Origin of the sequence: Bradyrhizobium sp. CCGUVB23 (assembly GCF_024199885.1) — a bacterium.
In the GTDB taxonomy this organism is placed as follows: domain Bacteria; phylum Pseudomonadota; class Alphaproteobacteria; order Rhizobiales; family Xanthobacteraceae; genus Bradyrhizobium.
On sequence record NZ_JANADQ010000001.1, the window covers coordinates 6252248 to 6360717 of the forward strand.

117 protein-coding genes, 1 pseudogene and 1 riboswitch (2 of these 119 running past the window's edge) are annotated in these 108470 nt (G+C 63.8%); of the genes and pseudogenes, 53 read left to right on the forward strand and 65 right to left on the reverse strand.

Annotated elements, in window-relative coordinates; translation table 11 throughout:
- Positions 1–479: the 5' portion of a hypothetical protein gene (locus tag NLN62_RS28825; protein ID WP_254111129.1), read on the reverse strand. Its footprint begins 124 nt before the window's first position; the window shows 479 of its 603 coding nt (coding positions 1–479); it begins with the start codon at positions 477–479; the stop codon falls past the left edge of the window.
- Between the two features lie 153 nt (positions 480–632).
- Between NLN62_RS28825 and NLN62_RS28830 the strand changes: the two genes are divergently transcribed.
- The gene (locus NLN62_RS28830) at positions 633–1667 is read left to right on the forward strand and encodes an ABC transporter substrate-binding protein (RefSeq protein ID WP_027522479.1); all 1035 of its coding nucleotides are present in this window, start codon (positions 633–635) and stop codon (positions 1665–1667) included.
- A gap of 93 nt (positions 1668–1760) precedes the next feature.
- On the opposite strand, the gene NLN62_RS28835 is transcribed toward NLN62_RS28830, so the two are convergent.
- The 10 genes from NLN62_RS28835 to pqqA form a co-directional block, all read right to left on the reverse strand.
- Positions 1761–2816 (reverse strand): 2-oxoacid:ferredoxin oxidoreductase subunit beta, encoded by a 1056-nt coding sequence (locus NLN62_RS28835; RefSeq protein ID WP_027522478.1) that lies wholly within the window; start codon positions 2814–2816, stop codon positions 1761–1763.
- A complete protein-coding gene (locus NLN62_RS28840) occupies positions 2813–4660 on the reverse strand; it encodes a 2-oxoacid:acceptor oxidoreductase subunit alpha (RefSeq protein ID WP_254111130.1) in 1848 nt (615 codons plus the stop codon). Before NLN62_RS28840 ends, NLN62_RS28835 begins: the two co-directional genes overlap by 4 nt.
- A complete protein-coding gene (locus tag NLN62_RS28845) occupies positions 4630–6429 on the reverse strand; it encodes an FAD-dependent oxidoreductase (protein WP_027522476.1) in 1800 nt (599 codons plus the stop codon). The genes NLN62_RS28840 and NLN62_RS28845 overlap by 31 nt, the downstream gene beginning before the upstream one ends.
- Positions 6430–6667: 238 nt before the next feature.
- Entirely contained in the window at positions 6668–7369 is a 702-nt protein-coding gene (locus tag NLN62_RS28850) for a DUF4286 family protein (protein WP_027522475.1), read from the reverse strand.
- Between the two features lie 139 nt (positions 7370–7508).
- On the reverse strand, positions 7509–8495 hold the full coding sequence (pip, locus tag NLN62_RS28855) for a prolyl aminopeptidase (protein ID WP_254111131.1): 987 nt from the start codon (positions 8493–8495) through the stop codon (positions 7509–7511).
- Positions 8485–9687 (reverse strand): pyrroloquinoline quinone biosynthesis protein PqqE, encoded by a 1203-nt coding sequence (gene pqqE, locus NLN62_RS28860; RefSeq protein WP_254111132.1) that lies wholly within the window; start codon positions 9685–9687, stop codon positions 8485–8487. The genes pip and pqqE overlap by 11 nt, the downstream gene beginning before the upstream one ends.
- Positions 9684–9995, reverse strand: a complete 312-nt coding sequence (gene pqqD, locus NLN62_RS28865) for a pyrroloquinoline quinone biosynthesis peptide chaperone PqqD (protein WP_027522472.1) — start codon at positions 9993–9995, stop codon at positions 9684–9686. Before pqqD ends, pqqE begins: the two co-directional genes overlap by 4 nt.
- 12 nt (positions 9996–10007) lie before the next feature.
- Positions 10008–10763, reverse strand: a complete 756-nt coding sequence (gene pqqC, locus NLN62_RS28870) for a pyrroloquinoline-quinone synthase PqqC (RefSeq protein WP_371260481.1) — start codon at positions 10761–10763, stop codon at positions 10008–10010.
- A gap of 20 nt (positions 10764–10783) precedes the next feature.
- On the reverse strand, positions 10784–11713 hold the full coding sequence (gene pqqB, locus NLN62_RS28875) for a pyrroloquinoline quinone biosynthesis protein PqqB (RefSeq protein ID WP_254111133.1): 930 nt from the start codon (positions 11711–11713) through the stop codon (positions 10784–10786).
- A 116-nt stretch (positions 11714–11829) separates the two neighbouring features.
- Positions 11830–11910 (reverse strand): pyrroloquinoline quinone precursor peptide PqqA, encoded by an 81-nt coding sequence (gene pqqA, locus NLN62_RS28880; RefSeq protein ID WP_007595659.1) that lies wholly within the window; start codon positions 11908–11910, stop codon positions 11830–11832.
- A 299-nt stretch (positions 11911–12209) separates the two neighbouring features.
- Here pqqA and NLN62_RS28885 point away from each other — a divergent pair, with 299 nt between their 5' ends.
- The 5 genes from NLN62_RS28885 to tarD all read left to right on the forward strand — a co-directional run bounded on the left by NLN62_RS28885 (position 12210) and on the right by tarD (position 15996).
- Entirely contained in the window at positions 12210–12467 is a 258-nt protein-coding gene (locus NLN62_RS28885) for a hypothetical protein (protein WP_027522469.1), read from the forward strand.
- An 82-nt stretch (positions 12468–12549) separates the two neighbouring features.
- Positions 12550–13950 carry an amidase family protein gene (locus NLN62_RS28890; protein ID WP_027522468.1) on the forward strand — a complete coding sequence of 467 codons (1401 nt, stop codon included), beginning with the start codon at positions 12550–12552 and terminating at the stop codon, positions 13948–13950.
- Positions 13951–13959: 9 nt separating this feature from the next.
- A complete protein-coding gene (locus NLN62_RS28895; protein WP_027522467.1) occupies positions 13960–14436 on the forward strand; it encodes a glutathione peroxidase in 477 nt (158 codons plus the stop codon).
- Positions 14437–14447: 11 nt separating this feature from the next.
- Complete coding sequence (locus tag NLN62_RS28900) at positions 14448–14690, forward strand: DUF3297 family protein (RefSeq protein WP_029674077.1); 243 nt, start codon at positions 14448–14450, stop codon at positions 14688–14690.
- Between the two features lie 139 nt (positions 14691–14829).
- The gene (gene tarD, locus NLN62_RS28905; protein ID WP_035661998.1) at positions 14830–15996 is read left to right on the forward strand and encodes a D(-)-tartrate dehydratase; all 1167 of its coding nucleotides are present in this window, start codon (positions 14830–14832) and stop codon (positions 15994–15996) included.
- Positions 15997–16124: 128 nt separating this feature from the next.
- On the opposite strand, the gene NLN62_RS28910 is transcribed toward tarD, so the two are convergent.
- Positions 16125–17474 carry a malonyl-CoA decarboxylase gene (locus NLN62_RS28910; RefSeq protein ID WP_027522465.1) on the reverse strand — a complete coding sequence of 450 codons (1350 nt, stop codon included), beginning with the start codon at positions 17472–17474 and terminating at the stop codon, positions 16125–16127.
- 237 nt (positions 17475–17711) lie between these two features.
- Positions 17712–18509 carry a helix-turn-helix transcriptional regulator gene (locus tag NLN62_RS28915; protein WP_035661996.1) on the reverse strand — a complete coding sequence of 266 codons (798 nt, stop codon included), beginning with the start codon at positions 18507–18509 and terminating at the stop codon, positions 17712–17714.
- 64 nt (positions 18510–18573) lie between these two features.
- Here NLN62_RS28915 and NLN62_RS28920 point away from each other — a divergent pair, with 64 nt between their 5' ends.
- Positions 18574–19752: an MFS transporter gene (locus tag NLN62_RS28920; RefSeq protein ID WP_027522463.1), complete on the forward strand. Its 1179-nt coding sequence runs from the start codon at positions 18574–18576 to the stop codon at positions 19750–19752.
- A gap of 142 nt (positions 19753–19894) precedes the next feature.
- Here NLN62_RS28920 and NLN62_RS28925 read toward each other — a convergent pair whose 3' ends face one another.
- Positions 19895–21670 (reverse strand): adenylate/guanylate cyclase domain-containing protein, encoded by a 1776-nt coding sequence (locus tag NLN62_RS28925; protein ID WP_245287994.1) that lies wholly within the window; start codon positions 21668–21670, stop codon positions 19895–19897.
- A gap of 238 nt (positions 21671–21908) precedes the next feature.
- Complete coding sequence (locus tag NLN62_RS28930; protein WP_051389692.1) at positions 21909–22388, reverse strand: GNAT family N-acetyltransferase; 480 nt, start codon at positions 22386–22388, stop codon at positions 21909–21911.
- 280 nt (positions 22389–22668) lie between these two features.
- Here NLN62_RS28930 and NLN62_RS28935 point away from each other — a divergent pair, with 280 nt between their 5' ends.
- From NLN62_RS28935 to NLN62_RS28945, 3 genes are all read left to right on the forward strand, one after another.
- A complete protein-coding gene (locus NLN62_RS28935) occupies positions 22669–23520 on the forward strand; it encodes a lipopolysaccharide assembly protein LapB (protein ID WP_254111134.1) in 852 nt (283 codons plus the stop codon).
- 618 nt (positions 23521–24138) lie between these two features.
- Complete coding sequence (locus tag NLN62_RS28940) at positions 24139–24396, forward strand: ABC transporter substrate binding protein (protein ID WP_254111135.1); 258 nt, start codon at positions 24139–24141, stop codon at positions 24394–24396.
- 648 nt (positions 24397–25044) lie between these two features.
- Positions 25045–26001 (forward strand): c-type cytochrome, encoded by a 957-nt coding sequence (locus tag NLN62_RS28945; RefSeq protein ID WP_254111136.1) that lies wholly within the window; start codon positions 25045–25047, stop codon positions 25999–26001.
- 337 nt (positions 26002–26338) lie between these two features.
- Here the strand turns inward: NLN62_RS28945 and NLN62_RS28950 are convergent, their stop codons facing one another.
- Positions 26339–29500, reverse strand: coding sequence for an efflux RND transporter permease subunit (locus NLN62_RS28950; protein WP_254111137.1), 3162 nt, complete (start codon positions 29498–29500; stop codon positions 26339–26341).
- Between the two features lie 12 nt (positions 29501–29512).
- Positions 29513–30706: an efflux RND transporter periplasmic adaptor subunit gene (locus NLN62_RS28955; protein ID WP_254111138.1), complete on the reverse strand. Its 1194-nt coding sequence runs from the start codon at positions 30704–30706 to the stop codon at positions 29513–29515.
- 238 nt (positions 30707–30944) lie between these two features.
- On the opposite strand from NLN62_RS28955, the gene NLN62_RS28960 reads away from it, so the two are divergent.
- The gene (locus NLN62_RS28960; protein ID WP_254111139.1) at positions 30945–31736 is read left to right on the forward strand and encodes a transporter substrate-binding domain-containing protein; all 792 of its coding nucleotides are present in this window, start codon (positions 30945–30947) and stop codon (positions 31734–31736) included.
- Here the strand turns inward: NLN62_RS28960 and NLN62_RS28965 are convergent.
- The 5 genes from NLN62_RS28965 to NLN62_RS28985 form a co-directional block, all read right to left on the reverse strand.
- Complete coding sequence (locus NLN62_RS28965; protein WP_254111140.1) at positions 31691–32011, reverse strand: hypothetical protein; 321 nt, start codon at positions 32009–32011, stop codon at positions 31691–31693. The two genes, NLN62_RS28960 and NLN62_RS28965, sit on opposite strands and share 46 nt — an antisense overlap.
- Before the next feature lie 124 nt (positions 32012–32135).
- Positions 32136–33461: an MFS transporter gene (locus NLN62_RS28970; protein WP_254111141.1), complete on the reverse strand. Its 1326-nt coding sequence runs from the start codon at positions 33459–33461 to the stop codon at positions 32136–32138.
- Positions 33462–33576: 115 nt separating this feature from the next.
- Positions 33577–34425 (reverse strand): fumarylacetoacetate hydrolase family protein, encoded by an 849-nt coding sequence (locus tag NLN62_RS28975; protein ID WP_027522453.1) that lies wholly within the window; start codon positions 34423–34425, stop codon positions 33577–33579.
- Entirely contained in the window at positions 34422–36026 is a 1605-nt protein-coding gene (locus tag NLN62_RS28980; protein WP_027522452.1) for a bifunctional 3-(3-hydroxy-phenyl)propionate/3-hydroxycinnamic acid hydroxylase, read from the reverse strand. Before NLN62_RS28980 ends, NLN62_RS28975 begins: the two co-directional genes overlap by 4 nt.
- Positions 36023–36925, reverse strand: a complete 903-nt coding sequence (locus tag NLN62_RS28985) for a VOC family protein (RefSeq protein WP_254111142.1) — start codon at positions 36923–36925, stop codon at positions 36023–36025. Before NLN62_RS28985 ends, NLN62_RS28980 begins: the two co-directional genes overlap by 4 nt.
- A 174-nt stretch (positions 36926–37099) precedes the next feature.
- On the opposite strand from NLN62_RS28985, the gene NLN62_RS28990 reads away from it, so the two are divergent.
- Positions 37100–37798 carry a GntR family transcriptional regulator gene (locus NLN62_RS28990; protein WP_027522450.1) on the forward strand — a complete coding sequence of 233 codons (699 nt, stop codon included), beginning with the start codon at positions 37100–37102 and terminating at the stop codon, positions 37796–37798.
- A 20-nt stretch (positions 37799–37818) separates the two neighbouring features.
- Positions 37819–38325, forward strand: a complete 507-nt coding sequence (locus tag NLN62_RS28995) for a GNAT family N-acetyltransferase (protein WP_254111143.1) — start codon at positions 37819–37821, stop codon at positions 38323–38325.
- Positions 38326–38350: 25 nt separating this feature from the next.
- On the opposite strand, the gene NLN62_RS29000 is transcribed toward NLN62_RS28995, so the two are convergent.
- Positions 38351–39847, reverse strand: a complete 1497-nt coding sequence (locus tag NLN62_RS29000) for an NAD(P)/FAD-dependent oxidoreductase (RefSeq protein WP_254111144.1) — start codon at positions 39845–39847, stop codon at positions 38351–38353.
- 108 nt (positions 39848–39955) lie between these two features.
- Entirely contained in the window at positions 39956–40405 is a 450-nt protein-coding gene (locus tag NLN62_RS29005) for a cupin domain-containing protein (protein WP_027522447.1), read from the reverse strand.
- A gap of 174 nt (positions 40406–40579) precedes the next feature.
- Between NLN62_RS29005 and NLN62_RS29010 the strand changes: the two genes are divergently transcribed.
- Positions 40580–41605: an AraC family transcriptional regulator gene (locus NLN62_RS29010; RefSeq protein ID WP_027522446.1), complete on the forward strand. Its 1026-nt coding sequence runs from the start codon at positions 40580–40582 to the stop codon at positions 41603–41605.
- Positions 41606–41622: 17 nt separating this feature from the next.
- Here the strand turns inward: NLN62_RS29010 and NLN62_RS29015 are convergent, their stop codons facing one another.
- Positions 41623–42003: a tautomerase family protein gene (locus NLN62_RS29015; RefSeq protein ID WP_027522445.1), complete on the reverse strand. Its 381-nt coding sequence runs from the start codon at positions 42001–42003 to the stop codon at positions 41623–41625.
- A gap of 124 nt (positions 42004–42127) precedes the next feature.
- On the opposite strand from NLN62_RS29015, the gene NLN62_RS29020 reads away from it, so the two are divergent.
- Complete coding sequence (locus NLN62_RS29020; RefSeq protein ID WP_254111145.1) at positions 42128–42727, forward strand: TetR/AcrR family transcriptional regulator; 600 nt, start codon at positions 42128–42130, stop codon at positions 42725–42727.
- Positions 42728–42744: 17 nt separating this feature from the next.
- Here NLN62_RS29020 and NLN62_RS29025 read toward each other — a convergent pair whose 3' ends face one another.
- A complete protein-coding gene (locus NLN62_RS29025) occupies positions 42745–43422 on the reverse strand; it encodes a GNAT family N-acetyltransferase (RefSeq protein WP_035661985.1) in 678 nt (225 codons plus the stop codon).
- Positions 43423–43668: 246 nt separating this feature from the next.
- On the opposite strand from NLN62_RS29025, the gene NLN62_RS29030 reads away from it, so the two are divergent.
- Positions 43669–45180: an ATP-binding protein gene (locus tag NLN62_RS29030; protein ID WP_027522442.1), complete on the forward strand. Its 1512-nt coding sequence runs from the start codon at positions 43669–43671 to the stop codon at positions 45178–45180.
- Positions 45181–45204: 24 nt separating this feature from the next.
- Here NLN62_RS29030 and NLN62_RS29035 read toward each other — a convergent pair whose 3' ends face one another.
- The 3 genes from NLN62_RS29035 to NLN62_RS29045 all read right to left on the reverse strand — a co-directional run bounded on the left by NLN62_RS29035 (position 45205) and on the right by NLN62_RS29045 (position 48736).
- Positions 45205–45366 (reverse strand): hypothetical protein, encoded by a 162-nt coding sequence (locus NLN62_RS29035; RefSeq protein ID WP_156944226.1) that lies wholly within the window; start codon positions 45364–45366, stop codon positions 45205–45207.
- Between the two features lie 2 nt (positions 45367–45368).
- Positions 45369–47243, reverse strand: a complete 1875-nt coding sequence (locus NLN62_RS29040; protein ID WP_254111146.1) for a PAS domain-containing sensor histidine kinase — start codon at positions 47241–47243, stop codon at positions 45369–45371.
- 269 nt (positions 47244–47512) lie between these two features.
- Positions 47513–48736, reverse strand: a complete 1224-nt coding sequence (locus tag NLN62_RS29045) for a polyhydroxyalkanoate depolymerase (protein ID WP_027522440.1) — start codon at positions 48734–48736, stop codon at positions 47513–47515.
- A 182-nt stretch (positions 48737–48918) separates the two neighbouring features.
- Here NLN62_RS29045 and NLN62_RS29050 point away from each other — a divergent pair, with 182 nt between their 5' ends.
- Complete coding sequence (locus tag NLN62_RS29050; RefSeq protein WP_254111147.1) at positions 48919–49575, forward strand: glutathione S-transferase family protein; 657 nt, start codon at positions 48919–48921, stop codon at positions 49573–49575.
- A 245-nt stretch (positions 49576–49820) separates the two neighbouring features.
- On the opposite strand, the gene NLN62_RS29055 is transcribed toward NLN62_RS29050, so the two are convergent.
- A complete protein-coding gene (locus tag NLN62_RS29055; RefSeq protein WP_027522438.1) occupies positions 49821–50045 on the reverse strand; it encodes a hypothetical protein in 225 nt (74 codons plus the stop codon).
- A 185-nt stretch (positions 50046–50230) separates the two neighbouring features.
- Between NLN62_RS29055 and NLN62_RS29060 the strand changes: the two genes are divergently transcribed.
- From NLN62_RS29060 to NLN62_RS29090, 7 genes are all read left to right on the forward strand, one after another.
- Entirely contained in the window at positions 50231–50608 is a 378-nt protein-coding gene (locus NLN62_RS29060; RefSeq protein ID WP_254111148.1) for a hypothetical protein, read from the forward strand.
- A 214-nt stretch (positions 50609–50822) separates the two neighbouring features.
- The gene (locus tag NLN62_RS29065; protein ID WP_027522436.1) at positions 50823–51656 is read left to right on the forward strand and encodes an AraC family transcriptional regulator; all 834 of its coding nucleotides are present in this window, start codon (positions 50823–50825) and stop codon (positions 51654–51656) included.
- A 217-nt stretch (positions 51657–51873) separates the two neighbouring features.
- The gene (locus tag NLN62_RS29070) at positions 51874–52800 is read left to right on the forward strand and encodes an SMP-30/gluconolactonase/LRE family protein (protein WP_254111149.1); all 927 of its coding nucleotides are present in this window, start codon (positions 51874–51876) and stop codon (positions 52798–52800) included.
- A 109-nt stretch (positions 52801–52909) separates the two neighbouring features.
- Positions 52910–53503 carry a GNAT family N-acetyltransferase gene (locus NLN62_RS29075; RefSeq protein ID WP_027522434.1) on the forward strand — a complete coding sequence of 198 codons (594 nt, stop codon included), beginning with the start codon at positions 52910–52912 and terminating at the stop codon, positions 53501–53503.
- A gap of 16 nt (positions 53504–53519) precedes the next feature.
- Complete coding sequence (locus tag NLN62_RS29080) at positions 53520–55166, forward strand: GMC family oxidoreductase (protein WP_254111150.1); 1647 nt, start codon at positions 53520–53522, stop codon at positions 55164–55166.
- Between the two features lie 276 nt (positions 55167–55442).
- Positions 55443–56216, forward strand: coding sequence for an outer membrane protein (locus tag NLN62_RS29085; RefSeq protein ID WP_027522432.1), 774 nt, complete (start codon positions 55443–55445; stop codon positions 56214–56216).
- 230 nt (positions 56217–56446) lie between these two features.
- Positions 56447–56836, forward strand: a complete 390-nt coding sequence (locus tag NLN62_RS29090) for a hypothetical protein (protein ID WP_156944225.1) — start codon at positions 56447–56449, stop codon at positions 56834–56836.
- Between the two features lie 275 nt (positions 56837–57111).
- Here the strand turns inward: NLN62_RS29090 and NLN62_RS29095 are convergent, their stop codons facing one another.
- Positions 57112–57954, reverse strand: a complete 843-nt coding sequence (locus NLN62_RS29095) for a MoxR family ATPase (protein WP_027522430.1) — start codon at positions 57952–57954, stop codon at positions 57112–57114.
- Between the two features lie 93 nt (positions 57955–58047).
- A complete protein-coding gene (locus tag NLN62_RS29100; RefSeq protein WP_027522429.1) occupies positions 58048–58293 on the reverse strand; it encodes a GlsB/YeaQ/YmgE family stress response membrane protein in 246 nt (81 codons plus the stop codon).
- A gap of 123 nt (positions 58294–58416) precedes the next feature.
- Here NLN62_RS29100 and NLN62_RS29105 point away from each other — a divergent pair, with 123 nt between their 5' ends.
- From NLN62_RS29105 to sseA, 3 genes are all read left to right on the forward strand, one after another.
- Positions 58417–59592 (forward strand): VWA domain-containing protein, encoded by a 1176-nt coding sequence (locus NLN62_RS29105; RefSeq protein ID WP_254111151.1) that lies wholly within the window; start codon positions 58417–58419, stop codon positions 59590–59592.
- Positions 59593–59731: 139 nt separating this feature from the next.
- Complete coding sequence (locus NLN62_RS29110) at positions 59732–60142, forward strand: rhodanese-like domain-containing protein (RefSeq protein WP_254111152.1); 411 nt, start codon at positions 59732–59734, stop codon at positions 60140–60142.
- Between the two features lie 206 nt (positions 60143–60348).
- Complete coding sequence (sseA, locus tag NLN62_RS29115) at positions 60349–61203, forward strand: 3-mercaptopyruvate sulfurtransferase (RefSeq protein WP_027522426.1); 855 nt, start codon at positions 60349–60351, stop codon at positions 61201–61203.
- A 7-nt stretch (positions 61204–61210) separates the two neighbouring features.
- Here the strand turns inward: sseA and NLN62_RS29120 are convergent, their stop codons facing one another.
- Entirely contained in the window at positions 61211–61978 is a 768-nt protein-coding gene (locus tag NLN62_RS29120) for a hypothetical protein (RefSeq protein WP_254111153.1), read from the reverse strand.
- A 362-nt stretch (positions 61979–62340) separates the two neighbouring features.
- On the opposite strand from NLN62_RS29120, the gene NLN62_RS29125 reads away from it, so the two are divergent.
- The 3 genes from NLN62_RS29125 (at position 62341) to NLN62_RS29135 (ending at position 64445) form a co-directional block, all read left to right on the forward strand.
- Positions 62341–63567, forward strand: coding sequence for a L,D-transpeptidase (locus NLN62_RS29125; protein ID WP_027522425.1), 1227 nt, complete (start codon positions 62341–62343; stop codon positions 63565–63567).
- A 163-nt stretch (positions 63568–63730) separates the two neighbouring features.
- Positions 63731–64072 carry a hypothetical protein gene (locus NLN62_RS29130; protein ID WP_035661978.1) on the forward strand — a complete coding sequence of 114 codons (342 nt, stop codon included), beginning with the start codon at positions 63731–63733 and terminating at the stop codon, positions 64070–64072.
- Between the two features lie 43 nt (positions 64073–64115).
- Complete coding sequence (locus NLN62_RS29135) at positions 64116–64445, forward strand: hypothetical protein (protein WP_156944223.1); 330 nt, start codon at positions 64116–64118, stop codon at positions 64443–64445.
- 93 nt (positions 64446–64538) lie between these two features.
- On the opposite strand, the gene NLN62_RS29140 is transcribed toward NLN62_RS29135, so the two are convergent.
- Together NLN62_RS29140 and NLN62_RS29145 are read right to left on the reverse strand one after the other, a co-directional pair.
- Positions 64539–65501 carry a D-2-hydroxyacid dehydrogenase family protein gene (locus tag NLN62_RS29140; RefSeq protein WP_027522423.1) on the reverse strand — a complete coding sequence of 321 codons (963 nt, stop codon included), beginning with the start codon at positions 65499–65501 and terminating at the stop codon, positions 64539–64541.
- A 138-nt stretch (positions 65502–65639) separates the two neighbouring features.
- Positions 65640–65852 carry a hypothetical protein gene (locus tag NLN62_RS29145; protein WP_027522422.1) on the reverse strand — a complete coding sequence of 71 codons (213 nt, stop codon included), beginning with the start codon at positions 65850–65852 and terminating at the stop codon, positions 65640–65642.
- Positions 65853–66089: 237 nt separating this feature from the next.
- Here NLN62_RS29145 and ettA point away from each other — a divergent pair, with 237 nt between their 5' ends.
- Both ettA and NLN62_RS29155 read left to right on the forward strand, forming a co-directional pair.
- Positions 66090–67739, forward strand: coding sequence for an energy-dependent translational throttle protein EttA (gene ettA / locus NLN62_RS29150; protein WP_027522421.1), 1650 nt, complete (start codon positions 66090–66092; stop codon positions 67737–67739).
- Between the two features lie 7 nt (positions 67740–67746).
- The gene (locus NLN62_RS29155; RefSeq protein WP_254111154.1) at positions 67747–68973 is read left to right on the forward strand and encodes a lytic murein transglycosylase; all 1227 of its coding nucleotides are present in this window, start codon (positions 67747–67749) and stop codon (positions 68971–68973) included.
- Between the two features lie 78 nt (positions 68974–69051).
- Here NLN62_RS29155 and NLN62_RS29160 read toward each other — a convergent pair whose 3' ends face one another.
- Positions 69052–69333, reverse strand: a complete 282-nt coding sequence (locus NLN62_RS29160; RefSeq protein ID WP_027522419.1) for a hypothetical protein — start codon at positions 69331–69333, stop codon at positions 69052–69054.
- A gap of 211 nt (positions 69334–69544) precedes the next feature.
- Positions 69545–69877 (reverse strand): hypothetical protein, encoded by a 333-nt coding sequence (locus NLN62_RS29165; protein WP_027522418.1) that lies wholly within the window; start codon positions 69875–69877, stop codon positions 69545–69547.
- Positions 69878–70027: 150 nt separating this feature from the next.
- On the opposite strand from NLN62_RS29165, the gene NLN62_RS29170 reads away from it, so the two are divergent.
- The 3 genes from NLN62_RS29170 to bfr all read left to right on the forward strand — a co-directional run bounded on the left by NLN62_RS29170 (position 70028) and on the right by bfr (position 71422).
- Entirely contained in the window at positions 70028–70357 is a 330-nt protein-coding gene (locus NLN62_RS29170) for a hypothetical protein (RefSeq protein WP_035661974.1), read from the forward strand.
- Positions 70358–70527: 170 nt separating this feature from the next.
- Positions 70528–70800 (forward strand): bacterioferritin-associated ferredoxin, encoded by a 273-nt coding sequence (locus NLN62_RS29175; protein ID WP_027522417.1) that lies wholly within the window; start codon positions 70528–70530, stop codon positions 70798–70800.
- 133 nt (positions 70801–70933) lie between these two features.
- Positions 70934–71422 (forward strand): bacterioferritin, encoded by a 489-nt coding sequence (gene bfr, locus NLN62_RS29180; RefSeq protein WP_027522416.1) that lies wholly within the window; start codon positions 70934–70936, stop codon positions 71420–71422.
- Positions 71423–71662: 240 nt separating this feature from the next.
- Here the strand turns inward: bfr and NLN62_RS29185 are convergent, their stop codons facing one another.
- From NLN62_RS29185 to NLN62_RS29195, 3 genes are all read right to left on the reverse strand, one after another.
- Complete coding sequence (locus tag NLN62_RS29185) at positions 71663–72268, reverse strand: pyridoxamine 5'-phosphate oxidase family protein (RefSeq protein ID WP_254111155.1); 606 nt, start codon at positions 72266–72268, stop codon at positions 71663–71665.
- A 236-nt stretch (positions 72269–72504) separates the two neighbouring features.
- Entirely contained in the window at positions 72505–73566 is a 1062-nt protein-coding gene (locus NLN62_RS29190) for an alpha/beta fold hydrolase (RefSeq protein WP_254111156.1), read from the reverse strand.
- Positions 73567–73738: 172 nt separating this feature from the next.
- Entirely contained in the window at positions 73739–74146 is a 408-nt protein-coding gene (locus tag NLN62_RS29195) for a nuclear transport factor 2 family protein (RefSeq protein WP_254111157.1), read from the reverse strand.
- Positions 74147–74289: 143 nt separating this feature from the next.
- Between NLN62_RS29195 and NLN62_RS29200 the strand changes: the two genes are divergently transcribed.
- From NLN62_RS29200 to NLN62_RS29215, 4 genes are all read left to right on the forward strand, one after another.
- Entirely contained in the window at positions 74290–74793 is a 504-nt protein-coding gene (locus NLN62_RS29200; RefSeq protein ID WP_254111158.1) for a helix-turn-helix transcriptional regulator, read from the forward strand.
- A 7-nt stretch (positions 74794–74800) separates the two neighbouring features.
- A complete protein-coding gene (locus NLN62_RS29205) occupies positions 74801–74983 on the forward strand; it encodes a hypothetical protein (protein WP_254111159.1) in 183 nt (60 codons plus the stop codon).
- A gap of 94 nt (positions 74984–75077) precedes the next feature.
- Positions 75078–75344 (forward strand): DUF2277 domain-containing protein, encoded by a 267-nt coding sequence (locus NLN62_RS29210; RefSeq protein ID WP_027522412.1) that lies wholly within the window; start codon positions 75078–75080, stop codon positions 75342–75344.
- 75 nt (positions 75345–75419) lie between these two features.
- Positions 75420–75650: a hypothetical protein gene (locus NLN62_RS29215; protein ID WP_245287991.1), complete on the forward strand. Its 231-nt coding sequence runs from the start codon at positions 75420–75422 to the stop codon at positions 75648–75650.
- A gap of 13 nt (positions 75651–75663) precedes the next feature.
- Here the strand turns inward: NLN62_RS29215 and NLN62_RS29220 are convergent, their stop codons facing one another.
- The 3 genes from NLN62_RS29220 to NLN62_RS29230 form a co-directional block, all read right to left on the reverse strand.
- Positions 75664–76188, reverse strand: a complete 525-nt coding sequence (locus NLN62_RS29220; protein WP_254111160.1) for a collagen-like protein — start codon at positions 76186–76188, stop codon at positions 75664–75666.
- A gap of 121 nt (positions 76189–76309) precedes the next feature.
- Positions 76310–76558, reverse strand: coding sequence for a helix-turn-helix domain-containing protein (locus NLN62_RS29225; protein ID WP_027522409.1), 249 nt, complete (start codon positions 76556–76558; stop codon positions 76310–76312).
- 183 nt (positions 76559–76741) lie between these two features.
- The gene (locus NLN62_RS29230; protein WP_254111161.1) at positions 76742–77509 is read right to left on the reverse strand and encodes an SDR family NAD(P)-dependent oxidoreductase; all 768 of its coding nucleotides are present in this window, start codon (positions 77507–77509) and stop codon (positions 76742–76744) included.
- On the opposite strand from NLN62_RS29230, the gene NLN62_RS29235 reads away from it, so the two are divergent.
- A complete protein-coding gene (locus tag NLN62_RS29235) occupies positions 77508–77672 on the forward strand; it encodes a hypothetical protein (protein ID WP_254111162.1) in 165 nt (54 codons plus the stop codon). The genes NLN62_RS29230 and NLN62_RS29235 overlap by 2 nt on opposite strands.
- A 134-nt stretch (positions 77673–77806) precedes the next feature.
- A complete protein-coding gene (locus NLN62_RS29240) occupies positions 77807–78295 on the forward strand; it encodes a J domain-containing protein (protein ID WP_027522407.1) in 489 nt (162 codons plus the stop codon).
- Positions 78296–78299: 4 nt separating this feature from the next.
- On the opposite strand, the gene NLN62_RS29245 is transcribed toward NLN62_RS29240, so the two are convergent.
- The 4 genes from NLN62_RS29245 to NLN62_RS29260 all read right to left on the reverse strand — a co-directional run bounded on the left by NLN62_RS29245 (position 78300) and on the right by NLN62_RS29260 (position 80470).
- Positions 78300–78941 carry a hypothetical protein gene (locus NLN62_RS29245; protein WP_027522406.1) on the reverse strand — a complete coding sequence of 214 codons (642 nt, stop codon included), beginning with the start codon at positions 78939–78941 and terminating at the stop codon, positions 78300–78302.
- A gap of 91 nt (positions 78942–79032) precedes the next feature.
- A complete protein-coding gene (locus NLN62_RS29250) occupies positions 79033–79287 on the reverse strand; it encodes a hypothetical protein (protein ID WP_027522405.1) in 255 nt (84 codons plus the stop codon).
- Between the two features lie 249 nt (positions 79288–79536).
- The gene (locus NLN62_RS29255) at positions 79537–79794 is read right to left on the reverse strand and encodes a hypothetical protein (RefSeq protein ID WP_254111163.1); all 258 of its coding nucleotides are present in this window, start codon (positions 79792–79794) and stop codon (positions 79537–79539) included.
- A 292-nt stretch (positions 79795–80086) separates the two neighbouring features.
- Entirely contained in the window at positions 80087–80470 is a 384-nt protein-coding gene (locus tag NLN62_RS29260; RefSeq protein WP_027522403.1) for a RidA family protein, read from the reverse strand.
- Between the two features lie 389 nt (positions 80471–80859).
- Here NLN62_RS29260 and NLN62_RS29265 point away from each other — a divergent pair, with 389 nt between their 5' ends.
- Positions 80860–81294: a hypothetical protein gene (locus tag NLN62_RS29265; protein ID WP_027522402.1), complete on the forward strand. Its 435-nt coding sequence runs from the start codon at positions 80860–80862 to the stop codon at positions 81292–81294.
- 141 nt (positions 81295–81435) lie between these two features.
- Here NLN62_RS29265 and NLN62_RS29270 read toward each other — a convergent pair whose 3' ends face one another.
- Positions 81436–82128: a glutathione S-transferase family protein gene (locus NLN62_RS29270; RefSeq protein ID WP_254111164.1), complete on the reverse strand. Its 693-nt coding sequence runs from the start codon at positions 82126–82128 to the stop codon at positions 81436–81438.
- 151 nt (positions 82129–82279) lie between these two features.
- Between NLN62_RS29270 and NLN62_RS29275 the strand changes: the two are divergent.
- Positions 82280–82691 (forward strand): annotated as a pseudogene (locus NLN62_RS29275) (VOC family protein).
- Between the two features lie 167 nt (positions 82692–82858).
- On the opposite strand, the gene NLN62_RS29280 reads toward NLN62_RS29275, so the two are convergent.
- On the reverse strand, positions 82859–83401 hold the full coding sequence (locus tag NLN62_RS29280; protein WP_254111165.1) for a mismatch-specific DNA-glycosylase: 543 nt from the start codon (positions 83399–83401) through the stop codon (positions 82859–82861).
- Positions 83402–83500: 99 nt separating this feature from the next.
- Between NLN62_RS29280 and NLN62_RS29285 the strand changes: the two genes are divergently transcribed.
- Positions 83501–84046 (forward strand): phosphohydrolase, encoded by a 546-nt coding sequence (locus NLN62_RS29285; protein WP_254113745.1) that lies wholly within the window; start codon positions 83501–83503, stop codon positions 84044–84046.
- A 236-nt stretch (positions 84047–84282) separates the two neighbouring features.
- Here the strand turns inward: NLN62_RS29285 and thiC are convergent, their stop codons facing one another.
- The 6 genes from thiC to NLN62_RS29315 form a co-directional block, all read right to left on the reverse strand.
- Entirely contained in the window at positions 84283–86181 is a 1899-nt protein-coding gene (gene thiC / locus NLN62_RS29290) for a phosphomethylpyrimidine synthase ThiC (RefSeq protein WP_254111166.1), read from the reverse strand.
- Between the two features lie 134 nt (positions 86182–86315).
- Positions 86316–86927: a thiamine phosphate synthase gene (locus NLN62_RS29295; RefSeq protein WP_027522397.1), complete on the reverse strand. Its 612-nt coding sequence runs from the start codon at positions 86925–86927 to the stop codon at positions 86316–86318.
- Positions 86914–87696 carry a thiazole synthase gene (locus NLN62_RS29300; protein WP_254111167.1) on the reverse strand — a complete coding sequence of 261 codons (783 nt, stop codon included), beginning with the start codon at positions 87694–87696 and terminating at the stop codon, positions 86914–86916. The genes NLN62_RS29295 and NLN62_RS29300 overlap by 14 nt, the downstream gene beginning before the upstream one ends.
- A 141-nt stretch (positions 87697–87837) precedes the next feature.
- Positions 87838–88035, reverse strand: coding sequence for a sulfur carrier protein ThiS (thiS, locus tag NLN62_RS29305; protein WP_027522395.1), 198 nt, complete (start codon positions 88033–88035; stop codon positions 87838–87840).
- A complete protein-coding gene (locus NLN62_RS29310; RefSeq protein WP_254111168.1) occupies positions 88026–89036 on the reverse strand; it encodes an FAD-dependent oxidoreductase in 1011 nt (336 codons plus the stop codon). The genes thiS and NLN62_RS29310 overlap by 10 nt, the downstream gene beginning before the upstream one ends.
- A riboswitch (TPP riboswitch) is annotated at positions 89024–89152 on the reverse strand. It overlaps the preceding gene by 13 nt.
- 134 nt (positions 89153–89286) lie before the next feature.
- Positions 89287–89817, reverse strand: a complete 531-nt coding sequence (locus tag NLN62_RS29315) for a transglycosylase SLT domain-containing protein (protein ID WP_027522393.1) — start codon at positions 89815–89817, stop codon at positions 89287–89289.
- A 240-nt stretch (positions 89818–90057) separates the two neighbouring features.
- Between NLN62_RS29315 and NLN62_RS29320 the strand changes: the two genes are divergently transcribed.
- Positions 90058–90276, forward strand: a complete 219-nt coding sequence (locus NLN62_RS29320; protein WP_156944220.1) for a hypothetical protein — start codon at positions 90058–90060, stop codon at positions 90274–90276.
- A 55-nt stretch (positions 90277–90331) separates the two neighbouring features.
- Here the strand turns inward: NLN62_RS29320 and NLN62_RS29325 are convergent, their stop codons facing one another.
- Positions 90332–91660 carry an ATP-binding protein gene (locus tag NLN62_RS29325; RefSeq protein WP_027522391.1) on the reverse strand — a complete coding sequence of 443 codons (1329 nt, stop codon included), beginning with the start codon at positions 91658–91660 and terminating at the stop codon, positions 90332–90334.
- 16 nt (positions 91661–91676) lie between these two features.
- Positions 91677–92417 (reverse strand): response regulator, encoded by a 741-nt coding sequence (locus NLN62_RS29330; RefSeq protein ID WP_027522390.1) that lies wholly within the window; start codon positions 92415–92417, stop codon positions 91677–91679.
- Positions 92418–92598: 181 nt separating this feature from the next.
- Here NLN62_RS29330 and NLN62_RS29335 point away from each other — a divergent pair, with 181 nt between their 5' ends.
- Both NLN62_RS29335 and NLN62_RS29340 read left to right on the forward strand, forming a co-directional pair.
- Positions 92599–93192: a hypothetical protein gene (locus NLN62_RS29335; protein ID WP_027522389.1), complete on the forward strand. Its 594-nt coding sequence runs from the start codon at positions 92599–92601 to the stop codon at positions 93190–93192.
- Between the two features lie 234 nt (positions 93193–93426).
- Positions 93427–93969 carry a PRC-barrel domain-containing protein gene (locus NLN62_RS29340; RefSeq protein ID WP_027522388.1) on the forward strand — a complete coding sequence of 181 codons (543 nt, stop codon included), beginning with the start codon at positions 93427–93429 and terminating at the stop codon, positions 93967–93969.
- 221 nt (positions 93970–94190) lie between these two features.
- On the opposite strand, the gene NLN62_RS29345 is transcribed toward NLN62_RS29340, so the two are convergent.
- The 3 genes from NLN62_RS29345 to NLN62_RS29355 form a co-directional block, all read right to left on the reverse strand.
- A complete protein-coding gene (locus NLN62_RS29345; protein WP_027522387.1) occupies positions 94191–95402 on the reverse strand; it encodes an ABC transporter substrate-binding protein in 1212 nt (403 codons plus the stop codon).
- 262 nt (positions 95403–95664) lie between these two features.
- Positions 95665–96842, reverse strand: a protein-coding gene (locus NLN62_RS29350) for an IS3 family transposase (RefSeq protein WP_254107522.1) whose coding sequence is annotated in 2 segments (ribosomal slippage) — positions 95665–96545 and positions 96545–96842 — 1179 coding nt in all. Because the reading frame shifts where the segments join, the coding sequence is not laid out codon by codon here.
- A gap of 78 nt (positions 96843–96920) precedes the next feature.
- Positions 96921–98489, reverse strand: a complete 1569-nt coding sequence (locus NLN62_RS29355; RefSeq protein ID WP_254111169.1) for a DUF4403 family protein — start codon at positions 98487–98489, stop codon at positions 96921–96923.
- Between the two features lie 233 nt (positions 98490–98722).
- Between NLN62_RS29355 and NLN62_RS29360 the strand changes: the two genes are divergently transcribed.
- Complete coding sequence (locus tag NLN62_RS29360; RefSeq protein ID WP_027522385.1) at positions 98723–99118, forward strand: MAPEG family protein; 396 nt, start codon at positions 98723–98725, stop codon at positions 99116–99118.
- A gap of 78 nt (positions 99119–99196) precedes the next feature.
- On the opposite strand, the gene NLN62_RS29365 is transcribed toward NLN62_RS29360, so the two are convergent.
- The 3 genes from NLN62_RS29365 to NLN62_RS29375 are packed head-to-tail and all read right to left on the reverse strand — an operon-like array spanning position 99197 to position 101317.
- Positions 99197–100048 carry an SMP-30/gluconolactonase/LRE family protein gene (locus NLN62_RS29365; protein ID WP_035661967.1) on the reverse strand — a complete coding sequence of 284 codons (852 nt, stop codon included), beginning with the start codon at positions 100046–100048 and terminating at the stop codon, positions 99197–99199.
- Positions 100045–100569: a GNAT family N-acetyltransferase gene (locus NLN62_RS29370; protein WP_027522383.1), complete on the reverse strand. Its 525-nt coding sequence runs from the start codon at positions 100567–100569 to the stop codon at positions 100045–100047. Before NLN62_RS29370 ends, NLN62_RS29365 begins: the two co-directional genes overlap by 4 nt.
- Positions 100570–100588: 19 nt before the next feature.
- Positions 100589–101317, reverse strand: coding sequence for a dienelactone hydrolase family protein (locus NLN62_RS29375; RefSeq protein WP_035661964.1), 729 nt, complete (start codon positions 101315–101317; stop codon positions 100589–100591).
- A gap of 129 nt (positions 101318–101446) precedes the next feature.
- Between NLN62_RS29375 and pcaB the strand changes: the two genes are divergently transcribed.
- Entirely contained in the window at positions 101447–102787 is a 1341-nt protein-coding gene (gene pcaB, locus NLN62_RS29380) for a 3-carboxy-cis,cis-muconate cycloisomerase (protein WP_254111170.1), read from the forward strand.
- Positions 102788–102953: 166 nt separating this feature from the next.
- Here the strand turns inward: pcaB and NLN62_RS29385 are convergent, their stop codons facing one another.
- Complete coding sequence (locus tag NLN62_RS29385) at positions 102954–103673, reverse strand: L,D-transpeptidase (RefSeq protein ID WP_027522380.1); 720 nt, start codon at positions 103671–103673, stop codon at positions 102954–102956.
- A 274-nt stretch (positions 103674–103947) separates the two neighbouring features.
- Between NLN62_RS29385 and NLN62_RS29390 the strand changes: the two genes are divergently transcribed.
- From NLN62_RS29390 to NLN62_RS29400, 3 genes are all read left to right on the forward strand, one after another.
- Entirely contained in the window at positions 103948–105000 is a 1053-nt protein-coding gene (locus NLN62_RS29390) for a glycosyltransferase family 1 protein (protein WP_254111171.1), read from the forward strand.
- Between the two features lie 33 nt (positions 105001–105033).
- Positions 105034–105723, forward strand: a complete 690-nt coding sequence (locus NLN62_RS29395; protein WP_027522378.1) for a methyltransferase domain-containing protein — start codon at positions 105034–105036, stop codon at positions 105721–105723.
- A gap of 125 nt (positions 105724–105848) precedes the next feature.
- A complete protein-coding gene (locus tag NLN62_RS29400) occupies positions 105849–106508 on the forward strand; it encodes a hypothetical protein (RefSeq protein ID WP_027522377.1) in 660 nt (219 codons plus the stop codon).
- Positions 106509–106729: 221 nt separating this feature from the next.
- On the opposite strand, the gene NLN62_RS29405 is transcribed toward NLN62_RS29400, so the two are convergent.
- Positions 106730–108394 carry an aminotransferase class III-fold pyridoxal phosphate-dependent enzyme gene (locus NLN62_RS29405; RefSeq protein ID WP_254111172.1) on the reverse strand — a complete coding sequence of 555 codons (1665 nt, stop codon included), beginning with the start codon at positions 108392–108394 and terminating at the stop codon, positions 106730–106732.
- Positions 108395–108429: 35 nt separating this feature from the next.
- Between NLN62_RS29405 and asd the strand changes: the two genes are divergently transcribed.
- On the forward strand, positions 108430–108470 hold the 5' portion of the coding sequence (asd, locus tag NLN62_RS29410) for an archaetidylserine decarboxylase (RefSeq protein ID WP_027522375.1). 823 nt of this gene lie beyond the right edge of the window; only the first 41 of its 864 coding nucleotides appear in the window; it begins with the start codon at positions 108430–108432; its stop codon lies beyond the right edge, outside the window.

Below are 108470 nucleotides of genomic sequence, written 5' to 3' on the forward strand. Positions count from 1 at the left end.
TCGTCGTCAAGCTTGTTGTTCTGCCAGACCTTGACGCGCTCGAGTCGAACGATCGCCGATTTGTCGTCCTTCGACAGCGCGATCCCGATCCCGCCGCCGTCGCAGTCGACGCCGCAGCCGAAGCGGACCTCGTCGCCGTTGTCCTGAAACAGCGCGTGGCCGCAGGAGCCGGAGGAGTCGAATTCGCCCGAGCGGTGCCGATATCGGAAGCCCAGGCGGAAGGCGTAGTGCAGCTCCTTGTCCTCTTGCTCGTACTCGGCCGAGACCAGCAGCTTCATGGAGGCAACCTTCTGCTTCGGATGGCGAGCCAGATGCACGGCATCGTAACGGCGGACGAAGCAGGCATAGGCCTTGTGGCCGGGCGCGCCCGCAAACATGCGCGTGTCAAAAGCGTCGGACTGGGCCTTGGTGGCCTCCTGGGCGTGGCCGGTACCGCCGAGAGCGGCGAGGGTGAGGACGACGAGGAGGGGAAGCTTCATGTGTGTTCCCGAACGCTTCGAGCCGATGAGGTCCGGCTGGCCGCCGGCGGGGTATTTGGCGGTTAGTCGCTACGCGAACCGGATGCGTTCACCTGTCCGCGACGGCCTGGCGCGCCGCGCGGGCCCGGATTTTACCTATCCCCTGGAGGCCGAATGCTGGTACACGCGCGTGATGCGTTCGACTCTTGCCAATCCGGGCCGCGCATGATCCGGCGCGCCTTCATCCGCGCAATCGGGCTCCTGGCGGCCACGCCATGGCTTGCGGCGAACGCCCAGCCAGTGCCGCGCAGGAAGCTCGTCGGCATGGTCTCCTCGTTCAGCGAGCAGCAATTGCTGCCGCTCCGCGCCGCGCTCCTGGAGCGGCTGGGCGAGCTCGGCTGGCGCGACGGCGACAATCTGGAGTTCGACCTGCGGCTGGCCAAACCGATGGCATCCTCCCTTTCGGATGCTTCTGCTTCGTTGGTGCAGCGGAAGCCGGACCTGCTGATCGCACAGGGCAGTCCCACGCTCGAGGCAATGCGCAAGTACTCGGGCGCGATACCCGTCGTATTCCTGCTGGTGGCTGATCCCGTCGAACTCGGCGTGGTGACGTCCTTGTCACATCCCGGAGGAAGCCTCACCGGCTTCACGAATTTCGAACTCGCGGTCGGGGGCAAATGGGTCGATCTGCTGAAGGCCGCCGACACGACGATCGAGCGCATCGTCCTGATCGCCAATCCCGACAACAACACCAGCGCGCCGTTCGTTCGCCAGATCGAGAGCGACGGGCGCGAAACCGGCGTGAACGTGCAGACGATCTACGTCCGCGATGCCGGCGAGATCGAGCGGGCCATTCGCGGCGCCGGTGGTTCGCCCAGGGCCGGCCTGATGACGCTACCCGACTCTCTGCCGATCCTGCATCAGGATCTGATCGTCAATTTGACCAACGAGCTGCGCATTCCCAGCATCCATCCGTTCCGCAGCTTTCCGGCAAGCGGCGCACTGATGTCGTACGGGCTGGATTTCCCGGAGTTGTTTCGCGAGGTCGCTTCCTATGCAGACAGGATTCTGCGCGGAACGAAGCCGGCCGACCTTCCAGTGCAGGCGCCGACAAAATTCGAGCTCGTCCTCAATTTGAGGACGGCGAAGCTCTTGGGGATCGAGGTGCCGCCGGCGCTGCTTGCGAGCGCCGATGAAGCCATCGAGTGAGCGAACTCTCGCTTGGCGCGACGAAGCTGTAGACAAAATCACAGAGCTGCGCTGCAGCAGTCGATCACAAGCCGCTAAGTGACGCGGAGCGTACTACCGCAGGCTGGCGTTGATCTTGTCCAGCACCGCCGAACCCGGACAGAGATCGTCGGCCTCCAACGTGTTGAGCGGCGTCTCGACGGTGTTGAGGTGCTCGTGCAGGTCATCCGCCTCGGGATCGACATAAAGCAGTCCCGTGACGATCTGCCCCTTGGCGGCGTGCTTCTGGAGGAAGGTCATCGCCCCTAGCCGGTCATGCGGATCGTAGTCGGCGTCGATCTTGCGCAGCGCGATCTTGCTGCCGTCATGCTGCTCGACGACCTGCACGGAGCCAGGCGCGTAATCGACGCTGATCGGGTCGCGGCCGACCAGCACATCGAGCCGGTTCACTGCATCGTTGTGCTCTCGGACATAGTCGAAGCTCTTGGTCGAGCCGGTGTGATTGTTGAAGGCGATGCAAGGGCTGATGACGTCGATGAAGGACGCGCCTTTGTGGCGGATCGCCGCGGCGATCAGCGGCACGAGCTGGGTCTTGTCGCCGGAGAAGCTGCGCGCGACGAAGGTCGCCCCCAACTGCAGCGCGATCGCGACGAGGTCGATGGCGTTGTCGGTGTTGGTGACGCCCTTCTTGGATTTCGAGCCGCGGTCGGCTGTGGCCGAGAACTGGCCCTTGGTGAGGCCATAAACGCCGTTGTTCTCGACGATATAGGTCATGTTGACGGCGCGCCGTATCGAGTGTGCGAACTGGCCGAAGCCGATCGAGGCGGAATCGCCGTCGCCGGAGACGCCGAGATAGATCAGGTCGCGATTGGCAAGGTTGGCGCCCGTGAGCACCGAAGGCATGCGGCCGTGTACGGAGTTGAAGCCGTGCGAATTGCCGAGGAAATAGTCCGGCGTCTTCGACGAGCAGCCGATGCCGGAAATCTTCGCCACCCGGTGTGGCTCGATCGAGAGTTCGTAGCAGGCTTCGATGATCGAGGCCGTGATCGAGTCGTGACCGCAGCCGGCGCACAGCGTCGAGATCTTGCCCTCGTAGTCGCGATGCGTGTAGCCGAGCTCGTTCTTCTTCAGGCCCGGGTGATGAAATTTCGGCTTTGCAATGTAGGTCATGTCACGGCCTTGCGGAGAGGGGTCACCTTGAGCTGATCCTGGTGGTCGCCAATGGCTTTTGCGATGAATCGGGCGGTGATCGGCGAGCCGTCGTAATGCACGATCGGTACGAGGCGCACCGGGTCGATGCCGTTCTCGTTGACGATGAGCTGACGGAGCTGGCTGTCGCGGTTCTGCTCGACGACGTAGACGAAATCGTGCTCGGCGAGGAAGCTCGCCACGCTGGAATGGAACGGGAAGGCGCGGATGCGCAAGCGGTCGAGCTGATGCCCGCGCGCCTCCAGAAGGCCGATCGCCTCGTCCATCGCCGGCGCCGTGGAGCCGAAATAGATCACGCCATATTTGGTCGGTCGTTCCGCATTGGCTTGCAGCGGCCGTGGCACGAGATCCTGCGCGGTCTCGAACTTGCGCACGAGGCGCTGCATGTTGTCGGCATAGACCGTGCCTTCCTCGGAGTAGCGCGCATAGCGGTCGCGCGAGGTGCCGCGGGTGAAATAGGAGCCCTTGGTCGGATGCGTGCCGGGATAGGTGCGGTAGGGGATGCCGTCACCGTCGACGTCGAGATAGCGGCCGAAGTCGCGGCCCTCGTCCAGCATCTCCGCGGTCATCACCTTGCCGCGGTCATATTGCCGCGCGTCGTCCCACTTCAGCGGACGGCAGAGGCGGTGGTTCATGCCGATATCGAGATCGAGCATCAGGAAGATCGTGGTCTGAAGCCGCTCGGCCAGATCGAACGCGGCTGCCGCGAACTCGAACGCCTCGGCCGGGTCTTCCGGGAACAGCAGCACATGCTTGGTATCGCCATGCGAGGCGTAGGCGCAGGCGATGATGTCGCATTGCTGCGTGCGGGTCGGCATGCCCGTCGAGGGGCCGGCGCGCTGGATGTTCATGATCACGGCCGGGATCTCGGCGAAATACGAGAGGCCGATGAATTCCGTCATCAGCGAGATGCCGGGGCCCGACGTCGCGGTGAAGGCCCGCGCGCCGTTCCAGGAGGCGCCGATCACGATGCCGATGGAGGCAAGCTCGTCCTCGCCCTGCACGATCGCGTATTTCGCCTTGCCGGTCTCAGGATCGTGCCGGTACTTCTTGCAATGGCTGGTGAAGGCTTCCGCAACCGACGAGGACGGCGTGATCGGATACCAGGCGCACACCGTCGCGCCGCCATAGACGGCGCCGAGTGCCGCGGCGCTGTTGCCCTCGATGAAGATGCGATCGCCGACCTTGTCGGCCTTCTTCACCCGCAGCCCGATCGGACATTTCAGGTTCTGCAGCGCCCAGTCACGCCCCAGATGCAGCGCATGGACGTTGGAAGAGAGCAGCTTCTCCTTGCCCTTGTACTGCTCGCCGATCAGCTGCTCGATCACCTTGGGATCCATGTCGAGCAGCGCGCAGAGCGCGCCGAGATAGATGATGTTCTTGAACAGCTGGCGCTGGCGCGGATCGGTATAGGTCGAGTTGGCGATCGCGGTCAGGGGAACGCCGATCACGGTAATGTCGTCGCGGAATTTGGTCGACGGCATCGGCTTGGTGGAATCGTAGAACAAATAGCCGCCGGGCTCGATGCCGGCGACGTCCTTGTCCCAGGTCTGCGGGTTCATCGCCACCATCATGTCGACGCCGCCGCGGGCGCCGAGATGGCCGGCTTCCGTCACCCGCACCTCATACCAGGTCGGCAGGCCCTGGATGTTGGAGGGGAAGATGTTGCGCGGGGAGACCGGCACGCCGTGGCGCAGGATCGCGCGGGCAAACAGCTCGTTGGCCGACGCCGAGCCCGAGCCGTTGACGTTGGCGAAGCGGACGACGAAGTCGTTTACGCTGCTGATCGGCTTTTTGTCGGGCATGATGATCCTGCGTAAGTCATATCGATGAGATATTTCTGCATGTCCCAGGCGCCGGTGGGACAACGTTCGGCGCACAGTCCGCAATGCAGGCAGACGTCCTCGTCCTTCACCATCACGCGCCCGGTCTTGAGGTCGCCGGAGACGTAGAGGTCCTGGTTCAGGTGCGGCGAGGGCGCCTTCAGCCTCTGCCGGAGATCGGCCTCCTCGCCATTCTCCGTGAAGGTGATGCAGTCCATCGGGCAGATGTCGACACAGGCATCGCACTCGATGCACAGCGAGGTGGCGAACACGGTCTGCACGTCGCAGTTCAGGCAGCGATGCGCTTCACCGAGCGCGAGCTTGACGTCGTAGCCGAGCTCGACCTCGGCACGGATGTCCTTCAGGGCCACCACCTTGTCGCGGTGCGGCACCTTGAAGCGCTTCTCCGGCGAGATATCGTTGTCATAGCTCCATTCGTGGATGCCCATCTTCTGCGAGGTGACGTGCACCTCCGGCAGCGGGCGCTCGTTGATGTCTTCGCCCGAGAGCAACCTGTGGATCGACAGCGCGGCATCGTGGCCGTGCGCCACCGCCCAGATGATGTTCTTCGGCCCGAAGGCGGCGTCGCCGCCGAAGAAGACCTTTGGGTTGGTCGAGACGAAGGTCTTGGGATCGACCTTCGGCATGTTCCACTTGTCGAACTCGATGCCGCAGTCGCGCTCGATCCAGGGAAACGCGTTCTCCTGGCCGACTGCGACCAGCACGTCGTCGCATTCGAGGGTCTGGTCGGGCTCGCCTGACGGAACGAGGTTGCGGCGTCCCTTGGCGTCGTACTCGGCGCGCACTTTCTGGAAGGTGACGCCGGTGAGCTTGCCGTTGTCGTGGACGAAGGCGACGGGGACGAGGAAGTTGAGGATCGGAATGTCCTCGTGGATCGCGTCCTCCTTCTCCCAGGGCGAAGCCTTCATCTCCTCGAAGCCGGAGCGCACGATGACCTTGACGTCCTCGCCGCCGAGCCTGCGCGCCGTGCGGCAGCAATCCATCGCGGTGTTGCCGCCGCCGAGCACGATCACGCGCTTGCCGATCTTGTCGATGTGACCGAAGGAGACGGAGGACAGCCAGTCGATGCCGATATGGATGTTCGCGGCTGCCTCTTTGCGGCCGGGAATGTCAAGCTCGCGGCCGCGCGGCGCGCCGGAACCCACGAAGATCGCATCGTATTTGTCGGCCAGCAGCGCCTTCATGCTCTCGATGCGGTGGCCGCCCTTGAACTCGACGCCGAGCTCGAGGATGTAGCCGGTCTCCTCGTCGATCACGGAATTCGGCAGGCGGAATTTCGGGATCTGCGTGCGCATCATGCCGCCGGCTTCGGGGTCGGCATCGAACACGGTGCAGTGATAGCCGAGCGGCGCGAGATCGCGCGCCACCGTCAGCGACGCCGGGCCACCGCCAACCAGCGCAATGCGCTTGCCGTTCTTAGGCGAGGGACGCGGCAGGCGCTGCTTGATGTCATCCTTGAAGTCGGCCGCGACGCGCTTCAGGCGGCAGATCGCCACCGGAGTTTCCTCGACGCGTCCGCGACGGCACGCTGGCTCGCATGGACGATCGCAGGTGCGTCCCAGAATTCCGGGAAACACGTTCGATTTCCAATTGATCATATAGGCGTCGCTGTAGCGGCCTTGAGCGATCAGACGGATGTATTCGGGAACCGGGGTGTGCGCGGGACAGGCCCACTGGCAATCGACTACTTTGTGAAAGTAGTCTGGGGCCGAAATATCGGTCGGTTTCATTCCTACCCTGTCCGCACAGGCTCAAGCGCCCTGCGGCCTTCTTGAGCTTGGCGAACGCTTACGCGTCGATATGGTTCTTAAATTGGATCATAGGCTTACCTTATTAGAACCATTCCGAGGCTCGCACAAAGGCAAATTTGGGCAATGCTCCGCATTCATAGGAGCTACGCACAGAGAGCATCAACAGAAGCAAACATTATGCGGCGGTGCAGCATCTCGCGATACGTGTGATGAGACATCACCCGCGCGCGGTATCGCTCTTGATGTCGCTCTTGATGTCGCTCTTGGCGAGATCCCACATCAGGCAGTAGGTGCCGACGGAAACGGGAAGCGAGGACGGCGATGCTGCTGGGCCGGTGAAGCGTTCGGCAATCACGGCAGAGACGGCGCTGACGCGCGTGCCGTCGATCAGCACGAACCAGTCGTTGGCGCCCGGGCTGCGCACCGACGGGATCTCCGCCGTCGGGCCGGAAAGCTCTGCATCACTCTCCAGCAGATGCATGGAGATGATGCCGTCGTATTTTTCCGGCGCGAGCTTTTCCCGCAGTGCATCGCGCAATCGTCCGGCATTGTCGGGCGTCGGGCGCAGCCGTACCACGCCGAGCGCGACGCCGCGTCCGCTGCCGCGGCTGATGGTGATGCGCGCCACCGCGCGGATCATGTTCTCGAACCGTGCCATGGTCTGACGCGACCAGTCGGTCGGGCTTGCAAGCCCCGCCCGATAAGCGGGACTGTCGAGCACGTCGAGCGTCGCAGTCGAATAGAGGCAGAGATATTTGGGGCTGGCAGCGTGAGCGACATAGCGCCGCGCCTCCAGAAAACCCTCGATCGCAACACGCTCCGCGAGATGTTCGCGATCATACCAGCGGTTGAAATCGGCCTCATGCTCCGCGTCGATATTCATCGACGTCAGCAGCATGCCCTTCCCGGCGAGCGGCATTCTTCTTGTTGTCCTTCTTGCAGACCCTCATGGTGAGGAGCGCGTCTTCGCGCGTCTCGAACCATGAAGGCGCCACTGTAGCATCTCGGCCTCATCCTTCGAGACGCGCTCCTTCGGAGCGCTCCTCAGGATGAGAGTTCTATCGCGCGGCCTTCGAAGCAAGGTCCGCGATCGCTCTCATCACGGCGTCCCTCACGCCGGGATCATAGAGCGAATGCCCGGCCTCTTCCACGATGCGGATCTCGGAACCCGGCCACACTTTCGCGAGCGCCCAAGATATCTCGGGCGGGCACAACAGATCATAGCGGCCCTGGACGATGATGCCGTGAATGCCGGCGAGCCTGCCGGCATTTTGCAGCAGCTGATCCGGCGCCATGAAGCAGTCATTGATGAAGTAGTGTGCTTCCATGAAGGGCGTCGCGGGCAGCGTGCGCCACACGTTGATGGTTGCGAGATCGAGCCGCGTGCGCGCCGGCTTGTGTTCGGACAGGGTGCGCTCGGTGTCGTGCCAGGCCCGCGCGGCGGGGCCATGGATGTCAGGATCGGGATCGAGAATGCGGCGCCAATGCGCTTCGATCGGCCGCTCTCGCTCTTCGGCTGACAGCAGGCTCAAAAAGTCCTCGTTGAGCGCGGGATAGAATTGCGGCAGCCGCGACGTGAAGCCGGTTTCGACCTCGGCTCGCGTGCCGAGAAAGGTTGCGCGCAGCACGATGCCCGAGACGCGGTCGGGATGGGCCTGCGCGTAAGCGAGCGCCAGCGTCGCACCCCAGGAGCCGCCGATCACCATCCAGCGTTCGAAACCGAACCTTTGGCGGATCGCCTCCATGTCAGCGACGAGATGCTGCGTGGTGTTGTGCTCGCGCGAGCCCTTCGGCCGGCTGCGGCCGGCGCCGCGCTGGTCGAACAGCACGGCATGGAAGCGTTCAGGATCAAAAAGCCGGCGATGGTCGGGCTGGCAGCCGCTGCCGGGGCCGCCATGCAGATAGACGGCCGGGATGCCGTCGGCGCGGCCGACGCTCTCGACATAGATCTCGTGACCGTCGGAGACGGCGAGCATTTCCGAAGTCAGCGGCGCAAAGGGATCGGCGCGTTTGGCCGATTTGGCCGCCTCGGCGTCAGGCGCCATTCTCGCCAGACTCCCAAGTGCCACCGGCAAAGTTGCGGTAGAGGAAGCGGTTGGTCTCGCCTTCGGCTTCGCGCTCGGCCTGCTTGAAGATGGTCTCGTGCAGCGGCGATAGCGCGCAGGCCGGATCGGTGTTGGCCGCATCGCCCGTCAGTGCAAAGGCCTGGCAGCGGCAGCCGCCGAAATCGATCTCGCGGAACTCGCAGGTCTTGCACGGCTCCTTCATCCAGCCGGTGCCACGATAGCGGTTGAAGGCGTCCGAGTTCTGCCAGATCCAGGCGATCGAATGATTGGAGCGCACGGACTCGAAGTCGAGCCCGGTGATGCTCTCGGCCGCATGGCAGGGCAGCACCTTGCCGGCGGGCGAGATGTTGAAGAACTGCCGGCCCCAGCCGCCCATGCACTTCTTCGGCCGCAGCGCATAGTAGTCCGGCACGACATAGTCGATCGCGAGCGTGCCCTTGAGGCGCTCGCGCGCCTCCTCGACGATACGGGTCGTCTCGTCGAGCTGCGCAACCGTCGGCATCAGCGCGGCGCGGTTCTTCAGCGCCCAGCCGTAGTACTGGACGTTGGCGACCTCGAGCCGGTCGGCATCGAGATCGACCGCCATCTGGATGATGTCGGGGAGTTGGTGCAGGTTCTGGCGGTGCATCACCGCGTTCACGGTGAGCGGCAGATCAAGCTCGCGTGTCCACTTAGCGACTTCGAGCTTCTTGTGATGCGCGCCCTTGTAGCCGGCGACGCGGTCGGCGGCGATATCCTCGGTGCCCTGAAAGCTGATCTGCACATGGCAGAGGCCTGCATCCGCGAACTCGCCCAGCTTGTCGCGCGTCAGCAATACGGCCGAAGTGATCAAATTGGTATAGAGGCCGGCGTCGCTCGCATGCTTGATGAGCTCGACGAGGTCTTTCCGCGCGGTCGGCTCGCCGCCGGAGAAATGGACCTGGAGCACGCCGATCTCGGCGAGCTCGGTCAAGACCCTCTTCCACTCCTCGGTCGTAAGTTCCTTTCCGGCGCGATCGAGCTCGACCGGGTTGGAGCAATAGGGGCATTGCAGCGGGCAGCGATGTGTGACCTCCAGCAGGACGGCGAGCGGAATGCCGAACGTCTCCGCCGTCGAGCGCTGCTTTTCGAGCACCGCCAGGCTATCGCTGACATCGTGGGGAACGCCGGGGTCGCCAAGTACGTCGCTCATGACGTCTTCTCCCGGGCTTCGGTCAGAAAGCCCTTGTCTGCAAGGTCCTGCAACATGGCGATCACGTCGCTCAGGATCGCATCGCGTGGTGCAGCATACTTCGCGGCGAGCTGGTCGGCCATATCGCCGACATTGCGGATGCCGTCGCAGAGCTGCAGGACCTCGACCGCGATCTCGTCCGGCGCCAGCACCCGTTCCGGCGCCAGGATCACCCAGACCTTCCGCGTCTCGTCGTATTTCAGCTTGGCATGCCGCGGCAGCACGGGCCGGCTCGCTTCGCTGACGCTGATGTGACGCGGCCCGGCCATTGCTTATCCTCTTCAGCTTGCTTTGGGCACGAAGGCGCCCGGCGGAATGTGCCCGTCGACATAGGCATGATAGAGCGCGTCGAGCTGCACCCACAGCACGTTGGTCTTGAAGATCAGCGCGTTGCAGACGGCCGCGCGTTCCTCGGGAGTCCTGGCGTGCTTCCTGACATAGTCGAGCGCGAAATTGGCGTCGCGCGGCGCCTGGGTCAGGCGGCGCTTGAAGTAGCTCATGATATCAGGATTGACGAAATCATAGTGCTCCAGCATGCCGCTGATGCGCTCTTCGTGAATGCTCGGCGCGAACAGCTCCGTCAGGGAGGAGGCGATCGCCTCCAGCGGGCTCTTCTCGCGGCAGAAATGCACGTAGGCCTCGACCGCAAAGCGCGTTGCGGGAAGAATGCCTTCGGTCGATTCCACATAGGCCGTGTCGAGGCCCAGGCCTTCGGTCAGCTTCAGCCAGCGCTCGATGCCGCCCTCGCTGCCGACATCGCCGTCATGATCCTCGATGCGGTGGCGCCATTCCAGCCGCGTGGCGCGGTCGCGAAAGCGCGAGATCACCACCGCGTCCTTGAGCGGGATCGTGCTCTGGTAATAGTAGCGGTTGAGCGCCCAGGCCTGCACCTGGCCCTTGTTCAGCTTGCCGCCGTGCAGGAGCTTATGGAACGGATGCAGGCTGTGATAGCGGGTCGCGCCGATGTGGCGCAGCGTCGCCTCGAGTTCCTCGGCCGAGTTGAGCCTGATGTCCTTGCCGATCGAGAGTGCGGTCATTCCGGGCAGCGTCATGGCGTTCACAGCACGATCTCCGTTCCATCGGCGGGTATCTGCCAGCCCGCATGTTCGGCCGCCTTGCGCTCGGGCGAGGAGGGCAGCAGCGCCGGGTTCGAGTTATTGATATGCAGAAATATCTTCCTGTCGATATCGAGGCCGGCGAGCCGCGCGATCGCGCCGTCCTCGCCGGACATCGCGACATGCCCCATGCTCTTGCCGGTCTTCTGGCCGAGCCCGGCCTGGATCATCTCGTCGTCGCGCCACACCGTGCCGTCGAAGAACACCAGCGATGCGCCGGCAATCTGCGCTCTCAACGCGTCGGTGACCTCGGCGCAGGCAGCGAGGAAGTAGAAATTCTTGCCGGTCGACTTGTCCGTGATCTTCAGGCCCAGCGTGTCGCCGGCGCCACTGCTCCCGCCGGGATGCGCCTTGCCTTCCAGGTACCAGGCCGATTTGCCTGCTACCTCGAACGCAACCACCTCGATGCCGGAGCGTGCGCCGTCGGGAAGGCGCGGCTCGAACGGCTCATCGACCCCTATCGGCTGGCGCTTGACGTTCTTCTCGTTCAGCACGTTGAAGATGCTGTTGGCCTTCAGGATCGCCAGTACCTTGTCATGGGCGTAGATCGTGAACGGCGAGCCCTCGCGCATCGACAAGAGTCCCGCCACCGCGTCCACCTCGCCATTGGTCAGGATCACGCCGGCAACCGGCGTGTGGCGCAGCGCGCCCGGTTTGGGGTGAAGTTGCGGCGTGGCGTTGAATTGCTGTCGGAGGTCGGGGGAGGCGTTGATCAGGAACCAGTTGTCGCCGTCGGCGCTGAAGGCGACAGAAGCCTGCGTCCTCTGCAATTGTCGGGAGTCAGCGCGCGCTGCCCGGCAGCCTGCGCACCCGCAGTTCCACTGCGGGACCCCGCCGCCAGCCGCGGCGCCCAGGACGACGACGCGAAGCATAATTCCGTCTCCTGGAGACACGTGTCGAGGTGGATCTTAGGCTGACACAACTCCCCTCGTCCGGGGACGTGGCGCACCCGAAGGATCCACCTGCGCTCAACGTGAAACTGCCGCCCTTACTTGCGGGTGGCGCTCACATACATGTTGATTTCCATGCCGCACGGCACTTCGACGATCTTCGGTGCTTTCCAGGCCATTGAGCGCCTCCTTTTTTGAGAAAATCGGACGTATCCGTCCCCCCGTTAAACTACTGCGGGCGGAAAAGTTCGCCAGTTAAATCTTCCGGGACCTAGGTAGTAGACAGCTGCAATGCTGCGCTGCAAACACGGAAAAGCCCGACCGCGCCGCGGAGATGACGCAAAAACAGCAAAACAACCCCACGCAAAGTACAACGATATGTAGAGAACGACGATAGGGTGTGAGCCCTGTCCGGATAAAGCGGTTGTGAGTACGAAACGGCTTTCAATCGGCTACAGGCGACCCCATTGGATCAGGCATGCCCAGATATTTCTTCAACACCCGCATCGGCGACGAATTGATCGTGGATCCTGACGGCGAGGACCTGCGCAATCCCGATCGTGCCTGGGAAGTGGCGCGCCAAATGATTTTGGAAGTGCTGAAGTCGGAAGGCACCCAGCCGGCGTTGCTCGAGGCGGTCATCGAGGTCACCGACGACGACGGTGAGATCGTGTTGGAATTTCCTTTCACGGAAGCGCTTCTGGACCTGCCGGATCAATCCGCCACCCGGCACTGACGATCCGGATTCCGCCCCTGCGCAATGCGCATGGCTTTGCCGCCTGACCGGCGCTAAAAGACCCGGTCACACGGAGCATGCCATGCAAGACCTCTGGCGCCTGTCGGCCGCCGACCTCGCCACTCTCATCCGGTCCAGGAAGGTTTCCGCCACCGAAGCCGCAAAGTCGGGACTTGCCCGGCTCGATGCCGTCAATCCCAAGCTGAATGCGGTGATCGACCACCGGCCGGAGGACGTGCTCAAGCAGGCGGCAGCGGTCGATGGCGCGATCGCCCGGGGCGAGGATCCGGGCCTCTTGGCCGGCGTACCCGTCACGGTGAAGGTCAATGTCGACCAGGAGGGTTTTGCCACCACGAACGGGCTGAAGATCCAGCGCGACGTCATCGCGAAGGCCGACAACCCCGTGGTCGCCAATTTGCGCAAGGCGGGCGCCGTCATTCTCGGCCGCACCAACTGCCCGGCCTTTTCCTATCGCTGGTTCACCACAAACCTGATCCACGGTGACACCAAGAATCCGCGCGATGCCTCGCTGACCCCGGGCGGCTCCTCGGGCGGGGCCGGATCGGCGGTAGCGGCCGGCATCGGCCACATTGCCCACGGCACTGATATCGCGGGCTCGATCCGCTACCCCGCCTATGCCTGCGGCGTGCACGGCTTGCGGCCGACCATGGGCCGGATTCCCGCCTTCAACGCGGCCCTGCCGGAGCGCCCGATCGGGCCGCAGATCAGCGCGGTCTCCGGGCCGCTGGCGCGCACCGTCAATGACCTGCGGATTTCGCTTGCCGCGATGGCGGCCCGTGACGTGCGCGACCCCTGGTGGGTGCCTGCGCCGCTCGAAGGACCGGCGATGCCCAAGCGCGCGGCGCTGTGTCTCAATCCGGATGGGCTCGCGACCGCACCGGAAGTGACGGCCGCGCTCAGAGACGCCGGCAAGCGGCTGGAGCGGGCAGGCTGGACGGTGGAGGTGATCGAGAACACCCCGCCGATGCGGGAAGCTGCTGAATGGCAGACGAAGCTGTGGCTTGGCGACGGTTATGAGGCGGCGGTGGAAGCCGCCGAGCGCGAGGGCGATCCCGGCGCGCTCGCCTGCCTGCGCGGCAACCGCGCCAAGGTCACCCCGTTCGACCAGGCGGCCTATGCCAAGGCGCTGATGCGCCGGGCGACGCTGACGCGCGAATGGATGCTGTTCTTCGAAAAATACGCGGTGGTGCTGACGCCGGTCTCCGGCGAATTGCCGTTTCCTGACCATCTCGATCGCAAGGACGAGGCGTCCTTCAAGCGGGTCTGGGATGCGCAATTGCCGCAGATCGCGATTCCTTTCATGGGACTGCCGGGCCTCGTGGTCTCCACCGGTCTCGTCGGCAAGGCGCCGGTCGGTGTGCATGTCGTCTCCGGCCGTTATCGGGAGGACCTCTGCCTGCTCGCCGGCGAGGCGATCGAGGCGGGCGGCGTGCCGCCGTCACCGATCGATCCCGTGGGCTAAAGGACAACGATGTCGGCGATCTACGATTTCTCGGCCAACTCGCTTCTCGGCGAGGAAGTGCCGCTGCGACGCTTCGAGGGACAGGTGCTGCTGATCGTCAACACGGCGAGCAAATGCGGCTTCACCCCGCAATATCGCGGGCTCGAGGACTTGCACCGCGACCTCAGTCCGCGTGGCTTCACGGTGCTCGGCTTTCCCTGCAACCAGTTTGGCGGCCAGGAGCCGGGCAAGGCAAGCGAGATCCAGGAGTTCTGCTCGACCAATTACGACGTCACCTTTCCGCTATTCGCCAAGATCGACGTCAACGGCGCCAATGCGCATCCCCTCTATGAGTACCTGAAACGTCAGCAATCCGGCCTGTTAGGTGCCTCCATCAAATGGAATTTCACGAAATTCCTGGTGGACCGTGCAGGCAAGGTGGTGGCGCGTTATGCGCCGACCGCGCGGCCCGAGGGGCTGCGCCAACAAATCGAGACACTGTTGTGAGCGAGACAATCATGAGCGACGAATTCCCGGACCGCCTGTCGGTCGATCCGAACAGCCCGTATTACAACGCCGATATCCTGGCGCGCGACGTCGGTATCCGCTTCAAGGGCATCGAGAAGACCAATGTCGAGGAATATTGCATCAGCGAGGGCTGGGTCCGCGTCACCGCCGGCAACGCCAAGGACCGCCACGGCAACCCGCTGACCATCAAGGTGCACGGTCCCGTTGAGCCGTATTTCAGGGATAAGAAATAAGCTCGGCGCGTTCTATCCGCTCGTCATTGCGAGGAGCGAAGCGACGAAGCAATCCAGAATCCTTCCGCGGAGACAGTCTGGATTGCTTCGCTTCGCTCGCAATGACGAGGTTCCTATCAAGCAATGAAGGCTGAGACCCATGGTCCGCATCGTCGACGTCCGCGAGATCACCAAGCCGATCTCCTCGCCGATCCGTAACGCCTATATCGATTTCACCAAGATGACGACGAGCCTGGTCGCCGTCGTCACCGACGTCGTGCGTGACGGCAAGCGTGTCGTCGGCTACGGCTTCAACTCCAACGGCCGTTACGGGCAGGGCGGGCTGATCCGCGAGCGCTTCGCCTCGCGTATCCTCGAGGCCGATCCGAAGTCGCTGCTTGATGCAGCCGGCGACAATCTCGACCCGGACAAGGTCTGGACCGCGATGATGACCAACGAGAAGCCCGGCGGCCATGGCGAGCGCTCTGTCGCGGTCGGCACCATCGACATGGCAGTGTGGGATGCGGTGGCGAAGATCGCTGGTAAGCCGCTGTTTCGCCTGCTCGCCGAGCGTCACGGCGTCAAGGCCAATCCGCGCGTGTTCGTCTACGCTGCCGGCGGCTACTACTATCCCGGCAAGGACCTCTCGATGCTACGCGGCGAGATGCGCGGCTATCTCGATCGCGGCTACAACGTCGTCAAGATGAAGATCGGCGGCGCGCCAATCGAGGAGGATCGCACGCGCATCGAAGCGGTGCTGAAGGAGATCGGCAAGGACGCGCAGCTCGCGGTCGATGCCAACGGCCGCTTCGATCTGGAGACCGCGATCGCCTACGCCAAAATGCTGCGGGACTATCCGCTGTTCTGGTACGAGGAGGCGGGCGATCCCCTCGACTATTCGCTGCAGGCTGCACTCGCAGAATTTTATCCGGCAGCGATGGCGACCGGCGAAAACCTGTTTAGCCACCAGGACGCTCGCAACCTGATCCGCCATGGCGGCATGCGGCCCGATCGCGACTGGCTGCAATTCGACTGCGCGCTCTCCTACGGCCTCTGCGAATACCAGCGCACGCTGCAAGTTCTGAAGACCCATGGCTGGTCGCCCAGCCGCTGCATCCCGCATGGTGGCCACCAGATGTCACTCAACATCGCAGCCGGCCTCGGCCTTGGCGGCAATGAAAGCTACCCCGATCTGTTCCAGCCCTATGGCGGCTTCCCCGACGGCGTGCGCGTCGAGAACGGCCACATCACCATGCCGGACCTCCCGGGCATCGGATTCGAGGGCAAGTCGGATCTCTATCAGGAGATGAAGGCGCTGGCGGAGTAGCCCGGCTGTGGCAACACATTCCGTCATTGCGAGCGCAGCGAAGCAATCCAGGATCTCTCCGCTGATGCGGTCTGGATTGCTTCGTCGCAAGGGCTCCTCGCAATGACGGCGTGGGGAGAAGGTGCGTCCTACGACAGCCGCATATCCAGCAGCCGCCGTTCGCCCTTGAGCAGCTTCTTCACCGCGCTCGATGCGACGACCGTGCCGTCGTTGGCATAGGCCTCGTGGTTCTTCTCGATGTCGTCGAGGCGGTAGAGATAGTTGACCATGACGCCGGCGGATTCGCGCAGGCCCTTGGGCGAGAGGTCTCCGAGCCAGTTGATGCGCTCGAGCCGGGCGCCGTTGCCGAGATGGAAGCGGGCGACCGAGTCGATCAGCCGGCCCTTCGACGTGCGCGCCTTCAGGAAATAATAGGCGGCGAGCGGCTCGATCACGGCGCGCAGCTGCGCGGTCAGCTCCGCATTATCGAACCATTTCGGCTCGTCGAGATGCTTCAGCATTTCGCGATCTTCGTCCGACAACGGCAGGTCCTTGTCCTGCTTCAGCCATGGCATGAAGCCCGGCACCGGCGACAGCGTCACGAAGGTGTCGAGCTTGGGCAGCTCGCGGCGCAGCTCCTCGACGACCTGCTTGATGAGGAAGCTGCCGAAGGAAATGCCCCCTAAGCCCCGCTGGGTGTTCGAGATCGAGTAGAACACGGCGGTGCGCGCGCGTTCGATCGGCACCGGCTCGCGGTCGACCGCGAGCAGCGGCGCGATGGCGCCGGGGATCGTCTCTGTCAGCGCCACCTCGACGAAGATCAGGGGTTCGTCGACCAACGCCGGATGGAAGAAGGCGTAGCAGCGGCGGTCGACCGGATCGATACGGCGGCGCAAATCGTCCCAGTCGCTGATCTCGTGCACGGCTTCGTAGCGGATGATCTTTTCGAGGATGTTGGCCGGTGTCGACCAGTCGATCCTGCGCAGCACGAGAAACCCCCTGTTGAACCACGAACTCAAGAGATGCACGACGTCGCGATCGAGCGCGGCGAGATCAGTGTGCCCGTTCATCATACCGAGCAGGTCGGCGCGCATGGCCACGAGATCGCCGGTGCCGCCGGGCGCACGATTGAGGCGGCGGATCAGTTCCTGCCGCCGCGGCTCCGAAGCGAAATGCAGGTCGCTGGCGTCCTCGTCGCTCGGCTGGGTGCGCCATTTCTCGACCGTCTGGGCAAGCTTCTCGCGGTCCGGGCCGAAATCGCGCACCAGCGCCGCGAAGAAGGCGCGGCGTCCGGTCGCATCGAGGTCCTGATAGTGGTCGAGCACCTCGCGCGCCATCGCGGTGCCCGAGGCCTCGCCTCGGCCCGACAGCAGCGCCTCGCAGAGCTCGATCAGGCCGTCGGCGTCCTGTCTTGTGTCCGAGGCGTCACCGCGGCGAAGCAGCGTGCGGCCGCGCTCGGAGATGGTGGTGAGCAGGTCGGAGAAAAAGGCGTTGGCCATCTGGGCTTTTCGAATCCGGTTTGTGCAGTGCAGAAGCTTACACGGGATTTAGGCGGAAGCCGATCACAATCAAGCGCTGGCAATGCGCCAAGTGAAGCGATGCTATGCCGCCAAGGGGAAACTGTCATGCCCCGCGAAGGCGGGGCATCCAGTACGCCGCGGCCTATCGGTTCAATCACTGCCGTCTCTGGAATACTGGATTGCCCGCTTTCGCGGGCAATGACAGCGTGCTCGTGGTCAATCCTTCCGCGCAAACTCCGTCGGCGTCCGTCCCGTGACCTGGCGGAAGGCGGCGGAGAAGGCGGGGACGCTGGCATAGCCGAGCTGGGCGGCGAGCTGCTTGACCGAGACTTCGGCATCTGTCGACAGTCTTTCGATCGCGGCCGCGATGCGGGCACGCTGGCACCAGCTCTTGAAGCTGAGCTGCGTCTCGGAGGAAAACAGCCGTGACAGCGTGCGCGCGGAGGTTCCGACCTCGTGCGCGAGCGCCTCGATCTCATGGTTCCCGGTCGGATCGTCCAGCACGATCAGGGCGGCGCGCCTGCAGCGCGGCTCGCGCGGCAGCGGCACGAAGGTCGCGGAATCTTCGGCCTGGTGCAGTTCCAGCATCACCAGGCGAACCAGCAGCTCGGTGCGCTCCGACGTATTACGAGAATCGAAGAGCGCCAGGATCGCCTGGTGCAGCAGCGGCGACACCCGCACCACGAACTCCTTGGTGAGCCCCTTGGCGCGCTGCTCGCGCTTCAGCCAGGGCAGGTCGAAATAGAGGGTGCGCATCTCGATGTCTGCGAGCACGTCGATGGCGTGTTCGAGGTGGGCCGGGACCCAGACCGCGCGATCCGGCGGCACCAGCCAGCGTCCCTTTGGCGTGGTCACCTGCATCGTGCCTTTTGCGGCATAGACGAGCTGCGCCTCGCGGTGCATGTGCGGGTCGAGCCGCAGGCCCTTGGGGTAGTCGCGCGCGACGAGATGCACGCCCGCGGTCGAGCGGTGGCTTCCGCGCACTTCCCGAATTGGCGTTTCGACGACAGTCATTGGCGGCATCCCGTCATGGCTCCGACATATAACCGATTTCGGGATAGGAGAGGATTCGCACGTCATGAATAGTCCTGGCCGGGTGATCGGTTTCGTTAACGCCGCCCATTTTATCGATCACTATGCGATGCTGATCTTCGCCGCCGCCGTGATCATCATGGGGCCGGCGCTCGGCATGGCCTATTCCGAGCTGCTGCCTTACGCGACGCCGGGTTTCATCGCCTTCGGCGCGGGATCGCTGCTCACCGGTTGGCTCGGCGACCGCTGGAGTCGCCGCCACATGATGGTGATCTTCTTCATCGGCATCGGCGCCTCGATGATCTCGGTCGGCTTCGTGCAGACGCAGGTCGAGCTCGGCGCGGCGCTGCTCGCGATCGGCATCTTCGCCTCGATTTACCATCCCGTCGGCACCGCGATGATCGTGTCCTATGCCGACAGACTCGGCCGCGAGATGGGACTGAACGGCGTCTGGGGCAATCTCGGCGTTGCGTCGTCCGCACTGGTCACCGGCGTGATCGGGCAATATCTCGGCTGGCGCTTTGCCTTCATTGTTCCGGGGCTCGTCACGGTGCTGATCGGCATCGCCTTCGCGATGACCGTCGTGCATGAGGATCGCAAGGGCAGCAGGCAGGCGGCCGCGCAGGCGCGCGTCGCCAAGCAGGACATGTGGCGCGTGGTCCTTGCGCTGCTGATCGTCGTGATCGCGATCTCGACGACATTCAATGCGGTCACGGTGGCGCTGCCAAAGTTGTTTGCGGAGCGGCTCGCCGATCTCACCAGGAGCCCGGCGCTGTTAGGGGGCATCGCAGCCTGTGTCTACGTGTTCGGCGCGATGACGCAGTACACGATCGGCCGGCTGCTCGATCATTATTCGCTGAAGACGGTGGCGTTGCCGCTGTCCTTCATGCTGGCGCCGTTCCTGTATCTCGCGGCGAGCCTGTCCAACCTGCCGCTGATCGTGGTCTCGATCGGCATCGTCATGGGCGCGTTCGGGCAGGTCACGGTGAACGACGCCATGGTCGGCAAGTACACCACCGAGGAATGGCGCTCGCGCGCCTATGCGGTGCGCTATTTCGTCGGCTTCACCGCGGCCGGCGCGTCCGTTGGCCTGGTCGCCTGGCTCTACGAGCAGGGCGGTTTCGTCACCATGCTGCGCGCCTTCGCCGCGCTCTGCCTGCTCGCCATCGCCGCTGCGATCATCCTGCCGCGCGAGATCCGCACCCCGTTCTCGCAGGCCACCTGAGGCGTGCCACGCCGGCGACGTTCGCTGGCTGATCCGGTTACCCCTCAATGGCGGCCATACCGAGCACTTCGGGAATCGACGTGACGAGCCAAAACCGGAAGTAGCCACTCGGCGGTTCGACATTTGACAACCTCTGTGTCACTCATTCGGGAAGCCCTGCTTTACGCAGACCCTCGATAAATATCTGGAGCTTCGACGAACTGGTGCGGGCCACCCATTCAGCGATGCGAAAACCGGGTTCGAGCTCAAGCATGCGGGCAACTGCCTCTTTCGCTTCTGCTTCGCGTCCGAGATGCGCCAAGGCCACCGCGAGGCAGCGATAGACCATCGAAGAAACGTGGTTCCTGCGAAGGGCTTTCCTTGCAAACTCGACCGCCTCGTCGAAGCGCCGAAGGTCAATGCAGGCAATGCCCATTCCCGTGAACATCAGGAAAATCCAGGGGTCGACGGGGCTCAGGCGGATGGCGCGCTCGATACTCCGGAGTGCTTCGTCAGGCTGCCCAATATGCCGATAAGTCAAGCCTCTCCTGTGCCATGCATTCGCTGAATTTGGATTGAGAGCGACGGCCCGGTCCACCAGTTCGATAGCAGCGTCGATATCGCCAGAGAAAGCCGTTACGCGACCAGCGATGGCCAGCGCCTCCGGGTCATTCTCGTCAACACTGAGTGCCAGTCGCGAAAGCCGCGCCGCTTCTTCAATCGTTGACTTCGGATCGATGGCCCATCCATGACTGATATTGTGAAGATGGCAGCTTGCTGCAAACGACGCCGCAGCACCATACCGAGAGTCGATCTCCAAGGCACGATACAACAGCTGGAGGGCCTCTGCTGAGCCCTCGCGGGTACCAGAATAAAGCCGTGGTGCGGCTCGGAGATAGAGGTCATAAGCGCTGAGGTTGTCTGGCCGCCGTCGCGTCGCCAGTTCGATTTCAGCCTGCAACAATCTCGGCGCGATTGCGGAGACAACCCTCTCCGTCATCTGGTCTTGAAGAGCAAAGATATCGCTTAGGTCGCCTTCAAAGCGATCCGCCCAAAGGTGGGACCCGATCGCCGCATCGATCAATTGGCCGGTAATGCGGATTTTTCCGGCAGCTTTACGGACACTACCTTCAAGAACGTAGCGGACGCCAAGCTCGCGCCCGACCTGTTTGATATCGACGGCTCTGCCCTTGTACGCAAAACTCGAATTACGCGCGATGACGAACAGCGCCTTGAACCGCGAGAGCGCTGTCGTGATCTCTTCGACCATTCCGTCAGCAAAATACTCCTGCTCCGGATCGCCGCTCATGTTCTGGAACGGCAGAACCGCGATAGAGGGCTTGTCGGGAAGAACGAGAGTTTGACTAGTCTCGGCCGATGGTTTCGTCGGCGGTACCAAAGAAGAGTCGGCATCAATCCGACAACGCCAGGCACGCATGGGTTCAGCAATATTCTTCAGCGTTTGCGGTCCCATATCCTCGAGAGCAAGATCGACCTTGCCGCGGATCTGCCGGTGGGCATCATCGGAAATGCAGATGCCGCCGGGCTCTGCTAGTCCTTCCAGACGCGCCGCGATGTTGACGCTGTCGCCAAATATGTCGTTTTCATCGACGATAATGTCGCCGACGTGAACACCGATCCGAAATTCAATCCTCTTGTGCCGTGCTACGTCGATATTTTGAGCAGCCATACCGCGTTGGACTTCGGCGGCGCACCGGGCTGCGTCGACCGCGCTGGCAAATTCGACCAGCATGCCGTCGCCCGTCGTCTTGACGATGCGGCCTCGATGCGCGGCGATGGAGGGATCGAGTAGCGTCTTTCGGAGCGATTTCAGGTTGGCGAGCGTGCGTTCCTCATCGAGGCCCATCAGACGGCTATAACCGGCCACGTCTGCCGCCAGCACCGCCGCCAGTCGCCTTTCCACACGCTCGCTGCTCAATATCAACCCCATATTCCGGGGGAATGATGACTACATAGCAGAAATTGTAGGCCGATGTCTGGCTAGACCCATGTCCGATCAGGCTAGGACATGTCCGAAACGGGGCAATCGCGTCGATATGGCCACGCCCCCCGCTCTCTCGTCCGCCACGCACAGCACCGGACATCACCACATTCGTCCGAGAGCCGTCTGCTGGTCGCGAGAGCCAGAGGCGCACGGGGCCGGCCGGCGCTGCGCATCATGTCTCGCGAGGGATCACGTACAATAGATGAGGCAGTATGATTTCCGGCGAGAAGAAAAATGGTACTTCGCCGATCCTGATGGCTCCCATCCGCTCATAAAACCCTTCCGCTGAGGGTTCGGCAGAGATCATGAGGGCGCCGGCTTTTATCTCTTTTGCGCGAGCTACAGCCGCCCGGAAAAGAACTCGACCAATCCCGCGTTTCCAATGCGCCGGGTCAACAAAAAGGTGGTGAAGCTGCGCAATTCCTTGCAGCGCGGTCGGCGTCACCGAGACAACGCCGACGACTTCGCTGGAGCTATCTCGTGCCACCCGAACAAAATCCCCACTAATCAATGGTAGAGTGATCGTAAGCGCGGGTATCGATCGGTCGATGAACGCTTCGTCGTAGCCCGCATGCATCGTGGCGCGCACACAGAGGCGCGTTAGCTCACGTTGTTCGTCGGGCTTGGCCCCTCGCACCGTAAAGATGTCCACCGCACAACCTTCCGTTTCCCAGCCGTAAGCTTAATTGAATTGAGCATCGCTTGCGGACGACACATTCAAGGCTCTGGTCCAGGGCAGCAGCGCGAGCGTCAACCTGTTCCTCAACGGCTGGCGCAAACAGGACGCCACGCTCTGTGACAGGGCGATCGAGCTGAGTGCGAGTGCCACGAATTATGGCATCTTGATCAGGCGCAATGGAATATCCGGTATCGTCGACTGCTGGAGGTCGCGGTACCAGGAGTGCCGCCGCGCCGGCACGGAAGGAAAGCGGTTGGCGCGTTTAGCTGGCGACGTTTACACCTTTGTTCTGTTCAACGTTCTTGAATCAATCGCGCTCATTTATCTGGGGGAATGGCGCGAATTGCGACGTGAAATCACGGCCGGCCTCGAACTGGCCATCAGGAACGCGAACGGCCCCAGCAGCGCATTGTGCCGGCTGACGCTTGCGTGGTTGCACGTCGAAGCGATGGAGTTTGATGGAGCCCGGGAGATCTGCGAAAGCGTCGACGATGGTCTGCTGGTCGGCGATCAATCGACATACTTCCACAAGCGGGCCGTCCTTGCGAAGGCCTATGTCGGCCTGAACGATCCGTCGGGAGCTCGCAGGCAATTTGACGATATTGAGCGCCGCAGGCATGAAGAAGGCATCGACATCGAATTTACCGCCGCGACGCAGGTGTATCCTTGCCTTGGCGAATATTACTTGCAGGTTGACGACTATACGCAGGCTCAGAGCTGTGCACGTCAGCTCCACGACTATGTGGCAACGGCTCCAGATCTCAATCACCTGGCCCAGGCCCACGGACTGCTCGCGCGTACTGCGCTTGCCTTGGGTGATTCAGCGGAGGCTCGGTTGCACCTGTCCCGCGCGCTGGAGATCGTCGACAGGGCCGACTTCCCGATTGCTTCCTGGCGGGTGTACCGCACTGCCGCCGAGATCTTCGCGAAGTACGGAGACGTCGACAGGGCGGCCACGTATCGCTTGCGATTTGTCGAGACTGTCCGAAGGCTCGCGCAAAATTTCGAACCCGAGGATCGGCTGCACAAGAGCTTGCTCGCTGTGTTAGCAACGCGAACAGCGCAACTGGAAGCGATGACCTCGCTGCCGTCGCGGCCCGCTTAGCCGACGGGGCTTGCCGACGCGTTTGAGAACGACGTCCTCGATACCGGCTGGCGGGTTGTACGTCGCTTTGGAAGTACCGCCAAAGCGAACGTCGGCTCCGCATCCAAAGTGCACGCGCATCATCCGCACTTGATGTCTGCTTTCGGCCCTTTTCGGGCATGGTGCCATGTCCGACTTGAATCCGATATGCGCACGAAAGCAGACGTCTAGCCGCGCCCTTCAAATTTATGGGGTCGCGCCCTACGCCGTAGGCGTGGTCCGGGAAGGTGCGCAGCGGTTTTCTCTCGCGACGTCGTCCCAAATCAGTGTTTTGTCGGACGCCGCCAACCTTCCACCAGCGTAATTGTGCCAGCAGCCACCACTGCAATAACGACGACAGTGGCGAGGGCCTCGATCGAGGCCAAGGTCTCGTACCATTTGTTCCAAAGCTCAAGCATGCGCTGGCCTTTATCGAGAGCGCACCCACGATCGGTAAGATCCGCTCTCAAAAGGACGAGCCTTTGCGACAAAAAACAATGCCACCTATCGTCGCGCGGGTTTTGACCGCGCGGCAACATGACCTAAGCGCCATCGATACGCAGGCCGCTATCTCGGGCGCCGTGGGTTGCCGAGCTCGCAGTGCGCTACCAACTGCCGGCGGTGTCTTTCGTTCGCGATTTCGCAGATCAGGGCGGCCTGCTGAGCTATGGGTCCGACGAGGCCGATGCGTACCGGAAGGCCGCAACCTACGTCGATGAGATCCTGAAAGGTGCCAAGGCCGCCAACCTGTCCGTGCAGCAGCCGACGAAGTTCCAGCTCGCAATCAATGTGAGGACAGCGAAGGCGCTCGGCCTATGTGCCGCAATCGGAGCTCGCCCGCGCCGACGACGTGATTGAATGAAGCACTTCACGATAAGTCGTGTGGCCAAGAGTGGGCCGAGAGTAAGTCCCGTTCTCATTGAGATCACCTGGATCGTTCTCGGCTGCCAATCTGTTCCCATAGGGCTGGTGGGCACTGTCCGTATTTAGCCCCTAGTGTCCTAAATTCATGATATTGTCTTAATGCGCCGTCTGTCCGGGAGGACACAATGGGATGGTTTGACCGGCTGTTTGGAAGGACCCCGGGGCCCACTAGCCAACTTTTTGCTAGATTTAGACGGAAATCACGAGCACCGACTGATCCTGATCTTCTGAAGATTGCAAAAGACCGAAAAGGGCATGTCTCACGGAAAGCTGTGAGAGATGAATATAATCGGCTGGTTTTGGAGAAGTACGCGCACGATAAGGCGTGATCTCAAATCTCACCTAGTGGTGCCACTGCTTGGCACCCAACCTTTTTGTGTGCCCGCCTCAGTGGGCGGCCTCTTTCTAATGTCGCTTGTAGGACCTTCGGCGAAGTCCAGCTTGGCTGCGAGGTGGCTGATCGGGGTTCGACCCACGGCGGACGTAGGCAGTTTCCTCCTACGGGCTCAGGATTCGAAGTTGTTCTAGCCGACATCATGTAATGCTTTTTTTGGATCAGGCGTCAGAAAGGTGAGGGACAAGATGCGCATGCTCGCTGCTATCTTACTGTTGCCCATTGCCGCGCTCGCCGTTCAACCGGCACGAAGCGAAGGTCCGCCCGCGTGGGCCTATCCGGTCAATCCGCCCGACTTCAAACCGGTGTCCGACGACGGCAAGCCACGATCGGTACCGGACAGCCGCGCGTCCTATACGGTTCCGCAAACCCGAGATCTATTTCTGGCGCCGGTCTGGCATCCCGAAGACCACGCTGCGCTTCCCGATATCGTTGCGCACGGTAGGAAGCCCGACGTGTTCGCTTGCGGTTTTTGTCATAGGGCGAATGGTCAAGGTGGTCCGGAAAATGCTGACCTCGCCGGACTGCCAGCTACCTACATCGTTCAACAGCTGGCGGACTACAAAAGCGGAATGAGAACAACGGCGGTGCAAAATCGCGTTCCGCAAACGCTGATGATCTCGCTCGCGAAAAGCGCAACTGATTCCGAAATCGCGTCAGCGGCGGCGTATTTTTCCTCACTAAGCCCGCGCGACCGCATCCGCGTCGTGGAAACGGATGTCGTGCCGAAGACTTTCGTCGCCGGATGGTTCCTCGCCGATCTTGGTAATGGTGAGAAGGAGCCGATCGGAAGCCGTATTATCGAGGTGCCCGAAGATCTCGCGCAGTTCGAGAATCGTGATAGCCGCGCCAGGTTCATTGCCTATGTACCGCCCGGCGCGGTTAAAAAAGGAGAAGCGCTGGTCGCGAGCGGCGGCGGCAAGACGGTGTCGTGCGGCGTTTGCCATGGGCCAGCGCTGCACGGGCTCGGCCCGATCCCGCCCCTGGCGGGCCGTTCGCCGAGTTATGTCACCCGTCAGCTGTACGAGTTTCAGCACGGACAGCGGACCGGAGCATGGAGCCCATTGATGTCCAATGTCGTCACTAACTTGACCGAGGATGATCTGATTTCGATCAGCGCCTATCTGGCGTCGCTAAAACCCTAGCGCGGCCTAGCAATCAAACGTCGCTCAGTATCGTCGGCGAAGTATCCGCCGTGTCGCGGGCATCCAATCCCGCAACGTCATGAACAGCCGCGATGTCGCATGTTGGCCCTTTTTCGGGCACGGCGCGATGACAATTCAACCTAAAGCCGCGCTTTAGGGCCTGATGGGATCAGATCGGGCTTGATCGTCCGGTACTTGCTACGATGATGCCATTATGCCCCTGATTTGCCCGACGTGTCAAACGATTTCGTAAAATACGAAGTGCCTCATGCCGGCATCATGGGCTACTTTGCATGGGGTTGTTTTCGACATTTTTGCCCGTGGAGAGGGCGAACGCCTAAGACTTTACTTCCGTGGCCGGCTGCCCATGGGGTGTCCGCTTCTTGCGCGATGCACGCCAGTTCTCAAAACGCTGCACCACCACGAAGAAGGCCGGCACGAACAGCACCGCGAGGCAGGTCGAGGCGAGCATGCCCGAGAACACGGTGATGCCGATCGACTTGCGGGCGCTGGCGCCGGCGCCGGTTGCGAGCACCAGCGGCACGACGCCGAGGATGAAGGCGAACGACGTCATCAGGATCGGCCGGAAGCGGGCGCCTGCCGCTTCGATCGCGGACTCCAGCAGCGGCTTGCCGTCGCGGACGTGCAACTCGAGGCCGACCTCGACGATCAGGATGGCGTTCTTGGCCGACAGCGCGATCAGCAGGATCAGGCCGATCTGGCAATACAGGTTGTTGTCGATCTTGAGGCCGTTGAGCACCAGCATCGGCCCGATCAGCGACAGCGGCACCGCGAGGATCACCGAGATCGGCGCGTACCAGCTCTCATACTGGCCGCAGAGCACGAGATAGACCAGCAGCATGGCGAGGCCGAACACCCAGTAGATCTGGTTCGAGACCGCCTTCTCCTGATAGGACATCGCGGTCCATTCGAAGCCGGTGCCGGGCGGCAGCGTCTTGTCCGCGATCTCCTCCATCAATTGCAGGGATTCGCCGGAGGAGTAGCCCTGCGCGGGCAGGCCGACGATGGTCGAGGAGGGATAGAGATTGTAAAGACTGATCAGCGACGGACCCGTGGCCGGCGTGATCGTGGCGACGGTGCCGATCGGGATCATGTCGCCGTTCGAGTTGCGCACCTGCATGTTGGCAATGTCGCGCTCAGTGACGCGGAACGCCGGGTCGGCCTGCGTATAGACCTGGAACACACGGCCGAACTTGTTGAACTGGTTGACGTAGGACGAGCCGAGATAGGTCGACAGCGCCGAAAACACCTGGTCCGTCGTCACGTGCAGGGTCTGGGTCTTGATGCGGTCGATCTCGACGTTGAATTGCGGCACCGACGAGCGGAACGACGAGGAGACACGCTGCAGCGCGCTCTGGCTCTGGGCGTTAGAGACCATCGCGCTGGTGATCGCCTGGAGTTTTGCAAAGTCGCTGTTACCGTCGCGCAGCTCGATCTGCATCGAGAAGCCGGCCGCGTTGCCGATGCCCTGGATCGGCGGCGGCGGCAGCACCAGCGTGCGCGCCTCCATGATGGTCGCGACCCTGTCGTTCAGGCCATACACCAGCGAGCGCAGATCCTCGCCTTTGCCGCGCGCGTCCCAGTCCTTCAGGATGATGTAGGCGACGCCGGCATTTGCAAGGCTCGCGCTGTTGTCGAGCGCCGAGATGCCGGCGATGGTGATGACCTGCTGGACGCCCGGCGTGTCCTTGATGAGCTCGCTGGCCTTGTCGAGCACACTCTGGGTTCGCTCGAGCGAGGCGCCGTCGGGCAGTTGCACGGCGGCGATCAGATAGCCCTGGTCCTCGATCGGCAGGAAACCGGTCGGCACCCGTGACAGGCCGTAGCCGCCGATCCCGATGAGGACCAATGCAATCGCGACCGAGACCGTGGCGTTCCTCACGAGGGTTCCGATCAGCCGGGTATAGCCGCGTTCGACGCGGTTATAGACGGCGTTGAAGCCGCGATAGAAGAAGTTGCGCTGCTCCTGCGGCACCGTCGGCCGCAGCCAGAGCGCGCACTGTGTCGGCTTCAGCGTCGCCGCGTTGATGGCGCTGAGCAGCGCAGTCGCGGCAATCACCAGCGCGAATTGCGAATAGATGCGGCCGGTGAGGCCTGCGAGGAACGACGCCGGCAGGAACACCGAGATCAGCACGAGAGTAATGCCGACGATCGGCGCGAACAGCTGGTCCATCGCCCGGATCGCGGCGTCGTGGCCGTTCATTCCCTGCTCGATATTGTGGGCGGCGCCTTCGACCACGACGATCGCGTCGTCGACCACGATGCCGATCGCGAGCACGATCGCAAACAGCGTCGACATGTTGATGGTGAAGCCGAGCGCGGCCATCGCGGCGAAGGCACCGATGATGGTCACCGGCACGGTCGTCGCCGGCACCAGCATCGCGCGCCAATCCTGCAGGAACACCAGGATCACGACCAGCACCAAGAGGCCGGCCTCGATCAATGTCATGTAGACCTCGTGCACGGAGGCCTGCACGAATTTGGTGGTGTCGAACGGCGTGTCGTATTTGATGCCTTCCGGGAATCGCTTGGCGAGCTCCGCCATCTTCCTTTCGACGGCCTGCTCGACCTGCAGCGCGTTGGCGCCGGGCGACTGGAATACGCCGATGCCGGTGGCGGGCTGCTTGTTGAGCGAGAAGATCTGGCTGTAGGTCTGCGCACCCAGCTCCACCCAGCCGACGTCGCGCACGCGCGTGACGTCGCCGCTGGTGCCGGTCTTGACGATGATGTTCTCGAACTGGGTGGGGTCGTCGAGCCGTCCGTTGACGTTGAGGGTGTACTGGAACGCCTGACCCGGCGGCGTCGGCGGCGCGCCGACCTGGCCGGCCGACACCTGCTGGCTCTGCTGCTGGATCGCGTTGATGACATCCTGCGGCACCAGATCGCGGGCCAGCAGCTTGTTGGGATCGAGCCAGACCCGCATCGAATACTGGCCGGCGCCGAACACCGTGACGTTGCCGACGCCGGGCAGGCGCGAGAGTTCGTCGCGGATGTTGATGGTGGCGTAGTTGCTCAAAAAAAGGCTGTCGAACCTGGAGTCCGGCGAGGTCAGCGTCACGAACAGGAGGATCGAGGTCGACCGCTTCTGCACGGTGACGCCCTGGTTCTGCACGGCCTGCGGCAATTGCGACAGAGCACTGGAGACGCGGTTCTGCACCAGCACCTGCGCGAAGTTGAGGTCGGTGCCGATCTTGAAGGTCACGGTCAGCGTGTAGGTGCCGTCGGAGCCGCTGTAGGACTGCATGTAGAGCATGTCCTCGACGCCGTTGACCTGTTGCTCGATCGGCAGCGCCACGGTGTCGATCACCGTCTTGGCGCTGGCGCCGGGATAGCGCGTGGTGACCTGCACCGTGGGAGGCACCACGTCGGGATATTGCGCGATCGCCAGATTGAACAGCGCGACGCCGCCGATCAGGATCATCAGGAGCGCGATGACGTTCGAGAGGACCGGCCGCTCGATGAAGAATTTTGAGATCATGGCCGGCAGCTCCTACTTGGCAGACGCCTGTGGCTGCTCGATCTTCGTCACTTGCGGGTCGATCTTCTGGCCCGGAATCACCCGCAGGAGCCCGGCGATCACCACGCGGTCGTCCGGCTTCAGGCCGCTTTCGATCACGCGCAGGCCGTTGTCCACCTGGCCGATCTGCACCTTGCGCTGCTCGACCGTGTTCTCGTTGTTGACCACCAGGAGATAGCGGCCACTCTGGTCGCTGCCGAGCGCGGTGTCGGGGACGAGCAGGGCATTCTTGTCCTGGTCGAACGGCACCCGGACTCGAACGAAGTAGCCGGGCAGCAGCACCCGTTTGTCATTGGGAATGATGCCACGCACCGCGAGCGTGCCCGTCGACGAATTGAGGGTTGGCGAGACATAGTCGAGTCGGCCCTCATGGGGATAACCCGTCTCGGTCTGCAGGCCGACCTCGACCGGCAATTGCTTGAGGTCGGCGACGGTCAGCCCGCGGCGGGCCGCTTCGGCGCGGATGCGCAGGACATCCTGCTCGTTGACCGTGAAGTTCACCCAGATCGGGTCCAGCGCGACGATGGTCGCGAGCTGGGTCGGGGAGGAGACGCCGACGAGCTCGCCGATCGAGACCAGGTGCGCACTGACGATGCCGTCGAACGGTGCGCTGACCTTGGTGTAGCCGTAATTGACCTCGGCGAGCCTCGTATTGACCTGGGCCTGCTGGAGACCGGCCTGCGCGTTGTCACGGGTGGATGTCGAAGTGTCGAGAATCGATTGCGAGACTGCCTGGCGCTGCACGAGCTCGGTCTGCCGCTTGAAATCGGCTTCGGCCTGCTTGAGCGTGGCCTGCGCCCCGACCTCGGCGGCCTGCGCCTGCTCGACCTTCAGCTTGTAGGTTTCCGGCTCGATCGTGAAGAGCTGGGTGCCCTGTTTCACGAAGCTGCCGTCCTGGTAGTCGATCGTCTGCAAGAAGCCCTGCACGCGTGCGACGAGGTCGACGCTCTTGATCGGCGCAGTGTTGCCGGTGGCCTCGACATAGCGCGTCACCGCGCGCTGCACCGGCACTGCCACGTCCACCTTGGGCGGCGGCGGCGGCGCGTAGACGTTCTTCTGCTCGCAGCCCCCAAGCGCGACGACGGCCGTCATCGCAGCGAGGAGTCGCCCGATCTGTCCTGACCGTTGATCGTGCCGTGCCGGACAAGCGAGATTCGCGCGCGTCATTGCGGTGGTCCCCGTCTGTTGTATGCCTGCGGCAGGTCGCCTCGCAATTTGATAGCAACAAACGGGGAGCCGTGGAACACCATAGCCATGGCGGCGTGATGGTCTTGCACTGCGAAGAGCGGCGCGGCATGTGACAGTTTTGTCCGTGATTCTGACAAATCCACTTTTCACGGGTCGCATGATCGACCACAATTTAGGGATCGCGAATGATGGACGAGTGGACGGGGAGACTGATGCCATGCCGATCACGATCTGGCCGGCCTGCGCTGGCCTCGCGCTCGCCGCGATGATGGCGATGCCGGCGATGGCTGAGGATCTCAGGGCTGAAATTGCGCCGACCGGCAAATTGCGCGTCGCCATCGCGATCAGCCCGGCCGGCGGCGCGTTCTGGTCGACCAGGACCGAAGCAGGCTTCGCCGGCGTGCCCGTCGACCTCGGCAAGGCGATGGCGGCCGCGCTCGGCGTATCGGTCGAATATGTGGTGCACAACAATTCCGGGCAGATCACCGACACGGCCGCGAAGGGGACCTGGGACGTCACGTTCCTGCCAAAGGATCCCGAGCGCGAGACCAGGATGGCGTTCGGCCCGATCTACGAGGTCGCGGATGCGACCTATATCGTCAAGGCAGGATCGGGCGTGACCAGTTTTGCGACGCTCGACCAGCCCGGCATCAAAGTCGCCGCCGTCAACGCCACGACCACGATGCGCGGCGCGCTCGCGCATCTGAAGAATGCGAAGGTGACGGGCTATCAGACGTATGACGAGATCTTCGAGCTCCTGAAGAACGGCGACATCGACGCCTTCGCGCTATCGCGCGACCAGCTCAACAAGATGGCGCAAAAGATTCCCGGCACGCGCGTGCTGGACGAGACCTTCAAGAAGACGGTCACGGCGGTCGCCGTGCCGCTCGGTCACACCCAGGCGCTGGCATTCGTCACCAGGTTCATGACCGATGCGCTCGCCAATGGCACCTTGCGCAAGGCCTATGACGCCAACGGCCTCAAGGATGCGCCGATCCGGACGGAGTAGGACGTCCTTTCGTCGAAACGAGCGCGCCCAGATCTCGGCCAAACACGCCGCCCCAAAAAAGACTCAGCCTCGCGAGGCCACAGCGTCCACCACAACGAGGATTTCGGGATGAACGGCGCGGTCGCGATCGCGAAGGCCGCGCCGCCGGCCGACATCACGATACCTAGCAGCACATGCTTGTTGTAGGGCCGAAGCTGCAGCAGCACGAGCACCATCAGGAGGAACACGCCGCTTGCCGCGCCGCGGAGCCCGAGATCAAGCGCCGTGAACCCCATCGTCGTCACAATTCAGATTACCCCGCTCGGCTCGCAATCTCGCATCCACCGTGCGCCGGGACAATCCAAAATTGCAGGCGGCGGCAGGGCTTTCCCGGCCGCCAAGTAAGCCCTGCATCTTAGCCTACAGTGCGCGTCTTGAACTCTCCGGCGCCAGCAGGATGCCGATGAAGGCGCAGACCGCGATCGCTTCGAAATAGAGGATGACGGGGGTGAAGCTGCCGCTAGATCCCATCAGCGCCGTGCCGACCAGCGGCGCAATGCCGCCGCCGAGGATGATGCCGAGCTGCTTGCCGAGCGAGGAGCCGCTGACGCGGACCTCGGTCGGAAACAGCTCGGCGGTGAAGGCAGCTTCAGGCGCGAACATCAGCGCGTGGATGATACCGATCGAGACGACGAGGCCCATGATGAGCAGCGTCGGATCCTTGGTCGCGACCAGCTGGAAGTAGATCGGGTACCACGCTGCGGCGAGCAGGATGCCAAGCGCCATGAACGGGCGCCGGCCGAACCGATCCGAAAAGCTGGCGATCAGCGGCACCATGCACATCTCCAGCACGTTGGCGACCATGGTGCCGAAGGTGACGTTGGACTGTGCCATGCCGAGCGTCTTCACGGCATAGCCGAGCACGAACACCGTGCTCATGTACTGGAACGTGCTGTGCACCATGTTGGCGAGGCAGCCGAACAGCACCGATTTTTTCCACGACCGCAGCACGTCGAGCAGCGGCGTCTTCGGCCGCGCGGCCGACGCCTCGACCGCCTTGAATAACGTGGACTCGTCGACCTGGAGGCGGATGTAAGTGCCGAGCACCACCAGCACGAGGCTCAGCACGAAGGGCACGCGCCAGACCCATTGCGCAAAGTCCTGCGGGGTCGAGGCGAAGCCGAGCAGCGCGATGAAGCCGGACGCCAGGATCACGCCGATCGGACCCGAAGCATTGACAAAGGAGGCGAAGAAGCCGCGTCTTGCCGAGGGCGCATTCTCCAGCGTCAGCGACACCGCATTCATGTACTCACCGCCGAAGGCAAAGCCCTGGACGAAGCGCAAGGCGACGAGCGCGATCGGCGCCAGCAGCCCGATCGCGTCATAGCTCGGCAGGCAGCCGATCAGAAAGCTCGCAACCCCCATCAGCACGAAGGTGATCGTCAGCATCGCCTTGCGGCCGAGCCGGTCGCCGTAATGGCCGAACACCATGCCGCCGAGCGGGCGTGCGACGAAGCCGACCGCGAATGTCGCGTAGACCGCCAGCATGCTCGCGGTGGAATCCATCTTGGGGAAGAAGAAGCGGTCGAACACCACGGGCGCGGTGAAGGCGTAGATGAAGAAGTCGTAGTGCTCGATCACCGATCCGAGCGAGGATGCGACGACGAGCTTGCGGTACGCGGACGTGATCGGCGCCGAGTCAGCCCGGCCGGTCGCCCCAGAAATGACCTCTGAAGTGTTGCTCATGTGTCTCCCCCTCTCTTGCTTTGTATTGTCGTGATTCAGAACGCTGCCGGCCTGACGGCGAAGCAATATTGGCTTCGCCGCGGCCGTTGCAGGAAGCTCTTGTCGGACGGATCGCTCACCGCGCCTCGTCGATGATCGGATTGCGCAGGATCGCAAGCTTCTCGACCTCGACTTCGACGATGTCGCCGGGCTTCATCCAGAGCGGCGGGGTGCGTTTGGCGCCGACGCCGCCGGGTGTGCCGCTGACGATGACGTCGCCGGGCTCGAGCCGCGTGAAGGTCGAGCAATATTCGATCTGGCGCGGGATATCGAAGATCATGTGCTTGATCTGCGCTTCCTGCACCACCTGCCCGTTGAGGCGTGTGGTGAGCTTCAGCTCGGCGAGCTCGCCGAGTTCGTCCGGCGTCATCATCCACGGGCCGAACGCACCGGTGTCCGGAAAATTCTTGCCCGGCGTGAACTGGTGGGTGTGGCGCTGGAAGTCGCGGACGCTGCCGTCGTTGTAGCAGGCATAGCCGGCGACATGGCCCATCGCCTCGCTGCGGGAGATGTAGCGTCCGGCCTTGCCGATGATGACCGCAAGCTCGCCTTCGAAGTCGAGGTCGGTCGAGACGCGGGGCCGGATGATCGGCTTGAGGTGCCCGGTCTGGCTGTTGGCGTAGCGCGAGAAGATCGTTGGGTTCTCGACCTCGGCGCGGCCGGTTTCCTTCCGATGCGTCTCGTAGTTCAGGCCGACACAGAGGATCTTGTCCGGGTTGGGAATAACGGGCAGCCAGGTGAGCTTCGCAAGCGGCGTGGCGGCCGCCTTGGACTTGGCTTCGGCTACGCCGGCGAGGGTGGCGGCGAGCGCTGCCTTCAGATCGGCATAGCGTGACGCGAGTGCGGTCCCGACATCGAAAAAGTTGTCGCCCTCAACGACTCCCCAGGTCGTGCGTCCGTCGATCGCAACGGTTGCGAGTTTCATGCTGTCTTCTCCATTCTCAAATCCGGATTGTGATTGCCGTGCAGGCGTGAGCTGATGTCGCGCAGGAGGTGGTCGAGCTCGGACGCGTTGCGCGCGGTGCCGAACACGTAGTGGTCGGGCCGCACGATCGCAGCGACGATGCCGTGACGGTCGAACCAGCCGGCGAGCACGCCGTCGATCTCTTCGAGCGTGTCCGGTTTGCCGATGCCGGCCGGCGTGATGGCCGTCGCCGGCAGATCGGGATATGCGGCGCAGAGTGCGGCGAGCGAGGACGCATCGCCGCGGCGGCCATCGATGAACACGCGCAAGCCAGGACCGGTGACCTTATCGAGCAGGCGGGAAGCGCCCTCGCTCATGATGCGCGGCTGCGGAAACAGGCTGCCGCGCGCGGCGCCGTCCTGCTCCGACAGAAAGCCCGCGCGCAACGGCGGGATGATCTCCTGTCGCGTCAGCGCGAGCGGCTTGCCGCCGCCATCGGCCAAAATTTGCGCGTCGCGACGGCGCGCGGCGGCTGGATCGCGCTCGCAGATCGATTGGCCGATCGCCTTGATCTTGCCGGTCAGCTCGATGACGTGCTGCTTGCGCTCTGCAGAGTAGCTGTCGAGCATTGCGTCGGGCGAAATGCCTTTGAGCACGCGATCGAGCTTCCAGACGACGTTGGTCGCATCGCGCAGGCCCTGGCACATGCCCTGACCGATGAAAGGCGGCTGCTGATGCGCGGCGTCGCCCGCGATGATGATACGCCCGTTGCGCCAGTTGGCGGCAACCAGCGCGTGGAAGCGGTAGGACGCCGCGCGCCACAGCTCGCCATCTCCAGGCGTGAGCCAGGGCGACAGCAGTGACCAGACGTTCTCCGGCCGCTCCATCTGCCCCGGATCCTCGCCCGGCAGCAGCATGATCTCCCAGCGGCGATGGTTTTTTGGGCCGATCAAAAAGCTCACGGGCCGCGCCGGATTGCAGAACTGCGCGGAGTTTTGCGGCAGCTTTGCGAGAGGGTCTTGATTGACGCGCACGTCGACCACGAGCCAAGGCTCGTCGAAGATCAGGTCTTCGAGCGCAAGCCCTGCGATTTGCCGTACCGTGCTGGAGGCGCCATCGCAGCCCAGCACATAGCGTGCAGTCACCGTTCGCAGCTGTCCGTCGGCGTCTTTCAGCTTGGCCTCGACGCGGTCGCGCTGCACGAGATCGACCAGCTCGACGCCGAGTTCGGCGCGGACGCAAGCAAAGCTCAAAGCGTGACGGCGCAGCTCCGCCTCGACCGGCGGCTGGCTGAACACCATGCTCGGCGTATAGCCGAGCGGGTAGGGCTTTGCGACCATGTCGATCCGGCGGATCAACTGGCCGTCGGCGCCAAAATGCTCGGACGCGGTGAAGGGCTCGACGTAAGGCGCGATGGCGTCCGCAACGCCCATATTGTCGAAGTGACGAAAAATCTCGTGATCGAGCGCGATCGCGCGCGGCTTGTCGTAGATATCGGTGAGCCGGTCGATGACGAGCGTGCGGTGGCCGAGCCGGCCGAGCAGGCCGGCCGCAACCGCGCCGGTGGGTCCGAAGCCGACGACGAGCACGTCATAGTCGGGGGTGGTCGAAGCTGTCGTCATGCGCGCCGGCCCGCGTCGAAGAGCACGGAGAGCTGCGCCGTCTTGCAGGCCTCGCTCTTGGGCGGCGCGATGCCCCATTGGTCCGTGCGCCCCGGCGGCCAGACCCATTCGGCGGGTCCCTTGGCACGGTAGCTGTCGTCGACCTGCAAGACTTCGGATGTGTACTCGATGACGACGCCCGTCGGATCGACGAAATAGGCGAACACGTTGTCGCCGGGGCCGTGCCGGCCGACGCCCCAGCCGATCGGAAAGCCGTGATCGACCATTCGGCCGGAGCCGCGCATCACCGACTCCAGGTCCGGCATGAGGAAGGCGACGTGGTTGAGACCGTTGACCTTTGCTTCTGCAAGGACGACGGCGTGGTGATCGCTGTTGCAGCACAGGAACGCCATCAGCCTCGAGCGGTCCGTCAGGCGAAAGCAGAGAACTTGCTGATAGAAGCTCGAGAGCCCTTCAATATCGGCGCTGTTGATGTTGACATGCGCGAGGCGCTCGGGCCGGTCCGCGATGACGCGCGCCGTCTTGGTGCGATCGCCATGGATGAACTCCATGCAGCAGCCTTGTCCCTCGCGGATCACGAAATGCTCGCCGCCCGACGGCACCTGCGATGGGCCTGGCGGAGTGATGATCTCGCATTTTGCCTCGCGCGCGCGGACGAACAGGCGATCGAGATCCTCGCGCGATTGCACGCGAAAGCTGACCTTGCGCAGCGCGGCCTGCTCGCCTTGCGTCAGTTCGAGAACGTGGAAGTCCGCACCGGTAGCGGCGAGATACATCGTGCCGTGAGCTTCCGCGGCGAAATCGAGCCCCCACACCTTTGTGTAGAAATCGGCCGAGGCGCTTAAGCGCGGCGTCGTAATCTCGACGCTGCGCAAGGCGACAACCGGAAAATCGGACATCGGGCTTCCTCGTCAAGAGGCTCGGGCAATCCGGGATCGCGGATCGCCCACCGAACCTGTTGTTCTTGACGAACTGGTAATCTATATAAAATAGACCGTAAAGCACAAATTTATAAATTATCGCCTTTGTGCGTGCTGATGTACAAAAAACGCCGATGAATCAGTGGGACGCTCATGAGCTCTGACCTGTCGAGCCAGAAGATGGAGCAGCCGGCGACGCTGGCGACGAGCATCTATGCTCGCCTCAAGGCCGACATCCTGACCACCCGCCTCGCGCCGGGACGCAAGCTCCAGTCGCGCTTCCTGATGGAGCACTACAATGTCGGGCAGACTCCGCTCCGCGAGGCGCTCAACCGCCTGACCTCGGAGGAATTCGTCGTCGGCATGGAGCAGCGCGGCTTCTACGTGAAGCCGGTCAGCAAGGACGAGCTCCAGGAGCTGACCAAGACGCGGTGCTGGGTCGAGGGCCTGGCGTTGCGCGAGTCCATGCAGAACGCGACCCAGGCCTGGGAGGAGTCCCTCCTTGTCACGCATCACCGGCTCGACCGCACGCCGCGCTCGCTCGATCCGGAAAAATTCGAGGACAATCCGGACTGGGAGAAGGCGCACCGCGCCTTCCACGCGACGTTGATCGGGCTCTGCGGCTCGCGCCCGCTGCTCGGCTTCTGCGAGCAGCTCGCCGACCGGCTCTATCGCTACCGCATGATGTCGATCGCAAAGGCCTATCCGGTCCGCAAAGTCGGCGCCGAGCACGCGCAGATCCTTCAGGCGGTGCTCGACCGGAAGACGGAGGAGGCCGTCAAGCTGCTCCAGCGGCACTATCAGCGCACGGCCGATGTCATCTATTCGGATCTGGAGACCGTGCTGAAGTGATCTCTGGACGAGGGGATCGGATGGACATTCGCGAATTCCTGGCTGGCGATGCGGTCGCTGTGCGAGAGTTGTTCGTTCGGGTGAATCGGCTGTTGGCGCCCGCTGAGATGAAGGAGGCGTTCGAAGCCTACATCGCCCGTTCGCTGGCCGAGGAGGTTGATCGCATCGCCGACTATTACTCAGAGCGGAATGGCGGCTTCTGGGTCGCAGTCGAGGACCGGACAATTGTCGGCATGTTCGGCCTTGAGCCCGCGGGTGATGGCGCAATGGAGTTGCGCCGCATGTATGTCGACCCTGCCGTCCGACGCCGCGGGATCGCACGACGAATGCTCGACTTCGCCGAGCTGGAATGCCGGAGGCGCAAGCGGTCGAGACTGGATTTGAGCACGTCAGCGCTTCAGCGCGAAGCTCTGGCGCTCTACGAAAACGCCGGATACACGCGCGTGCGCGAAGAGATTGCCGAGGCCACAAGCTACAGGACGCTTGGCGGCGGCATTCGGCGCTATCACTTCACCAAGGCTCTCTGATCGGCCGGGCGGGAGGAGGCGGCGGTTAAGCCGCCGCTGCTCGATAATCCGGCGCCGACGCGAGATACCGCGCATAGGCGTCCGCGTCCGGTGGCAGGAAGCGCTCGGCGAGGCCACCTCGCTTCTGCTCCTTTGCGCCGATATCGGCTATCAGCTCGTCGAAATGCCGATAGTGGTAGGGCGCCACGCACAGGCCGCCATAGACGCCGGCTGCCGGGCGCTCGGCGCGCTTGAAGTGCAGCATCATCTCGATGTTGTCGCGCATCGCTTGCGCGGTCGGCTGGTTCGCGAGCTGGCCGTCGGCGTAGCGCACCAGCCAGTTGGCGGCGAGGTCGGCGCAGAGCACGGTGCAGAACGACGAGTTGAAGCCGACAAAACCCATGTCGGGCAGATCAGGGTTGGCGATCAGGCGATAGAGCCGGTACTGGCCGTCGGCGTCGACCAGTTTTGACTGATAGGCCGCAGGCAGGAACGGCACGCCGAGCTTGTAGCCGATCGCGAGCACGGCGACGTCGGCCTGGACGCGCTCGCCGCCGCTCATCACGATGGTGTTGCCCTCGTAGTGATCGAAGGTGCCGAACACGGCCTTGATGCGGCCGTCGGCGACCATCGGGTAAAAGCCCGGCGTTGCGATCGGCACCGAGCAGTTGACTCCGTCCTCGATCCGCTCCTTCGGCACCATCCTGCATTGCTTCAGCTTGAGCTGCGCCTTGAGCAGGCTCTCCAGCCCACGCCAGTTCGCCCACACCAAGGGCGCCGTGACGCGATGCGCGAGGCGCGCCAGCGCGCTCGCGTCCCAGCCTTGAAACATCTGTTCCTGGGCGCGGATGTAGAGGATGCGCTTGAAGTTGACGAGCCCGCCGATGAAGTAGGGGATGCGCCATACCGGCTCGCGGAACACGATCGTGACCTCGCGCGCGCCGGCTTTCACCGCGTTCACCGCGATGTCGGTCGCCGATTTCGAGCCGCCGAGCACGACGACGCGGCGGCCATTGGCGATCGAGGGATCATTGTATTTTGAGGAATGCAGGATCTGCCCGCCTTTCGCCTTGAAGCCATCTTCACCGGGACAGCTCAGCTCGCGCGGCTCGTTGAACTGACCGGTGCAGATCGCAACGAAATCGAAATCCTCCTTCGTCGTCGCGCCGGCCTTGTCCGACAGCGCCAGCGTCCAGCCGGGCTTGCCGTCGGCGCGCCGCTCCATGCCGGCGACCTTGGTGTTGAGGCGCAGCATGCGCTCAAGGCCGAAGCTCTTGGCGTAGTCGTTGAGATAGGCGTGCACCTGCGGTCCCGTCGGCCATTCCGGATAGGCCTCCGGCATGGCGCGGTCCGTGTAGCGATAGAGATCCTTCGGGCTCTGCGTCTGCACCTCCGGATAGGAGCGCGCCGGCTCCCAGACGCCGCCGAGATCGGCGCTGCGCTCGACGATGGTGACCTTGTGGCCGCGGGTGGAGAACGCTTTTGCGGCGGCGAGGCCGGAGACGCCGGCGCCGATCACGCAGACATGCTTGGGGCTGACCATGGGTTTGCTCGCATTTGGTGATGTTTTGGGCGCAGCAGGTCCCGTTCGGCCGCGAAGCGCGGCCGCTGGACTTGCGACGGGCGTGAATTGGACGAGGAGGCGTGCCGCCTAGTCGTTGGCCTCGGGCGGCAGAAAGTCCACCTCGTGCTGCGCCGAGATGCGCACGACCTCCGCGGGGTCGGTGAGGTTGTGTAGCATGTTGAACAGCGCTTCCAGCTTCTGCATCGGCGAGACCCAGAACATCGCGCGCGCCGGCTTGTCGGACTTGTTGAAATAACCGTGCGGGATGCCGCGCGGCATGCGCACGAGGTCGCCGGCCTTTGCCTTCGTCCACACCCCGTCAAGCTTGAGGTCGAGTACGCCTTCCTGCACCAGGATGAACTCGTCCTGGGTGGGGTGGATGTGGACCGGCACGAACTGGCCGGGCTCGCTGTTGGTCTCGAACGCGAACGTGGAGTCGCAGATGGCCTTGGGGAAATAGAGCTGCCCCAGGATGTTCCAGCTTTTGCCGCCAAAACCCGTGCCGCTTGCAGTAATGCCTTTTTCGAGTGCAGTCATGGCTCCCTCCATCAAGAGACCGGCGGGAGGGAGCATCCGCCCGGGGGATAAGGCTGTCTATCCGCTAAACGAATCTGCTGCTGTGCAGCACGACGTTTTTGCGACGCGGCTCTTTTCGGGGTCGTGGAACTATTATAGGCTTAAAACAATTTGCAACGCCAAGCGTGGTCGACGATGTCCGCAGCCGAGCTGGAAATGGGCGCGTCCGGGTCCCGGGCCGAAAGGCTCGCGGCCTTCGCCCGCGTCGCGACCACCGAGGTCGACGAAGCGGCCGACCAGATCGGACGCATCTTCTGCCCGCATCAGCTGCAACCGCTTCAGGCAAGGGCGCCCGGCTTCTACGCCCGGCACAATTGCGCGGCCTTTGACGGCTTTTCCATCAACTATGTCGCCTATGGCGGCTCGGTCACGATCGATCCCGGCTGCCTCGAGCGCTTCTTCCTGGTGCAGATTCCGCTTCACGGATCGTCGCGGATCCGCGCCGGCGCGCGCGATCTGGACACCGCACCCGCATCGACCGCCTCGCTCTTGTCGCCGACGGTGCCGACCCGCATGGTTTGGGACAACTGCGCGCAACTCATCCTGTTGCTCGACCGCCGCCTGGTTGAGCAGCGTGCCGCCGCGTTGTCGGGGCGTGCTGCCGGCACGGTGGAGTTCGATCCGGCGATCGATCTCAATGCCGAGGCAGCGCGTAGCCTCTGGTCCAGGCTCGACGAGTTGATGACGCTCGCCGAGCGCTTGGGGCCGGCCGGCCGGCTGTCCGCGATCGCCATCGCCGACTGGCGCGAGACGCTGCTCGATTGTCTCCTCAATGGCCAGCAACACGGCCTGTCCGACGCCATCCGCACCTTCTCAGGGCAGGCCGAACGGCTGCCGCGCGCGCTTCGCGCAGCACGCGACTGCCTCGCGGCGAGGGCGACCGAGCCGCTCGACCTTTCGGAGCTCGCTTGTGCCTCCGGCATCGGCATCCGCGCGCTTCAGCTTGGCTTCCGCCGGCATTTCGGCCTGTCGATTTCCGAGATGCTGCTCGACATGCGCCTTGCCGCGCTCCACGCGCGTCTGTCGCAGGGCGCGCTGGACTGCTCGATCACCGATATCGCCTTCGATCTCGGCTTCACGCATTTGAGCCGCATGGCTGGCGCGTATCGAGAAAAATTCGGCGAGACGCCCTCGGCGACGCTCAGGCGCCAGCTGAGCTGACGCGGCAGTTCATCACCTCACGCGAATTGCGCGAGACCGTGGCCGACGGACCAATTTTCTTTCGCCGCCTCGAGCACGTTGATGAACACGTTCTCCGCACCGATGCCGGGACTTTCGCCGAGCAGCTCGGCAGTCCGCTTGAACAGCGCCTTCTTCTGCTCCGCCGTGCGCGTATCGAACACGGTCACCTGGATGTAGACGACGTCGTCGCTCCGCGAGATGCCGAAGCAGGACGCGCCGTAGCGGAAATTCGCGGGCTCATGCTCCGTGATGGTCATGAACTGGTCGTCCTCGGGCACGCCGAGCGCTTCGCGCATCGCTCGGTAAAGGCTGCCGAAGATCGCCTGCCGGTAGGCGTCCGGCTTTCCCTTACGCAGCGAGATGTGAACGAGCGGCATGGTGCGATCCTCCTTGACGGAATCGGCGATCGATCCCATTAGGTTTTTGACGTGGTGTCCAAAATTAAGGCCATGTTCTTGACATCGTGTCAAATACTTTCTGCCCAAAGGTAGGGATGAACACATGAGGCCGCGCGAGTTCGACCATGACGAGGTGCTGCGCGTCGCGTTTGAGCAGTTTTGGTGCAAAGGGGTGCGTGGAACGTCGCTCTCGGACATCGCGCGCGAGGCGGCTGTCCAGCGCGGCAGCCTCTACAATGCCTTCGGCAGCAAGGAGGCGCTATTTCTTGCAGCCTATGAGCGCTATGCGGGCGAGTATCTCGGCGCCATTCAAAAGGTGCTCGGCTCGGGCAGCTTGCGAAAGCGCCTCACAGCGTTTTTCGATCTGACGATCAAAAACTTCCGGTCCGGCTCACCGCCCCGGGGATGTCCGACCACGCGTGGACTGATGGAGCTCGGCTCGGCTGAAGGCGAAGGGCTGGACGAGAATGCGCGACAGGCCTTTGCGGATCTGGTGTCCCGCATCACCGATCTCGTTCAGGGCGCCTTGTCGGAGGGCGCTGCGCGAGGCGAGTTCGACGGCGCGCCGGAGATCGCCGCCCTCCACATCGTCACCGTGACGCGTGGACTGGCCGTGCTCGAACGCGCCTTCGACGACGAAGCCCAGCTTCGCAAGATTGCCGCCCACACGATCAATCTCGTGCTCGGAAAGGAGGGCCGGTAAACGAGGCCACGTTTGGACTATCCGGCCTGCATTCCCAATGTTTTGATCTGGCGACCGGCGTCGTCAAAATTTTCATGGGAAAGCCATCGCTGCAACGCCGCTTTACGTTGAGGCCATTCGTCCTTCAGCATCGAGAACCATGCCACGTCACGCTGCCAGCCATCCACAACTGCCGCTCGTCGCCATGTTCCCTCATAGGTAAACCCAAAATTGTTGGCGGCCTTGAAGGACTTTGCGTTCTGTGCCTGACAGCGCCAAACCAAGCGCTCATAACCAAGATCATCCATCGCATGGCACATCAGCAGGAAAACTGCTTCTCGTGCTGCTCGCGTGCCCTGGAGCGGTGGCGCAAACCAAACACTCCCAATCTCGATACCGCCGTCCTCATGGTAAACGTCACACAACGAAAGCCAGCCCTGTGGCTTCTGCCCTTTCGGAATGACAACCCAGAATGGTTGGTCCGGACGGTTGGCGAGATCGGCGAGAATGCGTTGAAGCTCTTCGATATGAGAAAAGGGACCGTAGCGCAGGTAAGTGAAACTCTCCGGCGCGGCGCTAACGAAAGGCCAGAGCTCGGTTGAATGTTCCTCCAGCAATAGTTCCAAATCCACGTAGCGACCGGAACGGGATTGCTTTATCGGCAGGGGCCAGCGGGTCTTATTGATTGGCTTACCCAGGTCTCGTTCAATTGCCATTCAGCGCACCTGTCATAGCTGTCCGCGGATTCCGTTTTGCCGAGCACTGGGATGACGCATCTTCGGGGGGTGAAGCTGCGTGGGGGCGAGCCGATCGCATCTACCACGACATCACAGATGGTGCATCTGCGCTGATTGCGCTCGCAAGGCCATGTGGAATACGGAGTGATCGCCCATGCGCCGCTCGACGTCTCGCCATCAGCTTGATAAGCCCCTCCTCCGCGAAGGAAGGGCTTGAGTCGGGACATGACCGTTGCGATCGAGATGGGGCACACGACGGCTGGCGCCCCGGCGACTCTGGACCTCGAGGAACTGCTGGCGACTCGCCTTCTGGTGCAGGGCAATTCCGGCTCGGGCAAGTCGCATCTCTTGCGCCGGCTCCTGGAGCAGAGCGCGCCCTGGGTGCAGCAGGCGATTCTCGATCCCGAAGGCGACTTCGTCACGCTGGCGGAGCAGTTCGGCCACCTCGTGATCCAGGCGGAGGATCACACCGAGCGGGGCCTCCAGGTCGCCGGCGAGCGGGCGCGCATCCATCGCGTTTCCACCGTGCTCAATCTCGAAGGACTGGATGCCGAGAACCAGATGCGGCGCGCCGCCGCCTTCCTCGGCGGTATGTTCGACGTCGAGCGGGACCACTGGTACCCGATGCTTGTGGTGGTGGATGAGGCGCAGCTGTTCGCGCCGGCGGTTGCTGGCGAAGTGTCGGACGAGGCGCGAAAGCTCTCGCTCGGCGCCATGACCAACCTGATGTGTCGTGGCCGCAAGCGCGGGCTCGCCGGGGTGATCGCAACGCAGCGGCTGGCAAAGCTCGCCAAGAATGTCGCGGCCGAAGCCTCCAATTTCCTCATGGGCCGCACCTTCCTCGACATCGACATGGCGCGCGCCGCCGATCTGTTGGGGATGGAGCGGCGACAGGCCGATGCGTTCCGGGACCTGGAGCGTGGACAGTTCATGGCGCTCGGCCCGGCGCTCTCGCGCCGTCCGCTCGGCCTGCGCATTGGCGCGACCGAGACGAAGCCGCGCAACGCGACCCCGCGGCTCCTGCCGCTGCCGGAAGCGACGCTCGAGGACGCCCGCGCCATCATCCTCGCCGCCCCGCCGCCCGAGGCGAACAGGCCGCAGCGCCGGCCGGCGCCGGACCTGCTCGGCCAGCTCATGGCGGCAAAGTCGGCGGCGCCGGAGATCCGCCCTGAAACGCTGGAGCAGCAGCCAAGCGCCGAGGAGCTGGCGGAACGGCGCGAGCGCCTGGACCGCATCCTGCGCGCCATTCTGGCCGAACCCGATGCCGGCTTCCGCGCCATCGGCGTGCTCTATCAGGAGTTCGTGGTCCGCTGCCGCATCGAAGGCCTCGGTTCGGCCGCGCCTGACTTGAGCGAATTCCGCCGCATGCTGACGCGCGCCCGCGCCGGCCTTGGGACCGATATCGCGGAGGACGACGGCTGGCAGGACGTTACGCTGCGTGCCTCGATCCTGCCGGAGGACATGCAGGGCGTCTTCATGATGATCGCCCGCGCGGCGAAGCAAGGTTGGCCATGCCCGGGCGATGCCGCGATCGCACGCGCCTACGGCTCGCACTCGCTGCGCCGCGCGCAGCGTCTTCTCACCTATATCGAGGAGCAGGGCCTGATCGTCTGCCAGCTCGACGGTGCGGGGCGGAGAATCGTAACGCTGGTCGAGCTCGCCTGGGCGACGGCGCCGGGCGATCCCAATGCCGACGAGTTGCCCGCGGAGCAGGATTGCAGCAGCGCATCGCTGTGATGCGATGATCAGGCCGGCACGTTGCTAGGGCTTGACCGTATCCGACGTCCATTGCGCGTGGCAGATCCGGCCTTCGCAGACGACACGGCAGGCCTCATCCATCGCGCAGCCGACATAGAACCACACGAAATACGACACGATCACGATGAAGGCGACCCACAGCGTGGCCTTGGTCTGTCGATCCATGCTCAGTCCCGTGTTCTGTCATCGGACGCCTGCTTGCGCAGGAAGCGATCGCGCTCCGCCTCGACGGAATAGGGCGTGGGGATAGGATCGCCGACGGAATCCACGGCCGTGTCGAGGCAGCGGCGCAGCATGCGCGCGAGCTCAGCCTTGCGGTAGGGTTTTGTCAGAAGGGGCGTGCCTTGCCCCGCGCGCCCTTGCGCGTAGAGCGGATCGTAGGCATGGCCTGAGGTGAATAGCACCCGCAAGGACGGCCGCGAGGCCACCATCTGTTCGGCGAGCTGCCATCCGTTCATGTTGCCGGCCATCACGATGTCGGTGAACAGCAGGTCGAATTGCGCACCTCCGGCTGCGATCGCGAGCGCCTCGGCAGCATTGGCGGCGGCAATGACCTTGTAGCCCAGGTTCTCGAGCTGGACCGTGACGTAGTTGCGGACGTCGCGGTCGTCCTCGACGCAGAGGATGGTCTCGTGACCGCCCGGCACCTTGCGCGCGTCCTCGCCCGCCGGGCGCCGCGCGCGCGTGTCGGCCTTGGGCAGGTAGATTTTGAACGTGGTGCCGCGGCCTTCCTCGGAAGCGACCTTGATACTGCCGCCGGACTGTTTGGCAAAGCCGAACACCATGCTGAGCCCGAGCCCCGTTCCCTTGCCAACCTCCTTGGTCGAGAAGAACGGATCGAAGATCCGGTCGAGGATGGACTGCGGAATGCCGGTGCCGGTATCGGTGACCTCGATCTCGACATAGTCGCCGGCATAGCCGACGCCGATCGTTACGGCTTCGCGAACGCCGAGCACGACGTTGCGCGTTCTCAGCGTGAGCTTGCCCCCCGCGGGCATCGCGTCGCGAGCATTGATCGCGAGGTTGAGCAGCGCCGAGCTGAGCTGTCCGCGGTCGACGAGCGCAGGCCAGATCGCACGATCGAGACTGGTAATGATCTCGATCTGCTTGTCGAACGTCGCCCGCAGGAGTCGGGTGGCCTCTTCGAGCAGGTCATTGACGTCGATCTCGGTCGGCTGCAGCGCCTGCTTCCTTGCGAAGGAGAGCAGGCTCGAGGTCAGCGCTGCGCCGCGGTCGGCCGCCTCGCTGATCAGCTTGGTGATGGTCGAAAGGTGCGGGCTGTCCTTCACGGCATCGGCGAGGATCTCGATCGTCCCCGTGATGACGGTGAGCATGTTGTTGAACTCGTGCGCGATGCCGCCGGTGAGCTGGCCGACCGCCTCAATCTTCTGGGCCTGGATGAGCTGCTCCTCGGCAACGCGCTGCTGGGTGACGTCCCTTGCAAAGGTGTTGACGATGGTGCGGTCGCCGAGACGCAAGCCCGTGCTCGACGCCTCGATCAGGATCTCGTCGCCGCCCTTGTGGACCATGACCGCTTCGAAGCGCATACCGATCGGGGTTTCCGACAATTCGCTCAGGCGTCGCTTCATGCGCTGCCGGAAGGCGGCGCGGAGCGGCCCTGGCACCACCAGCTCGACGATGTCGGCGCCGACCGCCTCGGTTCGCGTCCATCCCGACAGCGCCTCGGCCTGAGGGCTCCAGGTGACGACAACACCGTCTTCATCGGTCTGCACGAAGGCGTCGAGCGCGGTCCGGATCACCGCCTGCGTTTGCCGCGCGCTGTCCGCAAGCGCCCGTCGTGCCTCCGCCTGATCCGCGTCCAGCGCCGCGGTGCGCTTGGTCTGCGATCTCTCGATCACGCGTGCGCAGCCCAGCGCGAGCAGCGGGGCAACGAGGCTGCTTGCCAACAGGGCGAGGAGTTGAGCCGTGCCGAACGCATGCGCGCTCGCGGTACCGGTCATGACGCCGGACGCAAGCAGGGCAACCGCTGTCACCGCGGCCTGCGCGACCATCGCGAGGATCAGAAGCCCCCTGAGTCTCATGCTCTCATACCCAAGACTTCTGCCGCAAAAGCGGACGGACGCCGGCCGCTCTCCTGACGTGCTCGCGGGCCAAATTGAGCGACAGACTCCGCTTCCGGCCATTGCCGGTCAATTTTCGAGCGGGCCAAGTGGTGGACTTTCCCCAGAAAGGAACATTCCCGTCGGGATTGTAGCGCAGATGCAGCGCAACGTAATCCAGGGACGCACGGCCGACGCCGATGTCCCGGACTGCGTTTCGCGCCGTCCGGGTCAGGAGGAGCGCAACCGGTTCAGGAGTTCACGTGCACGAAATCCCGCAAGAGCGGATAGATCTCGCTATTCCAGCGCTTGCCCGAGAACACGCCGTAATGGCCGACGCCGGCCTGCATGTGATGGACGCGGCGGTAGGCGCGCACACCGGTGCAGAGATCTTGTGCTGCGAGCGTCTGGCCGATCGAGCAGATGTCGTCCTTCTCGCCCTCGACCGTCATCAGGCCCATGCGGCTGACCGCCTTCGGGTTCACCATCCGCCCGCGATAAGTCAGCTTGCCGAGCGGCAGCAGATGCTCCTGGAAGACGTCGCGGACGGTCTCGATGTAGAACTCTGCGGGCAGGTCCATCACCGCGAAATATTCGTCGTAGAATGTCTTGATGGTCGCCGCCTTCTCCTTCTCGCCCTTGGCGATGTGATTGGCGAGGTCGAGATGCTGCTTGATGTGGCGCTCGAGATTCATCGAGACGAAGGCGGTTAGCTGCACGAAGCCCGGATAGACTTTGCGCAACGCGCCGCGGCACTGCACTGGCACGTAGTTGATCAGATTGCGCTCGAACCAGGTGATCGGCTTGCTCTTGGCGAACTCGTTGACCTTGGTCGGCGCTACACGCGTGTCGATCGGGCCGGCCATCAGCGTCAGCGTCGCCGGGCGGGAAGGGTGGTTGTCTTCGCACATGATCGCGGCGGCCGCGAGGGCGGAAACCGACGGCTGGCAGATCGCGACCATATGCGGGCGCGGGCCGAGCTGAGCGAGGAAGTCGATGAGGTGCTCGGTGTAGTCGTCGAGGCCAAAGCGGCCTTCGCTGCGCGGGATGTCGCGCGGGTTGTGCCAGTCGGTGATGTAGACGTCGTGGTCCTGGAGCAGCGTCTTCACGGTGCCGCGCAGGAGCGTGGCGAAATGGCCGGACATCGGCGCCACCAGCAGCATGCGCGGCTGCTCGGGGCCATCGTCCTTTTTGAAATGAAGCAGCGAGCCGAAAGGCGTGGCGTAGGCGATCTCCTCCCGGACGCCGACCTCGCGATTTCCCACCATCACGCTGTCGATGCCATAGGCCGGGCGGTCATAGGTGATGGTGGAGCGCGAGATCAGCTCGAGCGCGGCCGAGAGGCGGCCGACCACGGCACCCGACATCCCCTGCGGCACCAGGTTGAGATATTTCAGGGCAGACGAAGCCCCGGCCCGCCATGGCTCGGTCAGATCCATGTGGTTCTGAAAGGCCTGATAATACATCGACATCATTACTGAAACGCCCACCCTGACCCCAGGCCACTATGCAATATCGACGCCAGATTCGAGTCAATTCGCCCTGAAAACTGGCATGTCGCTTGCTGTGGAATACGGGGAAGCACAAACGGTGGGCACCTGCACCGCGCAAAACGGGACGGCGGCGTCAAGGAATTCAGGCGCGAAGGAAGGGCCATATGGCGAAGGCGACACTGACCATCAGCAGCAAGAACTACTCGTCCTGGTCGCTGCGTGGCTGGCTTTTGACGAAATTCTCAAAGCTCGATTTCGAGGAGATCGTCACCGCGCCGGACGACCCGTCCGCGCGCGCCGAGATCCTGCTTTTGTCCTCCTCGATCCTGGTGCCGTGCCTGCGGCACGAGGGCGCCACCATCTGGGATACGCTGTCGATCGGCGAGTATCTCAACGAGATCATGCCGGACGCCGGGCTGTTGCCGGCCGACCGCATCCAGCGTGCCCATTGCCGCTCGATCTGTGGTGAAATCCATTCCGGCTTCACGACGCTGCGCGCCTCGCTGCCCGTGAACCTGAAGGGCCATTTCCCCGGCTTCAAGATCTGGTCGCGGGCGCAGGCCGACATCGATCGCGTCTGGGCGATCTGGCGCGACTGCCTGGAAAAGTCCGGTGGTCCGTTCCTGTTCGGCGAGAAGCGCACCATGGCGGATGCGATGTACGCGCCCGTCGTGACTCGTTTTGTGACTTATGACGTCAAGCTCGAGCCGCAGCTCAAGGCGTATGCCGATACCATCATGGGCATGGACGAGATGCAGGAATGGATCGCGGCCGCCAGGGCGGAGCCGGCGGAGATCGAGGAGCTCGAGGTCGAATATTAGGCAGCCTTGCGGTGAGGTTGCCCGTTTGCACGGCGCTATTAACCTTTGCCGCCGGTCGCGGGGCTTTGCCCGCGCGCGCCTTTTCTTGATCTGGTACGTCGACGCCATGTCGCGCCGACATCTAGCGGTGAACAGGTCGACAACGGAGCCCGGCGGCTGATTCGGACGCGATTCGTTCGGTCAGCGTTCCGTACCTTAAAATCCGGCCAGGCTCCGTCGCATTTTGGGACAGGTCGGCCTGTTTCTTACACGGCACCCGTCTGTTTCAGTCGCGGCAGGCGCCAACCGATCACGGTCGCCTCGACGGCGATGCCTGCTTCATGGTTTTGCCAGCGCCCGCCGACGTAGCGGCAGGCAAAGGGCAGCGTGTAGGTTCCACTATGGTCTTCGCAAAGCACTTCGACCGGCATCCCCGACGGTGGTTCTCCCTCGCCATTGAATTCGGCCAGACGTCTTTCGCGCGTTGCCATCCTAAATAATCTCCCCTCAAAAAAGAACGCGAGCAAAGCCGCCCCACTCTCCGCGTCCGTCGTTAGTCCTCCATGTCGAGGAACTCCCAAGCTCAACGCGAGAATGCGGTGCCAGTATGGTATCGTCACGGGCGTGCGCGCCGTCTGCGCAATTTGCCGTGATCGACGTTTCATGAGGAACCTGCATGCCGGGCCGGAATGCTTCGCTATGTGTCGCGATTTTGCTGCTCGTGACGATGTCGATGGAACACACTCGCGCGCAGGATGTTCCCGGCATCGAGATATGCACGGTCGAGAAGACCTGGGAGCGGCGGACGAGCTGCCTGCAAAGCAACGTCGACTTTCTTCAGAAGACGATGACCAAGCTCACCCTCGATCATCAGCAGAAGATCGATGCCGCCAATCGCCAGATCGACGCGTTGAAAGCGACGGTGGCAGGTTTGCAGAAGACGCTCGGCGATCTCCAGGCCGCGCAGTCGAAGACGGCGGAGGATCTGAAGAAAAAGCAGGACGCGCCAGCGGCGAAGGACGCTATGCCGGCAGCGAAGGACCCGTCGAAATGAACACGCTCGTGTCCCGGACGCGGCGCGGCACGCAGTGATGCGACGCAGAGCCGGGATCCAGTGCCGCGGTAACGCTGGTGGAGAGATGGACCCCGGTTCAGCAGCGCATCACTGACGTGCTGCGCTGCGCCCGGGGCACGAGAGCAACGTCGATCAAGTGAAGTCTCGACCGATTGCGTAAAACGGTGTCGCTTCGAATGAGGGCCGTAAGTTCATGAACCCAGCCCAGCGCGCACTCTGGTTCATCGAAAGCCATCTCGCCGAGCCGCTCACGCTCGACGAGATCGCGGAGATCGGCGGCGTGTCGCGCTTCCACATGGTGCGCGCGTTTGCGGCAGCGACCGGCTTTCCGGTGATGCGCTACGTGCGGGCGCGGCGGCTTACGGAAGCCGCTCGCGCGCTGGCGCGCGGCGCGCCGGACATTTTATCGTTGGCGCTGGAAGCGGACTACGGCTCCCACGAAGCCTTCACCCGCGCGTTCCGCGACCATTTCGGCGTGACACCCGAAGCGGTCAGGGCGGCGACGTGCGTCAAACACCTCAAGCTTCAGGAGCCGATCCTCATGGACTCCACCATGCTCGACAATCTCGCACCGCCCCGTTTCGAAACCGCAAAGGCGTTTCTCGTCGCAGGCCCTGCTGAGCGCATCTCCTGCGACAATAGCGCCGCCATTCCGGGCCTGTGGCATCGCTTCCACCAGGAGGTGGCGGACATTCCCGCGCGCATTGGCGACGTGGCGTACGGTGTCTGCTGCAACGGCGACGATGCCGGCAATTTCGACTATATCGCCGGCGTCGAGGTCGCCGATTTCTCCGACCTGCCGCGGCGCTTCGGTCGCATCCGCATTCCCGAGCAACGCTATGCGGTGTTCACTCACACCGATCACGTCGCCTCGATCCGCCGCACCGTCAACACGATCTGGAATCAGTGGCTGCCGGCCTCGGGACTGAAGGCGGCGGACGCGCCGAACTTCGAACGTTATGACGAAAAGTTCGATCCCAAGACCGGCCATGGCGGCTTCGAGATCTGGGTGCCGGTGAAGGAGTAGCATGATCCGGAAAAGTGCGCAGCGGTTTTCCGAAAAGATCATGCTCAAACAACAATCTAAGGCGCGATGACCACTTGTCGCGCCTTAGCGGCGCAACGCTGGCATACCCGGCCGCTTGCTTGGCAAGCGGGAGCGACTTTGCCATAACCGCGTGCAAATCTTGCCTGCGGGGCCGACATCTCCCGTGCAAGCCATAACAAGCCGCCGGGAGGCCAAAATGTCCGACGTCCGCGTTCTCGCCACCGACCTCGAGTTTCCGGAAGGGCCGGTGGTGATGCCGGACGGCTCGGTCGTGCTGGTGGAGATCCGTGGGGCACGGCTCACGCGTGTTTATCCCGACGGACGGAAAGAGATCGTCGCGAAAATTCCCGGCGGGCCGAACGGCGCGGCGCTCGGCCCTGACGGCAAGATCTACATCTGCAACAATGGCGGCTTCTCCTGGATCCCGACTGGCAAGATGATCATGCCGGGGGCGCAGCCCGATGATTATCTGGGTGGTTCGATCCAGCGCGTCGACCTGCAATCGGGCAAGGTCGAGACGGTCGTGACCAAGTGCGGCGAGCATGACTTGCGCGGTCCCAACGATCTCGTCTTCGACCGGCATGGCGGCCTGTGGTTCTCCGACCTCGGAAAGCGTCGAGCGCGCGACATGGATGTCGGCGGGATGTACTATCTCAAGCCTGGCATGAGCGAGATCGTCGAGGTCGTGCATGGCGTGCTGCCGGCGAACGGCATCGGGCTGTCTCCGGACGAAAACACCGTCTATATCGCGGAAACGCCAACCGCGCGGCTCTGGGCCTACGAGTTGTCCGCGCCCGGCACGCTGAAGCCGCGCGAGGTGATCTATCGCGGCGAGCGCGGCAAGCCGATCGCGGGGCTTGGCGGCTACCAGATGTTCGACTCGCTCGCGGTCGAGGCGAACGGTAATGTCTGTGTCGCGACCCTCGTCTCCGGCTGCATCTCGGTGATCGCACCGGATGGCAAGCTGGTCGAGCAGGTCCCGACCGGCGACCGCGTCACAACAAACATCGCTTTCGGCGGCCCTGAGCTCAAGACCGCCTATGTCACGCTGTCCGGCAAGGGCGAGCTGATCGCCATGGACTGGCCGCGCGGCGGACTGCCGTTGAATTTTTTGAATAAGTGAGACAAGTCGTCATTGCGAGCGAAGCGAAGCAATCCAGAAATCCATCCGCGGAGACAGTCTGGATTGCTTCGTCGCTTCGCTCCTCGCAATGACGAAGGAGAAATTATCAATGCCCTGGCCTGATCCCATCACCCTCCGTGGCGAGCATGCGCGGCTGGAGCCGCTGTCGCATCAGCATCGCGACGCCCTGGTGGAGGCCGTCAAGGACGGCCAGCTCGACAAGCTCTGGTACACCGCGATCCCCGCGCCCGAGAACATGGCCAAGGAGATCGACCGCCGCCTCGGCTTGCAGGCCGCTGGCTCCATGGTGCCGTTCACGGTATTCGATGCCGATGGCAGGATCGTTGGCCAGACCACTTACATGAACATCGATGCGACCAACCGCCGAGTCGAGATCGGTTCGACCTGGTACGCCAAGAGCGCGCAGCGCGGCCCCCTCAACACGCAGTGCAAGCTGCTGCTCCTGACCCATGCCTTCGAGCAGCTGAACTGCATTGCGGTGGAATTCCGCACCCATTTCTTCAATCACCAGAGCCGGCGTGCCATCGAGCGGCTCGGCGCCAAGCAGGACGGCATCTTGCGCAGCCACCAGGTGGCGCCGAACGGCACGCTGCGCGATACCGTGGTCTACAGCATCACCGCCGCCGAATGGCCGACAGTGAAGGCGCATTTGACATATCAACTCAACGACAGGCCGCGCTGAGGCGGTTCGAGGCAAGATGGATAGATTTGATTATGTGATCGTGGGCGCAGGCTCCGCGGGCTGCGTGCTCGCCAACCGGCTCAGCGAGGATCCGAGCACGACCGTGTGCGTGCTCGAGGCGGGCCCGAGCGACTGGCATCCCTACATCCATCTGCCGGCGGGCTTCATCAAGACCTTCCACATGAAGAGCATCAACTGGGCGTACCAGCAGGAGGTAGGGCCCTGGACCGGCGGGCGCAGCATCTACGCGCCGCGCGGCAAGACGCTTGGCGGCTCGTCCTCGATCAACGGCCACATCTATAACCGCGGCCAGAACCTCGACTTCGACACCTGGGCGCAGATGGGCAATCGCGGCTGGAGCTATGCCGACGTGCTGCCGTATTTCAAGCGGCTGGAGAAGCGGGTCGGCGAGGGCGAGACGCTCTATCGCGGGCGCGATGGCAGCCTCACCGTCACCACGATGGAGTGGCGCGATCCGCTTTGCGAGGCCTTCATGGAAGGCGCAGTCTCGCTCGGCATTCCGCGCAACCCGGACTACAACGGCAAGACCCAGGAGGGTGTGTCATATTGCCAGCGCACCATCGACAACGGCCTGCGCGTCTCCGGCTCGACCGCTTTCCTCAGGCCCGCGATGAAACGGCCAAACTTGCATGTGCATACCCATGCGCACGCCACCGAGATCGTCTTCGAGGGCAAGCGCGCGGTCGGTGTGCGCTACATGAAGGGCGGCCGCGGCGGCTCGCCAGTCGAGGTGCGCGCCAACAAGGAAGTGATCCTCGCCGGCGGCGCCTATAATTCACCTCAGCTGCTCCAGCTCTCCGGCGTCGGCTCGCCCGATCTGTTGCAATCGCACGGCATCGCGGTGCGCCACGCGCTCCCTGTCGGCGAAGGCTTGCAGGACCATTACGCGCCGCGCACAGTGGCGCGGGTCAAAGACATCAAGACCATCAACGAGCTTCGCCGCGGCTGGCATCTCTGGGTCGAGGCGCTGAAATGGGCGACTGCGCGACGCGGCCTGCTGTCGCTGTCGCCGACCATGGTCTATTGCTTCTGGTATTCGGGCGAGAGCCCGGATCGCTCGGACCTCCAGCTCACCTTCACGCCGGCCAGCTATAAGGAGGGCGTGCAGGGCCAGCTCGAGGACGAGCCCGGCATGACGGTCGCGTCCTGGCAGCAGCGTCCCGAAAGCCGCGGCTATGTGCGCATCCGCTCCAATGATCCGTTTGCACCACCGATCATCCAGACCAACTACCTCGACGCCGAGCTCGATCGCCGCGTCATCGTCGGCGGCATGAAGCTCGCGCGGAGGCTTTTGAAGTCGGCGCCGCTGTCGCCCTATTACGCCTACGAGGATTTCCCCGGACCCAACGTCAACACCGACGACGAATTCTTGCACGCCGCCACCGAGCGCGGCACCACCACCTTCCACCCCGGCTGCAGCTGCCGCATGGGCCCAGCCGAGTCCACCTGGGCCGTGGTCGATGACCAGCTCCGCGTCCACGGCCTGCAGGGCCTGCGCGTCGTCGACGCCTCGGTGATGCCGCGCATGATCTCGGCGAACCTCAACGCCTCAACGATGATGATCGCCGACCGCGCGTCGGACCTGATCCGCGGCAAGCAGCCGATGGAAGCGGCTAACGTGCCCGAGACGGCGGTGGCGTGAAGGCGCCACTTCGTAGGGCGGGTTAGCGAAGCGTAATCCACCACGTCTGGCGACGCGTAGACAAAGAGGCGGGTTACGCCTTCGGCTAACCCACCCGATCGATCTACCATCTACGCTTTGAGCTGCGCGTAACCCGCGATGGCTGCGGTATCAACGTCCGGTTGAGGAACTCTCACCTTTCTCTGCGGTGTGGCGTTCGGGTGACGTGAATTTTGGAGGACAATGATAGGTTGTGCGTGGGGGCTCCGCAGTAGATTCGATTTCGGGGTCGACACCATGAAGAAGATCTTGCTGGGCGCGTTTGCCCTCGTCGCACTTGCCGCTCCTGCCTCGGCCGCTGATCTGGCGGCTCGGCCGTACACCAAAGCGCCCCCTCCAGTGGTTGCTCCGATCTATGACTGGAGCGGCTTCTACATCGGCATCAATGGCGGTGGAGGCTCTGCCCATAAGTGCTGGGACCTGATCAATATGGGTGGAGTGGTCGTCGTTCCGCCCGCTTCCATGGGGTGCCACAATGCCACGGGAGGCACGGTCGGCGGTCAGATCGGCTACCGCTGGCAGACGGCGAGCTGGGTGTTCGGCGTGGAAGCACAGGGCAACTGGGCTGATTTCAAGGGGGCCAATGCCAACCTCGTCTTCGCGACCGTCGAGGATGAATCAAGGATCGATGCGTTCGGCCTGTTCACAGGCCAGGTCGGCTATGCCTGGAACAACGTGCTGCTCTATGTGAAGGGTGGTGCCGCGGTCGTCCGTGACAAATATCGCGCTTCCGATATTCCGACCGGGCTGGCGATCGACACTGCGAGCGAGACCCGCTGGGGTGGAACGGTGGGGGCTGGCCTCGAATTTGGCTTCGCTCCGAACTGGTCGGTCGGTGTTGAATACGATCACCTGTTCATGGGTCATCGCGACGTGAACTTCTACTTCACCGGAGTCTTTGGTCTTCCGCCGGGCGCGTTTGCAGGAACCGCCCGTATCGGCCAGGACATCGACATCGGCCTGGTTCGCGTGAACTACCGCTGGGGTGGTCCGCTCGTCGCGAAGTACTGATCCTCGCGCGAACCGACCGCGCCTCGGATCTGATCCGCCGCAAGCAGTCGCTGGAAGCGGCGAACGTCCCGGAAACAACGGTGGCGAGAGGGCATCTTACAAGGGTGGGTTAGCTGCACCCACCTCTTTGCAGTCCGCTTGTTGAAGAAGTGGTGGGTTACGCTGACGCGAACCCACCCTACACTCTCGCTGGCGTTGTCCCATCCTGCGGGCTACGGTAGCGTGGGTCAATGTCAGCCGAAGACGTTATTTTGAGCACAGAGCAAAATCGTCCTCTCACAGATGCCGAGCGCGATCTTGCTCGCTGGATGCTTCAGCACGGCACGGAAGAAGCAAAGCAGTATATGGATCAGCTTGAGTTGGCCGAAGTCACGCCTTGGCGATGTCGATGTGGGTGTGCCAGCATCAACTTCCAAATCAAGGGACATGCTGAAGCGCCGCCCGGTGCCCACATTCTCGGTGAATTCCTGGTGAATGAAAGCGACCACAAAAGCGGAGTGTTTATCTATTCGAGCTGTGGTTTGCTAAGGGGCATTGAGGTCTATGGCTTGACGGGCGATGCGCCGCCGCTACTGCCTCGTCCTGAAATTTTGTCTGTTTTTGAAGTCGACAGCCCATAGTGCACCGATAGCAGGCTCCGCGAAGCAATCTTGCCGGCGAAGGGATTCTGGATTGCTTCGCCGCGCTCGAAATGACGAGGTTGGAGTCTGCTCTGCCTGCGCTCTCGCTGTCATCGCCCGCCTTGTGCGCAATTGCGCACTGGGGCAGGCGATCCTTATTCCAGAAAAAGTGCAAGTATACGGAGAGGCCGCGGCGTACTGGATTCCCCGCTTTCGCGGGGAATGACAGCGGTGGTTGGAGCAACGGCGCCGCGCCGTTGCGACAGAGGGAGGGCTTACACTTCCCGCCGGCTCAAGAACGCCAGCCGCTCGAATAGGTGCACGTCCTGTTCGTTCTTCAGCAGCGCGCCGTGCAGCGGTGGGATCAGTTTGCGCGGGTCGCGTTCGCGGAGCTGTTCCGGCGTCATCTCCTCGTTGAGGAGCAGCTTGAGCCAGTCGAGCAGCTCGGAGGTCGAGGGCTTCTTCTTCAGGCCGGGCACCTCGCGCACCTCGAAGAAGATGCGTAAGGCTTCTTCGACCAGGCGCTTCTTGATGCCGGGGAAGTGGACGTCGACGATGCGGCCCATGGTCTCGGCGTCGGGGAATTTGATGTAGTGGAAGAAGCAGCGGCGCAGGAAGGCGTCCGGCAGCTCCTTCTCGTTGTTGGAGGTGATCATCATGATCGGGCGCTGCTTCGCCTTGATCGTCTCACCGGTCTCGTAGACATGGAATTCCATGCGGTCGAGCTCGAGCAGTAGGTCGTTCGGAAACTCGATGTCGGCCTTGTCGATCTCGTCGATCAGCAGCACCGGGCGCTGCTCGGCGGTGAAGGCGTCCCACAGCTTGCCGCGCTTGATGTAGTTCTTGATGTCGGACACGCGGGCATCGCCAAGCTGGCTATCGCGCAGGCGCGAGACCGCGTCGTATTCGTAGAGGCCCTGCTGCGCCTTGGTGGTGGACTTGATGTGCCAGGTGAGGAGTGGCGCATTCAGCGCTTTCGCAACTTCCTCGGCCAGCACCGTCTTGCCGGTGCCGGGCTCGCCCTTCACCAGCAGCGGGCGCTCCAGCACGATCGAGGCGTTGACGGCGACCTTGAGATCGTCGGTCGCAACATAGTCCTTGGTGCCGGTAAACTTCATCGCGCGTCCTTGTTGGTCATCGGGCGAGGTGCACCTCCGCCACAACATGGGAACGGCCGCTCCGAGCGGCCGTTCCGGGTTAGGTCAAGCTTTTCAAGCCCGTTTTATCAGCGAAAGGATGACGAGCACAATCACCGCGCCGATCGTGGCGTCCAGGATCGAGCCGAACGTGCCGGTGGCGAGTCCGACGCCGAGCTGCGGCAGGATCCAGCCCGCGACCAGCGCGCCGATGATGCCGACCACGATGTTGCCGATGAGGCCAAATCCCGCCCCGTGGACTATTTTCCCGGCGAGCCAGCCAGCAATCGCGCCAATGATCAGCGCTGCGATAATTCCCATGGCAAAGATCCCCAAAACCAAGCCTGAAGCGCGGCAATTCTAGAGCAAAAAGCCTCCCGGTCCAGACCTCGGCCGAAAGCCGCGCCTCTTGACGGGAGCCATCCGACGGGCAATCTGTCACCCATGTTCCTGCAATTCTTCACCTCATTGCGCGACGCGCAGGTCCCTGTGACGCTGCGCGAATACCTCACGCTGATGGAGGCGCTCGACGCCGACCTCGCGGACTACACGGTCGAGAATTTCTACTATCTGTCGCGCGCCTCGCTGGTGAAGGACGAGCGCAACCTCGACAAGTTCGACCGCGTCTTCGGCACCGTGTTCAAGGGGCTGGAAAGCCTGCTCGACGCCATGGACAAGGCGGAGATCCCCGAGGAGTGGCTGAAGAAGCTCGCCGAAAAGTACCTCACGGAAGAAGAGAAGAAGCAGATCGAGGCCATGGGCTGGGACAAGCTCATGGAGACTCTGAAGAAGCGGCTCGAGGAGCAGAAGGGCCGCCATCAGGGCGGCAGCAAATGGATCGGCACCGCCGGCACCTCGCCGTTCGGCGCCTATGGCTACAATCCCGAGGGCGTGCGCATCGGGCAGGAGAAGAACCGCAACAACCGTGCCGTGAAAGTGTGGGACAAGCGCGAGTTCAAGGATCTCGACGGCAATGTCGAGCTTGGCATCCGCAACATCAAGGTCGCGCTGCGCCGCCTGCGCAAATTCGCCCGCACCGGTGCGCCGGACGAACTCGATCTCGACAATACGATCAAGCAAACCGCCAACCACGGCTATCTCGACGTCGTCATGCGCCCCGAGCGGCGCAACGCGGTCAAGCTGCTGGTGTTCTTCGACATCGGCGGCTCGATGGATTCGCATATCGAGCAGGTCGAGGAGCTGTTCTCGGCGGCGAAGAGCGAGTTCAAGCACATGGAGTATTTCTACTTCCACAACTGCCTCTATGAGGGCGTGTGGAAGCAGAACAAGCGGCGTTTCACCGACCGCACGCCGACCTGGGACGTGCTGCACAAATATCCGCACGACTACAAGGTCGTGTTCGTCGGCGACGCCTCGATGTCGCCTTACGAGATCATGGTGCCGGGCGGCTCGGTCGAGCACGTCAACGAGGAGCCGGGCTCGGTCTGGCTCGATCGCATCATCCGCACCTATCCGCATGCGGTGTGGCTGAACCCGGTGCAGCAGAAGCACTGGGACTATTCGGAATCGACCACCATCATCCGCCGCATCTTCGCCAACCGCATGTTCCCGATCACCATCGAGGGGCTCGAGGGCGCGATGAAGGAGCTGACGCACTGACCACACACGCTGTCATTCCGGGGCGATGCGAAGCATCGAGCCCGGAATCCCATCGGGCCGCGGTGTCAGTGGAAGAATGGATTCCGGGCTCGCACTGCGCGCGCCCCGGAATGACGAGAGAGAAACGAGGGAGAAGCACATGCCCCAAAACATCACCCGCGGCATCAAGGCGCTGGTCGACGAGGCCAATGCCGAGATCGAAACGCTCACCGCCAAGGACGCCATCGAAATCTCCAAGAGCGGCGACGTCGTGATCGTCGACATCCGCGACCCCCGCGAGATCGAGCGCGACGGCCGCATTCCCGGCGCGTTTGCCTGTACCCGCGGCATGCTCGAATTCTGGATCGATCCGCAGAACCCCTATGCGAAGCCGATCTTCCAGGAGGACAAGAAGTTCGTCTTCCATTGCGCCGGCGGCCTGCGCTCCGCGCTCGCCGCCAAGACCGCGCAGGACATGGGTCTCAAACCCGTCGCCCACATCGCCGGCGGTTATGCCGCCTGGCGCGATGCCGGCGGGCCGGTGGAAAAGTGGGAGCCGAAGAAGGGGTGAGGGTGCTTCGCTGTCACTCCCAGCTCCGGCGTCATTCCCCGCGAAAGCGGGGAATCCAGTACGCCGCGGCCTCTCGGCTCAATCGCGACCGCCTCTGGAATACTGGATCGCCCGGTTCAAGCCGGGCGATGACAGCGGCGTTTTGACGCGCACTGCTTCAACCTCGCTCACGCGCGCCCCGGAATGACGACAAGGAAATGCATGCAATGACCACCACCGATCCCCTCGTCTCCACCGAATGGCTCGCCGCCCACATCAACGATGCCAACGTGAAGGTGCTCGACGCCACCTTCAAGCTGCCGGGCGTGCTGCCGCTGCCGAAGGACGACTATCTCGCCGCGCATCTGCCGGGAGCGGTGTTCTTCGATGTCGACGCGGTGTCCGACCATTCCAACCCGTTGCCGCACATGTTCCCGAGCGCCGAGCAATTCGGCCGTGACGTTGGCATTCTCGGCATCGGCAATGCCGATACCGTCGTAATCTACGATGCCGGCGGCTGGGTCGCCGCACCGCGGGCGTGGTGGATGTTTTTGTCCTACGGCCACAGCAACGTGCGCATCCTCAATGGCGGGCTGAAGAAGTGGCGCGCAGAGGGGCGTCCCGTGGAGGGCGGCGAGGTGAAGCCGAAGCCCGCGACGTTCAAGGCAAGCTACGATCCGAAGCGCGTGCGCAGCATGCAGCAGTTGATCGCCAACGTCGAAAGCCGTGCCGAGCAGGTGATCGATGCGCGTCCGGCAGAGCGCTTCGAGGGCCGCGCCGCGGAGCCGCGGCCGGGCATCCGCTCCGGCCACATCCCGGGCGCCCGCAACGTGCCCTACGCCCAATTGTTCGATGCCGCGACCGGCGAAATGAAGCCGCTCGATGATCTGCGGAAGGCGTTTACCGGCGCGGGGGTCAAGCTCGACGCACCGATCGTGACGAGCTGCGGCTCCGGCGTTTCCGCCGGCGTGCTGACGCTCGCGCTCTATCGGTTAGGCGTCACCAACACCGCGCTTTATGACGGATCATGGTCGGAATGGGGCCAGGAAGGCGGCCCGGCCATTGCGACGGGGCCGGCGTGAGGTCCGCTCAGCGTGTGCGGGTGGTCGCCGCGTAGGCCGGCTGCTGATATTGCTGCTGATACTGCTGTAGCGGCTGCGTGGCGAAGGGATTGAAGATCTGCTGCCCTGGCATTGGCGGTGGTGGCGGGCGCCGCACGATCGGGTGGCGTTTCTTATGCGCGCGCTGCTTGGTGGCCTGCTTGTCGGCCGTGTCGCTCGCGGCCTTCGCTTTCGCCGGCGGATCCTGCGCGGCGACCGTCGTGGCAGCAGCGAGCGCTGCGACCTCTGTAATTGTTTCCGATGGCGCGGGGCTGGCGGCGTCAGCCTGTTGCGGCTCGGGTGAGGCGACCGGCGTCGGCACCGCCTCGCCGGTAGCGGGCATGGTCTCGCTGGTCGAAGCTGTGGTTTCGGCCGATGCGGATTGCGGCGCCGGTATCTCGGCCGGCGGAGGGGGCGCTTCAGCAGCGGCCGGTTCGCCGGCAGCCGATGCCACCGGCTCGCTGCCCATCTCCGGTGTCAGTGCGGCAACCTGTTCAGGTCCGCTTTCGGGAAGGCCGACGGTCGGGACCTCGTCTCGCACCGACGTCGAGGGCGGCAGCGGCTCGGCGCGGAGCGCCGCGAGCACCGGCTCGGTCGCTTGCGCAAACACCTGCTCCTGCGGGCCGTTTCGCCAGGACGGATTGCTGACGAACTGCTCATGCGTCGCCCGCAGCAGCGCGGCGGCCCCTAAGCCGAACACCAGGATGGAGGTAGACAACAGGATCGCGGCAAACAGGAAGCGAAAGCCGGGAAGCATCGAAGCGCAATTTCCGCCTTGGCAGGTTGGTGCCAAGGCCCTTGAGCCATCTGAACGCGGTTACGGTACTGAGTTGCCGCGTTCGCCGCGCGGGAAGCTGGTCAAAGCGGAGGGCGAATCAGGCTGATTCGAGAATACCCGAACACTCCTGAGCCGTTCCGCAAAAATCGGGGGCGGAGAGTCCGGCGACCTGCGCGCCCGCGCGATTTCCGGTCCGTGATGCACCGAAGCAACGGTCGCGCTGCCGATCACAAATCACCAAATCAGGCCCAAATCGGCCTGTTTTGTCTTGAATGTGCCGCGATCTTCGTCCATGTGCCGTTAACGGTCCGGTTGGGCCGGGGGTCTAAACTAGGGCGATGATGATCAAACATTTTCTGACGATTTGCGCTGCCGCGACAGCCGCTGCGGCGGGAACCTCGCTCGCGCAGGCTCAGCAGAGCTATCCGGTCCAGCAGGCCCCGGTCTACCAGCAGGGCTACCCGTCCGAATATCGTCCCGGCGACCGCGTGCCGAATTTCGACGCGCTCGATGATGACGACGACGCGATGCCGCCGCAGCAGCCGCGGAATTCTGCCGCGCTGCCGCCGCCCGGCCCGTCCGGTCCGGTGATGTCGCCGGATGATCCGCGCTATGGCCGCCCCGCGGGTGCCCCGGTCTACTCCAACAACGCGCCCCAGGGCCCGGTGATGTCGCCGGACGATCCGCGTTACGGCCGTCCGGCCGGTGCGCCGGTCTATTCCAACAATGCGCCGCAGGGCCCGGTGATGTCGCCGGATGATCCCCGCTATGGCCGCCCCGCGGGCCCGCCCGCAGTGATCTATGCCGACCGTCCGGCCGCGCCGCAGGGCGCCGATGACGGTCTGCGTCCGCCGGAAGGCGTCGGTGGACCCGCCGCGACCGGCGCCGTCCGGCCTGCCGGTCCGAATGGCCAACCGATGACGGTTGCGGCGCTTCCCCCCGAGGAGCAGCCTGACGCTGCGCCCACGCAGTTGTCGCCGAACCTGCGCCGCCAGGAAGTCGCGTTCCAGACCAAGGAGCCGGCCGGCACGCTCGTCGTCGATACCCCGAACACCTACCTTTACTATGTGCTCGGCAGTGGCCGTGCGATCCGCTACGGCGTGCGCGTCGGTCGCGACGGTTTCACCTGGACCGGCGTGCAAAAGATCACCCGCAAGGCTGAGTGGCCGGATTGGCATCCGCCGACGGAAATGATCGAACGCCAGCCCTATCTGCCGCGCTTCATGGCCGGCGGTCCCGGCAATCCGCTCGGCGCGCGCGCAATGTATCTCGGCTCGACCGTCTACCGCATCCACGGCACCAACCAGCCCTCGACGATCGGCAAGTTCGTCTCCTCGGGCTGCATCGGCATGCTGAACGAGGACGTCTCCGACCTGTTCGATCGCGTCAAGGTTGGCACCCGCGTCGTCGTGATGCCGGGCGGCCCGCCGCCGGGTACAGCGACCGCATCTGCTGCGCCGGCGCCCGGCATTGCTGCGCCTGCCCCGATGGCCGCTCAAGCCGGCCCGGCCCCGGGCGCGCAGCCGACCGTGGTGCCGCCGCTGCCGGCGCCCGTCACGGTGCGCTAGGTCTCCTGTCTGGAGTGTCCTGACCTGCTCCGATAGGGCAAGACCTGGGCGGCTGCAAATGGGATCACGCGCCACGCCGCAAGGTCAAGACAACCTGGACGGCTCACCTTCGAACCACGCCGCGAGAATATTGGCGGGCTGAAATGATCGCGTGGTTCGGTGCATGAAACGGACATCTCGCGCGCTATTGGCAGTTTTGTTTTCGCTGACGCCGTTAGCCTTTGCCCAGGATCTTGTATTCTCTTTGATGTTTGCAGGTTTTCCCGATAGCCATATTACCGAGTATGATAGGGCGGTTGAACTTCCTCGACAGGTTTTGATCTGGGTAAGCTTCGCGTTAGCGCTCTATCTCATCTACCGCGCATTCCGCGTAAATAATCGGAGAGGCGTTGTCCATCTCGGGGTGATTCTGCTGTCGTACGTTTTGTTGTTCTTGTCTGCCAAACACGCTGTCGATTTCTATCTCAAGGACTATCTGCAACTCGATTTCGGGCAGGGCGGATGACGGAATAGAATATCTGGCTCCGTGAACCCGCAGGTGCTTGCTCATGACGTGGGCATATCGCTCTATGTTGGCGATTTCGTTCTCGCTGATGCCCGCAATGTCGGTCCTTTCTCTCGCGGTCCGCTCACACGGATACCCAAGCGAGACCGCATATGGTGCGGCGCGTGACTTTCCGGACGAGATCTTGATGTGGGCATGGGGCGCTGTAGCCGCCTATCTCATTTACCGCGCGTATCGCATAAATAGCCGGAGAGACATCGTCAGGATGGGGGCGATCCTGCTGTCGAGTGTTTTGTTACTGTTCTTGGCCGACCAGGCGATACATTTCTATCTCAAGGATTATCTGCAGCTGTTTGACGGATCGGGCGGTTGAACGCGAAGGGCGCCTGTGATGAGACGAGCACCTCCCCATCTCCGCGCGGCTCGGTGTCACCAGACGCTCGCAATGACGGTTGCGGAGTTTTGATCAGGTGAGCCTTCGCTGTGGCTCGCTGCCCTTCGTCCAGGCGTCGATCGCCTCGACCATCTGGCCGTAATGGATGCGTAGCCCGTCCGCGGTGGCGTAGCCGAGGTGCGGCGTCAGCACGACATTGTCGAGCTTGCGGATTGGATGATCGGTCGGCAGCGGCTCGATCGAGAACACGTCGATGCCGGCACCCGCGATCTTCTTCTGTTGCAGCGCCTCGAGCAGCGCCGCCTCGTCGACGATCGGCCCACGCGCGGTGTTGACGAGATAGGCGGTCGGCTTCATCCGCGCGAGATCGGCGGCGCCGACCAGTCCCCGCGAGCGCTCGCTCAGCACCACGTGGATGGTGATGATATCGGCCTTCGCAAACAGCTCTTCCTTGCTGGCGTAGCCGACGCCGAGTTCTCCGCATTTCTCGGCCGTCAGGTTGGGGCTCCATGCGATGACGTTCATGCCGAACGACTTCGCGATGCCCGCGACCTTGCTGCCGAGCTTGCCGAGCCCGACAACGCCAAGCGTCCGGCCCTCGATTTCGATGCCGGCAAAAGTCTGCCAGGGCTCGCCCGCATGCATGCGCGCGTTCTCGCGGCCGATGCCGCGGGTCAATTCCAGGATCAGGCCCATGGTCAGCCCGGCGGTCGGATCGCGGGAATATTGCGTGCCGCAGACCACGACGTCGCGCGCCTTCGCCGCCGCCATGTCGATCGCGGCGTTGCGCATGCCGGAGGTCAGCAGCAGCTTCAGCTTGGGGAGCGCCTCGAACAGGCTCTTGGGAAACGCCGTGCGCTCGCGCATCGCGCAGATGATCTCGAAATCTCCGAGCGCGCCGGCCGCAGCCTGCTCGGAGGCGAAGGGATGGTTGAACACCGTGACGTCGACACGGTCGGAGATCTTCGACCAGTCGGCGACGTCTTGGGCGATGTTGAAATAGTCGTCGAGAATTGCACAGCGCAGCCGTGTCATCGGGGAAACCGTCCATCCATGGCGAGGGGCGATAGCGCGGGCAGGAGACGCCATCGATCGAACCTCGCCATGCTTGCGCGCAATCGGCAGCCGGCGCAAGCGGCGGGAAGCTTCAAAAATCCGGCAGCAGGCGAGGCGTCAGAGGTCGCGCGGCTTCAGGCGGAACGGCGCATCCATGCCGTGCTTGGCGCGCCAGGCGGGGCCGGGGCCGCGCATGTAGTGCAGTTCCGGGCGGTAGGGATTGAAAGCCGTGGCGAAGAACCGGACCCAGAACGCGCGGAACTCGGCAAAGAGGTTAGAGCCTCCGGCTCCTGCCGGGACGGGATGAGAGGTTGTCTCGATCATTGCCATGATACGGCCTCGCTGTTCTCCCCGCCGCTTCTGCCGCGGGTGGCGCTTTTTCTGGCGCCACGACCAGCTTTGGCCTGCTTTATTAAAAAATGGTTTCAATTGTCCGGATCGGCCGTCCGGATGGTGTCCATCCCGTATTCAACCGTGGTGAACAGAGGGAAAACGTTGCCCTTTGGGGGCGGGATCGCTACATCGGCGGCAAGCAAATTTCCTCAAATCGAAGGTTTTACGGGACCGATGGCGCGCCAGTTCGTCTATTTCATGGAAGGTCTGACCAAGAGCTACCCGACCCGCAAGGTGCTCGACAACATCCGCCTGAGCTTCTACCCGGACGCCAAGATCGGCGTGCTCGGCGTCAACGGCTCCGGTAAGTCGACCCTCCTCAAGATCATGGCGGGCCTCGACAAGGAGTATACCGGCGAGGCGTGGGTCGCCGACGGCGCCCGCGTCGGCTATCTCGAGCAGGAGCCGCAGCTCGATCCGAAGCTTTCGGTGCGCGAGAACGTCATGCAGGGCGTCGCCAAGCAGAAGGCGATCCTCGACCGCTACAACGAGCTCGCCGTCAACTACTCGGACGAGACTGCCGACGAAATGACCAAGCTCCAGGATGAGATCGAGGCCCAGGGCCTCTGGGATCTCGACAGCAAGGTCGACCAGGCCATGGACGCGCTGCGCTGCCCGCCCGACGATGCCGACGTCACGAAACTGTCCGGCGGTGAGCGCCGCCGCGTCGCGCTGTGCCGGCTGCTGCTCGACCAGCCCGAGCTGCTGTTGCTGGACGAACCGACCAACCATCTCGACGCGGAATCCGTGTCGTGGCTTGAAGGGCACTTGCGCAACTATCCCGGCGCGATCCTGATCGTCACCCACGACCGCTACTTCCTCGACAACGTCACGGGCTGGATCCTCGAGCTCGATCGCGGCCGTGGCATTCCCTACGAGGGCAACTACTCGTCCTGGCTGGTGCAGAAGCAGAAGCGGCTCGAGCAGGAAGGCCGTGAGGAAGCCGCGCACCAGAAGACGCTGGCCCGCGAGCAGGAGTGGGTCGCGTCCTCGCCGAAGGCGCGTCAGGCAAAATCCAAGGCGCGCTATCAGCGTTATGAAGAGCTGTTGAAGCAGGCGAGCGAGAAGCAGAGCCAGACCGCACAGATCATCATTCCCGTCGCCGAGCGGCTCGGCGCCAATGTCGTCGACTTCGAAGGCCTCAGCAAAGGCTATGGTGACCGCCTCTTGATCGACGATCTCACCTTCAAGCTGCCGCCCGGCGGCATCGTCGGCGTGATCGGCGCGAACGGCGCCGGCAAAACCACGCTGTTCAAGATGATCACCAAGCAGGAAACCCCGGACAACGGCACCATCACGGTCGGCGAGACCGTGCATCTCGGCTATGTCGACCAGTCGCGCGATGCGCTCGACGGCAAGAAGACCGTGTGGGAGGAAATCTCCGGCGGCAACGAGCTGATCCTGCTCGGCAAGAAGGAAGTGAATTCGCGCGGCTACTGCTCGTCGTTCAACTTCAAGGGAGCCGACCAGCAGAAGAAGGTTGGCGCGCTGTCGGGCGGTGAACGCAACCGCGTGCATCTTGCCAAGATGCTCAAGTCCGGCGCCAACGTCCTGCTGCTCGACGAACCGACCAACGACCTCGACGTCGATACGCTGCGCGCGCTCGAAGAGGCGCTGGAGGATTTTGCCGGCTGCGCCGTCATCATCAGCCACGATCGCTGGTTCCTCGACCGCATCGCGACCCACATCCTGGCCTTCGAAGGCGACAGCCATGTCGAATGGTTCGAGGGCAACTTCCAGGACTACGAGAAAGACAAGATGCGTCGCCTCGGCCAGGACAGCATCATTCCGCATCGCGTGAAGTACAAGAAGCTGACGCGGTGATTTCAGCATGATGCGGCGGGCGCTCATTGCTGCAGTGATCGTGGTCACCTGCGGCTGGTCGTCCGCCCACGCCGCCGACGCCGCCTTCACCCAGTTCATCGCATCGCTGTGGCCGGAGGCGCAGGCTGAGGGCGTGTCGCGTGCGACGTTCGATGAGCAGACGCGCGGGCTCGAGCCTGATTACAAGCTGCCCGATCTGATCCTGCCGGGACGACCCGCGACCGGCGCGCCGTCGCAGGCCGAGTTCGTGCAGGTGCCGGCGGATTACATCAAGGAAGCCTCGATCGCGCGGCTGGCCGGCGAGGGACAGCGGCTGCTGCAAAAATATCGCGACGCGCTCACCCAAATCGAGAAGAGCTCTGGCGTGCCTGCCACCGTCATGCTCGCGATCTGGGGTCGTGAGACCGACTATGGCCGCTACACGCTGCCTTATGATCTCGTGCGCGTGCTTGCGACCCAGGCCTATGTCGGCCGGCGCAAGGATACGTACCGCAACGAGTTCATCCTGGCGCTGAAAATCCTTGGCGAGGGCGTGGTGACGCGTAAGGACATGCGCGCGTCCTGGGCCGGCGCCACCGGCCTCACGCAGTTCCTGCCCTCCGAATACTACAAGCACGGCGTCGATTTCGACGGCGATGGCCGCATCGACATCTGGCATTCGGTGCCGGACGCGCTGGCCTCTGCCGCGCAGCAGCTCGTCAACAAGGGCTGGCAGAGCGGTGTGCGCTGGGCCTATGAGGTGCAGGCGCCGGCGAAGGTCGATTGCACCAGCGGCGTGCCGGAGGTGACGAAACCGATCGGCCAGTGGCTGCGCGAGGGCTTTGTGCCGGTGCGCGGGCAAAAGCTGAGTGCGGCTGAACTGGCGCAGCCGGCGTCGCTGCTCCAGCCCGAAGGCATCTACGGCCCCTCGTTCCTGACCACGAAAAACTACTTCGTCATCAAGGAATACAATTTCTCCGATCTCTACGTGCTGTTCGTCGGCCATCTCAGCGATCGCATGACGAGCGCGCTGCCGTTTGCGACGCCCTGGTCGACCTCGAAGCAACTGCGAACGAAGGATGTCGAAGCGATGCAGCGCGGGTTGACGCGCATCGGGCTCTACAAGGACAAGCTCGATGGCAAGGCGGGCATGCTGACGCGCGCGGCGCTTGGCGCCTATCAGAAGTCGGCGGGGTTGAAGGTCGATTGCTGGCCGAGCGAAGAGGTGCTGCGCTCGATCCAGGCGGCGCGATAAGGCGACCGAAAAGAAAAAAGCCCGGCCGATGGTCTCGGCCGGGCTTCGATCGTGACGCGTTTGCGCCGTGCGATCAGATCAGTAGCAGACGCGAACCGGGCGGACGACCCAGCCGTAACCGTCCCAGTAACGCTGGCGCTGCCAGTAGCAGGGCGCAGGCGGCGGGGGCTCGGCCACGTAGACCGGTCCGCCATAGGCCGGACGGCTCGACGCGATGGCGCCGCCGACGATGGCGCCGCCGATCAGGCCGGCTGCGATGCCGGCGCCGACGCCGTCATTGGCTTTGGCGGGCGGAGTGGCGGTCACCAGCGAACCGGCGATCGTCGCAACCGTGAGGGCGGCAACAAAAGTCTTCTTCATGCTCTTGGCTCTCCTGGGAGATGGACGCTCCTTGTTAGGAACGTCAGGGGTTCAAAGGTTCACGCACACTCTGATGAAATTGGCCTCTGGGCTAGGAAGCGCGCAAATGGTCAATCCACGGTAAACGCACGCGGAGCTGTGACGAGAAAAAGCGGTCTTTTTCGGGCCCCGAGATGAGCGGGGTGTCCGTAATGAACCGGCTTTTTGCGTCTTAGCCACAGACCCGGACGCGGCGCACACGCCAGGCATAACCGTCCCAGAAGCGCTGCCGCTGCCAGACGCAGCCGCCATAATAGTCGTCGGCGGCATAGCCCGGGCCCGGGCCGTAGTAGCGGGGCGGGGGCGGATAGCCGGGACCATAATAGTAACCGGGGCCGGGTCCGTAGTAATACGGGGATGCCAGCGCGCCCCCGACGATGGCACCGCCGACGATGCCGGCGGCCACGCCCGCGGCGACACCGCGCTGCGCATGGGCTGGCGCAGGCGCAAGCGCCGATGCGGCCAGGGTGGCGGCGGCAGCGAGTGCCAGGAGCGATTTCTTCATGGATTTCACCTTTCACAGCGGACGCGGACGTGGTTCCGCACCCAAGGTTCCATATCCTGCTTGAATGATCAATGAACGGAATGCGTGCGGAAGACGACGAATGCGTGCGGGAGGCGGCTCCCGCGAGGCACGAAATCCGAGCAACAAGCCATGAACAGTCTGATGATGAGCGCCCTGATCGCCGTCGGGGCCACCTCGGTCATCTGCTTCGTCTTGATGACCCATGTGCAGAACCGCAGCCGGTGGCGCTCGCGCGCGGGTGCCGGAGCCGATAGCGGCGACAGCTATTCTGGAAGCACTGACGGCTTTGCGCTGGGGAGCTGGTTCTCCAGCGATACTTCGTCGGTCGATAGTTCCGGTAGTCCGAGCGACAGCGGCTCCTGTAGCGTCAGCAGTGACAGCGGCAGTAGTGACAGCGGCGGCAGTGGTGGCGATTGCGGCGGAGGCGGGGACAGCGGTGGTGGCGGAGGCGGCGATTAGGCCTGCTTTCGGTTGCAACCTTGATCCAGAGTAAGTTGTCTTTTTAGACCCGTTCTAGGCTGAATCGCGGCTCAGTTTGGAATAGCTTCAAATACCGGTTTTTCCTTTTGCATCCGGCCGAGCCCTTAAATATCGATGTTGGCGCATCACCGAAGGGCCTGCCGCTTTCCATGATCGTCTGTTCCTGTAACGTGTTGAGCGATGACGACATCCGCGCCGCCGTCGCCGATTCCGACGACGCTGTGCGTCATGCCAAGCAGGTCTATGGCTGCCTCGGTTGTAGCGCCGAATGCGGACGCTGCGCGCGCACCATCAAGACCATCATCGATGAAGCTCTCGGCCCGTGCGCCAAGTCCTGCTGTGCCGGCTGCCCGCATAGCCACCAGGTCGCCGCCAACGACGAAATCGTCGAGCCCGCCGACTTCGCACTCGCTGCCTGCTGACTTCTTTTTCTTCAATCGGCTGAGCTTATCCCCGGGTGCGACCCTGCGATGGGTTGCTCTCGTTCCAAACTTGTTTTAGAAGCGTTCTAAATTCGGTTTATTACCGATGAGGCCGCAAGAGCTGGAGTGAATCATGCAGGGCGACGCGAAAGTAATCGAATATCTCAACAAGGCACTGCGTCACGAGCTCACCGCGATCAATCAATACTGGCTGCACTACCGCTTCCTCGACAATTGGGGCCTGCGCGACATGGCCAAGGTCTGGCGCAAGGAATCCATCGAGGAGATGGAGCACGCCGACAAGCTCACCGAGCGCATCCTGTTCTTCGACGGCTTCCCGAACATGCAGGTGCTCGATCCCCTGCGCATCGGCCAGAACGTCAAGGAGATCATCGATTGCGATCTCGCCGCCGAAATCAGCGCGCGCGCTCTCTACCAGGAAGCGGCCACCTACTGCCACAGCGTGAAGGACTACGTCACGCGCGACCTGTTCGAGAAGCTGATGAGCGACGAGGAGCACCACATCGACTTCCTCGAGACCCAGCTCGACCTGATCGGCCGCATCGGCCTCGAGCTCTACACCCAGAAGCACGTCGGCGGACTCGAGGGCGAAGGGCATTAAGGTCCGCGCTCGCAACATGCGCCAATGTCGTCCCCGCGAAGGCGGGGACCCATAACCGCAGGCCGGTGTTGTTGCGCGAACTGGCAATTTTGCCAGTCTTCATCAAAGTGCTGCTTGTGCTTATCGCGACGAGCGCAAGCGCTCGCGCGGGGGGCCCGGATCTGCGCTCGCTCTGGACAAACGCTCCGCGTTTTCCAGGAGCTCGCTTGTCCGGGACGACACCGTAATCGTTATGGCAAGCTACAGCTGCGTCTTGTAGCGCGCTTCCACTATGTCCTGGCTCTCCGGCTCGCCCAAGCCCGTCTGGTCGTGAATGACCTCGACGATGCTCGGCATCACCGCGCGCTGCACCTTCACCTCCGGCGACCACAGCTTTGAGCGCATCAAGGCTTTGCCACAGTGGAAGTAGACCTCGCTCACCGTGACGCTGAGCACCGCGCGCGGCGGTTTGCCGAACTCGACCATCGAGCCGAGCAGCTCCGGATCGGCGGACAGCGTGCCGCGTCCGCCGACGCGCAGCGTCTCGTCGATGCCTGGCACGAAGAACAGCAGGTGCACGAAGCTCGAGCCTTCGACGACATTCCTGAGACTGTCGATCCGGTTGTTGCCGGAACGATCGGGCATCAGCAACTGGTTGGGGCCCGCGACATGGACGAAGCCGGGACCGCCGCCGCGCGGCGAGGCATCGACGCTGCCATCAGCGCCTGACGTCGCCAGCACGCAGAACGGCGACATCTCGATGAACTTCCTGGCATGCACGTCGATCGCGGGCCGCGCTTTCGCGATCACGCGCGGGCTCGGTTTCGGATAGATGGTGGCGAGGTCTTCGGCGCAAAGATCGGTCAACGGCGTGCCTCCGTTTGAGCTGCGCCTCAAACTACCTGATCGGGTTGCTCTCAGCTAACGAAATCCGGCATGTCATGATGCGCTAGACAGCATCTGCCGGCACAAAGCAGCTGATGATGATGCGGCCCGATGGTGTACGTACCACACCACGGCCTGACCGACGGGATTGCCACGATCGCGGCGGCGCGCATGCGCGGCGGTTGATGCGATGCGAAATCAACGGCGGCGCACCGCTTTCACATCGCCCGCTGCGGGGCGGTCTGGAGCAATTGCCGGAGTTGCTCGACGTAGAACTTTGCGTTGCCGGTGGTGCCGTGGCCGCGCGTCTCCGTGCTCGCAGGGATTAGGTACAGGCGGCCGTTCTTGACCCGCTTCATCGCCGCTTCAGTGACGCCCGTCTCTGGCGGATTGCGCTCGTCGTCAGCAGCGTTGATCAGCAGCAGCGGCGCCTCGATCCGCTCCAGCGGCTCCGAGGCATTGTAGTCGTGCGAGGATTCCCACTGCCAGACGAAATCATTGGCATCCGCGGTGATTGGTGCAGCGAGCCGTTCGTCGACCATCTTGTCGGCCTTCGCCGCCGTCGGCGCCTGGGCCTGATAGGCGAGCGTCCCGCCGATGCTGGCGATGCCATAGGCGACGATGGCGTATTTCATCATCCGCGGCTGGCTCGTGTAATTGCCGCCGTTGTAGTCGGGATCGCTGCGGATGGTGTCGAGCATGATCCGCCGCATCATCCAGTTGCGCGATGCCATCTCGGTCGGCTGCGAGGCCATCGGCACCAGCGCATCCATGCTTTGCGGATATTTCTCGCCCCACAGCCAGGTCTGCATGCCGCCCATGGAATTGCCGATCACGAGGCGCAAGTGCTTGATACCGAGTCCTTCCGTCACGAGGCGGTACTGCGCCGCGACCATGTCGTCGTAATCATATTTTGGAAAGCTCGTCTTCATCCCGTCCGACGGTTTTGACGATTTACCATGGCCGACCGCATCGGGAATGATGATGTAATATTTCGACGCATCGAGCGGCTGCCCGGCGCCGAACAATTCGCCCGCGAAGGCCGGCGTCAGCATGCCCGCGGCCGATTGGCCGGTGCCGTGCAGCACCAGCACGGGCTGCCCGGTCGGCTCGCCGATCGTGGTGTAGTGCAGCTTCAGCTCCGCCATGGTCTCGCCGGTGTGGAACTTGAAATCCCTGGCGACCCAGTCGCCCTGCTTCGGGGCTGGATAGTCGGCGGCCATCGCCGACATCGAAATTGACAGCAGGCCGGCCGACAGCGCCGCGCACGAAGCTTTCATGGTTCTCTCTCTCTCCTGTGCAGCTCGCTTCATTCGGGCCGCTTCGAGGGCGATCCTAACAGCATCGCCCCGAGGGTCAGAGCGGATACAAGGCCGGCCGTCAAAACGTTTTTTGCGGCGATGCATCGCCAAAACGGAAATATTTAGGCAGCCGGCGAACGAGCCCGCCGACTCATTCGTGCTTGAGAAAACCGAGCGCGTACCAGCCCCAATAAACCCTGTGGCGCTGTATCAGGCCCTTGTCGATCTCCATGATCTCGACCAGCTCCATCTGGTCGCCGTCGGGAGAGACGCGTGGATATTCCCAGGTGACGATACGGCCGTCCGTGAAAAAGCCTTGCTTGAAGCGCTTTCGCTGAGGCGGATTGGTCTGGAAAACGCGCGCAATGAAGCTGCGCAAATTGTCCTTGCCTTTGACGATGCCGATCGGGGTCTTCATGAGATGTCGGACCAGCGGGCTTTCGATGGATGCGTCATCGGCATAGAGCGCAAGCGATGCCTCAAGATCCTTGGCGCCAAGGGCTTCGTCCCACAGCTTGCATATGCGTTCTGCATCCCTTTGGTGGGCTTCGTTGATCATGGTGTAATCCTCTGGATTCGAGGGACATGTCCCAAGGATCGCAGAGGACGCGCCGCCAAAGTTTCACCGAATCCTGAAATGACCGCCTTTGGTATGATTGCGATGACGCGGCGGGGGGCCCAGATCAGGGTCGGGAGTATCTGATGATGGTCGCACGACGATCGGTTCAATCAGGGTTTTCGCGGCTCACAGAGGCTTTGAGCGATCCCGCGCGCGAAGCCATGGTGAGTGCGCTGTTCGGCGGCAAGGCGCTGCCCGCGGGGGAACTCGCATCGCTAGCCGGCGTGTCGCCGCAAAGCGCCAGCGCGCATCTCCAGAAGCTGACGGAGGCGCGGCTGCTTTCGGTGTGGCGGCAAGGTCGGTTCCGGTATTATCGGATTGCCGACGACGAGGTCGCGGGCCTGATCGAGAACCTCGTCAATGTCGCCATCAGGGCCGATCATGCCGAACGCATGCGAAGCGTGCCGACGCCACTCCGGCAGTCGCGGGCCTGCTATTGCCATCTCGCGGGTCAGCTCGGCGTCGCGCTGCGCGGACGGTCTGATGTGCCGCGAACTGATTGCGATGCGTGGCACAGAGGGCTCCCTCACCGAGCAGGGCCTGGCCTGGTGTTGCACCGAGGAGATCGACTTCAAGCCGGGCCGTGATCCTCACATGCGCCTCTGCAACGATTGGACCGAGCGTGTTCCGCATCTAGCGGGCCCGTTTGCCAATGCGCTCCTGAAGCGGCTGGTCGAGACGCACGCGCTCGTGCCGCATTGCATTCCACGTGCTCTTCGTCTCACGCCGAAGGGGCGCGCCTTCTTCGAGCGGCTTCGCGTCCCCGTTCCGTTCTGACCCACCGTGGTGCCGATGACACCGGCGGACCCGGCATGTAGCATTGGGCTGACGCCGATCGTCCTCGAACCGAAGCGCCTTTCAGGAGGAACTTATGTGCCGCAACATCAAGACGCTGTTCAACTTCGAGCCGCCGGCGACGGAGGACGAGATTTACGCCAGCGCGCTGCAATTCGTGCGCAAGCTGTCCGGCTTCAACAAGCCATCGCAGGCCAATGAGGCGGCATTCGATCGTGCGGTGACGGAGGTGTCGGAGGCGGCGCGGCGGCTTCTGACCTCACTGCACACCCACGCGCCGGCGCGGGATCGCGCAGTGGAGGCCGAGAAGGCGAAGGAGCGCTCGCGGCTGCGCTTCAGCTAGCGGCCTACGTGACCTCTCTCACGGTCGAGGACCTCGCGACGCGCGAGGATGTTCGCCGAAGTTTTTGAGCAAACCGTGAGCATCACCATGAGCCGCCCCCTGATCTCTCTGAAAGCCGGTGCCGTCATCTTCATGGCGCTGTGGACCGCGTGGATGATGTGGTGGAGCGGTTCCTACAGCAGCGCCAATCTCGTCATCCTGGCGGCCTGCGGCGCGGCGGTCGGCTATGTCTGGTACCGCGCCATGCGCTGGCAGTTCGAGCGCATGGGCATGCTGCCGCAAAAGGATGATCGGTCCGCGCAGTAGGCGCGGTCAGCGCCTATTTGTCCTTGTTGCCGTGCTTCTTCTTTTTTTTCTTCTTTTTCCCGTGATCGTCGTCGCCATCCGGCGCGTCGCCGTCGTCATCGGCGAAGACGTCGGTCTCGCCATCGTCCTGGACGGCGACTTCCAGCGCCTCGCGCTCGGCGGCTTCGCGTTCGCGCTGCCGGCGCCGCTCGTCCCAGGCATCAAAAAGCTGCTCCAGCCATGGCAGCACCTGCTCGATTTGGGGCAACTGACTGGGCGGACCAGCCTCGCCGCGCGGGCCTTGCGGGCCAACGGGTCCCTGCGGTCCGGCAGGCCCCTGCGCTCCGATGGGGCCGCGCGGACCGGCCTCGCCCGGCTTGCCTTGCGCGCCCGGCTTGCCCTGCGGTCCGGCCTTTCCGACCGGGCCCGGCTTGCCCTGCGGCCCAGGCTTGCCGCGTGTACCGTCCGGGCCACGCCGCCCGGGATGTCCCTGCGGGCCCGGCCGTCCCGGCTCGCCCTGCCGCCCACGCGGACCCTGTCGCCCCTGATCGTCTGCCACGCCACTGCTCCTGATTCAGAAGCCCGTTAATTAGCGGCGTTTCACGACAGCAGCAATTGCGCGGGGTCGCTCTGGTGGCCTCGGTCAACATCAAAGGCGGATGGGGCTGTGGCCTCACGCTCTAATCGTGATAGGCGGGGACGTCGATGCCTTCGGCTGCGTAGATCCGGATCTTGTTGCGCAGCGTGCGCACGGAGAGGCCGAGCACGCGCGCGGCGCGCGTGCGGTTGCCGTCGCAGCGCGCGAGCGTCTGGAGCACGAGCTCGCGCTCGATCTCGCCGACGGTCGATCCAATCAGGAGCGGTACGATTTCATTGGGGGCAAGAGACTGCGCAGCCGACGAAGACGCAGCCGAGTGAACAATGGTCATTAACACACCTCCCGACCAACGCCCGCTTCCATCGATGGAAGCGGATCGAGAACAAACGACCCCCAAGCCGTAGTTCTACGGTGGGCGGGTTTGGTTAACGGATGGTTAACAACGGCGAAATGCTTGAATTCACCTTGGGATAACCGCAAAGCCGCCGCCATTGGCACAAGCTGCGTAGCCCGATCACACCGTCCTGTAGCCGCCATCCACCATGACGATCGAGCCGGTGACGAAGGCCGACAGATCCGACGCCAGGAAAATCGCAGGTCCGACGATATCCTCTGGCTTGCCGGTGCGGCCGAGCGGCGTGTGATCGACGAAAGCCTGCACGAGCGCCGTATTGGTGGCGCGCACCTGGGCATTCAGCGGCGTCTCGATGAAGCCCGGTCCGATCGCGTTCACGCGGACGCCTTCCTTGCCGAGCTCGGCGGCGAGCGCCTTGGTGAAGCCGAGCACGCCGTGCTTGGAGGTGGTGTAGGCGGCCGAGCTCGGCGTGCGCAGATGCACGAAGGACTGGATCGATCCGATATTGACGATGCGGCCCTTCGTTGCCCGTAGCGGCGCGAGATAGGCCTGCGTCATGTTGAAGACACCGTTGAGATTCAGCGAGATGATGTCCTGCCAGTCCTTCGCAACCGTCTCGGCGTCCGCCGTGAATGCGTTGCGGCGTGTGATGCCGGCATTGTTGACGAGGATCGAGACCTGCCCGATCTTTTCCGCAACCTCCTTTGCCAGCGCAAAGCAGGCCTCGCGGCTGGTGACGTCGAGGGCAAAACTGTCGGCAGTTCCGCCGGCGCTGCGGATCGTGTCCGCAGTCTCCGCTGCCGCGCCCGCGTTGATGTCGAACAGCACCACGCGCGCCCCTTCGCGCGCATAGCCTGATGCGATCGCGCGGCCTATGCCGGAGCCTGCGCCGGTGATGACTGCGATGTGGTTGGCGAGCAGGGACATGGCGCTTCCTCGACGGTTTTTTTCTGGTGTTGCCGACAAGCTGATTCAAAACCGAACCAATCGAAACGCCAAGCCACCTTTGCGCGTTGCTGTCATCCCGTTTTGGATGCCGCGTGAATTGGACGAAGCGCGCGGCCGCGACACGCCGATCAGGCCTCATTGAGGAACCGGTGCCGGCAGGATGCGCGGAGATTCGTGCCGGATTCATGTCGAAGTTTCGCGAAAGGCTAACCCGAAATTAAGACGTCGGAAACGCCGCGCTTGGCATACTGGCTTTCGTTGCTAAGTGTTGCGCGCATGATGGATCGGATTGAATCCTGGAAGCTGGCCCTCGAACGCCTGCGGACCGCCCACACCGTCGATTGGGACGAGGCGGGCCGGCTTGCGGCCGAGATCGCCCGTGCGAGCACCGACACGACGCTGCGCCAGGCGGCCGAGCAGGCGATTCCGATCCTGCGCCAGGCCGCCCATGACGGGCAAGCCCACGACGTCACGGTCGCGGCGCAGCGCCGCCTCGGTGTCGTGCTCGAGGTGATCCACGGCCTGACCGCCCCGCGCTTCGGCCGCCGCAACGCGCTGCCGAAAAAGCTCACCAACGAAGAACGCGCGCGCCGCACGCTCGGCCTGCCGCTCGCGGTGCAGCTTACCTGCGATGACATCCACCAGGCCTATCGCCGTCTCGCCAAGACCATGCATCCCGACCGCGGCGGCAGCGAGCAGGCCTTCCTCGACCTCGCCGCCGCGCGGGATATTTTGATTCATCCCGGCGCGCACAAGGACGCGTGAGGCGTCAGCTTCTGTTCACGCAGCTCGGATAGGGCGCCTTCTCGCCTGCGACGATCGGGCAGAGGTCGATCGGGCGCAGCTCGCGCAGGCGCGCCGACCATTTCTCGTCATCGAGCGGCGGCTTGTCGGCGGCGGGTCCCCGCTCGGCCCATTGGATGGTGTAGTAGTCGGCGTCGCCCTTCATGGTGATCAAGAGCGCAGTTTCGCTGTGCCGGGCCGGGCCGGTGTCGACACTGCCGCAGCCGATCAGGGCGATGAATGCATCGAAGCCGCCGAATTTCGTTTTGCCAAGTCCCCTCGCGCCAAAACTCTCGGGGCAAGCGGACTTGAAGCCGTCCGCGATACTGCCGGCGAACCTTTCCGGGATAAGACCGGGATTACCGGAGACGCCTTTCTCGCCGGTCACCGTGATCATCTGCGTCCAGGCCTGCGCGCTCTCGCCCTTCAGCACGGCCTCGCGGATATAGTGGCCGCCCTTGGTGTTCTCGAACACCGCGGCAAAATTCGACGGCATCGCGAAGCTGACGAGCTGGCTGAAGATCGGCGAGATCACGCGGAAGGATTGCGGGGCCTGTGCTCGCGCCGGCATCGCCAGCCCCAGAAGCGACAGTCCGAAAACTGCGGCCTTCGTCATTGCGGTGCGCATCAAGCCGTCCCCCTTTGTCAAACATGCGAACGGGCAAGGACGCGGCTCGCGCCCTTGCCCGCTTCTCAAAGATCCGCCGATCAACGAAAGCTTAGAGGGTGCAGTGACCCTTCTTCAGCGCATGCTCCTTCAAAGCGAGCGCGTCGACGAAGGTCGGCACGGAGTGGCTGACGCGATGAAAGTCGGACGGCCACGGCGTGGTCGGAATGCTCTCGTCCCAGATCTGGCAGATGCCGGTGTTCTGCCAGCGGATCAGGTGATAGCCGGCGGCTTCAGCAGGGCTGGTGGCGACGAAGGCAGCAGCAGCAACGCCGACAGCGGCACACAGCATGGAAAAACGACGCATGGATAGCTCCTCAAATGAACGATGTGATGCTCCTCCCGACAATGTCTGGGGAGGCGTGGCGCGGGCCGTTTAGAGGGTGCGGCCCGGACAACAGGTGAGTAGTTCCCTGGGCGCAACAGGTTCAAAGCCGGTCGGCTGGAAATTGCAGGAATTTGGCTGAAAATGAGGGTTAACGAGACCGCCAACGAAAAGGCGGATGACGCTATCAGCGCATCCGCCTCGCAAAATCGATGATCTATCGCTTTCCGCTTACAGCGTGCAGCGGCGCTCGCCCCGCAGCTTGAGCTGCACGTCATTGGCGGCCGTGAAGGTCGGGAACGGCTTGCTGACCACCTTGTAGGTCGAGGGCCACTCCGTCGGCTTGTAGCGCAGGTCCTCGTTCCAGATCTGGCAGATGCCGGTGTTGTCCCAGCGGATCACGTAATAGCCGACCTTGGCGGACGCCGGCACGGCAAAGACCGACGAGGCGATGCCGGCAACGGCACAAACAGCAAGAACGCGACGCATTGAAATATATCCCCTTGTTGACGCGTGAAGTCCGCAAAACTCGTGCGGCAAAAGCCGGTGCGATGCAAGCCGATGCCGCCGCCGTTCACGCATATGTCAGGGGACCGGATGCGCAGAGCCTTCAGGTCGTGACGTGGCAACACATCGCTGCAACAATCTCGTCATTTGCGAGCGCAGCGAAGCAATCCAGAATCTTTCCGCGGCGACAGCCTGGATTGCTTCGTCGCAAGAGCTCCTCGCAATGACCATGGGGAGGCGCTGGTGCGCTGCTGCTTGCGCCGGCATCGGCTCGTCACTTCGCCAGCGACGCCACCGCCTCGATCTCGATCAGCATCCTCGGGTCCGGCAGCGCGTGGACCACGCAGGTGGTTCGCGCTGGATAGGGCGGCGGGCCGAACGCACCGGCATAGAGCGCATTCATCGCCGCGACGTCGGAGGCGCGCGTCAGCAGCACGTTGACCTTGGCGAGATCATGCACCGTCACGCCAGCTTCCGTCAGCACCCGCTTGATGTTGATGACGACATTGGCGAACTGGGCCTCGAAGCCTTCCGGCAGCGCGCCATGGGCGTCGAAGCCGGGGATGCCCGAGATGAACAGGAGGTCAGCGACGCGGGTGGCAAAGGAGAGCGGCGGCGCCTTGACGTGCGGCGGGGGCGGGAAATGCTGGATCGGCATGGGAGGCCTCCGAGCCCGAATTGCGGATTGCGGTAGCCTAGCTGCATGTGAGGGACTTGCAACGACATCCGCGCTTCTGGCGCCTCTCCACGGCCGGAAAGACCGCCGCGGCCCCGCTCCGATGAAAATGTCGAAAACAACCCCATGCAAAGCAGAGATGGGCGGAAAGGTGACATTCGGGAAGACCGAAAAGGCGGTTGACACGTCGGGCAAATCACCGGCAGAATTCTATCCTGGCACTCTTTCCTTCGCCTCTCCCGCAAGAACGGGGAGAGGGGACGCATTGTGCGTACTGCTGTCGCATCCGAACATTTTGCCGCCGCGATCCATCGGGTAGATTCGCGCGTCCTGATTCGCTTTCCCCCGCCAAACATTTCCGGAGCCACCTCATGAAGTTCGCATCCAGCTTTCGCGCCGCGCTTGTCGCCATCGCCGCTTTCGCCGGCCTCTCAACGGCCGCGCAGGCCGACAGCGGCTTCGTGACGCTCACGATCTACAAGGCGGGCTGGATCATCGGCGGCTCGGGTGGCTCGGGCGTGCTCAACTTCCGCGGCCGCGCCTATTCGCTCTCGACCGGCGGCCTCGACTACGGCCTCGTCTTCGGCGGCTCCAAGACCGTGCTGCGCGGCCGTGTCAGCAACATCAATCGCCCCTCGGACGTCGCCGGCGTCTACGGCGCCGCCGGTGCCGGCCTTGCAGTGGGTGCGGGTGCCCGCGCCATCGTGCTGACCAACCAGAAGGGCGCCGTGCTGGAGCTCTCCGGCACGCAAGTCGGCCTGATGGCGAATGCGGACCTCAGCGGCCTCGCGATCACTATGCGATAAGCGAGGCTGGGTTGTAGGGTGGGCAAAGGCGCGTCAGCGCCGTGCCCACCATCTTTCCTTGACTGAGACAGAAGTGGTGGGCACGCTTCCGCCTTCGCTCTTCGAGCTACGGCGGACAAGTCGCATTGCCCACCCTACGAACTACGAACCGACCGCCGCATGAATCCTTTCGCAATGCGCGACGAGATTTTCGTGCGCATCGACAAAGGCCTTCAGCGGCGTCGGGATCGGAAAGAAGTGGATGTTGGCGAGAAAGCCGTAGATGCCGGCATCGACGCTGGTGGGCGCCGGCCCATGCACGAAGCCTCCCGCCGGTACGATCTCGGCCAGCACCTCGAGATCGGCAAGCCCCCGCGCATAGGCCTGCTCGGGCGTGTAGCGGCCGATGCCCTGGAAATAATAGCGCTGCGCGTTGTAGGCCTTTGCCTTCTCCAGCCCCGCCGCATCCACTTTCGGATGCTGCGTCATGAACGCATCGCAAAACGCCTGGACATAGCGCTCGTCCTTCCAGCGCGAATACGACATCACCCAGTAGAGATCATCCAGCATGCGCGTGACGAGGAGATTGGTCCGTCGCTGCTCCGGTGACAGCGCGGCATCGATGGTCAGGCGATATTTCGCGATCGCATGCGCGATGATGGTCTCGCTGTCGCCGATCGTCTTACGGTCGTCGATGACATAAGGCAGCTGCCCCCGCGGCGCGGCGGAGGCATCGAACACGTGCTCGTGCACGAACGGCACGCCGGCAAGCTTCAGGAAGGCGTAGACCTTGAGGCCGTAGCCGTTGTTGTCGGCGACGCCGAAAAGTTGGGGGTAGGAATAGAGGGTCAGCATGGGTGGCGGCTCCTCGACGGACAACTCCGGGCCCATCATACAGGATGGCCGAAAAAAATGATCCCGTGCCCGTCGGATGTCGGACCTCTTGTTCGTCCTCCGGGCGGGCCCGCGCCTGCACGTCCCATCCCAGCATCAAGGATGCCGAAACATGACCTCCATCACGCCGTTTCTCTGGTTCGACAACAACGTCCCCGAGGCCGTCGCCTTCTACAAGTCGGTGTTCCCCAACGCTGAGGTCGAGACCGATCGAAGGGCAGCGCTTCAACGCACTCAATGGCGGGCCGCAATACCGCTTCAACGAGGCGGTGTCGTTCTTCATCAGCGTCGAGACCCAGGAGCAGGTGGACTATTTCTGGGCGAAGCTCACCGCCGACGGCGGCGCGGAATCCAATTGCGGCTGGCTCAAGGACAAGTTCGGCCTGTCCTGGCAGGTAATCCCGACCGCGTTCGGCCGCTACCTCGGCGACCCCGATCGCACCAAGGCGGGTCGCGTCATGCAGGCCATGATGCAGATGAAGAAGATCGTGATCGCGGATCTGGACCGCGCGTATGCGGGATGAGGGGTGAGCGCGTGGCGGCACTGAGGAAGCCAAACCCTCATGGTGTGAGGAGGCGCGAAGCGCCGTCTCGAACCATGAAGGCCCGCACATCGCCCGCGGCCATCCTTCGAGACGACCGCGGAGCCTGTCATCGGGCCGCGCTTTGCGCGGACCCGGTGGCGGTCTCCTCAGGATGAGGTCTGTGCCCGTTGAACGTCCAACGAAGCGATCCACGCCGCAAGCTCACGCCAGGGCTGCAACGTCCAATGGCCGGACGCAGCGCCGGACGGCGAGGCGAGCACGAACACGTTGGGAAAGTGCCCGTCGCTCTGCTGCCTGCCCAGCGGGATTATCGCGGACGGCTTGCCGTAGAACAAGCTCGCAGCCTTCTTGCTCGTGAAGGCAATGGTCTTCGGACGATACCGCTCCATCTTGATCCGAAACCTCGCCACATCGATCGACTGAGCCGGAATCTGGTGGTCCATCCCGGCGCCCGACTTGGACAGATCGGTGAAGCCGATCCCAAGCTCGAGCAACGCGGCAAACTCGCTCGGCTGATAGCGGCGCGGCGTGATGCCGACCTCGTGGAGCGCGCGCCAGAAGCGGTTGCCGGGATGGGCGTAGTAGTGGCCGAGGGCGGCCGAGCGCGTGCTGGCGGCGGTGCCGACGAAGACGAGGCGGAGGTTGGTACGGAGTTGGTCGGGGAGGCGGTGCAGATCGCTGTCGGACATCGAAAAGGCCAATGAACTTGCATGCGACGGGCGAAACGTTCGTCCGGCGGCTCGGACCGACGGCTACCATTTCTACCCTTCGCGTCCTATACCCTGGTGATGAATCGCGAAGAATTGGCTGCCGCCTATGCGGCACCTGGCCGCCATTATCACAACCTCGCGCATATCGAGGACTGTCTTGCTGCGCTGGCGCAGGTGGAAGGGCTCTCAGTGCGCGAGCGCGAGGTCTTGTCGGAAGCGATCTGGTGGCACGACGTTGTCTACGATCCAATCCGATCGGACAATGAAGAGCTCAGCGCCGAACTGGCCGAACGGCACGTCGGCGTCCATCTTCGCCACGAGGTCGGTCGCTTGATCCGTCTGACGAAAACGCACGAGGTTAAGGCAGATGATCGCCTTGGGGCGGTCCTGATCTCGATCGACCTCAGCATTCTCGGCGCAGAGCCAGCGCGCTACGATGCCTATGCCGCCGACATCCGTCAGGAGTTCATCCATGTCAGCGATGCCGACTATCGCGCCGGCCGCGCCAGGGTGCTTCGCCAGTTCGCCGTCCGCCCGGTGATCTATCCCGATCCCGGCTTCGCCGCGATATATGATCGCCGCGCCCGCGAAAATCTCGCGCGTGAATTGGCGTCGTTGAGCTAAGGCTGCGTAGGGTGGATTAGCCGCTCACAAGCGCGGTCTTTCAACACGCGACGGCACAAGGCGTAACCCGCCACTTCTGGTGAGATTTCGGATGGCAAAGTGGTGGGTTACGCTACGCTAACCCACCCTACGAGCTGGCTTCTCCGCAGGCGTTAAACAGAAAGCCGGGCTTTCGCCCGGCTTCTTCACTTTCGATGGATGTTCGGGGCAAGCTCGGACATGACGAGCGGAGAGCCTCACAGCGCCCTGTTGCTCTCCTTCACCTTCTCCGCATCCAGATACACGCTTGAGCCCATCTCCTTGAACTTCTCGCTCATCTTGGCCATGCCGTCCTCGATGGTGCCGGCCATCGACATGCCGACATTGTTCGGATCGTTCAGCGTGGCCGCATAGTCGCGCACGTCCTGCGTGATCTTCATCGAGCAGAACTTTGGACCGCACATCGAGCAGAAGTGGGCGACCTTGTGGGCTTCCTTCGGCAGGGTCTCGTCGTGGAAGCTCTTTGCGGTGTCCGGATCGAGGCCGAGGTTGAACTGGTCGGTCCAGCGGAATTCGAAACGGGCGCGGGAGAGCGCGTCGTCGCGGAGCTGGGCGGCCGGGTGGCCCTTGGCGAGATCGGAGGCGTGGGCGGCGATCTTGTAGGTGATGACGCCGGTCTTGACGTCGTTGCGATCGGGCAGGCCCAGATGCTCCTTCGGCGTGACGTAGCAGAGCATGGCGCAGCCGAACCAGCCGATCATGGCAGCGCCAATGCCTGACGTGATGTGGTCATAGCCGGGTGCGATGTCGGTCGTCAGAGGCCCGAGGGTGTAGAACGGCGCCTCGCCGCACTCCTTGAGCTGCTTGTCCATGTTGATCTTGATCTTGTGCATCGGCACGTGGCCGGGGCCTTCGATCATGACCTGGCAGCCCTTGTCCCACGCGATCTTGGTGAGCTCACCTAGCGTCTCCAGCTCGGCGAACTGCGCACGGTCGTTCGCGTCGGCGATCGAACCCGGACGCAGGCCGTCGCCGAGCGAGAACGAGACGTCGTACTTGCGCATGAGATCGCAGATCTCGTCGAAATGCGTGTAGAGGAAGCTCTCTTTGTGATGCGCCAGGCACCACTTCGCCATGATCGAGCCGCCGCGCGAGACGATGCCGGTGACGCGGTTTGCGGTGAGGTGGATGTATTGCAGGCGCACGCCGGCGTGGATCGTGAAATAGTCGACGCCCTGCTCGCACTGCTCGATCAGCGTGTCCTTGTAGAGCTCCCAGGTGAGTTGCACCGGATCGCCGTTGCACTTCTCAAGCGCCTGGTAGATCGGCACGGTGCCGATCGGCACCGGCGAGTTGCGCAGGATCCATTCGCGCGTGGTGTGGATGTTGCGGCCCGTCGAGAGGTCCATCACGGTGTCGGCGCCCCAGCGGATCGCCCACACCATCTTCTCGACTTCCTCCTCGACCGACGAGGTCACCGCCGAGTTGCCGATATTGGCGTTGATCTTGGTGAGGAAGTTGCGGCCGATGATCATCGGCTCGAGCTCGCTGTGGTTGATGTTGCTCGGAATGATGGCGCGGCCGCGCGCGATCTCGGAGCGAACGAACTCCGGCGTGATGAAGGCCGGCACCGCGGCGCCGAAGCTCTCGCCGTCGGCCAGCGCCTGCTCCGCGCGCTCGAGCTGCTGCTTGCGGCCGAGGTTTTCACGCGCGGCGACGTAGATCATCTCCTTGGTGACGATGCCGGCGCGGGCGAATTCGAGCTGCGTGATCTTGTGGCCGTCGAGGCCGCGCAGCGGCTTGTGGTAAGCGCTGAACGCGCGCGCCGCCTTCTCGGTGGAGACGCCGCCATTGTCCTCCGGCTTGATCGTGCGGCCTTCATATTCCTCGACGCCGCCGCGCTCGAGCACCCAGGCCTTGCGGTTGCGGGACAGGCCCGCGTTGACGTCGATCGTGACGGAGGGATCGGTGTAGGGGCCGGACGTGTCATAGACCGGCAGGTTCGGCTCGCCTGCGCCTTCCGAGAGGATGATCTCGCGCAGCGGCACGCGCAGATCGGGCGCCGCTTCGGGCGAAGCAAAGATTTTTCGCGAGGAGGGCAGCGGGCCGGTGGTGACGGCTGGAACGGTCTTGTCGGGGTTGGAGCGGATGTTCATGGGATCCTCCTTATTCCTTTGATGTCATTCCGGACGGACCGCGATACGCGGTCCGATCCGGAATCTCGACGTTGTGGCGCGAGATTCCGGGTTCACGCTTCGCGTGCCCCGGAATGACGCTGGTGGAAAATTCTTCACGCAGCCTCCTTGCTACTAAGCCCGAGCCATTGCCGCACCCGCGCATCGGGGTCGGCGTTTTGCGTAACGTCGCTGACGACGGCGATGGAATCCGCGCCTGCCGCAAAAATCTCCGCGGCGTGCTCGAACTTGATGCCGCCGATCGCGACCAGTGGGATGCTGCCGATGCGCTTCTTCCATTCGGTGATTTTTGGAATGCCCTGCGGTTCGAAGCGCATCGATTTCAGCGTGGTGAAGAAGATCGGTCCCAGCGCGACATAGTCGGGCTCGGCCGCGAGCGCGGTCGCGAGCTCCGCGTCGTCATGAGTGGAGATGCCAAGCGTCAGGCCGGCATCGCGGATGGCCTTGAGGTCGGCGTCGACCAGATCCTCCTGGCCGAGATGCAGATGTTTTGCGCCGGCGACGATCGCCGCGCGCCAATAGTCGTTCACGACGAGCTTGGCTGGCGTGCCCTCAGTCAGCGCGAGCGCGTCGGTGACGATCTGGAGCGCCTCCGCGTCGTTCAGATTTTTCGCGCGGAGCTGGATCGTGCCGACGCCGAGCTTGGCCAGGCGCTCGACCCAGGCGAGGCTGTCGACGACCGCGTAGAAGGGATCAGGATACGGCATGCCAGAACGGGGTCCCAACGACGGGGGTTGACGGGGAGGCGAAGTCGCGGGCGTCCATCAGCCCGGCTTCATAAGCGGTGCGACCAGCCTCGACGCCGAGGCGGAAGGCGTTCGCCATCGCGACGGGATCGGCGGCTTTCGCGATCGCGGTGTTGAGCAGCACGGCGTCATAGCCGAGCTCGAGCGCGTGCGCCGCGTGGCTCGGTGCGCCGATGCCGGCGTCGACAACCAGCGTGATGTCCGGCAGCCGCTCGCGCAGCAGTTTCAGCGCGTCGCGATTGGTGATGCCCTTGGCGCTGCCGATCGGCGCGGCCCACGGCATCACCACCTTGCACCCGGCGTCGACCAGGCGGTTCGCGACGGAGAGATCCTCGGTGCAGTAGGGGAAGACCTCGAAGCCCTCCTTGATCAGGATGGCGGCGGCTTCAACCAGGCCGACGACGTCGGGCTGGAGCGTGTCGTTGTCGGCGATCACTTCGAGCTTGATCCAGGACGTTCCGAACAATTCGCGCGCGAGCTTTGCGGTGGTCACGGCTTCGCGCACGCTGCGGCAGCCGGCGGTGTTCGGCAGCACCGTGACGTCGAGCTCGCGGATCAGGTTCCAGAAGGCGTCCCCGGTCTTGCCGCCGGCGGCCTCGCGCCGCAGCGACACGGTGACGATGTTCGAGCCCGAGGCGCGGATCGCTCCTTGCATGATCGCAGGCGAGGGATAGAGCGCGCTGCCGATCAGGAGGCGGGAGGCGAAGGACTTGCCGTAGAAGGTCACCATGTGGGCTCTCCCGTCATTCCGGACGGTCCGCGGAACGCGGACCGATCCGGAATCTCGAAGTTGTTGCGCGAGATTCCGGGTTCACGCTTCGCGTGCCCCGGAATGACGGGCCAAACGGATGGAAAGAGTGCACCTGCATCCTTACCCTCCCTGCCGCGGCGTGATGATCTCGATCTCGTCGCCGGCCTTGAGGCTCGTCTCGGCCCAGCGGCTTTTCGGCACCACGTCGTAGTTGAGCGCGATGGCGAAATGCGTGCCTTCGTAGTCGAGCTCGGTGAGCAGCGCGCCGACGCTTGCCGAAATCACCTCGCGTTGCTCGCCGTTGATGATCACGCGCATTGCATCACCTCATTGTCGATCTGGCCGCGCTCGACGTAGGCGAGCGTCAGCTCGGCGAGCGCCGGCGCGATCAGGAAGCCGTGGCGATAGAGCCCGTTGACCGCGATCCTGTCGCCGCGAACGCCGATGCGCGGCAGATTGTCGGGGAAGGCGGGGCGAAGACCCGAGCCGAATTCGACGATGCGGGCTTCGCCAAAGGCCGGATGCACCGCATAGGCCGCGCCCAGAAGCTCCAGCGCCGAGCGGACGCTGACGCCGGTGTCCTCCGCCTCGATGGAGGTCGCGCCCAGCATGAACAGGCCCGCCTCGCGCGGGATCACGTAGAGCGGCCAGCGCGGATGGATCAGCCGCACCGGACGGGCAAGCTGGACCTCGTCGGTCTCGATCAGGATCATCTCGCCCTTGACGCCGCGAAGCTCGGGCGCCTCGTCGCGGGCTACGAGGCCGCGGCAGTCGATCACGATGCCGTCGAGATCCTTGGCGCTGACGTCGCTGGAAAACTTGATGGTGCCGCCGGCGGCGCGGATGCGCTCGTGCAGCTTCGGCAGCACGCGGCGCGGCTCGACATGGCCCTCGGTCGGGAAGAACAGCGCCTCGCGGAAGCGCCCTTCGAGCGACGGCTCGAGCGCGGCAAGGCCGGCGGCATCGAGCCGCTGATGGCCCTCCGTCATCCTCGCAAAGCGCTCGAAGTCGTTGCGCTCGCGCGGGAGCGCCACGACCAGCGAGCCGTTGAACGGCGTATCCGGCAATTCGCGCCGCCAGATGTCGAGGGAGCGCAGGCCCAGCCGGCTGATGATGGGCTCGGCGACCTCGGCCTCGCAATAGGGCGCGAGCATGCCGCCGGCCCAGTGGCTGGTGGCGTCCGTCATGGCCGCGTCACTGCGCTCGTGCAGAGTGACGGAATGGCCGGCCTGCGCGAACAACAGGGCCTGCCAGGCTCCTGCGATGCCTGCGCCGATGATGGAAACCGGTGAATCCGGTCGTTTGGTCGTCTGGTACATCCCTGTCCCTTCGCCGGCATGACCCGGATCAGGTTCAAAGGGTCACCGCGGTCCTGGGCGTTCCCACCCATTTAGCGGTATCTCAGCTCCTCCTCGGAGCTCCCCTCGGAACGGCGCTAATGTATGCCAGCGACGCTGTGTGTCAACGTGGTCGTCAAATCACCGTCATTCCGGGATGGCGCGCAAGCGCCAGACCCGGAATCTCGAGATTCCGGGCTCGGTCCTGCGGACCGCCCCGGAATGACGGTGACTAGTGGGGAACCTGCGCACGGGCGCTGGCGACGTTTCGCGCAATCCGCTTGCGCGGGGCGAACATCGGCTGCGGATTGCCGTTCGGCTCGAGCCAGGCGTTGCCGAACGCGTCCGCCTGCTGCGCCACCTGAAGCCGCTGCTGCTTTGCGGCGTAGTAATAGCCGCCTGCATAATAATGAATGGCTCGGCCGTAATCGCCATTGGCGGCGCGATAGGCGCCGGCGAGATATTTCACGGCATAGGTGAGATTGGTCTCGGGATCGCGCAGGCCGGCGGCGTCGCCGGTGTAGCCAACCCCGCGGGCGGTCGCGAGCTTGATCTGCATCAGCCCGATCGTGCCGCCATGGCCGATCAGATGCGGCTGATAGCGGCTTTCACGCATGATGACGCGATGCACCAGCGCTTCCGGCACGCCGTTCGCGCGCGCATGCGCCGCAACCATCTCGGCGTACTCTGCTTCGCCCGCGACTGCCGCGTGCGGCAATGACAGTCCGGCCGCAATTGCGGCGGCAACGATTAAAGTTTTCATCGAATATCTCTCGGTCTAAGTGACCTGCACTGTGCGCGTTAGGCCTGTGGAACACGGCGATGATGTGGCGAAACGTCGCCGTAAAATATTTCGGTCGCGACGTCGTCTTTACGACTTAAACATGCGTTAAGTTTTCCGCAGGTGAGGTGCAGCAGGCTGAGGCCGCACGCGACAGCGGGCCTGTCCATTCGCGCACCTGCCCAACAACAGATAAGAAACACACGTATCGGGAGACGTGCCATGACCCTGACGCACTCTGACCTGATTCAAGCGGACATCGGCGACATCCCCAGGCAGAATCCCTGTGCGCAATGCGGCACACCGATCGCGCATCCCGACTGGATCGAGCCGGGCAATGGCCGGGTCTCCTATCTCTGGAAATGCCGCGCCTGCGGCTATCGCTTCGAGGCGATCGCGATCTACGACGAGCCGGCGCACGAGCATGCGCTCGCCGCCTGAAGCGGCGCGCATAATCTCCTTACACCTCTCCCATGGGGAGAGGTGAAGCAGGCGCCTACGCTGCCAGGCAGTTCGGCTGCCAGACCGGCAGCTGCATGCGCACGATCAGGCCATTCGGCTGGCGGTCATGCAGCGACAGCTCGCCGCCATGGGCGATCGCGATCGCACGTGCGATGGAGAGGCCGAGCCCGAAGCCGGTGGTGTCGTCCATGTTGCGCGCGTCGTCGCCGCGCACGAACGGCTCCAGCATCGCCTGCTTGCGCTCGTCGGAAATGCCGGGACCGTCGTCCTCGACGTCGATGGTCAGCTTGGTGCCGGCGACGTCGAGGCGGATCGTGACCTCGGCGCCGTAGCGCACCGCGTTCTCGACGAGGTTGGTGACGCCGCGATGCAGGTCATCGGGCCGCGCCGCGGCGGTCGCCGAGGCGGGGCCGTCGTAATGCACGGTGTGGCCCATGTCGGCGAACTGATCGGCGATCAGCTGCAGCGTGCTTGCGATGTCGACCAGCGTCACCGCCTCGAGCCTGCGGTCGTTGCGCAGCAGCGACAGCACCGATTCCAGCATCGTGCGCATCTGGTCGAGATCGATCAGCATGCGCTTGCGGTTGCCTTCGTCCTCGATGAATTCAGCGCGCAGGCGCAGCCGCGTGATCGGCGTGCGCAGATCGTGGCTGATCGCCGCCAGCATTTTTGTGCGGTCGGCCATCAGTCCCGCGATCCGCTCCTGCATGCGATTGAGCGCGCGCGCGACGGAACGGATCTCCTCGGGCCCGCGCTCGGGCAGCGGCTCGGCGGTGCCGTCGAGGCTGAAACCTTCGGCGGCGCGCGCAAAGGATGACAGCGGGCGAGCGAGCGCATGCGCGGCCCACAAGCCCAGCATGGTGACGCTGATCAGCACGAACAGCAGCGTTATCATCCACGGCCCGCCCCAGAAGCGCGGCGGCCGCGGCCCCGGCTCGACACGACCGGCAATCATCGTGCCGTCGGGCAACTGGACGCCGACCCGGTGCTCGCCGCCCTCGGGCGATAGCGCCATCACCTTGTAGCCGTGACCGAGATGCCGGCGCATCCCGTGCAGGTGCTGGCCTTCGGTGTCCTCGATTGCAGCGGCCGCTCCTGGCGCGAGCTCGACGATGTCGAGCGTGGGAAACGCGCGGGCGATATCGGCGATCAGCCGCGGCCGCTCGCTCGCGCCTGCGCTGCCGAGCAGCAGGGCGGCATTGGCCAGTTGATGCGAGCTGTCCGGCGGCATCTCGGCGCGGTCCGGCCGGCTGATCAGGAAACTGCCGGTGAGGATCAGATGAAGCGCGATGATCGACGCAACGACGAGGGCGGCGATCTGTCCGCCGATGCTCCTGAGATGGAAGAACCCGAACAAACTCATGGCGGGCCGCTTTAGCTCAGCTGTTCAGGGGCGCCGCAACCGCTTCCGTCCTCGGCGTGAACAGATAGCCGCCCGAGCGCACCGTCTTGATGATGGTGGGATCCTGCGGGTTGGGTTCGATCTTGCGGCGGATGCGGCTGACCAGCACGTCGATGGAGCGCTCGAACGAGCCGGTGGCGCGGCCCTGCGTGAGGTCCAGCAGGCTGTCGCGCGACAGCACGCGGCCGGGCCGCTCGCAGAAGGTGCGCAGCAGGTCGAACTCCGCGCTCGTCATCGCGACGCGCGCGCCGTCGGGGTTGCGCAGCTCGCGCAGCCGCAGGTCGATGCGCCAGCCCTCGAAGGCCAGCGTGCTCGCGCCTTCGATGGAGCTGGCGGCCTGCGCCGCGGCCTGCCGGCGCAGTACCGCGTTGATGCGCGCCAGGAGCTCGCGCGGATTGAACGGTTTCGGCAGGTAGTCGTCCGCGCCCATCTCGAGCCCGACGATGCGGTCAACGTCCTCGCCGCGCGCGGTCAGCATGATGATCGGCGTCTGCGCCTCCGAGCGCACCTTGCGGCAGAGGCTTAAGCCGTCCTCGCCGGGCAGCATGACGTCGAGGATGATCAGGTCGACGCGATGGTCGGCCATCGCGCGCGTCATCTCGCGGCCGTCGCTGACGGCAGTGACGTTGCAGGCGTTGTTGCGCAGGTATTTCGCAATCAACGTCCGGGTTTCGCGGTCGTCCTCGACGACCAGGATGTTGGGCGAAGGAATGGCCATGTGCTCTGTTTGTCGGAGATTCGGTTTGAAGGGCGAAGTTTTTTGTTTCCGGATGTTTCTGAAGGCGCTTTCCGCAACGTCCGGTAACGTCCTGAAGGGGTGACGGCAAGGTCTCGTTAAGTCCGTTAACCATACCGTGACGCCGTCAGTTAAGGAACCCCGCAAAACCCACGGAGCCATCATGACTTCGATCTCGGCGGCCTCCGCCGGCACCTATCAGTCGCCGCTGCAGCGCTTGCAGCAGGAATTGCAGTCGGAGGTCTCGGCCGGCACGATCTCCTCGTCGGATCAATCCGCGCTCTCGACCGCGCTCACCGATATCGATTCGGCGATCCAGCAGAGCCGCTCGAGCGATGCGTCCAGCGGCACCTCATCCTCGCCAGAGGACATGAAGTCGAAGATCGACGACCTCATAGCCAATGAAGTCTCGAACGGCACGCTGACCTCCGACCAGGCCACCGAGCTGAAGGGCGTGTTCCAGTCCGCCTTCGCCAACGGCCCGGGCGGCGCTGGTGGTCCGGGAGGCGCGGGCGGACCGCCGCCCGGCCCGCCGCCGCCGGACGACAGCTCCTCCACCTCGTCCAGCTCCTCGACGGATTCGACCAGCAGCACCTCGAGCGACAGCACGACCACTGCAGAGATCCTCCAGCAATTCCTGCAGGCGCTCCAGCAATCGATGTCGTCGTCGACGTCGTCCTACGGCGCTTCCGGAAATGCAAACAGTTCGTCGAGCAGCTCGCAGATCTCCGCGCTGCTCATCGACTACAAGACCTGACCGCGACGCAGGTCGGCGCAGTCCCCGTCGTCTCTCACGCGTCTCCCAGGGCGCGTGACGAGTCGGCGGGGAACTGTGCGTGGCCTTCGCGTTCGATTCAAAATCTCTTCGCTGCGGAACTCGCTTCGCGATGCAACGCGCGCGAAACGCGCGACGAAATTGCCGCAGGTTTGGAACTGTCGGACGACGTGCGCGGTTTTCTCCACACAAGTTTTCGATGAAGGAGAGGACATCATGTTGATGAAATCGATCGCGGCCGGCCTTGCCGGTTCCGCGTTGCTTGTAACTGTCGCGTTCGCTCAGAATCCGACGACCACGACCGACAAGGCACCGAACGCGGCCGCCACGTCGACGGCAACGACGTCGGCCTCGGGTGACTGGCGCGCGTCGAAAGTGGTGGGCTTGAAGGTCTACAACGACGCCAATGAGAGCGTCGGCTCGATCAGCGATCTGTTGATGGACAAGAGCGGCAACATCAAGCTCGTCGTGCTCGGCGTCGGCGGCTTTCTCGGCATGGGCGAGCACCTCGTCGCGGTGCCGTTCGACAAGGTGAAGTTCTCGACCGAGCCGGTGTCCTATGGCACCGCAAGCAACACGAGCCCGCCTGGCGCAAACCCGGCCGGACGCCCCGGTTCGACCACGACCACAGGCGCTGCGCCAAGCACCGCGCCAGCTGCCCCGACGTCATTGGGGTCGAAGTGGTACCCGGACCACGCCATGTTCAACGCGACCAAGGACGAGCTGAAGAAGATGCCGGAGTTCAAGTACTCCGAGTAATGCGGCTCAGCTGACTTTCAAACGCAACGCGCCCGGTTTGTCCGGGCGCGTTGTCGTGTTTTTCTTTACCTCGCCCCGCTTGCGGGGAGAGGTCGGATCGCATCGCAAGATGCGATCCGGGTGAGGGGGATTCCCCAGGAGTCCAGCCCTCACCGTGCTCGTGGATAGAGCCCCTCACCCCAGCCCTCTCCCCGTAAGAACGGGGAGAGGGAGAAGGCAACTCAATGCCCCACGAGCGGGCAGCCGCCCTTCTCGAGCGGACGGAATGCTTCGTCGCCCGGCACGGTGGCGATCAGCTTGTAGAGGTCCCACTCGCCCTTGGACTCCTCGGGCTTCTTGACCTCGAACAGATACATGTCGTGCACCATGCGGCCGTCGATGCGGATCTTGCCGCCCTTGGCGAAGAAGTCGTTGACCGGGGTGGCGCGCATCTGCTCCATCACCTTCGGTGCCTCGTCGGTCTTGATGGCCTCGATCGCCTTCAGATAGTGCATGGTCGCCGAATAGAGCCCGGCCTGGATCATGGTCGGCATGTGCCCGACCTTGTCGTTGAAGCGTTTTGAGAAGGCGCGTGTCTCATCGTTCATGTCCCAATAGAAAGCATCGGTGACGATCAGGCCCTGCGTGGCCTTGATGCCGAGCGAGCGCGTGTCGGTGATCTCCTGCAACAGCGCGATCATCTTCTGCCCGCCTTGCGTGAGGCCGAACTCGGAGGCCTGCTTCAGCGCATTGGTGGTGTCGCCGCCGGCATTGGCCAGCGCCACAACCTTGGCCTTGGAGGCCTGGGCCTGGAGCAGGAAGGAGGAGAAGTCGGAGGAGTTGAGCGGATGGCGGACGTCGCCGAGCACCTTGCCGCCGCTTTCCTTGACGACGTTGGCGGCGTCGCGCTCCAGCGCCTGGCCGAAGGCGTAGTCGGCGGTGACGAAGAACCAGGTGTCCTCGCCGCGCTTCACCATCGCCTTGCCCGCGACGTTCGACAGCGCATAGGTGTCGTAGGTCCAGTGCACGGTGTTGGGCGAGCATTGGGCGCCGGTGATGTCGGAGGAGCCGCCGCCGGAATTGATGTTGATCTTGTTCTTCTCGCGCGTCAGCGCCGAGATCGGCAGCGCCACCGAGGAGGTGGGTACGTCGAAGATCGCGTCGACCTTCTCGTTGTCGTACCAGTTGCGCGCGATGTTGACGCCGACGTCGGGCTTGTTCTGGTGGTCGGCGGCGACGACCTCGACCGGCTTGCCGGCGACCTTGCCGCCATAATCGGCGACCGCCATCTGCACCGCGGCGAGCGAGCCCTTGCCGGTGGCATCCGCATAGAGGCTCGACATGTCCGTGAGCACGCCGATCTTGATGACGTCGTCGGAAATCTGCGCCTGCGCTGCGCCGCCGCTGGCCGCAAGGGCGAAGGACGCCGCGACGGCGGCAAACAGTTTGTGCATGGTTGTTCTCCCTGTGTTGTTTCTTTGGGTTTGGTTACAGGAGCCGTTCTAGCGGCAATCAGCGGCCGCAGCTAAGCGATCCCCGTCATAGCGGAATGCAAAAAGGGAAGGGGCTGGCGCTGTTCCTTCGCCTCTCCCCGCTTGCGGGTGAGGGGGACTCTCCGCGAGTCCATCTGCCTCCGTTTGCGTGGAAGCGGCCCCTCACCCCAACCCTCTCCCCGTAAGAACGGGGAGTGATCTTCCCCCGAAAAAATGGACAGGGTTAAGCTGCTTTTAGCTCCATCTCGATCGGGCTGAGATATCCGATGGCCGAGTGGCGACGTGTTCGATTGTAGAAGCCCTCGATGTAAGCAAAGATATCACGTGTGGCTTCCTCACGTGTTGCATAATGCTGGTGATGGACGAGTTCGGTTTTGAGCGTGTGGAAGAAACTCTCCATCGGAGCGTTGTCATAGCAATCGGCCCTGCGGCTCATCGAGGCTCGGAAGCCGGCGGACTGCATCATCTTGCGATACTCCGCGGAGGCGTATTGAACGCCGCGATCTGAATGGTGGATCAGGCCGGCGCCAGGCCGCTGTGTCGCAATGGCCATCGCTAAGGCCGCCAATGGCAGTTCGGCGCGCAAATGATCCGCCATCGCCCAGCCGACGATCTTGCGGCTGTAGAGGTCCATGACCGTGGCCAGATAAAGCCAGCCCTGATCAGTCTCGACGTACGTGATGTCGGCGAGCCAGATCCGGTTCGGCGCTGCGGCGATGAAGTTGCGCTCGAGCAGATTCGCGGCGATCGGGAAGTCGTGACGGCTGTCGGTGGTGCGCACCCGTCGTGGCCGCGCCATGATGGCCCTGATACCGTGGCGGCGCATCAATCGCTCGATGCGACCGCGGCTCGCCCCGCGGCCCTGAGCCCTCAACTCGGCATGGATGCGCGGGCTGCCATAGCGGCCATTGGTGTCGCGGTGAACCCGCTTGATATCGCCGACGAGCTCACGATTGGCGGCGGCTCGCGCGCTCTCCGGGCGCGCCCGCCAGGCATAATAGCCAGCAGGCGAGACGCCGAGCACGTCGCACATGATCATCACCGGATAGTCGGCACGGCGATCTTCAATGAAGCGGAATCTCATTTCTGAACTCCAGCAAAGATCGCGATCGATTTTTTTAAAATGTCGCGCTCCATGCGCAGCCGCTCGTTCTCTCGCTGCAAACGGGCGATCTCCGCCGCGTGGTCCGCCGACGGCAGCGCCGCCTGCGTCGTGGGGCGCCGCGACGCCGCCGTCGGCTCCCGCCTGGCCCCACGTTGCTCTACCCACCGCCGCAACACGGAATCGCGCAGGCCAAGTTCCTTGGCCACCGATCCGATCGAGCGGCCACTCGATGCGACCAGATCAATCGCTTGCCGCTTGTAGTCGTCCGTAAACGACCGACGTTGACGTCCTTCCATCCGACACCTCCTGGCTCTTCGAGCCTACTACAGGTGTCCATCAGTTCGGAGGAGGTTCAGAGAGGGAGTAGGAGAGACCTACATTCCCTGCAGCTTCGTCACGTACACGTTCAGCGAGCCGCCGGCCTCCGCGATGATGCGGAGTGTCTTAGAATCGAAGGCGATGTCGGCGAGCGTCAGGCTGTCGATATTGGCCTCGACGCGCAGGCCGTCCCCGGTCTTCTGGTAGTCGGCGATCGCGGCCGCGATCTTGTCGCGCGCATTGGCGGCGATCGGCTTCAGGTCGAGCGTCGCCTTCTGCACCAGCGCCTGCTGCAAATGCGGCACCACGGCGCGCGCCGCGGCACCAAGAAGCCCGAATGCAGCCTCGGACTCCACCGCGAGCTGGATGTCGGCGAGCCGCAGCGTCTGCTGCGCCTGGTCGAGCATCGGTCGCCCCCAGATGTGCACGGTTGCCTCGGCGCCCAGCCGGAACCAGCTCTTCTTCTCCTTGGCGCGCACCAGAAGCGAAATCAGGAGCCGGTCGCCCGAGGGGACAACGTTGACGCTCTTCACGGTAACGTCGGCTGGACCCGATCCGTCTTCCGGATAGGTATGGCCGACCATCTGGGCTGCGATGAGCTTGTTGATCTCGGTGAAGGGTACGTCGATCGGCACGCCGATGTTCACGCCGGTGCCGGTCGGCGGCACAATCGAGATCTTTTCGGGGAACGGGCACTCGGGCTTGGTCTGGCTCGTGGTGACGCGGGTTTCGGCCTCGATGCCGAGAAGCAGCGTCACGGCCTGCGCATCGACGCGCGGCTGCGCTGCGATCGCGCGGATCGGCTTCATCTCCAGCCAGAGCGGCGGCAATGCGGCTGAGGATCCCGAGCCCTGCAGCGGCATCGAGCGGCAGGCCTTGATCCATTGCGCTTTCGCATTGTCGCGCAGGCTCGAATCGTTGCGGATGCGTTCAGCGACCACGTTGAGCTGATCGTTGACGGTCTTGTCGATCAGCGGCTTGATCTGCGCCGGCACGTTGACCTTCGCGCCGGCGACCGAGAGGTTGGTGTCGCCGAGATTGACCTGCGCGCCGAGATTTGGCTCGAGGTGCCAGTTGGCAGCGAGTTTCGGGCGTGAGGTGATGACCACGTTGCCCTTGATCTCGGCACTGGCATTCAGGTTCTTGATGTTGACAGCGCCGATCTGCTTGGCGGCGTTGTTGCCGAGCACGCTGCCGAGCGCCTCGCCGAGCGCGCCGGTCGCTTTCGAGGACAGCGATCCCGTGACGTTGAGCTTTCCGGTCAGGGGCGTCGACAGCGTCAGCGCGTCCTTGTCGCCGCTCGCGGCAATCGGCCCCCGCGAGGCGGTCCAGCCGATATCGGCGTTCTGCAGGATCTGCGAGATCGGATTGTCGGCCTTGCCAGTGAAATTACGGGCCGCGCTCTTGTCGGCGGCTTCGCGGATCGCCGACAGCGCGATTGCAACGGGCGCCACCACGATCGAGCTTTTCGAGACCGGCGGCAGTGGCGGCAATGGAGTGACGGCGGGCGCTGTCCCTGCGCCGCGCGGCGACAACCAGTCCATGGCCTTCAGGCTCACGAAAAACGACACCGCGATCACCGCGATCGCGATCAGAATAGTCTTCAAGTTCAACGTCAGACGCATTAATCCCCCGAACCGGCCCCGGCTTGCGAGTCTACAGGGCGGGGGAACGCGGCGCCAGAGTGGCCGAAACCGGGCGGAGATGCACCGTGGCGGCCGGATCGACCTCACCTTTGCGCACGATCCAGTGATCAAGAAAAGCCGCCCGCGGTGTCGATCCGGCGCCGCCCCGTACGTCTGGATAGGGCCGACCGGCCGCATCCAGCGACCGGAGGCATCCATTCCGGGAGGCGCAGATGACGACCGACCTCAAATATCTGGCCGTGACGGCGATGCTGACCGCCGCTTTGTGGATTCCCTATATCGTCTGCCAGGTCAGGACCAACGGCCCGCTCGAGCCGAAGAACTATGCCGATCCCGCTCTGCCGCGGCCGGTGCCCGCATGGGGCCAGCGCGCCAACCGCGCCCACCTGAACGCGATCGAGGTGTTCGCGCCGTTTGCAGCATTGGTCATCGTCGCGCAACTTGCGGGCCAGGCCAATGCGACGACCGCGTTCTGCGCCGCAAGCTTCTTCTATCTGCGGCTTGCCCACGCCGTCGTCTACTTGGCCGGCGTTCCCTATGTGCGAACCATCCTGTTCACGCTCGCCTTCGTGGCGGAGGTCGTGATCTTCTGGGAGGTGATCAGGTAGCCTGTTTGGTGCAGCTGGGCATGGAGCTCGAGTGTGGCTTGGACGCGGCCTGTTGGCGGCGCCGATGAATGTGGCGGCTCAGGGATAACCCGAGCCGGGTGTCTCTACCTCGACAGCGTCGATCCGCGCGGACGACTTCCCTTGCCTCAGCTCCTCCGGCGATGTCTCCGCACTGATGCAGAACAGCGTTCTGCGATCGGCGCCGCCGAGCGCGCATGCAATGCCGCGGCGTCCGGGGACGTTGATGCGCTGCCGCTCGCGTCCATCGCGATCGATCCGGATGAAGGCGTCTTCGCCATAAGACGCGACCCAGACGGCGCCGTCGCGATCGAGGCAGATGCCGTCCGGTTCCTTCCCGCAAGCCAGGTGGCGGCGGAGAAGCAGGCTGCCATCGCGTGCGATCTCGTAGTCGGCGAGACATTCGCCGTCCATCTCGGCGACGACGAGCCTGTCATGACCGGCCGAGATCGCGATGCCGTTGGGAAAGCGCAACCCTTCGGCGACGACGCGCCCCTGGCCATCCGGCGTCACCAAGATGATGCGCCCATCGGCGCCGCGGCCGGGCGGCGGCGGAAGATTGAAGCCGAGATCACCGACATAGGCGCGTCCGAGTCCGTCGACGATCATGTCGTCGATCGTGCCGGTGGCGATGCCTGATAGATCGGCATAGAGCGAAAGCTCGCCGTCTGCATATGTCAGGAGGCGCTTGCGGAACATGGTCAGCACCACCAGCCTGCCATCAGGCAGAACTCCCGTGCCGCAAGGCACGTCGTCGGCGAAGGTGGCATGTTCCGTGCGGTCGCCCGATGGGCCGATGCTGAGCAAGGTGCGCGCCATGCAGTCGACGAACCAGAGCCGCCCCGCATGCCAGCGCGGGGCCTCGAAATACTTGCCGCCGTCGAGCAGGGTTCTTGGTTGCGGTTCATTCATCCGCTGCTCCCGTCCAGAAACAGCTTCATCAAGATCTCATCGAAATATCGGCCGTCCTGCTTGAGCGCCTTCGGTTCGCGGCCGTATTCGACGAACCCGGCACTGGCATAAAGACGCAAGGCGGGTTCGTTGTCGCTGACGACGGACAATTGAAGCTGTTCGACCCGTTGCGCCGCATGCGCCACGACGGCGTCGACGAGGCGACGTCCCACACCGAAGCGGCGCGCCGCTGGCCGCACATACATGCCCCAGAGCATCGCCTTGTGCACGGTCTTCGTCCCGTCTTGCCGGCGAAAGCCGGCGACGCCGCACAACTCCTGTTCGATGAAGGCGCCAAAAACGTCAGAGGCTTCGAGGCGCTCCTCGAACCAGGAAAGCGCCATGTCTCTCTCGCGCACAAACACGCTGGAGTAGGCCCCTGGATGCGCTTCGAGCGCCTCCAGCCTGATCTGTCGATAACTCGCCGCGTCCGCCGGCGTGAGCAGTCTGACGGCGGCAGTGTTGTGGTCAGCTGAAGGCATGTCCTGCTTCGCCTCCAATTCAACGCATCGCCGTTGCAAAGGCGTCTTCGAACAGGTCGAGCATCGCGGCCCAGGAGCGGCGATCCGCGTCGGCATGATAGGCGTGGTTCGGCACGCTTTCACCAATGAGCTCGGGATTGGTGAAGCCATGGGCCGCGCCGCCATAGACATGAGCCTGCCAGTCGACGTTGGTCGTGCGCATTTCGCGCGCAAAATTCGCAAGCTGCGTCAGCGAGACCAGCGCGTCCGCGGCCCCGTGACACACCAGGACTCTCGCCTTGATGTTCGCGGCATCCTCCGGCCGCTCGCTGGGGAAACCGCCATGAAAGCTGACGACGGCCGCAAGATCGGCGCCGGTCCGCGCCAGCTCCAGTGCTGTGCCGCCGCCGAAGCAATAACCGATCGCCGCGAGCCTTGTGGCGTCGACAGTGTTGTGCCCGGCGAGCGCCAGCCGTGCCGCCTCTGCCCGCTCGCGCCAGCGCGCGGTATCGGCGCGCAGGCCGTTCATCAGCTCGATCGCCTGCGGCACGTCCGGCGCCGTCCTGCCGCCACCATAGAGATCGCCCACCAGCACGACAAAGCCAAGCGCGGTCAGTTGCTCGGCGCGCGCGATCGCATGCGTGCCGATGCCGCGCGCGTCGGGGAACAGTACCACGCCAGGACGACGGCTGGCGGCGGACTCATCGGTAACGAGAATGCCCTGAAGCTCGGATGCGCGATCGCGATAGCCAAGAACGGTCTTTTTCATCCTGATGCTCCTCGTAGAACAAACCTGACCATACGGATTGCATCTAGGCAACCTCTGATTGTCGCTCGTTTCGCTTGATGCCACTATGTTGATGCATACGTTCATGCACGAACATAATGAAGGAAACCCATGGCGAGCACCGTCTTCGATTCCACGCTGTTCCGCGACATGTTTGGCACCGCCGAGATGCGCGCGGTGTTTTCGGATGAAGCGCTGGTCGGCCGCTATCTGGAAGCCGAGGCTGCGCTCGCCCGTGCCCAGGCCCGTGCCGGCGTCGTGCCGAAGGATGCCGCGGCCGCGATCGATGCTGCCTCCCGCAGCATCAAGCTCGACTTCGACAAGCTCCGCCACGAGACCGAGATCGTCGGCTATCCAATCCTGCCGCTGGTGCATCAGCTCTCCGAGGCCGCCGGCGAGGCCGGCCGTTACGTCCATTGGGGCGCGACCACCCAGGACATCATGGACACCGCCAACGTGCTCCAGATCCGCGCCGCGCTCGACATCGTCGCGCGCGACCTGAGGGAACTGCGCGCGATTCTCGCCAACCTCGCGCGCAGGCATCGCGACACGCCGATGGCCGGTCGCACGCACCTGCAGCAGGCTCTGCCGGTGACGTTCGGCTACAAGGTTGCGATCTGGCTGTCCTCGATCGACCGCAATATCGAGCGTGTCGACCAGGCGCGGCCGCGCATCCTGCTTGGTGAGTTCTCCGGCGCGGCCGGCACGCTCGCCTCGGTTGGCGATGGCGGCCTCGAGATGCAACGCCTGTTCTGCGAGGAGCTCGGCCTCAACCAGCCGCCGATCACCTGGCACGTGGCGCGCGATGGCATTGCGGAAGCGGTGACGCTGCTCGGCCTCATCACCGGCACACTCGGCAAGATCGCCACCGACGTCATGCTGATGTGCGCGACCGAATTCGGCGAGCTCTCCGAGCCTTTCGTGCATGGGCGCGGCGCGTCTTCCACCATGCCACAGAAGCGCAACCCGATCTCCAGCGAGCTGATGCTCGCCGCCGCCAAGGCCGTGCGCCAGCACGTCGCGACCATGCTCGACGGCATGATCCACGATTTCGAGCGCGCGACCGGTCCCTGGCATCTCGAATGGGTCTCGCTGCCGGAGAGCTTTTTGCTCACGGCGTCCTCGCTTGCCAATGCGAAGTTCATGCTGGCCGGCCTCGTCGTGCATGAGGATCGCATGCGCGCCAATCTCGGCCTGACGCACGGCCTCATCGTCGCCGAAGCCGTGATGATGGCCGCAGCGCCGAAGCTCGGCCGGCAGCATGCGCATGACGTCGTCTACGATGCCTGCCGCAAGGCGATCGAAGGCGGCGGTGATCTCGCCGACATCCTGTCCGGCGTTCCCGAGATCGTGGCCGCGCTCGGCGGCGCCGATGCCATCCGCCGCCACTGCGATCCCGCGAACTATCTCGGCCTTTCCGGCCAGATGGTCGACCGCGTGCTCGGCGGCTGACCTTGTCGCCCGGGTGAGCGGAGCGACACCCCGGGGAGCCTCTCCGCATATCGCTCCGCCGATGCGGGCTACGACGGCGCACGCTTGGAAGCCGCGATCTTCGGCGCAAACGAAAGCGGCCCCGAGGTTGCCGGAGCCGCTTGCATTGCCGTTTTTGTCTCGCCGCTTAGCGCGTTGCGCTGCCGAGGTCCGCGCGACGGTCGGTCATCGGAAGCACGACGACCTTGGTGCCGACGTTGACGCGGGAGTAGAGGTCGGTGACGTCTTGATTGGTCAGGCGGATGCAGCCGGAGGAGACGTGCTTGCCGATCGTCTCGGGGGCGTTGGTGCCGTGGATGCGGTAGACCGTGCCGCCGAGATACATGGCGCGGGCTCCCAGCGGGTTGCCGGGACCGCCGGCCATGTGGCGCGGCAAATAAGGCTGGCGGGCAATCATTTCCGGCGGCGGGGTCCAGTCCGGCCACTCGGCCTTCTTGGTCACCGACTGGACGCCGGACCAGGTGAAACCGTCACGGCCGACGCCGATGCCGTAGCGCATGGCCTGGCCGTTGCCGAGCACGTAGTAGAGATACGTGTTCGGCGTATCGATGATGATGGTGCCGGGCGCCTCGCGCGTCGCATAGCTCACGACCTGGCGCCGAAAGCGGGCGGGCGTCTCGACGCTGTCCTGATCTTCCGACGGTGCAGTCTGATAGGACGGCGCCGGCTGATAGGGCTGATAGGGTTGCAGCGGCTGCGGCGTGGCGAAGCCGGGCGGCGGCGCGAAGAAGGGGAAGAGCTGCACGGGCGCGGCATGCGCCGGGCCGGCAAACGCGATCGCGGAGATCGCAACTGCACCGAAGGCAACGGCGCGCGAATACGTCTTGAACGTGTCCAGATTGAACATTGATCGCCCCTGTTTGGTCGGTGTTTTTGACCACCGCGGCACCGCTACCGGTGCTCCGTTGCCTAAACTCGTAGCGGCGAAAAGTTTCGGGACGTTTGCGCGGAAAACCGAAAACGGTTTCGTCGCGGAAAGGATTGTTTCATGACAGTTTCGTGGCCATGCGGACCCGTTAACGAACAAAACAGTGGGCCGACACTTCTGTGACGTCACACGCCTGAAATATCCTTCGTTGATGGTCCTAAGCCGAGAATCATCAAACTCTCGGGATTTTCCCATGCGGGTATTAATCGCGACCGACGCCTGGCATCCGCAGGTTAACGGTGTGGTGCGGACGCTGACCTCGCTGGCCGCCGCCGCCAAGGCGCTCGACGTCGAGATCGAGTTCCTGACGCCGGACGGCTTCCCGTCGCTGCCGCTGCCGACCTATCCGGGCCTGCGCATCGCGCTGCCGAGCGGCCGCGAGATCGCGCGGCGGATCGAGGCGACGGCTCCGGAAGCGCTGCACATCGCAACCGAAGGCCCGATCGGCTGGGCGGCGCGCGCCTATTGTCGCCGCCGCGGGCTTGCCTTCACCACCTCCTACACCACGCGCTTCCCGGAATATGTCTCGGTGCGATCAGGCATTCCGGTGAGCGTCGGCTACGCCGTGCTGCGGCACTTCCATGATGCCGCTGCCATGACCATGGTGGCGACGCCGTCGCTACGGCAGGAGCTCTCCGAGCGCGGCTTCAAGCGGCTCGGCTTCTGGACCCGCGGCGTCGACACCACGCTGTTTCATCCCGATAGTCCGGCCACGATCGACCTGCCGCGACCGATCTTCATGGCGATGGGGCGGGTCGCAGTGGAGAAGAATCTCGACGCGTTCCTCTCGCTCGATCTGCCCGGCACCAAGGTCGTCGTCGGCGATGGCCCGCAGAAGGCGCAGCTCGAGAAGAAGTATCCCGGCGCTGTCTTCCTCGGCGAGAAGAAGGGCGCCGATCTCACCGCGCATCTCGCAGCCGCCGGCGTCTTCGTATTCCCGAGCCTCACCGACACCTTCGGCGTGGTGCAGCTCGAGGCGCTCGCCTGCGGCACGCCGGTTGCGGCGTTTCCGGTGACCGGTCCGAAGGACGTCATCGCCGATCATCCGATTGGCGCGATCGACGATGACCTGCGCGCCGCGTGCCTGCGCGCGCTCACCATGTCGCGCGAGACCTGTCGCAACTTCGCGCTGGCGCGCTCCTGGGAAAACAGTGCGCGTCAGTTCGTCGGCAATCTCACCTCACTCCAGCCCAGCCGCTCGCTGCGTCCGACGCCCGTCATGGCGCGGCGGCCGGTACGCGGCTGACCATGAACATCTGAACCAAACGGGACTTTGCTAATGGCCAAGATCATGAAGTTTGAAGAGTCGCAGCAGCTCGACCTCGACCGCGGCACGGTCGAGCAGGCTTATGACCGGTGGGCACCGGTCTACGACCTCGTGTTCGGCGGGGTGTTCGCCAAGGGCCGGCAGGCCGCGATATCGGCGACCAACAAGCTCGGCGGCCGCGTGCTCGAGGTCGGCGTCGGCACCGGCATCTCGCTGCCGCTGTATGCGCCGAACGTCCGCATCTTCGGCACCGATATCTCGGAGGCCATGCTCGACAAGGCGCGCCGCCGCGTCTCGGAGCTGAAGCTGAAAAACGTCGAGGGCCTCGCGGTGATGGACGCCGAAAAGCTCGAATTTCCCGACAATTCTTTCGACGTCGTGATGGCGCAATATGTCGTCACCGCCGTGCCCAATCCGGAAGTCGCGCTGGACGAGTTCGCCCGCGTGCTGCGTCCCGGCGGCGAATTGATCATCCTGACCCGCGTCAGCGCTGACGCCGGCATGCGCCGCTTCATCGAGCAGAAACTCCAGCCGGTGGTGCGTCACCTCGGCTTCCGCACCGCCGAGTTCGCCTGGTCGCGCTACGCGAAGTGGCTCGCGAGTGCGCATGGCATGGAGCTCGCCGAGCGCCGCCTGATTCCACCGCTCGGCCATTTCTCGCTGGTCCGCTTCCGTAAAGTTCAGGTCGCCAAAGCGGCCTGAGCCAAACGGCTCCACGCGTTCATGCGTCACCGCGTCGCGCACATCGTCACATGACAAAATGATGATGTCACACGCCCTACATCGAATCCCTGTATTTCCTGACCCGAAGCCTTTTGGGGGAAAGAATGATCAAAGAATTCCTTGAGCAGCTGCGCATCCAGCGCTGGGACGATCACCGCTACTATCACCACAGCCGCATCAATCAGAGCCTGCACTTCGTCAGTGCGCTGAGCTTCCTCTTTGCTTATGTCTGGCTGTTCGTCGATCCCATGATCTCGGCGCTGGTCGGCTGGCTGGTCTCGATGACCTCGCGCCAGGCCGGTCACTTCTTCTTCGAGCCGCACGATTACGACCACATCAACCAGGCGACGCACGAGTACAAGGAAGAGATCAAGGTCGGCTACAACCTTCAGCGCAAGGTGGTGCTGATGGCGATTTGGGCCCTGTCGCCGCTGGTGCTGTTCGCCGATCCGACGCTGTTCGGCCTGTTCACGCCCTGGGCCAGCGCGAGCGACTTTGTGCGGCAGGTCGCCAAGATCTGGCTCGTGGTCGGTGGCGGCGGTCTCTTGTTCCGCACCGTGCATCTGTTCTTCATCCGCGACGTCGAGACCGGCCTCGTCTGGATGACCAAGATCCTGACCGACCCGTTCCACGACCTCATGCTCTACCGCAAGGCGCCGCTCGCGCTCATGCGCGGCGAGCTGATGGACCCGGGCCTGCATCTCGTCCCCGAGCACACGCTGGGCTTCATCGCCGAGCCTGAGCTCAGCGAGCAGCACGCCTGAGCGCGCGGCTCTCACCAACCACTCCGATGTCCAAAGGTTGCGTCATGCCCGGGCTCGTCCCGGGCATCCACGTCTTGGGGGCTGCCTCGAGTACCGTCATTTCGGGGCGGCTCGAAGAGCCGAACTCTGGTGCGCCGTTGCGCACCAGAGAATCTCGAGATTCCGGGTTCGGTCCTGCGGACCGCCCCGGAATGATGGTGATTGGTGTGGAAGCGAAAGCCTCAGCGCCGGAAGCGCTTGGCCAGCATCTCTTTCAGGATCTGCCGCTTGATGCGCTTGTTAGTGAGGCCAGCATCGTGCCACCAGAAGCCGTCCGCTTTCATCTTCTCCGCGGCGCGGACGAAGCGTTCGGCGACCTCGGTGAAGTCGGCGTCGGTGTAATTGAGGCTGAAAATCAGGCGTCCCGTGCCGACCCAGCTCAAGGCGAGGCCCTCGGCGCGCAGATAGTACTGCAGCATCCAGTTGTAGCGGGACGGTTCGGTGTATTTCACCGTCCAGATCGAGGACAGGTTGGCGACGCGCACGGGCAGGTCCGCGTCGGTCAGCATCTGGTTGAGCTTTTGCGCGCGGCCGTTCCAGGTCGCATCCAGCCCGTCATAGATCGCGCGGAAGTTCGGGCTGGCGAGCCGGCTCAAGAACTCGTCCATCGCCGTCATCACGTAGGGATGCGAGTTGAAGGTGCCGCGGGCAAAGCAGACGTCGGCGGGACGATCGTCGCGGAAGCGGCGCATCAGGTCCTTGCGACCGCAGACCACGCCGACCGGCAGGCCGCCGGCGAGGCTCTTGCCGTAGGTCACCATGTCGGCGCGCACGCCAAAATATTCCTGGGCGCCACCGGGAGCGAGACGGAAGCCGACGAAGACCTCGTCGAAGATCAGCACGATGCCGCGTTCGGTGCAGACCTCACGCAGCTTCTTCAACCAGGCGCCATAGGCGTCACGGTCGAAGTTGCCGCCGCGCGAGCTGTCGACCAGCGAGGAATCGCCGGGCGCGCTCGCATTCGGATGCAGCGCCTGGAGCGGATTGACCAAGACGCAGGCGATGTCGCACCGCGTGCGCAGCACGTGCAGCGTTTTCTCCGACATTTCGGCGAGCGTGTAGGTCTCGTGCGCGGCAATGGGGTTGCCGACGCCGGGCTGCACGTCGCCCCACCAGCCGTGATAGGCGCCGGCGAAGCGCACGAGGTGCGTGCGCTTGGTGTGGTAGCGCGCAAGGCGCACGGCCTGCATGACGGCTTCGGTGCCGGACATGTGGAACGAGACTTCGTCGAGGCCCGAGATCTGGCAGAGCCGCGTCACGTTCTCGGCGATCACGGGATGGTAGGGGCCGAGCACGGGCCCGAGCGCATGGGCGCGCTTCTCGCCTTCCCCGATGCATTCCTTGTAGAAGTCGTTGCCGAAGATGTTGACTCCGTAGGAGCCGGTGAGGTCGTAGGAGACGTTGCCGTCGAGATCGGTGACGGTGACGCCGTCGGACGACTGCATGAAGCTCGATGTACCCAGGTTCTCACGCACGAGGCGGGAGAACTGGAACGGCACGCGGTAGCTTTCGGTGAATTGCAGGTCGGAGATTCGTTCCGCCGCCTCCTTCGTCAGCGCACGGCCCTTGGCATAGCGCGCGGCGTAGAGACCGGCGAGGCGAAAGAAGCCGTCGTGGCGCTGCGCTGCGACATTCGCCGGCGCGCCGTCACAGGCGAAATAGTCGTCGCCCTCGAACTCGTAGAACGGGATCAGCCGCGCCACTCGGCGCGACATCTTGGAATGCCCGGAGAGCGAGCGGTGCTTGGCGCGGGAGAGTTCGATGCGCGCCTTGATCTTCGGGAAGGCGGCGGCAGCGGACGCTGCGGCGGCCACGGACAATGAGAGAATCGGGAGTGTCGTTTCCATGACAACAAGCGCTAACCCTACCTGCTGACAGATTCATGACAGTCAAAGCCCTCATCGCCTCTTTCACCCAGCAGGA

What these genes read in the sequence shown, in the direction of transcription:
- NLN62_RS28830 (WP_027522479.1), top strand. Translation starts at nt 633, where the DNA reads ATGCTGGTACACGCGCGTGATGCGTTCGACTCTTGCCAATCCGGGCCG.
- NLN62_RS28835 (WP_027522478.1), bottom strand. Translation starts at nt 2,816, where the DNA reads ATGACCTACATTGCAAAGCCGAAATTTCATCACCCGGGCCTGAAGAAG.
- NLN62_RS28840 (WP_254111130.1), bottom strand. Translation starts at nt 4,660, where the DNA reads ATGCCCGACAAAAAGCCGATCAGCAGCGTAAACGACTTCGTCGTCCGC.
- NLN62_RS28845 (WP_027522476.1), bottom strand. Translation starts at nt 6,429, where the DNA reads ATGAAACCGACCGATATTTCGGCCCCAGACTACTTTCACAAAGTAGTC.
- NLN62_RS28850 (WP_027522475.1), bottom strand. Translation starts at nt 7,369, where the DNA reads ATGCCGCTCGCCGGGAAGGGCATGCTGCTGACGTCGATGAATATCGAC.
- pip (WP_254111131.1), bottom strand. Translation starts at nt 8,495, where the DNA reads ATGGCGCCTGACGCCGAGGCGGCCAAATCGGCCAAACGCGCCGATCCC.
- pqqE (WP_254111132.1), bottom strand. Translation starts at nt 9,687, where the DNA reads ATGAGCGACGTACTTGGCGACCCCGGCGTTCCCCACGATGTCAGCGAT.
- pqqD (WP_027522472.1), bottom strand. Translation starts at nt 9,995, where the DNA reads ATGGCCGGGCCGCGTCACATCAGCGTCAGCGAAGCGAGCCGGCCCGTG.
- pqqC (WP_371260481.1), bottom strand. Translation starts at nt 10,763, where the DNA reads ATGACCGCACTCTCGATCGGCAAGGACATCAGGCTCAACTCGGCCGAG.
- pqqB (WP_254111133.1), bottom strand. Translation starts at nt 11,713, where the DNA reads ATGCTTCGCGTCGTCGTCCTGGGCGCCGCGGCTGGCGGCGGGGTCCCG.
- pqqA (WP_007595659.1), bottom strand. Translation starts at nt 11,910, where the DNA reads ATGGCCTGGAAAGCACCGAAGATCGTCGAAGTGCCGTGCGGCATGGAA.
- NLN62_RS28885 (WP_027522469.1), top strand. Translation starts at nt 12,210, where the DNA reads ATGCCCAGATATTTCTTCAACACCCGCATCGGCGACGAATTGATCGTG.
- NLN62_RS28890 (WP_027522468.1), top strand. Translation starts at nt 12,550, where the DNA reads ATGCAAGACCTCTGGCGCCTGTCGGCCGCCGACCTCGCCACTCTCATC.
- NLN62_RS28895 (WP_027522467.1), top strand. Translation starts at nt 13,960, where the DNA reads ATGTCGGCGATCTACGATTTCTCGGCCAACTCGCTTCTCGGCGAGGAA.
- NLN62_RS28900 (WP_029674077.1), top strand. Translation starts at nt 14,448, where the DNA reads ATGAGCGACGAATTCCCGGACCGCCTGTCGGTCGATCCGAACAGCCCG.
- tarD (WP_035661998.1), top strand. Translation starts at nt 14,830, where the DNA reads ATGGTCCGCATCGTCGACGTCCGCGAGATCACCAAGCCGATCTCCTCG.
- NLN62_RS28910 (WP_027522465.1), bottom strand. Translation starts at nt 17,474, where the DNA reads ATGGCCAACGCCTTTTTCTCCGACCTGCTCACCACCATCTCCGAGCGC.
- NLN62_RS28915 (WP_035661996.1), bottom strand. Translation starts at nt 18,509, where the DNA reads ATGACTGTCGTCGAAACGCCAATTCGGGAAGTGCGCGGAAGCCACCGC.
- NLN62_RS28920 (WP_027522463.1), top strand. Translation starts at nt 18,574, where the DNA reads ATGAATAGTCCTGGCCGGGTGATCGGTTTCGTTAACGCCGCCCATTTT.
- NLN62_RS28945 (WP_254111136.1), top strand. Translation starts at nt 25,045, where the DNA reads ATGCGCATGCTCGCTGCTATCTTACTGTTGCCCATTGCCGCGCTCGCC.
- NLN62_RS28950 (WP_254111137.1), bottom strand. Translation starts at nt 29,500, where the DNA reads ATGATCTCAAAATTCTTCATCGAGCGGCCGGTCCTCTCGAACGTCATC.
- NLN62_RS28955 (WP_254111138.1), bottom strand. Translation starts at nt 30,706, where the DNA reads ATGACGCGCGCGAATCTCGCTTGTCCGGCACGGCACGATCAACGGTCA.
- NLN62_RS28960 (WP_254111139.1), top strand. Translation starts at nt 30,945, where the DNA reads ATGCCGATCACGATCTGGCCGGCCTGCGCTGGCCTCGCGCTCGCCGCG.
- NLN62_RS28965 (WP_254111140.1), bottom strand. Translation starts at nt 32,011, where the DNA reads ATGGGGTTCACGGCGCTTGATCTCGGGCTCCGCGGCGCGGCAAGCGGC.
- NLN62_RS28970 (WP_254111141.1), bottom strand. Translation starts at nt 33,461, where the DNA reads ATGAGCAACACTTCAGAGGTCATTTCTGGGGCGACCGGCCGGGCTGAC.
- NLN62_RS28975 (WP_027522453.1), bottom strand. Translation starts at nt 34,425, where the DNA reads ATGAAACTCGCAACCGTTGCGATCGACGGACGCACGACCTGGGGAGTC.
- NLN62_RS28980 (WP_027522452.1), bottom strand. Translation starts at nt 36,026, where the DNA reads ATGACGACAGCTTCGACCACCCCCGACTATGACGTGCTCGTCGTCGGC.
- NLN62_RS28985 (WP_254111142.1), bottom strand. Translation starts at nt 36,925, where the DNA reads ATGTCCGATTTTCCGGTTGTCGCCTTGCGCAGCGTCGAGATTACGACG.
- NLN62_RS28990 (WP_027522450.1), top strand. Translation starts at nt 37,100, where the DNA reads ATGAGCTCTGACCTGTCGAGCCAGAAGATGGAGCAGCCGGCGACGCTG.
- NLN62_RS28995 (WP_254111143.1), top strand. Translation starts at nt 37,819, where the DNA reads ATGGACATTCGCGAATTCCTGGCTGGCGATGCGGTCGCTGTGCGAGAG.
- NLN62_RS29000 (WP_254111144.1), bottom strand. Translation starts at nt 39,847, where the DNA reads ATGGTCAGCCCCAAGCATGTCTGCGTGATCGGCGCCGGCGTCTCCGGC.
- NLN62_RS29005 (WP_027522447.1), bottom strand. Translation starts at nt 40,405, where the DNA reads ATGACTGCACTCGAAAAAGGCATTACTGCAAGCGGCACGGGTTTTGGC.
- NLN62_RS29010 (WP_027522446.1), top strand. Translation starts at nt 40,580, where the DNA reads ATGTCCGCAGCCGAGCTGGAAATGGGCGCGTCCGGGTCCCGGGCCGAA.
- NLN62_RS29015 (WP_027522445.1), bottom strand. Translation starts at nt 42,003, where the DNA reads ATGCCGCTCGTTCACATCTCGCTGCGTAAGGGAAAGCCGGACGCCTAC.
- NLN62_RS29020 (WP_254111145.1), top strand. Translation starts at nt 42,128, where the DNA reads ATGAGGCCGCGCGAGTTCGACCATGACGAGGTGCTGCGCGTCGCGTTT.
- NLN62_RS29025 (WP_035661985.1), bottom strand. Translation starts at nt 43,422, where the DNA reads ATGGCAATTGAACGAGACCTGGGTAAGCCAATCAATAAGACCCGCTGG.
- NLN62_RS29030 (WP_027522442.1), top strand. Translation starts at nt 43,669, where the DNA reads ATGACCGTTGCGATCGAGATGGGGCACACGACGGCTGGCGCCCCGGCG.
- NLN62_RS29035 (WP_156944226.1), bottom strand. Translation starts at nt 45,366, where the DNA reads ATGGATCGACAGACCAAGGCCACGCTGTGGGTCGCCTTCATCGTGATC.
- NLN62_RS29040 (WP_254111146.1), bottom strand. Translation starts at nt 47,243, where the DNA reads ATGAGACTCAGGGGGCTTCTGATCCTCGCGATGGTCGCGCAGGCCGCG.
- NLN62_RS29045 (WP_027522440.1), bottom strand. Translation starts at nt 48,736, where the DNA reads ATGATGTCGATGTATTATCAGGCCTTTCAGAACCACATGGATCTGACC.
- NLN62_RS29050 (WP_254111147.1), top strand. Translation starts at nt 48,919, where the DNA reads ATGGCGAAGGCGACACTGACCATCAGCAGCAAGAACTACTCGTCCTGG.
- NLN62_RS29055 (WP_027522438.1), bottom strand. Translation starts at nt 50,045, where the DNA reads ATGGCAACGCGCGAAAGACGTCTGGCCGAATTCAATGGCGAGGGAGAA.
- NLN62_RS29060 (WP_254111148.1), top strand. Translation starts at nt 50,231, where the DNA reads ATGCCGGGCCGGAATGCTTCGCTATGTGTCGCGATTTTGCTGCTCGTG.
- NLN62_RS29065 (WP_027522436.1), top strand. Translation starts at nt 50,823, where the DNA reads ATGAACCCAGCCCAGCGCGCACTCTGGTTCATCGAAAGCCATCTCGCC.
- NLN62_RS29070 (WP_254111149.1), top strand. Translation starts at nt 51,874, where the DNA reads ATGTCCGACGTCCGCGTTCTCGCCACCGACCTCGAGTTTCCGGAAGGG.
- NLN62_RS29075 (WP_027522434.1), top strand. Translation starts at nt 52,910, where the DNA reads ATGCCCTGGCCTGATCCCATCACCCTCCGTGGCGAGCATGCGCGGCTG.
- NLN62_RS29080 (WP_254111150.1), top strand. Translation starts at nt 53,520, where the DNA reads ATGGATAGATTTGATTATGTGATCGTGGGCGCAGGCTCCGCGGGCTGC.
- NLN62_RS29085 (WP_027522432.1), top strand. Translation starts at nt 55,443, where the DNA reads ATGAAGAAGATCTTGCTGGGCGCGTTTGCCCTCGTCGCACTTGCCGCT.
- NLN62_RS29090 (WP_156944225.1), top strand. Translation starts at nt 56,447, where the DNA reads ATGTCAGCCGAAGACGTTATTTTGAGCACAGAGCAAAATCGTCCTCTC.
- NLN62_RS29095 (WP_027522430.1), bottom strand. Translation starts at nt 57,954, where the DNA reads ATGAAGTTTACCGGCACCAAGGACTATGTTGCGACCGACGATCTCAAG.
- NLN62_RS29100 (WP_027522429.1), bottom strand. Translation starts at nt 58,293, where the DNA reads ATGGGAATTATCGCAGCGCTGATCATTGGCGCGATTGCTGGCTGGCTC.
- NLN62_RS29105 (WP_254111151.1), top strand. Translation starts at nt 58,417, where the DNA reads ATGTTCCTGCAATTCTTCACCTCATTGCGCGACGCGCAGGTCCCTGTG.
- NLN62_RS29110 (WP_254111152.1), top strand. Translation starts at nt 59,732, where the DNA reads ATGCCCCAAAACATCACCCGCGGCATCAAGGCGCTGGTCGACGAGGCC.
- sseA (WP_027522426.1), top strand. Translation starts at nt 60,349, where the DNA reads ATGACCACCACCGATCCCCTCGTCTCCACCGAATGGCTCGCCGCCCAC.
- NLN62_RS29120 (WP_254111153.1), bottom strand. Translation starts at nt 61,978, where the DNA reads ATGCTTCCCGGCTTTCGCTTCCTGTTTGCCGCGATCCTGTTGTCTACC.
- NLN62_RS29125 (WP_027522425.1), top strand. Translation starts at nt 62,341, where the DNA reads ATGATCAAACATTTTCTGACGATTTGCGCTGCCGCGACAGCCGCTGCG.
- NLN62_RS29130 (WP_035661978.1), top strand. Translation starts at nt 63,731, where the DNA reads ATGAAACGGACATCTCGCGCGCTATTGGCAGTTTTGTTTTCGCTGACG.
- NLN62_RS29135 (WP_156944223.1), top strand. Translation starts at nt 64,116, where the DNA reads ATGACGTGGGCATATCGCTCTATGTTGGCGATTTCGTTCTCGCTGATG.
- NLN62_RS29140 (WP_027522423.1), bottom strand. Translation starts at nt 65,501, where the DNA reads ATGACACGGCTGCGCTGTGCAATTCTCGACGACTATTTCAACATCGCC.
- NLN62_RS29145 (WP_027522422.1), bottom strand. Translation starts at nt 65,852, where the DNA reads ATGGCAATGATCGAGACAACCTCTCATCCCGTCCCGGCAGGAGCCGGA.
- ettA (WP_027522421.1), top strand. Translation starts at nt 66,090, where the DNA reads ATGGCGCGCCAGTTCGTCTATTTCATGGAAGGTCTGACCAAGAGCTAC.
- NLN62_RS29155 (WP_254111154.1), top strand. Translation starts at nt 67,747, where the DNA reads ATGATGCGGCGGGCGCTCATTGCTGCAGTGATCGTGGTCACCTGCGGC.
- NLN62_RS29160 (WP_027522419.1), bottom strand. Translation starts at nt 69,333, where the DNA reads ATGAAGAAGACTTTTGTTGCCGCCCTCACGGTTGCGACGATCGCCGGT.
- NLN62_RS29165 (WP_027522418.1), bottom strand. Translation starts at nt 69,877, where the DNA reads ATGAAGAAATCGCTCCTGGCACTCGCTGCCGCCGCCACCCTGGCCGCA.
- NLN62_RS29170 (WP_035661974.1), top strand. Translation starts at nt 70,028, where the DNA reads ATGAACAGTCTGATGATGAGCGCCCTGATCGCCGTCGGGGCCACCTCG.
- NLN62_RS29175 (WP_027522417.1), top strand. Translation starts at nt 70,528, where the DNA reads ATGATCGTCTGTTCCTGTAACGTGTTGAGCGATGACGACATCCGCGCC.
- bfr (WP_027522416.1), top strand. Translation starts at nt 70,934, where the DNA reads ATGCAGGGCGACGCGAAAGTAATCGAATATCTCAACAAGGCACTGCGT.
- NLN62_RS29190 (WP_254111156.1), bottom strand. Translation starts at nt 73,566, where the DNA reads ATGAAAGCTTCGTGCGCGGCGCTGTCGGCCGGCCTGCTGTCAATTTCG.
- NLN62_RS29195 (WP_254111157.1), bottom strand. Translation starts at nt 74,146, where the DNA reads ATGATCAACGAAGCCCACCAAAGGGATGCAGAACGCATATGCAAGCTG.
- NLN62_RS29200 (WP_254111158.1), top strand. Translation starts at nt 74,290, where the DNA reads ATGATGGTCGCACGACGATCGGTTCAATCAGGGTTTTCGCGGCTCACA.
- NLN62_RS29205 (WP_254111159.1), top strand. Translation starts at nt 74,801, where the DNA reads ATGCGCCTCTGCAACGATTGGACCGAGCGTGTTCCGCATCTAGCGGGC.
- NLN62_RS29210 (WP_027522412.1), top strand. Translation starts at nt 75,078, where the DNA reads ATGTGCCGCAACATCAAGACGCTGTTCAACTTCGAGCCGCCGGCGACG.
- NLN62_RS29225 (WP_027522409.1), bottom strand. Translation starts at nt 76,558, where the DNA reads ATGACCATTGTTCACTCGGCTGCGTCTTCGTCGGCTGCGCAGTCTCTT.
- NLN62_RS29235 (WP_254111162.1), top strand. Translation starts at nt 77,508, where the DNA reads ATGGCGCTTCCTCGACGGTTTTTTTCTGGTGTTGCCGACAAGCTGATT.
- NLN62_RS29230 (WP_254111161.1), bottom strand. Translation starts at nt 77,509, where the DNA reads ATGTCCCTGCTCGCCAACCACATCGCAGTCATCACCGGCGCAGGCTCC.
- NLN62_RS29240 (WP_027522407.1), top strand. Translation starts at nt 77,807, where the DNA reads ATGATGGATCGGATTGAATCCTGGAAGCTGGCCCTCGAACGCCTGCGG.
- NLN62_RS29245 (WP_027522406.1), bottom strand. Translation starts at nt 78,941, where the DNA reads ATGCGCACCGCAATGACGAAGGCCGCAGTTTTCGGACTGTCGCTTCTG.
- NLN62_RS29250 (WP_027522405.1), bottom strand. Translation starts at nt 79,287, where the DNA reads ATGCGTCGTTTTTCCATGCTGTGTGCCGCTGTCGGCGTTGCTGCTGCT.
- NLN62_RS29255 (WP_254111163.1), bottom strand. Translation starts at nt 79,794, where the DNA reads ATGCGTCGCGTTCTTGCTGTTTGTGCCGTTGCCGGCATCGCCTCGTCG.
- NLN62_RS29260 (WP_027522403.1), bottom strand. Translation starts at nt 80,470, where the DNA reads ATGCCGATCCAGCATTTCCCGCCCCCGCCGCACGTCAAGGCGCCGCCG.
- NLN62_RS29265 (WP_027522402.1), top strand. Translation starts at nt 80,860, where the DNA reads ATGAAGTTCGCATCCAGCTTTCGCGCCGCGCTTGTCGCCATCGCCGCT.
- NLN62_RS29270 (WP_254111164.1), bottom strand. Translation starts at nt 82,128, where the DNA reads ATGCTGACCCTCTATTCCTACCCCCAACTTTTCGGCGTCGCCGACAAC.
- NLN62_RS29280 (WP_254111165.1), bottom strand. Translation starts at nt 83,401, where the DNA reads ATGTCCGACAGCGATCTGCACCGCCTCCCCGACCAACTCCGTACCAAC.
- NLN62_RS29285 (WP_254113745.1), top strand. Translation starts at nt 83,501, where the DNA reads ATGAATCGCGAAGAATTGGCTGCCGCCTATGCGGCACCTGGCCGCCAT.
- thiC (WP_254111166.1), bottom strand. Translation starts at nt 86,181, where the DNA reads ATGAACATCCGCTCCAACCCCGACAAGACCGTTCCAGCCGTCACCACC.
- NLN62_RS29295 (WP_027522397.1), bottom strand. Translation starts at nt 86,927, where the DNA reads ATGCCGTATCCTGATCCCTTCTACGCGGTCGTCGACAGCCTCGCCTGG.
- NLN62_RS29300 (WP_254111167.1), bottom strand. Translation starts at nt 87,696, where the DNA reads ATGGTGACCTTCTACGGCAAGTCCTTCGCCTCCCGCCTCCTGATCGGC.
- thiS (WP_027522395.1), bottom strand. Translation starts at nt 88,035, where the DNA reads ATGCGCGTGATCATCAACGGCGAGCAACGCGAGGTGATTTCGGCAAGC.
- NLN62_RS29310 (WP_254111168.1), bottom strand. Translation starts at nt 89,036, where the DNA reads ATGTACCAGACGACCAAACGACCGGATTCACCGGTTTCCATCATCGGC.
- NLN62_RS29315 (WP_027522393.1), bottom strand. Translation starts at nt 89,817, where the DNA reads ATGAAAACTTTAATCGTTGCCGCCGCAATTGCGGCCGGACTGTCATTG.
- NLN62_RS29320 (WP_156944220.1), top strand. Translation starts at nt 90,058, where the DNA reads ATGACCCTGACGCACTCTGACCTGATTCAAGCGGACATCGGCGACATC.
- NLN62_RS29325 (WP_027522391.1), bottom strand. Translation starts at nt 91,660, where the DNA reads ATGAGTTTGTTCGGGTTCTTCCATCTCAGGAGCATCGGCGGACAGATC.
- NLN62_RS29330 (WP_027522390.1), bottom strand. Translation starts at nt 92,417, where the DNA reads ATGGCCATTCCTTCGCCCAACATCCTGGTCGTCGAGGACGACCGCGAA.
- NLN62_RS29335 (WP_027522389.1), top strand. Translation starts at nt 92,599, where the DNA reads ATGACTTCGATCTCGGCGGCCTCCGCCGGCACCTATCAGTCGCCGCTG.
- NLN62_RS29340 (WP_027522388.1), top strand. Translation starts at nt 93,427, where the DNA reads ATGTTGATGAAATCGATCGCGGCCGGCCTTGCCGGTTCCGCGTTGCTT.
- NLN62_RS29345 (WP_027522387.1), bottom strand. Translation starts at nt 95,402, where the DNA reads ATGCACAAACTGTTTGCCGCCGTCGCGGCGTCCTTCGCCCTTGCGGCC.
- NLN62_RS29355 (WP_254111169.1), bottom strand. Translation starts at nt 98,489, where the DNA reads ATGCGTCTGACGTTGAACTTGAAGACTATTCTGATCGCGATCGCGGTG.
- NLN62_RS29360 (WP_027522385.1), top strand. Translation starts at nt 98,723, where the DNA reads ATGACGACCGACCTCAAATATCTGGCCGTGACGGCGATGCTGACCGCC.
- NLN62_RS29365 (WP_035661967.1), bottom strand. Translation starts at nt 100,048, where the DNA reads ATGAATGAACCGCAACCAAGAACCCTGCTCGACGGCGGCAAGTATTTC.
- NLN62_RS29370 (WP_027522383.1), bottom strand. Translation starts at nt 100,569, where the DNA reads ATGCCTTCAGCTGACCACAACACTGCCGCCGTCAGACTGCTCACGCCG.
- NLN62_RS29375 (WP_035661964.1), bottom strand. Translation starts at nt 101,317, where the DNA reads ATGAAAAAGACCGTTCTTGGCTATCGCGATCGCGCATCCGAGCTTCAG.
- pcaB (WP_254111170.1), top strand. Translation starts at nt 101,447, where the DNA reads ATGGCGAGCACCGTCTTCGATTCCACGCTGTTCCGCGACATGTTTGGC.
- NLN62_RS29385 (WP_027522380.1), bottom strand. Translation starts at nt 103,673, where the DNA reads ATGTTCAATCTGGACACGTTCAAGACGTATTCGCGCGCCGTTGCCTTC.
- NLN62_RS29390 (WP_254111171.1), top strand. Translation starts at nt 103,948, where the DNA reads ATGCGGGTATTAATCGCGACCGACGCCTGGCATCCGCAGGTTAACGGT.
- NLN62_RS29395 (WP_027522378.1), top strand. Translation starts at nt 105,034, where the DNA reads ATGGCCAAGATCATGAAGTTTGAAGAGTCGCAGCAGCTCGACCTCGAC.
- NLN62_RS29400 (WP_027522377.1), top strand. Translation starts at nt 105,849, where the DNA reads ATGATCAAAGAATTCCTTGAGCAGCTGCGCATCCAGCGCTGGGACGAT.
- NLN62_RS29405 (WP_254111172.1), bottom strand. Translation starts at nt 108,394, where the DNA reads ATGGAAACGACACTCCCGATTCTCTCATTGTCCGTGGCCGCCGCAGCG.